General features: G+C 45.8%; 116 protein-coding genes, 9 tRNA genes and 1 pseudogene (1 of these 126 running past the window's edge). 71 read left to right on the forward strand and 55 right to left on the reverse strand.

The features are described from left to right. Positions 1-50: 50 nt before the first annotated feature. From PHX29_00640 to PHX29_00675, 8 genes and pseudogenes are all read right to left on the reverse strand, one after another. Positions 51-638 carry a DUF981 domain-containing protein gene (locus PHX29_00640; GenBank protein MDD5604423.1) on the reverse strand — a complete coding sequence of 196 codons (588 nt, stop codon included), beginning with the start codon at positions 636-638 and terminating at the stop codon, positions 51-53. A gap of 337 nt (positions 639-975) precedes the next feature. Further along, a complete protein-coding gene (locus PHX29_00645; GenBank protein ID MDD5604424.1) occupies positions 976-1,452 on the reverse strand; it encodes a hypothetical protein in 477 nt (158 codons plus the stop codon). Beyond that, positions 1,436-1,900, reverse strand: a pseudogene (locus tag PHX29_00650) (MFS transporter). The gene PHX29_00645 and the pseudogene PHX29_00650 overlap by 17 nt, the downstream one beginning before the upstream one ends. A gap of 176 nt (positions 1,901-2,076) precedes the next feature. After that, positions 2,077-2,253 (reverse strand): zinc ribbon domain-containing protein, encoded by a 177-nt coding sequence (locus PHX29_00655; GenBank protein MDD5604425.1) that lies wholly within the window; start codon positions 2,251-2,253, stop codon positions 2,077-2,079. A gap of 113 nt (positions 2,254-2,366) precedes the next feature. Continuing rightward, positions 2,367-2,957: a hypothetical protein gene (locus tag PHX29_00660; GenBank protein ID MDD5604426.1), complete on the reverse strand. Its 591-nt coding sequence runs from the start codon at positions 2,955-2,957 to the stop codon at positions 2,367-2,369. A 475-nt stretch (positions 2,958-3,432) separates the two neighbouring features. Further along, positions 3,433-3,762 carry a pyrimidine dimer DNA glycosylase/endonuclease V gene (locus PHX29_00665; GenBank protein MDD5604427.1) on the reverse strand — a complete coding sequence of 110 codons (330 nt, stop codon included), beginning with the start codon at positions 3,760-3,762 and terminating at the stop codon, positions 3,433-3,435. Between the two features lie 75 nt (positions 3,763-3,837). Next, positions 3,838-4,353, reverse strand: a complete 516-nt coding sequence (locus tag PHX29_00670; protein ID MDD5604428.1) for a peptidylprolyl isomerase — start codon at positions 4,351-4,353, stop codon at positions 3,838-3,840. Between the two features lie 101 nt (positions 4,354-4,454). Next, the gene (locus tag PHX29_00675) at positions 4,455-4,700 is read right to left on the reverse strand and encodes a GlsB/YeaQ/YmgE family stress response membrane protein (protein MDD5604429.1); all 246 of its coding nucleotides are present in this window, start codon (positions 4,698-4,700) and stop codon (positions 4,455-4,457) included. Between the two features lie 235 nt (positions 4,701-4,935). Here PHX29_00675 and PHX29_00680 point away from each other — a divergent pair, with 235 nt between their 5' ends. Then, positions 4,936-5,463 (forward strand): M48 family metallopeptidase, encoded by a 528-nt coding sequence (locus tag PHX29_00680; GenBank protein MDD5604430.1) that lies wholly within the window; start codon positions 4,936-4,938, stop codon positions 5,461-5,463. Between the two features lie 64 nt (positions 5,464-5,527). Here PHX29_00680 and PHX29_00685 read toward each other — a convergent pair whose 3' ends face one another. After that, on the reverse strand, positions 5,528-6,832 hold the full coding sequence (locus PHX29_00685) for an SLC13 family permease (protein MDD5604431.1): 1,305 nt from the start codon (positions 6,830-6,832) through the stop codon (positions 5,528-5,530). A 46-nt stretch (positions 6,833-6,878) separates the two neighbouring features. Next, entirely contained in the window at positions 6,879-7,601 is a 723-nt protein-coding gene (locus tag PHX29_00690) for a hypothetical protein (protein ID MDD5604432.1), read from the reverse strand. Between the two features lie 248 nt (positions 7,602-7,849). On the opposite strand from PHX29_00690, the gene PHX29_00695 reads away from it, so the two are divergent. Next, positions 7,850-8,413 carry a hypothetical protein gene (locus PHX29_00695; GenBank protein ID MDD5604433.1) on the forward strand — a complete coding sequence of 188 codons (564 nt, stop codon included), beginning with the start codon at positions 7,850-7,852 and terminating at the stop codon, positions 8,411-8,413. A 264-nt stretch (positions 8,414-8,677) separates the two neighbouring features. On the opposite strand, the gene PHX29_00700 is transcribed toward PHX29_00695, so the two are convergent. Beyond that, positions 8,678-8,995: a carboxymuconolactone decarboxylase family protein gene (locus PHX29_00700; GenBank protein MDD5604434.1), complete on the reverse strand. Its 318-nt coding sequence runs from the start codon at positions 8,993-8,995 to the stop codon at positions 8,678-8,680. 143 nt (positions 8,996-9,138) lie between these two features. On the opposite strand from PHX29_00700, the gene PHX29_00705 reads away from it, so the two are divergent. The 7 genes from PHX29_00705 (at position 9,139) to PHX29_00735 (ending at position 13,849) form a co-directional block, all read left to right on the forward strand. Continuing rightward, the gene (locus PHX29_00705; GenBank protein MDD5604435.1) at positions 9,139-9,261 is read left to right on the forward strand and encodes a hypothetical protein; all 123 of its coding nucleotides are present in this window, start codon (positions 9,139-9,141) and stop codon (positions 9,259-9,261) included. 100 nt (positions 9,262-9,361) lie between these two features. After that, positions 9,362-10,285, forward strand: coding sequence for an SPFH domain-containing protein (locus PHX29_00710; GenBank protein ID MDD5604436.1), 924 nt, complete (start codon positions 9,362-9,364; stop codon positions 10,283-10,285). A gap of 10 nt (positions 10,286-10,295) precedes the next feature. Further along, positions 10,296-11,294: a hypothetical protein gene (locus tag PHX29_00715; protein MDD5604437.1), complete on the forward strand. Its 999-nt coding sequence runs from the start codon at positions 10,296-10,298 to the stop codon at positions 11,292-11,294. Between the two features lie 422 nt (positions 11,295-11,716). After that, the gene (locus PHX29_00720; protein ID MDD5604438.1) at positions 11,717-12,238 is read left to right on the forward strand and encodes a hypothetical protein; all 522 of its coding nucleotides are present in this window, start codon (positions 11,717-11,719) and stop codon (positions 12,236-12,238) included. A gap of 112 nt (positions 12,239-12,350) precedes the next feature. Further along, complete coding sequence (locus PHX29_00725) at positions 12,351-12,743, forward strand: protease inhibitor I42 family protein (protein ID MDD5604439.1); 393 nt, start codon at positions 12,351-12,353, stop codon at positions 12,741-12,743. Positions 12,744-12,904: 161 nt separating this feature from the next. Continuing rightward, positions 12,905-13,093, forward strand: coding sequence for a hypothetical protein (locus tag PHX29_00730; protein ID MDD5604440.1), 189 nt, complete (start codon positions 12,905-12,907; stop codon positions 13,091-13,093). Positions 13,094-13,357: 264 nt separating this feature from the next. Then, positions 13,358-13,849, forward strand: coding sequence for a hypothetical protein (locus PHX29_00735; protein ID MDD5604441.1), 492 nt, complete (start codon positions 13,358-13,360; stop codon positions 13,847-13,849). A gap of 41 nt (positions 13,850-13,890) precedes the next feature. Here the strand turns inward: PHX29_00735 and PHX29_00740 are convergent, their stop codons facing one another. Next, positions 13,891-14,370 carry a hypothetical protein gene (locus PHX29_00740; GenBank protein ID MDD5604442.1) on the reverse strand — a complete coding sequence of 160 codons (480 nt, stop codon included), beginning with the start codon at positions 14,368-14,370 and terminating at the stop codon, positions 13,891-13,893. Between the two features lie 193 nt (positions 14,371-14,563). Here PHX29_00740 and PHX29_00745 point away from each other — a divergent pair, with 193 nt between their 5' ends. Beyond that, complete coding sequence (locus PHX29_00745; GenBank protein MDD5604443.1) at positions 14,564-15,454, forward strand: cysteine synthase family protein; 891 nt, start codon at positions 14,564-14,566, stop codon at positions 15,452-15,454. A gap of 16 nt (positions 15,455-15,470) precedes the next feature. Beyond that, positions 15,471-15,818, forward strand: a complete 348-nt coding sequence (locus PHX29_00750) for a cupin domain-containing protein (GenBank protein MDD5604444.1) — start codon at positions 15,471-15,473, stop codon at positions 15,816-15,818. Positions 15,819-16,529: 711 nt separating this feature from the next. Here the strand turns inward: PHX29_00750 and PHX29_00755 are convergent. Continuing rightward, positions 16,530-16,871, reverse strand: a complete 342-nt coding sequence (locus PHX29_00755; GenBank protein MDD5604445.1) for a hypothetical protein — start codon at positions 16,869-16,871, stop codon at positions 16,530-16,532. A gap of 97 nt (positions 16,872-16,968) precedes the next feature. Beyond that, a complete protein-coding gene (locus PHX29_00760; protein ID MDD5604446.1) occupies positions 16,969-17,217 on the reverse strand; it encodes a hypothetical protein in 249 nt (82 codons plus the stop codon). A 177-nt stretch (positions 17,218-17,394) separates the two neighbouring features. On the opposite strand from PHX29_00760, the gene PHX29_00765 reads away from it, so the two are divergent. Then, entirely contained in the window at positions 17,395-18,156 is a 762-nt protein-coding gene (locus PHX29_00765; GenBank protein MDD5604447.1) for a phospholipase D family protein, read from the forward strand. Between the two features lie 10 nt (positions 18,157-18,166). Here PHX29_00765 and PHX29_00770 read toward each other — a convergent pair. Next, a tRNA-Met gene (locus tag PHX29_00770) sits at positions 18,167-18,238 on the reverse strand. 153 nt (positions 18,239-18,391) lie between these two features. On the opposite strand from PHX29_00770, the gene PHX29_00775 reads away from it, so the two are divergent. From PHX29_00775 to PHX29_00790, 4 genes are read left to right on the forward strand one after another with little or no spacing between them, the layout of a single operon-like run. Continuing rightward, the gene (locus PHX29_00775; protein MDD5604448.1) at positions 18,392-19,357 is read left to right on the forward strand and encodes a magnesium transporter CorA family protein; all 966 of its coding nucleotides are present in this window, start codon (positions 18,392-18,394) and stop codon (positions 19,355-19,357) included. Between the two features lie 26 nt (positions 19,358-19,383). After that, positions 19,384-20,055 carry a queuosine precursor transporter gene (locus PHX29_00780; GenBank protein MDD5604449.1) on the forward strand — a complete coding sequence of 224 codons (672 nt, stop codon included), beginning with the start codon at positions 19,384-19,386 and terminating at the stop codon, positions 20,053-20,055. Then, on the forward strand, positions 20,055-20,828 hold the full coding sequence (locus PHX29_00785) for an MBL fold metallo-hydrolase (GenBank protein ID MDD5604450.1): 774 nt from the start codon (positions 20,055-20,057) through the stop codon (positions 20,826-20,828). Before PHX29_00780 ends, PHX29_00785 begins: the two co-directional genes overlap by 1 nt. 4 nt (positions 20,829-20,832) lie before the next feature. Continuing rightward, positions 20,833-21,345: a Mut7-C RNAse domain-containing protein gene (locus tag PHX29_00790; GenBank protein MDD5604451.1), complete on the forward strand. Its 513-nt coding sequence runs from the start codon at positions 20,833-20,835 to the stop codon at positions 21,343-21,345. Here the strand turns inward: PHX29_00790 and nadC are convergent. The 5 genes from nadC to PHX29_00815 form a co-directional block, all read right to left on the reverse strand. After that, entirely contained in the window at positions 21,320-22,180 is an 861-nt protein-coding gene (gene nadC / locus PHX29_00795) for a carboxylating nicotinate-nucleotide diphosphorylase (GenBank protein MDD5604452.1), read from the reverse strand. The genes PHX29_00790 and nadC overlap by 26 nt on opposite strands. 4 nt (positions 22,181-22,184) lie before the next feature. Continuing rightward, positions 22,185-23,708: an L-aspartate oxidase gene (gene nadB, locus PHX29_00800; GenBank protein ID MDD5604453.1), complete on the reverse strand. Its 1,524-nt coding sequence runs from the start codon at positions 23,706-23,708 to the stop codon at positions 22,185-22,187. Positions 23,709-23,744: 36 nt separating this feature from the next. After that, positions 23,745-24,020, reverse strand: coding sequence for a preprotein translocase subunit YajC (yajC, locus tag PHX29_00805; GenBank protein MDD5604454.1), 276 nt, complete (start codon positions 24,018-24,020; stop codon positions 23,745-23,747). Between the two features lie 28 nt (positions 24,021-24,048). Beyond that, positions 24,049-25,293 (reverse strand): tRNA (N6-isopentenyl adenosine(37)-C2)-methylthiotransferase MiaB, encoded by a 1,245-nt coding sequence (gene miaB, locus PHX29_00810; protein MDD5604455.1) that lies wholly within the window; start codon positions 25,291-25,293, stop codon positions 24,049-24,051. A gap of 93 nt (positions 25,294-25,386) precedes the next feature. Then, a tRNA-Ser gene (locus PHX29_00815) sits at positions 25,387-25,478 on the reverse strand. Positions 25,479-25,910: 432 nt separating this feature from the next. Between PHX29_00815 and dnaA the strand changes: the two genes are divergently transcribed. The 9 genes from dnaA to PHX29_00860 all read left to right on the forward strand — a co-directional run bounded on the left by dnaA (position 25,911) and on the right by PHX29_00860 (position 34,648). Then, positions 25,911-27,236 (forward strand): chromosomal replication initiator protein DnaA, encoded by a 1,326-nt coding sequence (dnaA, locus tag PHX29_00820; protein ID MDD5604456.1) that lies wholly within the window; start codon positions 25,911-25,913, stop codon positions 27,234-27,236. A 266-nt stretch (positions 27,237-27,502) separates the two neighbouring features. Next, a complete protein-coding gene (obgE, locus tag PHX29_00825; protein MDD5604457.1) occupies positions 27,503-28,768 on the forward strand; it encodes a GTPase ObgE in 1,266 nt (421 codons plus the stop codon). Continuing rightward, the gene (nadD, locus tag PHX29_00830; GenBank protein ID MDD5604458.1) at positions 28,743-29,375 is read left to right on the forward strand and encodes a nicotinate-nucleotide adenylyltransferase; all 633 of its coding nucleotides are present in this window, start codon (positions 28,743-28,745) and stop codon (positions 29,373-29,375) included. The genes obgE and nadD overlap by 26 nt, the downstream gene beginning before the upstream one ends. 46 nt (positions 29,376-29,421) lie before the next feature. After that, entirely contained in the window at positions 29,422-29,883 is a 462-nt protein-coding gene (locus PHX29_00835; GenBank protein MDD5604459.1) for a YkgJ family cysteine cluster protein, read from the forward strand. Positions 29,884-30,015: 132 nt separating this feature from the next. After that, positions 30,016-30,109 (forward strand) — tRNA-Sec (locus PHX29_00840). A gap of 39 nt (positions 30,110-30,148) precedes the next feature. Further along, a complete protein-coding gene (gene selD / locus PHX29_00845) occupies positions 30,149-31,198 on the forward strand; it encodes a selenide, water dikinase SelD (protein ID MDD5604460.1) in 1,050 nt (349 codons plus the stop codon). Further along, positions 31,195-32,598 (forward strand): L-seryl-tRNA(Sec) selenium transferase, encoded by a 1,404-nt coding sequence (selA, locus tag PHX29_00850; GenBank protein MDD5604461.1) that lies wholly within the window; start codon positions 31,195-31,197, stop codon positions 32,596-32,598. The genes selD and selA overlap by 4 nt, the downstream gene beginning before the upstream one ends. A 5-nt stretch (positions 32,599-32,603) precedes the next feature. Then, a complete protein-coding gene (gene selB / locus PHX29_00855) occupies positions 32,604-34,478 on the forward strand; it encodes a selenocysteine-specific translation elongation factor (protein MDD5604462.1) in 1,875 nt (624 codons plus the stop codon). A gap of 86 nt (positions 34,479-34,564) precedes the next feature. Further along, a tRNA-Leu gene (locus tag PHX29_00860) sits at positions 34,565-34,648 on the forward strand. 67 nt (positions 34,649-34,715) lie between these two features. Here PHX29_00860 and PHX29_00865 read toward each other — a convergent pair. Beyond that, positions 34,716-34,856, reverse strand: coding sequence for a DUF5679 domain-containing protein (locus tag PHX29_00865; protein ID MDD5604463.1), 141 nt, complete (start codon positions 34,854-34,856; stop codon positions 34,716-34,718). A gap of 123 nt (positions 34,857-34,979) precedes the next feature. Further along, positions 34,980-35,963, reverse strand: coding sequence for a hypothetical protein (locus tag PHX29_00870; GenBank protein MDD5604464.1), 984 nt, complete (start codon positions 35,961-35,963; stop codon positions 34,980-34,982). A 117-nt stretch (positions 35,964-36,080) separates the two neighbouring features. On the opposite strand from PHX29_00870, the gene PHX29_00875 reads away from it, so the two are divergent. Beyond that, complete coding sequence (locus PHX29_00875) at positions 36,081-39,140, forward strand: YCF48-related protein (GenBank protein ID MDD5604465.1); 3,060 nt, start codon at positions 36,081-36,083, stop codon at positions 39,138-39,140. A gap of 39 nt (positions 39,141-39,179) precedes the next feature. On the opposite strand, the gene PHX29_00880 is transcribed toward PHX29_00875, so the two are convergent. Next, positions 39,180-39,821, reverse strand: coding sequence for an MBL fold metallo-hydrolase (locus PHX29_00880; GenBank protein ID MDD5604466.1), 642 nt, complete (start codon positions 39,819-39,821; stop codon positions 39,180-39,182). A gap of 107 nt (positions 39,822-39,928) precedes the next feature. Between PHX29_00880 and PHX29_00885 the strand changes: the two genes are divergently transcribed. Genes PHX29_00885 through ispE form a run of 3 tightly spaced genes read left to right on the forward strand, consistent with a single transcriptional unit; the run spans position 39,929 to position 42,411 of the window. Further along, positions 39,929-40,663, forward strand: coding sequence for a metallophosphoesterase family protein (locus PHX29_00885; protein ID MDD5604467.1), 735 nt, complete (start codon positions 39,929-39,931; stop codon positions 40,661-40,663). Further along, on the forward strand, positions 40,664-41,542 hold the full coding sequence (rsmA, locus tag PHX29_00890) for a 16S rRNA (adenine(1518)-N(6)/adenine(1519)-N(6))-dimethyltransferase RsmA (protein MDD5604468.1): 879 nt from the start codon (positions 40,664-40,666) through the stop codon (positions 41,540-41,542). Beyond that, positions 41,542-42,411 (forward strand): 4-(cytidine 5'-diphospho)-2-C-methyl-D-erythritol kinase, encoded by an 870-nt coding sequence (ispE, locus tag PHX29_00895; protein ID MDD5604469.1) that lies wholly within the window; start codon positions 41,542-41,544, stop codon positions 42,409-42,411. Before rsmA ends, ispE begins: the two co-directional genes overlap by 1 nt. A 2-nt stretch (positions 42,412-42,413) precedes the next feature. Here ispE and PHX29_00900 read toward each other — a convergent pair whose 3' ends face one another. Continuing rightward, positions 42,414-43,697: a CCA tRNA nucleotidyltransferase gene (locus PHX29_00900; GenBank protein ID MDD5604470.1), complete on the reverse strand. Its 1,284-nt coding sequence runs from the start codon at positions 43,695-43,697 to the stop codon at positions 42,414-42,416. A gap of 57 nt (positions 43,698-43,754) precedes the next feature. Next, complete coding sequence (locus PHX29_00905) at positions 43,755-44,321, reverse strand: manganese efflux pump MntP family protein (protein ID MDD5604471.1); 567 nt, start codon at positions 44,319-44,321, stop codon at positions 43,755-43,757. Positions 44,322-44,465: 144 nt separating this feature from the next. Between PHX29_00905 and PHX29_00910 the strand changes: the two genes are divergently transcribed. Further along, positions 44,466-45,452 carry a transcriptional regulator gene (locus PHX29_00910; GenBank protein MDD5604472.1) on the forward strand — a complete coding sequence of 329 codons (987 nt, stop codon included), beginning with the start codon at positions 44,466-44,468 and terminating at the stop codon, positions 45,450-45,452. Between the two features lie 36 nt (positions 45,453-45,488). Further along, positions 45,489-45,989: a ribonuclease H-like domain-containing protein gene (locus PHX29_00915; GenBank protein MDD5604473.1), complete on the forward strand. Its 501-nt coding sequence runs from the start codon at positions 45,489-45,491 to the stop codon at positions 45,987-45,989. Positions 45,990-46,115: 126 nt separating this feature from the next. On the opposite strand, the gene PHX29_00920 is transcribed toward PHX29_00915, so the two are convergent. Beyond that, the gene (locus tag PHX29_00920; GenBank protein ID MDD5604474.1) at positions 46,116-46,742 is read right to left on the reverse strand and encodes a sulfite oxidase-like oxidoreductase; all 627 of its coding nucleotides are present in this window, start codon (positions 46,740-46,742) and stop codon (positions 46,116-46,118) included. Positions 46,743-46,883: 141 nt separating this feature from the next. Here PHX29_00920 and lexA point away from each other — a divergent pair, with 141 nt between their 5' ends. The 3 genes from lexA (at position 46,884) to gyrB (ending at position 50,978) form a co-directional block, all read left to right on the forward strand. Beyond that, on the forward strand, positions 46,884-47,531 hold the full coding sequence (gene lexA / locus PHX29_00925) for a transcriptional repressor LexA (GenBank protein MDD5604475.1): 648 nt from the start codon (positions 46,884-46,886) through the stop codon (positions 47,529-47,531). Between the two features lie 80 nt (positions 47,532-47,611). Then, complete coding sequence (gene hisS, locus PHX29_00930; GenBank protein MDD5604476.1) at positions 47,612-48,889, forward strand: histidine--tRNA ligase; 1,278 nt, start codon at positions 47,612-47,614, stop codon at positions 48,887-48,889. A 163-nt stretch (positions 48,890-49,052) separates the two neighbouring features. Then, on the forward strand, positions 49,053-50,978 hold the full coding sequence (gyrB, locus tag PHX29_00935) for a DNA topoisomerase (ATP-hydrolyzing) subunit B (protein ID MDD5604477.1): 1,926 nt from the start codon (positions 49,053-49,055) through the stop codon (positions 50,976-50,978). Positions 50,979-50,999: 21 nt separating this feature from the next. On the opposite strand, the gene PHX29_00940 is transcribed toward gyrB, so the two are convergent. The 4 genes from PHX29_00940 to PHX29_00955 form a co-directional block, all read right to left on the reverse strand. Next, positions 51,000-52,124 carry an AI-2E family transporter gene (locus tag PHX29_00940; protein ID MDD5604478.1) on the reverse strand — a complete coding sequence of 375 codons (1,125 nt, stop codon included), beginning with the start codon at positions 52,122-52,124 and terminating at the stop codon, positions 51,000-51,002. Between the two features lie 110 nt (positions 52,125-52,234). After that, positions 52,235-52,480 carry a YtxH domain-containing protein gene (locus PHX29_00945; protein MDD5604479.1) on the reverse strand — a complete coding sequence of 82 codons (246 nt, stop codon included), beginning with the start codon at positions 52,478-52,480 and terminating at the stop codon, positions 52,235-52,237. 21 nt (positions 52,481-52,501) lie between these two features. Then, entirely contained in the window at positions 52,502-52,789 is a 288-nt protein-coding gene (locus PHX29_00950) for a hypothetical protein (GenBank protein MDD5604480.1), read from the reverse strand. Positions 52,790-52,872: 83 nt separating this feature from the next. Beyond that, positions 52,873-53,178: a ferritin family protein gene (locus PHX29_00955; protein ID MDD5604481.1), complete on the reverse strand. Its 306-nt coding sequence runs from the start codon at positions 53,176-53,178 to the stop codon at positions 52,873-52,875. 113 nt (positions 53,179-53,291) lie between these two features. Here PHX29_00955 and PHX29_00960 point away from each other — a divergent pair, with 113 nt between their 5' ends. Then, positions 53,292-53,852 carry a GNAT family N-acetyltransferase gene (locus PHX29_00960; protein MDD5604482.1) on the forward strand — a complete coding sequence of 187 codons (561 nt, stop codon included), beginning with the start codon at positions 53,292-53,294 and terminating at the stop codon, positions 53,850-53,852. A 2-nt stretch (positions 53,853-53,854) separates the two neighbouring features. Here the strand turns inward: PHX29_00960 and PHX29_00965 are convergent, their stop codons facing one another. The 4 genes from PHX29_00965 to PHX29_00980 are packed head-to-tail and all read right to left on the reverse strand — an operon-like array spanning position 53,855 to position 56,263. Next, positions 53,855-54,610 carry an ABC transporter permease gene (locus tag PHX29_00965; protein ID MDD5604483.1) on the reverse strand — a complete coding sequence of 252 codons (756 nt, stop codon included), beginning with the start codon at positions 54,608-54,610 and terminating at the stop codon, positions 53,855-53,857. Further along, on the reverse strand, positions 54,607-55,548 hold the full coding sequence (locus PHX29_00970; protein ID MDD5604484.1) for an ABC transporter ATP-binding protein: 942 nt from the start codon (positions 55,546-55,548) through the stop codon (positions 54,607-54,609). The genes PHX29_00965 and PHX29_00970 overlap by 4 nt, the downstream gene beginning before the upstream one ends. Beyond that, on the reverse strand, positions 55,535-55,762 hold the full coding sequence (locus PHX29_00975; GenBank protein ID MDD5604485.1) for a PLDc N-terminal domain-containing protein: 228 nt from the start codon (positions 55,760-55,762) through the stop codon (positions 55,535-55,537). The genes PHX29_00970 and PHX29_00975 overlap by 14 nt, the downstream gene beginning before the upstream one ends. Positions 55,763-55,780: 18 nt before the next feature. Further along, positions 55,781-56,263, reverse strand: a complete 483-nt coding sequence (locus PHX29_00980; protein ID MDD5604486.1) for an HIT domain-containing protein — start codon at positions 56,261-56,263, stop codon at positions 55,781-55,783. A 160-nt stretch (positions 56,264-56,423) separates the two neighbouring features. On the opposite strand from PHX29_00980, the gene PHX29_00985 reads away from it, so the two are divergent. Both PHX29_00985 and rpsT read left to right on the forward strand, forming a co-directional pair. Further along, positions 56,424-58,619 carry a bifunctional (p)ppGpp synthetase/guanosine-3',5'-bis(diphosphate) 3'-pyrophosphohydrolase gene (locus tag PHX29_00985; protein MDD5604487.1) on the forward strand — a complete coding sequence of 732 codons (2,196 nt, stop codon included), beginning with the start codon at positions 56,424-56,426 and terminating at the stop codon, positions 58,617-58,619. A gap of 47 nt (positions 58,620-58,666) precedes the next feature. Beyond that, a complete protein-coding gene (rpsT, locus tag PHX29_00990; protein MDD5604488.1) occupies positions 58,667-58,930 on the forward strand; it encodes a 30S ribosomal protein S20 in 264 nt (87 codons plus the stop codon). An 87-nt stretch (positions 58,931-59,017) separates the two neighbouring features. Here rpsT and PHX29_00995 read toward each other — a convergent pair whose 3' ends face one another. The 6 genes from PHX29_00995 to PHX29_01020 form a co-directional block, all read right to left on the reverse strand. Further along, the gene (locus PHX29_00995; protein ID MDD5604489.1) at positions 59,018-59,275 is read right to left on the reverse strand and encodes a Smr/MutS family protein; all 258 of its coding nucleotides are present in this window, start codon (positions 59,273-59,275) and stop codon (positions 59,018-59,020) included. A gap of 49 nt (positions 59,276-59,324) precedes the next feature. Beyond that, positions 59,325-62,024 carry a formate dehydrogenase subunit alpha gene (gene fdhF / locus PHX29_01000; GenBank protein ID MDD5604490.1) on the reverse strand — a complete coding sequence of 900 codons (2,700 nt, stop codon included), beginning with the start codon at positions 62,022-62,024 and terminating at the stop codon, positions 59,325-59,327. A 3-nt stretch (positions 62,025-62,027) separates the two neighbouring features. Beyond that, positions 62,028-65,117 carry an FAD-dependent oxidoreductase gene (locus PHX29_01005; protein MDD5604491.1) on the reverse strand — a complete coding sequence of 1,030 codons (3,090 nt, stop codon included), beginning with the start codon at positions 65,115-65,117 and terminating at the stop codon, positions 62,028-62,030. A 24-nt stretch (positions 65,118-65,141) separates the two neighbouring features. Further along, positions 65,142-65,603 carry an NADH-quinone oxidoreductase subunit NuoE gene (nuoE, locus tag PHX29_01010; protein MDD5604492.1) on the reverse strand — a complete coding sequence of 154 codons (462 nt, stop codon included), beginning with the start codon at positions 65,601-65,603 and terminating at the stop codon, positions 65,142-65,144. 307 nt (positions 65,604-65,910) lie between these two features. Further along, complete coding sequence (gene fetB / locus PHX29_01015; GenBank protein ID MDD5604493.1) at positions 65,911-66,690, reverse strand: iron export ABC transporter permease subunit FetB; 780 nt, start codon at positions 66,688-66,690, stop codon at positions 65,911-65,913. Further along, entirely contained in the window at positions 66,671-67,339 is a 669-nt protein-coding gene (locus PHX29_01020; GenBank protein ID MDD5604494.1) for an ATP-binding cassette domain-containing protein, read from the reverse strand. The genes fetB and PHX29_01020 overlap by 20 nt, the downstream gene beginning before the upstream one ends. A 296-nt stretch (positions 67,340-67,635) precedes the next feature. On the opposite strand from PHX29_01020, the gene PHX29_01025 reads away from it, so the two are divergent. The 8 genes from PHX29_01025 to PHX29_01060 all read left to right on the forward strand — a co-directional run bounded on the left by PHX29_01025 (position 67,636) and on the right by PHX29_01060 (position 77,600). Further along, positions 67,636-69,513 carry a pyruvate carboxylase subunit B gene (locus tag PHX29_01025; protein MDD5604495.1) on the forward strand — a complete coding sequence of 626 codons (1,878 nt, stop codon included), beginning with the start codon at positions 67,636-67,638 and terminating at the stop codon, positions 69,511-69,513. A 48-nt stretch (positions 69,514-69,561) separates the two neighbouring features. Next, positions 69,562-70,815, forward strand: coding sequence for a 3-isopropylmalate dehydratase large subunit (locus tag PHX29_01030; GenBank protein ID MDD5604496.1), 1,254 nt, complete (start codon positions 69,562-69,564; stop codon positions 70,813-70,815). Next, on the forward strand, positions 70,815-71,309 hold the full coding sequence (locus PHX29_01035; protein ID MDD5604497.1) for a 3-isopropylmalate dehydratase small subunit: 495 nt from the start codon (positions 70,815-70,817) through the stop codon (positions 71,307-71,309). Before PHX29_01030 ends, PHX29_01035 begins: the two co-directional genes overlap by 1 nt. 28 nt (positions 71,310-71,337) lie before the next feature. Beyond that, positions 71,338-72,417, forward strand: a complete 1,080-nt coding sequence (locus tag PHX29_01040) for an isocitrate/isopropylmalate dehydrogenase family protein (GenBank protein MDD5604498.1) — start codon at positions 71,338-71,340, stop codon at positions 72,415-72,417. A 4-nt stretch (positions 72,418-72,421) separates the two neighbouring features. Beyond that, on the forward strand, positions 72,422-73,348 hold the full coding sequence (mdh, locus tag PHX29_01045; protein ID MDD5604499.1) for a malate dehydrogenase: 927 nt from the start codon (positions 72,422-72,424) through the stop codon (positions 73,346-73,348). Positions 73,349-73,474: 126 nt separating this feature from the next. Then, positions 73,475-76,225, forward strand: coding sequence for a DNA polymerase I (gene polA / locus PHX29_01050; protein MDD5604500.1), 2,751 nt, complete (start codon positions 73,475-73,477; stop codon positions 76,223-76,225). After that, positions 76,218-77,036 (forward strand): bifunctional DNA-formamidopyrimidine glycosylase/DNA-(apurinic or apyrimidinic site) lyase, encoded by an 819-nt coding sequence (gene mutM, locus PHX29_01055; GenBank protein MDD5604501.1) that lies wholly within the window; start codon positions 76,218-76,220, stop codon positions 77,034-77,036. The genes polA and mutM overlap by 8 nt, the downstream gene beginning before the upstream one ends. 189 nt (positions 77,037-77,225) lie before the next feature. Further along, entirely contained in the window at positions 77,226-77,600 is a 375-nt protein-coding gene (locus tag PHX29_01060) for a hypothetical protein (protein ID MDD5604502.1), read from the forward strand. Positions 77,601-77,604: 4 nt separating this feature from the next. Here PHX29_01060 and PHX29_01065 read toward each other — a convergent pair. The 7 genes from PHX29_01065 to PHX29_01095 form a co-directional block, all read right to left on the reverse strand. Further along, positions 77,605-77,679, reverse strand: a tRNA-Cys gene (locus PHX29_01065). A 46-nt stretch (positions 77,680-77,725) separates the two neighbouring features. After that, a tRNA-Gly gene (locus PHX29_01070) sits at positions 77,726-77,800 on the reverse strand. Positions 77,801-77,814: 14 nt separating this feature from the next. Beyond that, positions 77,815-77,901, reverse strand: a tRNA-Leu gene (locus tag PHX29_01075). A 9-nt stretch (positions 77,902-77,910) separates the two neighbouring features. Continuing rightward, positions 77,911-77,986: transfer RNA gene (locus PHX29_01080), tRNA-Trp, on the reverse strand. Positions 77,987-78,126: 140 nt separating this feature from the next. Beyond that, on the reverse strand, positions 78,127-78,780 hold the full coding sequence (locus PHX29_01085) for a VTT domain-containing protein (GenBank protein ID MDD5604503.1): 654 nt from the start codon (positions 78,778-78,780) through the stop codon (positions 78,127-78,129). Between the two features lie 49 nt (positions 78,781-78,829). Next, positions 78,830-79,153: a MerR family transcriptional regulator gene (locus tag PHX29_01090; GenBank protein MDD5604504.1), complete on the reverse strand. Its 324-nt coding sequence runs from the start codon at positions 79,151-79,153 to the stop codon at positions 78,830-78,832. 21 nt (positions 79,154-79,174) lie between these two features. Continuing rightward, positions 79,175-80,167, reverse strand: coding sequence for a J domain-containing protein (locus PHX29_01095; GenBank protein MDD5604505.1), 993 nt, complete (start codon positions 80,165-80,167; stop codon positions 79,175-79,177). A gap of 294 nt (positions 80,168-80,461) precedes the next feature. Between PHX29_01095 and PHX29_01100 the strand changes: the two genes are divergently transcribed. From PHX29_01100 to PHX29_01115, 4 genes are all read left to right on the forward strand, one after another. Continuing rightward, a complete protein-coding gene (locus PHX29_01100) occupies positions 80,462-82,096 on the forward strand; it encodes a CTP synthase (protein MDD5604506.1) in 1,635 nt (544 codons plus the stop codon). Between the two features lie 22 nt (positions 82,097-82,118). Beyond that, the gene (fsa, locus tag PHX29_01105) at positions 82,119-82,775 is read left to right on the forward strand and encodes a fructose-6-phosphate aldolase (protein MDD5604507.1); all 657 of its coding nucleotides are present in this window, start codon (positions 82,119-82,121) and stop codon (positions 82,773-82,775) included. A gap of 10 nt (positions 82,776-82,785) precedes the next feature. Further along, positions 82,786-84,051 carry a transcription termination factor Rho gene (gene rho / locus PHX29_01110; protein MDD5604508.1) on the forward strand — a complete coding sequence of 422 codons (1,266 nt, stop codon included), beginning with the start codon at positions 82,786-82,788 and terminating at the stop codon, positions 84,049-84,051. A 117-nt stretch (positions 84,052-84,168) separates the two neighbouring features. After that, positions 84,169-84,241 (forward strand) — tRNA-Glu (locus PHX29_01115). 51 nt (positions 84,242-84,292) lie between these two features. Here the strand turns inward: PHX29_01115 and PHX29_01120 are convergent. Together PHX29_01120 and PHX29_01125 are read right to left on the reverse strand one after the other, a co-directional pair. After that, the gene (locus PHX29_01120; GenBank protein ID MDD5604509.1) at positions 84,293-84,541 is read right to left on the reverse strand and encodes a DUF3820 family protein; all 249 of its coding nucleotides are present in this window, start codon (positions 84,539-84,541) and stop codon (positions 84,293-84,295) included. A 4-nt stretch (positions 84,542-84,545) separates the two neighbouring features. Then, the gene (locus tag PHX29_01125) at positions 84,546-86,693 is read right to left on the reverse strand and encodes a Tex family protein (protein ID MDD5604510.1); all 2,148 of its coding nucleotides are present in this window, start codon (positions 86,691-86,693) and stop codon (positions 84,546-84,548) included. Positions 86,694-86,898: 205 nt separating this feature from the next. On the opposite strand from PHX29_01125, the gene PHX29_01130 reads away from it, so the two are divergent. From PHX29_01130 to PHX29_01150, 5 genes are all read left to right on the forward strand, one after another. After that, a complete protein-coding gene (locus PHX29_01130) occupies positions 86,899-87,108 on the forward strand; it encodes a hypothetical protein (protein ID MDD5604511.1) in 210 nt (69 codons plus the stop codon). 268 nt (positions 87,109-87,376) lie between these two features. Continuing rightward, positions 87,377-88,039, forward strand: a complete 663-nt coding sequence (locus PHX29_01135) for a hypothetical protein (protein MDD5604512.1) — start codon at positions 87,377-87,379, stop codon at positions 88,037-88,039. Continuing rightward, positions 88,036-90,018, forward strand: coding sequence for a DUF2779 domain-containing protein (locus PHX29_01140; GenBank protein MDD5604513.1), 1,983 nt, complete (start codon positions 88,036-88,038; stop codon positions 90,016-90,018). Before PHX29_01135 ends, PHX29_01140 begins: the two co-directional genes overlap by 4 nt. 168 nt (positions 90,019-90,186) lie before the next feature. Continuing rightward, positions 90,187-92,604 (forward strand): clostripain-related cysteine peptidase, encoded by a 2,418-nt coding sequence (locus tag PHX29_01145; GenBank protein ID MDD5604514.1) that lies wholly within the window; start codon positions 90,187-90,189, stop codon positions 92,602-92,604. Then, positions 92,594-93,802: a serpin family protein gene (locus PHX29_01150; GenBank protein MDD5604515.1), complete on the forward strand. Its 1,209-nt coding sequence runs from the start codon at positions 92,594-92,596 to the stop codon at positions 93,800-93,802. Before PHX29_01145 ends, PHX29_01150 begins: the two co-directional genes overlap by 11 nt. Before the next feature lie 323 nt (positions 93,803-94,125). On the opposite strand, the gene PHX29_01155 is transcribed toward PHX29_01150, so the two are convergent. Next, a complete protein-coding gene (locus tag PHX29_01155; GenBank protein MDD5604516.1) occupies positions 94,126-94,677 on the reverse strand; it encodes a methyltransferase domain-containing protein in 552 nt (183 codons plus the stop codon). 8 nt (positions 94,678-94,685) lie between these two features. After that, positions 94,686-95,480 (reverse strand): DUF2807 domain-containing protein, encoded by a 795-nt coding sequence (locus tag PHX29_01160; GenBank protein ID MDD5604517.1) that lies wholly within the window; start codon positions 95,478-95,480, stop codon positions 94,686-94,688. Between the two features lie 100 nt (positions 95,481-95,580). On the opposite strand from PHX29_01160, the gene PHX29_01165 reads away from it, so the two are divergent. The 3 genes from PHX29_01165 to PHX29_01175 are packed head-to-tail and all read left to right on the forward strand — an operon-like array spanning position 95,581 to position 98,234. Beyond that, on the forward strand, positions 95,581-96,312 hold the full coding sequence (locus tag PHX29_01165; protein MDD5604518.1) for an ABC transporter ATP-binding protein: 732 nt from the start codon (positions 95,581-95,583) through the stop codon (positions 96,310-96,312). Then, positions 96,309-97,565 (forward strand): ABC transporter permease, encoded by a 1,257-nt coding sequence (locus PHX29_01170; GenBank protein MDD5604519.1) that lies wholly within the window; start codon positions 96,309-96,311, stop codon positions 97,563-97,565. The genes PHX29_01165 and PHX29_01170 overlap by 4 nt, the downstream gene beginning before the upstream one ends. A 42-nt stretch (positions 97,566-97,607) precedes the next feature. Then, a complete protein-coding gene (locus PHX29_01175) occupies positions 97,608-98,234 on the forward strand; it encodes a VTT domain-containing protein (GenBank protein MDD5604520.1) in 627 nt (208 codons plus the stop codon). An 80-nt stretch (positions 98,235-98,314) separates the two neighbouring features. On the opposite strand, the gene PHX29_01180 is transcribed toward PHX29_01175, so the two are convergent. Both PHX29_01180 and argC read right to left on the reverse strand, forming a co-directional pair. Further along, entirely contained in the window at positions 98,315-99,586 is a 1,272-nt protein-coding gene (locus PHX29_01180) for an MFS transporter (protein ID MDD5604521.1), read from the reverse strand. A gap of 4 nt (positions 99,587-99,590) precedes the next feature. Continuing rightward, positions 99,591-100,613 (reverse strand): N-acetyl-gamma-glutamyl-phosphate reductase, encoded by a 1,023-nt coding sequence (gene argC, locus PHX29_01185; protein MDD5604522.1) that lies wholly within the window; start codon positions 100,611-100,613, stop codon positions 99,591-99,593. A 172-nt stretch (positions 100,614-100,785) separates the two neighbouring features. On the opposite strand from argC, the gene PHX29_01190 reads away from it, so the two are divergent. The 10 genes from PHX29_01190 to PHX29_01235 all read left to right on the forward strand — a co-directional run bounded on the left by PHX29_01190 (position 100,786) and on the right by PHX29_01235 (position 110,744). Next, a complete protein-coding gene (locus PHX29_01190; GenBank protein MDD5604523.1) occupies positions 100,786-102,039 on the forward strand; it encodes a homocitrate synthase in 1,254 nt (417 codons plus the stop codon). A 126-nt stretch (positions 102,040-102,165) separates the two neighbouring features. Then, positions 102,166-102,366, forward strand: a complete 201-nt coding sequence (locus PHX29_01195; GenBank protein MDD5604524.1) for a hypothetical protein — start codon at positions 102,166-102,168, stop codon at positions 102,364-102,366. Positions 102,367-102,393: 27 nt separating this feature from the next. Continuing rightward, complete coding sequence (purM, locus tag PHX29_01200) at positions 102,394-103,401, forward strand: phosphoribosylformylglycinamidine cyclo-ligase (protein MDD5604525.1); 1,008 nt, start codon at positions 102,394-102,396, stop codon at positions 103,399-103,401. Positions 103,402-103,418: 17 nt separating this feature from the next. After that, a complete protein-coding gene (gene purH / locus PHX29_01205; GenBank protein ID MDD5604526.1) occupies positions 103,419-104,963 on the forward strand; it encodes a bifunctional phosphoribosylaminoimidazolecarboxamide formyltransferase/IMP cyclohydrolase in 1,545 nt (514 codons plus the stop codon). A 140-nt stretch (positions 104,964-105,103) separates the two neighbouring features. Continuing rightward, positions 105,104-106,123, forward strand: a complete 1,020-nt coding sequence (recA, locus tag PHX29_01210; protein MDD5604527.1) for a recombinase RecA — start codon at positions 105,104-105,106, stop codon at positions 106,121-106,123. Between the two features lie 97 nt (positions 106,124-106,220). Continuing rightward, complete coding sequence (locus PHX29_01215; protein MDD5604528.1) at positions 106,221-106,871, forward strand: regulatory protein RecX; 651 nt, start codon at positions 106,221-106,223, stop codon at positions 106,869-106,871. A gap of 40 nt (positions 106,872-106,911) precedes the next feature. Then, entirely contained in the window at positions 106,912-108,444 is a 1,533-nt protein-coding gene (rny, locus tag PHX29_01220) for a ribonuclease Y (GenBank protein ID MDD5604529.1), read from the forward strand. A 2-nt stretch (positions 108,445-108,446) separates the two neighbouring features. Continuing rightward, positions 108,447-109,211, forward strand: a complete 765-nt coding sequence (locus PHX29_01225; GenBank protein MDD5604530.1) for a TIGR00282 family metallophosphoesterase — start codon at positions 108,447-108,449, stop codon at positions 109,209-109,211. Then, positions 109,212-110,051, forward strand: coding sequence for a PHP domain-containing protein (locus tag PHX29_01230; protein MDD5604531.1), 840 nt, complete (start codon positions 109,212-109,214; stop codon positions 110,049-110,051). It abuts the gene before it with no gap. 18 nt (positions 110,052-110,069) lie between these two features. Further along, positions 110,070-110,744, forward strand: coding sequence for a glycerol-3-phosphate acyltransferase (locus PHX29_01235; protein MDD5604532.1), 675 nt, complete (start codon positions 110,070-110,072; stop codon positions 110,742-110,744). Between the two features lie 2 nt (positions 110,745-110,746). Here PHX29_01235 and PHX29_01240 read toward each other — a convergent pair whose 3' ends face one another. Both PHX29_01240 and PHX29_01245 read right to left on the reverse strand, forming a co-directional pair. Next, complete coding sequence (locus tag PHX29_01240) at positions 110,747-111,517, reverse strand: NAD-dependent deacylase (protein MDD5604533.1); 771 nt, start codon at positions 111,515-111,517, stop codon at positions 110,747-110,749. A gap of 4 nt (positions 111,518-111,521) precedes the next feature. Next, a complete protein-coding gene (locus tag PHX29_01245) occupies positions 111,522-112,226 on the reverse strand; it encodes an endonuclease III domain-containing protein (GenBank protein MDD5604534.1) in 705 nt (234 codons plus the stop codon). A 112-nt stretch (positions 112,227-112,338) separates the two neighbouring features. On the opposite strand from PHX29_01245, the gene PHX29_01250 reads away from it, so the two are divergent. The 4 genes from PHX29_01250 to PHX29_01265 all read left to right on the forward strand — a co-directional run. Then, positions 112,339-113,430, forward strand: a complete 1,092-nt coding sequence (locus PHX29_01250; protein ID MDD5604535.1) for a glycosyltransferase family 2 protein — start codon at positions 112,339-112,341, stop codon at positions 113,428-113,430. After that, the gene (locus PHX29_01255; protein ID MDD5604536.1) at positions 113,406-114,740 is read left to right on the forward strand and encodes a phospholipid carrier-dependent glycosyltransferase; all 1,335 of its coding nucleotides are present in this window, start codon (positions 113,406-113,408) and stop codon (positions 114,738-114,740) included. The genes PHX29_01250 and PHX29_01255 overlap by 25 nt, the downstream gene beginning before the upstream one ends. A gap of 87 nt (positions 114,741-114,827) precedes the next feature. Then, positions 114,828-115,316, forward strand: coding sequence for an rRNA maturation RNase YbeY (ybeY, locus tag PHX29_01260; GenBank protein MDD5604537.1), 489 nt, complete (start codon positions 114,828-114,830; stop codon positions 115,314-115,316). Continuing rightward, positions 115,317-115,343, forward strand: partial view of a flavodoxin family protein gene (locus tag PHX29_01265; GenBank protein ID MDD5604538.1) — the start only. It continues 570 nt past the right edge of the window; the window shows 27 of its 597 coding nt (coding positions 1-27); it begins with the start codon at positions 115,317-115,319; its stop codon lies beyond the right edge, outside the window.

Below are 115,343 nucleotides of genomic sequence, written 5' to 3' on the forward strand. Positions count from 1 at the left end.
GCTGTTGCTTTATTACCGCAAAGCAAAACACGCTCTTAAAATACCATTACCTAGCGGGCATAAATCGGTTTGAACTCGCTAAAACTATCCAGATGGCCGATGTAGCCATTCAAGCTGGTATAAGCTAACATGCCAGCTGCAACTACCAGCAGAATGATGGCTAGCCACTGTATCATGCGGCTGATACCGGGATTGGATTTTGCAAAGAAAGCGGCCGGAAGAGAAAGAACACCGGGGAAACCAGCTACCAGCATTACAATGCCAGTGGGAACCGGATTAGAACCCAGCCCAAGATTGATCACTTGATACCCTACTACCATCGCCACAAGGCCTGCACCAAAACCATACACCCCAAGAGGAGCAAAGCTATAGGACTTGGATATAGACCACGCAGTACCCAAGAGCAAAACGCCGATGAGAATGGAAGGCTCACCCATAGCAATGTTCCATGAACCAGGCATTGGAGCGGTAAACGCCATATGCATGCCGGTTGCGACCGCTACAGCACCTGTGATGGTAAAGGCAGGCACAAAATTCCTGGCACTTTCAGAGAAGATCCCCTTGAAGATGAAGACCGCTAGCAGGAAGAGAGCAATTGCTATATTGGCATTCATAAGGGTTACATAAACGATGTACACTTTTTTCCCTCCTTTTATGTTTTTCGCTTGAGCAATACTCAGATTTTCAAGCTTGGTGAAGAAGTATACCATCGTATAAGATGTTAATCAAGACCATTTGCGAGTATATAATAGAAAAATATTACTTTCTGGTAACATTAATTTAAATGCCCCGGCTTGCTCCAGGTTAGCGCTTACACCTGTGCATAATTAGCAGTTCCCGTTATATAAACAATTCAAACACCAGCGGGGCTGCCTACTACTGGTGATGGATTCTCCCGAAAAGGATGCTCACTATAAGCTGGGTTAGGCAGGAACGTCTGACTCGATGAGGATTACTACAAGCAGGTTATTTACATTAATCTATGCTTCGAACCACAGGAACACATAATAAGTACAAACAAGCCAGTAAAGTCATGCCTCCCGCAACTGTAAACATGACTGGTGCATGTACGTCTACCAGCATTCCAGAAAGAGCAAAGGAAACTGGCATCAGCCCTACCGAAGCAAATGTTAAAAGGCTCATGACTCTGCCAACCATATGTGGAAGGGCTTCTTTTTGAAACCATGAGATGAGCACAATATTAAAGATTCCAACCCCCACACCCATGATAACCGAAAGGATGGCGGCGCCAATAATGCTGCCAATAATGCCATATAGACCTAATCCAATTCCTAACAAAGCTCCAATGATAGCCAGAACGTAACCACGCCGGCGGATTTTAATAGTCCCTGAGATAATTGTGCCTATCAGCGCTCCTCCTCCAAATGCAGAAAGGATAGTACCAAACGCTGTTGCACCACCAGCAAACCGGTTGTCAGCCAGCCATGCCAACTGCAGACATCAAAATCCCCGCAGGAGCAGACCCAATAAGATATGTTAATTCATGAGTACCCCTGAGAATAGCATTGCCGCTCCCAAGGGAATCCCTCTCAACAGCTCTTGGAATAATCGAGTTTAAAGCAGGATGGAAAAAAGAGTCAACTATACCAAAAATAATTGAAAAAACATAAAGATGCCAGAGTTGGGCAGAGTCAAAATAAACGATAAGTGCCACTGTTCCAACCACAACCGATCGCAGGAGGTTGGAGATCATCATAATCCTGCGCGGAGAAAGTTAATCGCTCAGAGCGCCGCCAAAAAGCATGAAAATTGCACGTGGGATTGCCCCAACCATAAGTACCGCCCCCAACGCCATTCCGGATCCGGTAATCTGAAGAGTGAGCCAGCTTAAGGCAACCACCTGGAATTGACCACCGAGCAGGGATATTCCTTCGCCCATCCATAAAAGACGAAAATCGCGTTTAAGGAGAGGGTTAAGTATGGGAATACGCCTGCACTAAAAGCATTATACTTTGGCATAGAACGCAAAAACAACCATTTAAAAAAATAAGGGAGCCTTGTACGACTCCCTTATATACCTGCATCCCGGACAACATGCCCGGATAGAGATTACCCTCAGCTATAGCTGCTGGTGCCACAACCGGAACCACCCATAAAGTTAAAGGCAGTATAAAACCGTTCGGTATCGGTGAAACCACAGATGGGGCATTCTACGTCTTCAGTACTTTCCATAGGCCTGAACACTTCAAATTCTGTTCCGCATTTTTGGCAGCCGTATGAATATGTTGGCATTTTACTTCTCCAGCGTTAATAGTATCATTTTTATGATACATCGTTTACGACTATTAAGCAAACCAGTAATCAACCTTATTCTGCACCGCTGCACACGGCAGCTAGTCTTTGCATCAGCCCCCACCTTCTACTATATAAAACTCCCGCAAGATCTCTCCCGCCTCAACATAATAAGAGCCGAGCAGCAACTTGATATCATCAGTGCAAACGGTTTTCGTTTCACCGCTCTGGATAAAAAATTCCACGTGTAAAACCAGTTCATAATCATCTTTGTCCTGGCTAGTGACAGTAACAGGAATATTGCACTCCATATCCCTGGTTGAGATGTTTTGTACCTCCATGCAGACACTGAAGGCATTTACAGCTGGTATTTCATCCGCTGGTAATATCAGCTGCCTGACAGCTATGCCCTGCTGTATCACAGTTGTAGTCACATAAACAGTAGATGGTGGAGGGGGAGGCGCCGTGGTTACCATGGGGACAGTAGTTGTTATATATTTGGTAATTGTAACCGAAGACGCGTCCGGCTGGCTGGTAACAGTCTTAATAATAGTGTCTGTGATGGTAACCGGACTAAGCTGCGTTTTCACCTGGGTAGTCGTCAGGTGTACTGTTGTCTCTCCTGCAAGACCGCAACCCGACACGGGCAGAGCTACCCCCAGTATGGCTGCCAACAATATCATCTGGAATATTTTTATTTTCACACGTACTCTCCACGCAATAGTTTAAAATTTTAATCCTTATTTTAGCACAGGAGAATATAAAATAATCACGTGTCGGGTGGTACGGACAAAAAACGGAGGCTCCCACTTTAGGAGCCTCCGTTTAATTGCTCACTCCTCAACCAGAATTCTATCGTAATGAAACACTACATGGAGTTTATTTTTACTCCCTCTATCCACCACAAATCCGGTTGAGTTCCACATGCCCCACGATAAGGGTGGGGCATTAACTGTCTACCTGGAATACTCCAAAAATCGAGTGAAGCCTCATCGTGCACCTCCTGATTATTATTAGAGGTATTGGCTCAGCCTCTGATACCACACTACTGTTTTATTAGTTTTTTGTCAAGATAACTATATTGGCTTAATTGCAAGTTTCTTATTGTAATTTTGATTTTACATTGAATAAAGCTCTTCATTTATCTGCCAATTACTGCCATGTTCTTTTAATTTGCGCCTACGCCCCGTCAGCCTCAATCAACCTTCTGCAAGTGGCACACCTCGAGCTTAATTCAACAAGGTTTGCCCAAGGATCCAGTTTTCCTCTCTGTGCAGAATAATCACAATCCCCAATTGGAGACTGGTGACGATACCCCCGACTTTCCATTTCTTGCACAAGCTGTTCATGGCGCTCCCGTATCAGGGGAGGATCAACCAGACCCTGCTCCAAAAATCCGCTAATATTTTTGCCCCGTCGCAGGCAACCCATCAGCATATGTAGTTCAACATGCTCGCCAAGTAGATGATTACGGCACATAAATCGGGGATTTACCATCCACATTCGCATAATATCACGGCTCCAGCTATTCCAGAGATACAGTATAATAATCAGTTTTTTTGATGCTGGTAACGATTTAGTCTTCTACAGAATTTCAACCAACTCAATCTCAAATGTCAGGTCTTTTCCAGCAAGCGGAGAATTTGCATCTACGGTGATATCTGTCTCAGAAACTGCCACGACAACCATTGTCCAGGTATATCCGCTCTCATCCTGGCTATAAACAGTATCTCCTACCTTCGGATCAAAGCCTCCTTCCAGCTGTTCTCTGCTTACGTCAAACACCAGGTCTTCCCTGTATTCGCCATATGCATCTTTCGCCACAATATCAACCGTTCTGGACTGCCCGGGTGTGAGCCCTATCACAGCTTGTTCGAACTTCTCCAACAAACGCCCTTCTCCGATAACAAACTCTAATGGCTGGCTACCCACCGATGTTTCATATTCAGTACCATCCGAAAGAAACAGGGTGTAATGCACCCGTACGCTGTCTCCTGCATTGGCCGATTTTTCAGAACCGCAGCCCGAAAGAAGTGCCGGCAACAATAACAAAAGCGCCATCACTGCAAGGGTAATCTGTAAATACCGTTTTTTAAACATTGACTGCTCCGGATTAAAATAGGCGGGCTTTTTCTGCCCGCGCTAGCATGCTTTTTTAATTATACACGATTACCCTGACCCAACGCTTTGTTAAATTGGATTTATCTACTTTTTATCCAGTCATAGACAGCGATAAGAATTATTGCAACAACCAGCGCAGCAACAAAACCTATCCACGAAGGGAAATCATACCAGCCGACCCAATGTCCAAGACTACCAGCTAGAAATGCCCCCAGAGCACCGAGAAGTATGGTCATAATCCAACCCATATTCTCTTTTCCGGGTAGAATAAGCCTTGCCAATACACCGATAACCAAACCCACCAGAAGATACCAAAGTATTTCCATGTTGACCCTCCTTTAATAATAATGATTATAAAGAAAAACATCATTAAATATCAATACTTTTTCCAATAAACGGCTCGGCTCCGATAATTTTTAAGGCTCGCGTAATGGACAGCTCCAGGTGTTTTTAACTAAATTATGCTTAGGCAGCCCCACTTGCTATAATTTCGTTTAAACTATGCAGCAAACCAGGCTTATCCATATCGATGAGGTTGGCCTAGTATCCTTCGAACGAAGCATGCGGGCTAAACGCATAAGCATTTCTATAAAACCTTTCCGAAAACCGAGAGTCGCCGTACCTCCTCACTCTTCTTTCCAAAAAGCAACAGAATTTGCTATCAGTAGAAAAAACTGGCTAATAGAAAATATTGATAAGATCAGACGTTACGAAAAAACATTATCTGTTCAGGCGATCGCCTCGACACCGGTAGACAGGCAACGTGCAACCAAGCTCCTCACCCGGCGGCTTGAAGAACTGGCCTTTAAATACGGCTTCTCCTATAACCGTGTAACTATTCGCAACCAGAAAACTCGCTGGGGCAGCTGTTCTGCTAATAACAACATCAGCCTTAACGTACAGCTTGCGAGGCTCCCTCAGGAGCTGGCTGATTATGTCATTCTGCATGAACTGGTACACACCAGGATAAAAAACCACAGCCATGCATTCTGGCAAGAGCTGGATAGACTGGTCGGTTCAAGCAAGAAATTCAGAGCTAAAATGAAAAACTACCTGCCTTTAATATATCCGGAATCTCTTGATCTTTAGCCACCGGGGTTGTTTGATAATGCCGTAATACCGTTAATGACGAGCAAATCCACTTAGTGTGCTCTTAAAGCCAGATGAGTTGAAGTAATACATGCGAAACAGCCACTGCGGCAATAGTAAAAGGCCAGGCAATTTTTATATAACTTCCCATTTTGATGCGGTAGCCACGTTTTTCCAGCATGCCGCAAGCCAGCACATTGGCGGTTGCGCCCACCGGCGTCAGGTTGCCACCCATACCGGTACCGATCAGCATACCGAAATAGAAGGGAAATGGATTAACTCCCAATGAAGATGCCAGCATAGAGCATACCGGCAGCATGATGACTGTATAGGGGACATTATCTATAAAAGATGAAAGCAGAACCGAAACCCAGATAATCACCCCAAGATATAGAGCCGGGCTGGAAATCCCGGTATTGATGAGCAAATTAGCAAAATCTTCCAGCAGTCCGACTTTATTTACACTGAAAATCAGGATAAAAATTCCTATTAAAAAGAATATAGAATTCCAATCGTATTCCTTGAGCCAGTTTTTGACATTACGCCCGGCAAAAGCCAGACACACCAAACCTAAAATCAAACCAACCAGACCCCGGTGATTCCATACTCCCAGGCTTTCCCACGGAATAAAAGCCAGGGCTGCAACGCTTACTACCAATAGTATTACCGGCTTGAAGGTTATTTCTACTTCCTCCGGCTGCAACGCTACCTTATTGTTCAGCTTCCTGAAAGTCAGGAGTAGCACGAAGATGGCAGCCAGGATCCCGATAACAGATATGGTTCCAAGCCCAACCTTGCCTTGAAACCAGTAGAATTCAAAAAAGCTCATGCCGGTTTGGCTTGCCATGATAAGAGCCGGCGGATCAGCTACCATGGTAACCGTGGTGACAATATTGGAAGCGGCAGCCAGTGCAATCAGATACACAAACAAATTGCCGTTCATGCGGGTGGCAAGTTCTATTGCTAATGGCGCCAAAATAATAACAACACTTGGATTAGCCATGAATGAGGAGAGAATCATAGCGATAACGCATAATACCAGCAGGGCGTATTTTTCTTGGGTTATACGGCTGACAACCCGATTGGCAAGCCACTTGGGGATATTGCTCGCGGTCAGAAAGCTGGCCAGCATCCCGTATCCCCAGTATATTGCCAGAACATCCCAATCTACCCCGGTAAAAAACGCCTCACCTGGCCCCACTACACCGAGCACTACCATAATAACAGCAGCTGCCAGTGAAACATAGGCGATGTTGAAGCGGCGGTACAGAATGAATACAAAGGTAATAACAAAAACTGCCAGTGTCATCCACTTGGCAGTGTCAGGACTTAAAAAACTGGGTACTAGCGCAAGAAAAGTTTCAGTCATTTGGATTCAATATTCCAATGAGTTTATCTTAACCTGAACGAAGCTGTCAAATGGGCAAAGCAGAAATTAAAGATATTCCGGCCAGCAAGCTTAATATGTTGGCAACGATTACATAAGCAGCAGTTCGCAAACGGCGATGTTCGTTTACCAAAATCAGAAAACCGGCCATTTCAATTATAAATATCAGCGCTTCTGCAAAAAACAGAAGGAGGACTAGATAGCCCACATGAAAAGGAGGGGTTCCATTCAAACATATCCAGAGCGTAAGCTGTGTGGCCAGGTTAAGACCGAGGAAAACCAGCCAGCTTCTCTTGCGACGGTAACCGAACAGGAAAAACACAAGCCCTTCGACCAAAAGCGTCAAAACAACCCGGGAGAATATTAAAAATGCTGACCGGTAAAAGGATTTACCCGGCGTAAGCGATTGGCTTTTCAGATCAAGTGTATAGATGTTTTGATATGACTCAACCGGCTTGTCTAGCTCTATTATGAAGGTTTTTCCTCCAGTGGCAACTTCAAAACTATAATCCGTAAACTGCATCTGATAGGAATAAAAAGAGTAGTAGGTTTCATAAGAGTGGGTGGTTTTGGAAGCCTTAGGACCCTCCGGTAGCAGGCTGATTTCCAAATCTTCGGGAGCATGGGCAACAATTATAAATATCGAGGGCGGCTCGGCAGAATTAGCATGGCATTCAGTTGTTTGAATAAAAGGAAAAAATAGCAGAAGCCCGGCTACTGCCAAGAGAAAATATTTCGCCCATTTCTTCATGCTGTTAATACTTTACCACTCAATGTCAAAAAGCTTAAGTTATTTTCCCCAACTTTGTTAAAAACCATTGTACAGACTACGAAATGAAAGCAAAAACACGTGTCATGTCCGAATGAAGCGAAGGGTCTCGCAAGAATTGTGCCCGTATATAAGAAAAAACATCTTGACGTTGGCGCTCTATACGTATAAGATCCTTGGGCAGTAAACGCATGTCATTCCGGGCAAAGTGAAGAGTCTTGCAAGAATTGTTGTCTACCATAATAAAAATTAATCAAAACATAATAGATACACTCAAGGCTACTATTGTAGTCATAAGCCTGGTGCTTCTGGCAGTCACCGGTGTGCAGCTATACATAGTCCTGACTACCGATACTGAGAGTGATATTTCCTATTTTCTAAAGTTGGCAGAAGACCTTCATGGTGATATCGATGCAGAATTTCTTAAGGAGAACGTTACTGAACTTGCTGGAATAATTTCTTCTCCAAATCTGGGAGAGTCCAAACCGATAGCTCTGGCAATATCCCACGGCATTTTCATGACCAACGCATACAGGGAAAGGTTTTACGACCTCATGTCAGTAACCGATGCAACCCTGGTGCTTAAAAATGCTTTGATACAGGAAGGCGGACTATTCTTGAACAGCTATCACAACCTGAGGGAAGCGCTTAACGACAGCCTGAATGAAGACTACGACTCCCGCGATTCAAATATTCACAAAGTGTTGTCAAAACTTGATGAAGCCCTGGCGTTGAGATATCCAAATACTGCCGCTATTGAACGTTGGCTGGGTGAACCAGGAAAACCTGACTAGCGAATACCTGTTACTAGCCGCACCCGCTGCAGCCTCCGCAACTGCCAGATGAGCAGCTGTTGCTCTTTCCGGAGTTAAAGGCAGCATATACCCGTTCCAGTCCAGCTTTCCCACATGACGTGCATTTTACTTCATTGTGGTTTGTACCCATTGGCAACAACAGCTCAAAAACACAGTCACATCTAAGGCATTTATAAGAATATAAAGGCATTTTTCCTCTCTATATAGATCCAAATAATTATTGCTGACAGCAACATCAGCGCTCTAGCCTTTTTTAGCAAGTATTTCTTCCGCCCAGGCCATTGCGGCAATCATCCGCGGGAAACCGGCAGTAGTAAGCGTTTGAATAATTGCGTGTCTAATTTCTTCAGGGGAGATACCTTCAGAAAGAGCCTGTAACACATGAGACTGGACATCCCCTTCGCTTTCAATCCCAATAGCAATACCAAGCTTTACCAACCTGCGGCACTTAGCATCCAGCGGACCATCCTGATGGCAGCTCTGGGCTAGTTTGGAAAAATCCCGGGCAATTTCAGGATACTTCTTCTCAAAATCGGCATAATATTTGGGAGAATATTTCATCGCGCTTCCTCCTTAGCATTAGATAAACTCATTATCATGCAAGAAGATTTTGTTGTCAATTGAAATAATTTATCGATTAGCGGGATATATTAATCGTGCCTGATTAGAGTATAATATTATTATTAACATGGAGGAAGTTCTTTATGGAATTGCACCTGGTACTCGGCTGGGGTTCGCCAATCGGTATCGGCATCTTTCTTCTCTGCCTTGCTGGCATGGTTTACATTTTATCCAAAGTAGGTAAAGACAAGGGCGACAGAGATTAATAAACCAGGAGTGTCCAAGAGTTCTTTCTGGAATATGCAGCGGCAAAACCAGTCTTGCCCTGCCAGGGCTGAAATTATTTTTACAGGGGGATAATAATAAATGACAGGATTAATCATAGGGCCGACGATCGGCTTCATATTGCTCATGGTATTTTTTATGTCAGTCTATACTGTAAAGCAGCAAACCTATGTGGTTATCGAAAGATTGGGCAAATTTACCAAGATTTCGGACCCGGGATTTCATTTCAAATGGCCAATAATCGATCGTATTGCTGGCAGGGTTTCCATTAGGGTGCGGGAACTAAATGTTGCAGTTAAAACTAAAACCGTCGATAACGTTTTCGTCGATTTATTAATTGCAGTTCAGTATTATGTCACTAAAGAGAAAGTATGGGATGCTTTCTATAAACTTACCAACCCACAATCACAGATGGAGTCCTTCGTATTCGATACTGTAAGAGCAAAAGTTCCCCACATGAAGCTGGACGAGGTTTTTGAAAGGAAAGAGGATATTGCACAGGATATTGAAGAGAAACTCGGCAATATCATGCCTGAGTTTGGCTACTTTATTAAAACTGCGCTGGTGAACGATATTGTACCCGATACCAAGGTAGCCAATGCCATGAACGAAATCAATGCCCAGGAGAGGCTGAGAGTAGCTGCCGAACACAAGGGCGAAGCCGAAAAGATTTTAATAGTAAAAGCAGCCGAAGCTGATGCAAAGAGCAAGGAACTTTCCGGCATAGGTATAGCTAACCAGAGAATAGCCATTGTTAAGGGCTTGAGAGAATCCGTAGAGGACTTCCAAAAATCCATTGAGGGTGTAGATGCCAAAGACGTAATGTCGCTAGTACTGCTTACCCAGTACTACGATATGCTCACCGACGTCGGCCGCCATTCCAACAATAATACTATCCTTATTCCGCATTCACCAGGAGCGGTGGGTGAGTTCCAGGAGCAAATACTGACTTCTTTGCTGGCAGCTGATAAGGCAACAAAAGATACCGGCAAGAAAACAGATTAAGGAGGCAACCATGGAGCTTAGCCCGGAAGAAAGGCAGCGGATATACCAGGAAGAAAAAGAGCGGATAGAACAAGAAAAAGCACAAGCGTCCAGCGCCAAAACCAGCACCCAGTTGCCTCAGAATGTGAGCGGGCTTTTATGTTACCTGGCTGGTTGGATTACCGGCATTATATTCTTGGTGCTTGAACCCAAAAACAGATTTATTCGCTTTCACGCCACTCAATCTATAGTAACTTTCGCCCCGCTGATGATATTAAGCGGCTTGCTGTCCCTCATCCCGGTAATTGGTGATGCCTTCAGCGCAATTATCGGCACACTGACTTTTGCCCTTTGGATAATACTCATGATAAAAGCCTACCAGGGTGAAATGTTCAGGCTGCCACTGGCAGGTGATATTGCAGCTTCTGCTATCAATGATATGCCCCAGACAAGCCAAGAAACTAAAACCGTTGCCCTTGCGAGGGAGACAACGGAAGATACCGAACCAATAGCTGTTACTGCCGAAGCCGGGCAACGAGTACACACGGAAAGGGAAGGAAAGGATGACTCCTCCGGGCGTACTGGCCGATTAATTGGATACTCATTCGGGATTATCTGGAACATAGCCCTTCTCATTTTCTTTACATGTTTTCACAGCTACATTGCCTGGTACCGGCATGTGCCCGGAGGAGGCTTTTCACGTGCCCCGTTGCTCACCAGCGAATTTATGGTATGGCTTCCCATCTTCATTGTAGTAACAGTGCTTACCATTGCCGCCTACATTACGATGATAGTATATGACCGCTACTGGTTCCGGGAAGCCACAGAAATGGTGTTGAATATTCTGGGTGTAATAGTAGTTGCCTCTCTTGCCAGCATATTCCCATTCGATTTCAGCATAATTCCTGGAGGAGCAGAAACCGCGGTGGCAATTGCCGTAAAATCCAGCTTGATAATAATCGCTGTGATATTGGGAATTGCCGCCTTCGCGAGGTTCGTAAAGCTGATAGTGTACGCAGTAAGGCAATAATGCCAAATTCATCATTATTCACCAAGCGAAAAAAAAGAGGGATTTTGGGCCAGCTTCTTAGATTAAACAAACCTGAACCTGATCCGGTTTAAATACTTCGGCTGGGAATATAGCTATATTCCCAGCCACTTGATAATCCCGCTATTTAATTCAAAATCCCCCGGTTTTACTATCTTAGCAAGCCTCTAAACCCTCTGACAGCTTAATAGCTTTTTGCGCGGTTGTGATATAAATAAGGTGCCTATGGGTACGTTTCTTTTCTGTGCGCAATGTTTTTTATTATTCGTTCTGTCAACACCGATACCCGAGCTGGAAAAAGAAATAAAGAATCGAAAAAAGTATTATTAGACCACTCATTCGGCAATACCTTGGTAGTATTTCTGGCGTTATAATAAGAGGCTGGGGAAAGGTAGAAGCTACATATGAAAAGCAGGAGCTTAATAACTGTCTTTGTTTTTTCTATTTTACTTACACAGTTTACATGTGGCTGTAATACTCCTAAAGGCGAAGATCCCAGAAACAACCCTGATGTCCTGGCATCACTGGAAGAAGCCGGAAAGTTGATCGAAAAACTTTCAATCGCTGAAATAGATATACTGCCGCGTGGTTTTAAGGGATACGAGCTGTACTCTTGGCCAAAAGAAGAGAAGTGGATGTTTACCCTTATTACCGGGACCAACCGCACCAAAACCGTGAAGGAGCTTACTACTGTTGAGGATTATATTTCTGAAACCGGCTGGGTAAACATCCATTGTTCAAGTGTAGATGATATACAAACAGCTTTGAGTAAATTGCCGGCAGGAGAACTGGTGGTCTGGTGCGGAGAATTACACATTGGAGAAACAGAGGGCGTAGATTTTAAACTGCCGCCTGAACAAATTGTTGGCGACATAAAAACACATTGTGAGGCGCTTGGTCTGGATTTAGTAGTTGGAGTAGGTTAATTACTGACAGCTGAAACGCTAAATTAATCACTGAAATACCGCCATTTTCCCTGATGCTGTTAAATATGCGACTTATTATTATATGTGGTAGTAAAAATTGTGAGGTGAAACGATGAAAAAGCTATTGTTTACCGCCGTGGTACTCGTTCTATCCGCCTCGATGGCCTGGGGATGTACCAGCCAATCTGTAAAAGCCTACTACGACCCGGAAGAAGACATTGATTCTGGCGTCAGCAAGGAGTTTATTGTGCTGATTGCGCTTGAATCTAACCCTTCCACCGGCTACAGATGGGAAGCAGTTTACAACACAGAAATGCTTGAGCTTGTAGAGGAGACATTTGAACCAGGTGAATTTGCTAAAGAAAACATAGTTGGCGCCGGAGGTACTGAACTTTTCCGGTTCAAGGCATTAAACAAAGGCCAAACTGACATCACTTTCAAGTATAAAAGATCCTGGGAAACTGAAGTCCTGGAAACCAAGATATTTACAGTTGAGATAAAGTAATCCGGCTTGAAAACTCCAGGTTAAAGAATTCTCAATTAGCTTGGTAAACCGAATAATCAGAGCGGAAATCGGGCTTCCTTTCATTCCGCTCTGAGAAGTGATGTGCAGGTAAAAAGATTAAGCGTCCAAAACCTTCAACCAGAAAACCGTGGGCGGGAGCAGTGCAGGCAGGATATAATAAAGACCAACGTTTCAAACCAGGAAAACCTGCTATGAGGATCGATAAAAACAACCCGAATAAAAGATATACAGATTTTTGGGATTGGCTATTTGCTGATGTGAACTACTTCTGGATAATAGCCATGGGCTTGGGTTACGCATACTATCTCGTAACCACTTACGAGGTGTAAACTTACCGGCTTCACCCATTTTCCACCGGATATCCTGGCATTGCAGCCACTGGCCTGCAATGGTTGCACAAATACGGTTTCTTATAATCCGGTCGCCATTTACTGTCTATTTATGCAAACAATGGCAAGCTTGAACCGAAAAGTAGTTGCTTTGATTCTACGGTAAAAAAAATTGTTGCAATCCAATTTTGCCAGCTTTAAACCGATGAATTCGACAATTACTGGTGGTAAAATAAATTGTCAGTACGAATAAAGGGGGGGGTTATGACAAATCATGAAGGCGAAACCGGCTGTTGTCCAAGATTTGATCCCGAACCATGGGAAGAAAAAGAAACAATCTGGGAAAATAAACTCTTCTTGAAAGACACTGTACCCCAGTTTATGCACATTCCCTTGCCGGGAACTTTCGGCAAAGCAGTCACCAGAGCATGGGACAAAATTGAAAATGCAGGAGCAAAGCCTGAAGATAAGGATTTCTTGATGCTTTCCGCCGAATCTTCCCCATGGAAGGGCGAATTATACATCAGCATCACCAAAGAAGTTCCCGATGCCGAAAATGTTAAATTATCGGGAACATATCTTACCAAGGTTTTTGATGGACCCTACAACTCCGTACCGAGTTGGGTAAAAGAAATGGTTAAGTATGCAGAGCAAAAGGGCAAAGATATCAAGAACTTCTATTTTTATTATACAACATGCCCAAAATGCGCCAAGGTGTACGGGCATAACTATGTTGTAGCTTTCGCAGAAGTGTAGGGAATTATTAACAGGGAGCTAGCTGGATTCACAGAGCTTTTTTAATCTGGCTCAGGATTCCAGGGAATCAAGCTTGAATCAGAAATCTGCAAACGGTAATTATAGCTGTCCAAATGCCCATAACGTCCCCCGTATTCCAGCTTGCCTGTGAGCTGGACTTTACCATAATGGGCAGGGTAACCGGTAACGTTTTCAGCTTGGAGATAGAGCTGCTCTCTCACATCTTCAGCCAAGCCGCTCTGGATCCAGATTAACACACCACCTGGTTTCAAGTTTCCCGGCGCAAAACCAGATGGCTCCAGCCTTTCTGCAAGAACAGCGATTTCAAAACCATCGAACCAGAAGCCGTCGATGGTTATATATTTATCCGAGTATAATTCCGGATTAGCAGCTAAATCCTCAAAGGTGATTTTGGGAGCATTTGAAGGGTTGGTCGTAGTAAATCCATCATCACCTATACAACCGACTAGCGGTAAGGCAGATAGAATAACCGCTATAAACAACAGAAATTGTTTTTTCATTATGTCATCATGCTCAATTCTTAGCCATTTTAATTGTATTGCTTTTACGATTAAATATCCACACTGAGCTGGTTAAACGCTGTTTGAAAACAAATAATAACGATATTCTTTCAGAAATGATCAAAACAGGTATGAATTTAGCCTTTGGAGTATAATAAAACTCAAAACCTTTTTAAGGAGCGTCATGGACTCAGTGCAAAATATCCTACAAACTATCGGCAATACACCGCTTGTGCGCATCAATAAGCTTAATCCCAATAAAAATGCCTCAATTTATGCAAAGGTTGAAGGCTTTAATCCAACCGGAAGTATAAAAGACAGGATTGCATTGAGCATGGTCGAACAGGCTGAGCTGGAGGGAAAACTAACGCCAGGAAAAACAATTATTGAGCCTACCTCGGGCAATACCGGAGTAGCTCTTGCAATGATCGGCAGCATAAGAGGGTACTCGGTAGAAATCGTTATGAGCGAAGCGGTTTCCAGCGAGAGGATTCAGATGGTTAAGGCATTTGGTGGAAAGGTTACCCTGACAGATGGAAAAATGGGAACAGACGGAGCCATCCGAAAAGCTAGAGAGCTGGTAAGCAACTACCCTGATAAATATTTTATGCCGGATCAGTTTTCCAATGAGTTCAACAAGGTTGCTCATTACAGAACAACCGGAGAAGAAATCTGGAAGCAAACCGAAGGGAATATAGACTACTTTGTTTCGTCTGTGGGCACTTCTGGCACTCTTATGGGAGTAGCTAAAGTATTAAAGGAACATAACGCCAACATTACAATAGTATGCGCTCATCCTGTTAAAGGTCACTACATCCAGGGGCTGAAAAACATGGAGGAGGCAATCGTACCGGCAATATATGATCCTTCCATGATCGATATCCAAATTATGGTCGAAACCGAAGCTGCATATGAAATGACCAGGCAAATTGTAAAACAGGAAGGAATTTTTGTAGGCATGAGCAGCGGCGCCGCCATGTATGCCGCCGTTCAGACTGCCATGAAAATAGAATCAGGAACCATCGTAGTAATCTTCCCAGACAGAGGGGAGAAATATTTGAGCACAGAATTGTTCAAGGCATAGGGAGACGAGGTGAATTATGTACATCGCTTCTCTGGAAAATACACCGAAAACCAAAATAGATATGGAGGGGGCTTATAAAGTATTCAAGCAGATTCCCCTTTCTAGCAAACATGGGGCACCAACCTGTTCTTTCCGTGTGTTTACTCTAGAACCCGGCGGCCATACTCCGCTTCACCGCCATGAAAATGAACACATGAACTATATAATCGAAGGTGCAGGCAACCTGGTGATTCAGGGCAAACATTACAACGTCAAGAAAGGCGATTTTGCTCTGGTATTACCAGGAGAGGAACATCAATACCGCAACACCTCAACCGATGAACCAATGGTAATGATCTGTGCTGTTCCCAAGGAATACGAATAAGGATTAATATTTAATTATGCTAATTCGCTATTGATATCAACATACGCTTTACACAACTTATATGCCTGTTCTAGGGAGAGTGCAACATTAGCTTCCATTTACGTTCCTTTTAGGACATAAAAAAGTGGCAGCGGCTGGATTTGGACCAGCCGCTTTAACCAGCGGCTATCAACAACTGCAACCTTCACAGCCCGATTGCCCGGGTTTGCTGATTACAAATCCCTCTCCGTCCATTGATTGGATATAATCAATCGTATTTCCGCCTGTAAAGGGTTTAACATTATCAGAAACCAAAAGGTTAATACTGTTTACCTGAATTGCGGTTTCATTCTCTCTTAACTCATCCAGAGCTAATCCTAAACGAGGCCCACCTCAACCAGCTTCAATCGTTATGCGTAAATATTTCCCAACATTTTCATCTAGTATTTCTTTTATTTTATCTCGGGCAGCATCAGTAATTTGTAACAATATGTTTTCCTTTTCACCAATCAATGGTAATTATTATCGGTACTACAGGTTTTATTCTATCATAAAAGAAGGTTGTTAAAATAATAAAACCTGTAAAGCAAGGCCAAACATGTTTAAGACATATGATTTCCTGGGAAACGTGATCATTAAAACTCTGTCAATGGTTTTAATGTAACTGCGAAAAAAGCTGTAATAAAGCGATGACGCCAGCGGGTAACAGGGCGACCTGTTTCTGTATTAAATTTAGCGTACCTGGTTTATTTTTTCCGCCAGTTCATCAGGGTTGCCGGGAGAAAGCACCATTCGCTGATAATTCCAGCCATTTAGAAAAATCACCAGGTGCTTCTTTCTAATTGTAGCGCACCAGAATTCTGCCCCTAAAGCAGTGTGGTATGTGCCGGCTTTAATAATAAACGGGATATTCGTTCCCGGGGAGCGCACTGCCAGCATGTTCCAGTCTGGCTTTTCAGCCAAGGCACCGGTGATATTGACCAGCGGAACAGAAAACGATCCGTTGAAAGATATATATTTCTCTAAAAGATTAAGCTTAATGTCCAAATGATCTTGGTTAAGATAAATCTTCATTCTTTTTAGAAGCTGCTACCCGAAAGGCTTTACTCCCCGGGCTGCTCACTTTCGGCCTTGTAAGTTTATCACAACAAGGCTCCTCGGGAAAAAAGCATTATTTGCCATTATTGTTCCTCACTGACAACAAGGTGGAAGCATAATGCGCTTTCCTTAATACTATTTTCCTCTCCACCTGGAGATCATTGTCCTGTTTCTCTGACTGCCAACAGTTGAAGTTGTTACAATACCAGAGGAAGCCTTTCAGTTTATCCGAGTAACACTCTATTGTTCCGTAGGATTTGCCTTCTACCTTGCAGGATAGTAAAAACTCATCGATTGCCTGTTTTACGCTTATATTAGACATTGGACCTGATCTCCTTCTCGTTTAGTTGCGTGCGAGTATAGTCTTCTTTCGGAGAAGGTCAATAGAGATGTGAGGCTTGTTATTTATGAAGAACCCCGTCTTTGCGTTTTAGGCTTGTCAGCATGTGTTATATTGTAATAACAATATAAAGACTTAACGAAACAGGAGAAGCATATCGTGTCAAAATTCCTAAACACTTGGAGTGCTTTTGCTCAAATCGAAAGTATAATTAGCAGCTCCACGAAAAAGCTTTGTTTGATTACTCCATATATCAAAATGCCTGAATCATTATTAGAGCGCTTGATATATAAATCTAACAGTGGCGTTGATATAACAATCGTATGCAGGGAGCAAGACTTAAAATCTCAAGAAAGAGACGCCTTAAGCAAGATACGCAATCTAGAACTTCGCTTTCTTGAAAAGCTTCATGCTAAGTGTTTTTACAATGAAGAAAACATGGTTATTACTTCTTTGAATTTATATGAGACTTCTCAAGGAAACCGCGAAATGGGGATACTCCTCACCTCATCGGATGATTCTTCAACGTTCGATGAGGCGGTAAGAGAAGCTGAATTCATCGTCCAATCTGCAAAACAATCGAATAGTATAGAGCATAAGTTTACAAAGCCTAAATATATAAAACAGTCTTTATCAGAAAAACCATCTGCCACAAATCAAACAGTTCAAAAAAGCAAATCGGTGCTTGCCGAAATAGCGGATTTCATGTTCGGAGAGCCAACTAATTCCAGAGGTTATTGCATACGTTGCCACGGTTTAATTGATAAGAATCCTGATAAACCTCTTTGTGGCAGTTGCTTTGAGATCTGGCGCAGGGTTAGTAATCGTAATTTCACCGAAAATTACTGCCACATTTGCGGTAAACCAGCAAAAACCTCATTTGCAAAACCTCAGTGCAAGACTTGTTATAAGAGGCAATAAATGAAAAAAGTGGCAGCGACTGGATTTGAACCAGTGACCAAGGGCTTATGAGTCCCCTGCTCTACCACTGAGCTACGCTGCCACGAAGCACAGCAATTTTATAATGGCGCCCGTTTGTTGTCAACTTTGAAGATGTGAGATCTGGCAATAAAAAGCCCGCTGGTGTATATTATTTAGAATGCCGTAATAAACGGCTGGTGTGAAAGAAGCAATGTAAAACTAACTGCGAGGGCTAATGGCCAACAAACCCGTTACAAAGAAAATTGAGGGGAAGTCAAGGATAGAAACCATTGACTGGAACGGGTTTAGCTGGATTGATATAAACCCCCCTTCCGAAGATTCATCAAGCTATCTTAAAGAGCGCTTCCCTTTTCATGCACTTGACCTGGATGATACCTGCAGCCGCATACAGCGCCCTAAAATTGATGAATACAAGGAATACCTGTTTATGGTATTCCGCTTCCCCCGCTATCGGAAACAGGAACAGGTATTGACTGCCAGCCAGGTTTCGGTATTTATAGGGGAAGATTACCTGATAACCCTCCACCAGGGTGATTTGAAGCCGCTTACCAAGCTCTTCCGTGAATGCCAACTGGAAGAGGAAGCCCGCCAGGAATACATGACACGCGGCTCCGGTTACCTGTTGTACCGCATCCTGGACCGCCTGGTGGACTACTGCCTTCCCATCCTGGACAAGGTCGGCAACAGCATAGAAGATCTTGAAGATGAAATCTTTACTGCCAATAATCCCAATCTGGTGCAGGAAATATCCCGCCTGCGCCGGGATGTTATTGCTTTTCACCGCATAATCTGGCCCATGAAGCCGGTTATCGGAGGCCTTGAAAACAAAGTTCGCCGCTTCGTGAAATCTGACCTTGCAGTGTACTTTGGAGACATGCTGGACCATGTAGAAAAAATATGGGACGGGCTGTGCGAATACAAGGAAATAGTAGAAGGCCTTTCCGACACCTTTAACTCGTTAAGCTCAAACCGCATTAATGAAATCCTGCGCGTGCTGACTATACTAACTGTAATAAGTGCCGTTCTTACGGTAATAGTTGGCTTCTTCGGGATGAATGTGCCACTTCCCGGCGGTTCTGACCCGGGTGGCAGCCCGATAGCCTGGCTTGGAATCATATTTTCCGGCATCCTGTTAACAATACTCATGATACTCTTCTTCCGCTACAAGCGCTGGCTATAAAAAATTATTATTTCCGCGAACTGAAAATGAAATTTACGCATCGTTTCCTTATCATTACTGCAGTCTTTATTACCTGCGTGATCACCGCCAACGTGATTGCGGTAAAGGTAATCTCAATAGGCCCATTGGTTCTGCCAGCAGCGATTATTATTTTCCCCTTTAGCTATATATTTGGTGATGTCATCACCGAAGTATATGGTTATCACCGAGCACGCCAGGTGATATGGCTGGCTTATGCCTGCAACCTACTCTTTGTTGCTTTCGTATGGTTTGCCCAAATAATCCCCGGTGCAGATTTCTGGGAAGGCCAGCAAGCTTACGAAACCATCCTCGGGGTTGTGCCGCGCATGCTGCTTGCCTCGTTTGCCGGCGGCATTGTGGGGGAATTCGCCAACTCCTTTGTTCTGTCACGCATGAAGGTTCTTACTAGCGGGCGCTGGCTCTGGATGCGTACTATTGCCTCTACTATCGTAGGGCAGGGGCTGGATACAGCTTTGTTCATTATCATTGCATACTACGGATCTGCCAACTTTGCGCCTATTATGATTCTCTACCACTGGCTGGCCAAGACTGCGATAGAAGCACTGGCTACGCCGCTTACCTATTTTACTGTTAGCCGCCTTAAACGGAAGGAAAAGATTGATGCTTATGATGAAGAGGTTAATTACAATCCGTTTTCTTTAACACAGGAAAAGTGATGGAAGTAAGAATACTGGGTGCCCATAACACTGAGTCTGGAACTTCGCGGTTGGCTGGTGTGCTGATTGATAGAGTTGTGGCTCTCGATGCAGGCTCGATTACCTCAAGTCTCAGCATAAATGAGCAGATCAAGCTTGAAGCGGTGCTATTGACCCATCAACACTATGACCATATTCGGGATATCCCGGGGCTCGGCATGAACCTGTATCTGAACCGGAAAACGATACCAGTTTGCGCGCTCCCCGAAACTCTTGACATGCTGTCTGCTTACGTTCTAAACGGACAAGTCTATCCACAATTTACCCATCGTCCGGCTGACAATCCAAATCTTGTATTCAAGCCGGTTCGCCCTGGTGAAGGCTTTAATATTGGTACTTACCAGATTCTGCCGGTTACGATGCCGCATTCAGTTCCTTCAGTTGGTTATTTAATAACCGGCATAGAAAAGCTCTCTATGTTTTATACCGGAGATACTGGTTGCGGATTTGCCAGTAGAATTGAATCTCTGGAGCCGGACATTTTGATAGTGGAAGTAACTGCACCAAGTCGCTTCGGTGATTCAGATTGGTCCAATAAACACCTCACACCGGCTTTTTTAGAACAAGAACTTATCCTCTTCAGGACCGCTGCCGACTATATACCGCGAATAATCTGCGTTCACATGTACGAAGCGCTTGAAGAAGAAATCAGAACTGAGTTATCTGAAGTCGCTGCAAGGCTTGAGGCGGATATTACCCCTGCTTACGAGGGCATGATTCTCACTGTACAATAGTGTGATGGCTCAAACCGAAGAACTGCGTTTTATTGTAGATGCTAACGCTGGCAAGCTTGCGGGCTGGCTTCGCATGATGGGGTACAACACCCTGTTTTTTAACTTTGGGCAAGATGGCGAGATGATAAAAATCGCCACAGAAGAAAACCGTATCATTGTCACCCGCGATACCCGCATTATGGAACGCCGAGTGGTAAAAACAGGCGCTGTAAGAGCGGTTCTGCTAACTACCGATAATCCATCAAAACAAATGAGGCAGCTTTTTGCCTCGATTGATATACAGGTAGATTTCAGACCGTTTTCGCTTTGCATCAGCTGCAACCAGCTGCTGATAAAAGTTGCCAAAGAACATGTCAGGGAAAAAGTACCTGCATATGTTTATAAAACACAGGACGTCTTTTATTGCTGCCAGAATTGCGAGCGTATTTTTTGGCGCGGAACTCATTGGCAAGCCATGAAACAACTTCTCAATGAATGGCGCGGTTTAGATGTTAGTAATCGGCAACTTCCAAACTGAAATCCATGTTTTTAGATGAATGCGTTAACGCTCCGATAGAGATAATATCTACACCGGTAGCTGCTACCTCAGCGACGTTTTCCAGTGTTATTCCGCCTGAAGCCTCCAGTTTAACTCTTCCTGAAAGAGCTTTGGCTACTTTCTTCATATCAGCCGAAGGCATATTGTCCAGCAGGATGATATCTGACCCTGAATCAGCAGCCTGCAGAGCCTCATCATAACTGGTAACCTCAACTTCTACTTTGATTTCTTCCGGGGCATTTCTCCTGGCAAGAGCTACGATTTCCCCCAGGTTTTTTCCAGATGTTCTAAGTGCGTTGAGATGATTATCCTTTATCAACACTCCATCGGCCAAGTTCATTCGATGGTTATATCCCCCACCAGCCTTGACTGCGTATTTTTCAAATATCCGGAGAGTTGGTTTTGTTTTTCGGGTATCACAAATAACAGCACTGGTGCCCTTCACCCGTTCTGCAAACCGGGCAGCCAGGGATGCGATGCCGCTCATCCAGCCCAGCACATTCAGCGCAGTTCGCTCTGCACGTAAAATCCCCTGCGCTTTACCCCTGATGCGAATTACAGCTTCTCCGGGATTAACGACATCCCCATCTTGGAAATACAGGGTGATATCAAGCGTCTTATCAACCATTTTAAATGCTTGTGAACAGATATCTAATCCGGCTAATACACCTTTCTCCTGAGCCAGAATGATAGCATCCATGTTCAACTCATCAGGTATAACCAGCAAGGTGGTGACATCATCGTTGACCCGATCTTCTTCCAATGCCCGGTGAAGAAATTGGTTTATTATTGATTCATTTAACTCAGCTTCCACCACTTTACTCCTTCTTGAAAACAATATGTCTTTGCCATTCTTCGCTCTTTTGGGGATACTCTTCAAGATAATGAGCGCCGCGGCTTTCTTTCCTGGTAAAGGCTGCTTCTACCAGCAAGCGTGCTATTAAAACCAGGTTGCTGAGCTCAAATTCCTTTTGCCCTTCCGGATTATTCATTTGTGCCTGCCAGCTTGACAAAATCTGTCTGGCTTCGGCCAGGCCTTTTTCATTTCTTAAAATACCAGCTTTATACCATAGAAGGTTTTGCAGGCATTCAAGCGTAGGTGCGTCAACACCGCCAGCCAGTTCCGAAACCGGCAACCGCAATGCTACTGTTTCTATTACAGGGGGTGTTTTATTAATTGTTTCCCTGTTCACAGTGCAATCTATTATGCGATGACTATACACCAGAACCTCCATTAAAGAATTGGAGGCCAGGCGGTTAGCGCCATGTACTCCGGTGCAAGAGGCTTCTCCGGCAACAAACAGATTCTTTATATTTGTCTCTCCGTAATAGTCAACCTGCACACCCCCGATCATATAATGGGCAGCTGGGGCTACTGGTATCGGCTCTCTGGTAATATCGAGCCCGTTTTCCAGACAAAAACGATATATCTGCGGAAAGCGTGCAGCAATCCGCCGTGGAGACATATGGCGTATATCAAGAAAAACGCTATCCGTACTGGTTTTTGTCATTTCAGCCACGATGGAGCGCGCCACCACATCTCGAGGAGCAAGCTCTGCCTCTCGTGCATATTGCGGCATAAATCTTTCTCCACTGGAGTTTAAAAGCACACCCCCCTCACCCCTGACGGCTTCAGAAATCAGAAAGGGCGAGAGGCCGGGAATACAGAGAGCTGTAGGATGAAACTGGAAAAATTCAATATCTGTTACCTGCGCTCCAGCCCTATAGGCAAGAGCTACACCGTCTCCAGTAGCTACCGCCGGGTTTGTAGTAAGACGATAAAGTTGACCTGCACCACCAGTAGCCAGGATAACAAACCGGGACCGCAGCTGTTTGAATTCCCCGGGACGGTCTCCAAATAATTTTATCCCATCAGCAATTCCATTATTAGTTATTATCTCGCAAACCAGGGAATTCTCTTCCAGATGAATACGTGAATTTAGAACCAGGCGGCTTAAAGCTTCTTCTATACGGGCTCCAGTAGCATCCCCTCCTGCATGCAGAATACGCGCCATGCTGTGCGCTGCTTCCAGCGTAAGTGCTATCTGTCCATCAACGGTATCGAAATCTACCCCCATCTGTACCAGATCGGCAATCCGGGCAGGAGCTTCCTCTGTTAATATTCTCACCGCGTTTTCATCACAAAGGCCAGCTCCTGCTTTCAGGGTATCTTTCGTATGGATTTCAGATGAATCCCCCAGGCCAATGGCAGCAGCAACACCACCCTGGGCAAGGCGTGAGTTGCAATCGCTTAGCTTACCTTTGGTAACCAGCAGGACAGTTCCATACCGCACAGCCAGAAGAGCTGAATATAGCCCGGCTATACCGCTGCCAACGATGATATAATCGTAATTCGTCTTACCCCCTCCCGATTCAAACTAGGATGTTTTTGGTTCTCCATCACGAAACGCAATACTTGCACGAGACATACGAACAGTTGCTCCGGATTCCAATTTTAATAGAACAGTTTCTTCGTTCATGCTGTCTATTACTCCATGGATGCCACCGATTGTAATTACCTTATCACCAACACTCAGGCTGGCAAGCAGCGCCTGGTGTTCCTGTTGGCGCTTGCGCTGGGGGCGGATGATAAGAAAGTAAAACATGCCGAACATAAGCACCATGAACACAACCAGTATCAAAGTCTGATCCATTTGAAACCTCCTTAAGGTTAAAGAATACTTATAAAGAACCTCTGAGAAACCAGGGGCTGGAATGTTCTATTTTAACCGGGGCAAGTTTACCCAACCAATTGTCGGAATGTTCAAAAAATACCAACTTGTCACTTTGACTGCGTCCGTACCATCTACCTTTCTTCCTTCCCTCTACCAACACCTCAACGGTCAGCCCAACCAGGTTACTGTTTACTTCCGCGGCTATCTTCCCCTGAACTTCTTCTACCAGCTGTCGGCGCTGCACCTTTTCTGCCAAGGGAACATCATCAACATACTGCCGGGAAGCAAGCGTCTGGGGTCTTGGTGAATACATTGCTGCATGCACGAAATCAAAGCGGGCTTCCTCCAGAAATTTCAATGTGTTATTAAACTGCTCAGCGCTTTCTCCGGGAAAGCCTACAATAATATCAGTGGTTATAGCAACATCGCTCACCCCTCTGCGGAGCTCGTTCAGCAGCTTGCGATAGTGTTCAAGGGTATAACCCCTTTCCATCTTCTGTAAAATATCATCGTCTCCGGACTGCACAGGCAGATTCAATTGCTTGCATACCTTTTCCAGTTTGGCCATTGCCTGAATAAGACGCATGCTCATATCTTTGGGGTGGTTGGTTAAAAAGCGGATACGCTCCAGATTTTCTATGTTATTTATTCGCTCAAGCAAGTCAGCAAGGTCGGATTTTTCTTCCAGGTCATGCCCATAGGAATCAACATTTTGGCCCAATAACACCAGCTCGCGCGCGCCTCCATCTACCAGGTATCTTGCCTCTTTTTCGATTTCGTCTATCGGGCGGCTTTTTTCCCGCCCGCGCCGATAGGGAACTATACAATAACTGCAAAAATTATTACATCCCTGGATAATAGTTATTCCGCTACTGATAGCAGCCGGCCGTGGCAGAAAATAACTGTTAACATCTATTAGATCAACAAACGTCGGCGTGGATCCCGCCATAAAGAAATAATCTACAAAAGGATACCGTCGGCGCATATCTGCCAAATCGCTGGTAACAAAACAGCCAGTCAGCGTGATTTTTTTACCCGGATGGGTGGTTTTCAGGTGCTTGAGACGCATTAGTTTATTAACCACACGGTTTTCAGCACTTTCGCGGATGACGCAGCTGTTGATAATAATCAGATCAGCATCTTGTTCATGGTCTGTGCTGTTATAACCATGGTTTTCCAGTAGGGCAGCCAGTCTTTCGGATTCAGCCCTATTCATCTGACAACCTATGGTCCAGATATAGTATGAAGGCATATAGTATTTCCAATTCGGGGACAGATTAGCAGGAAAACATCCTGCCGCCTGCTTAAAACAGTATCAACCGGGGAACGGTTTAAGCGAAAACACTGGCGGAGGGAGAGGGATTCGAACCCTCGACACCGGTTTCCCGATGTAAGCGCTTAGCAGGCGCCCGCACTAGACCTCTATGCGATCCCTCCCCGCCAAGGGCCGTTTGGCCCAGTTACCGGTTTAATATATCACATTCAGTATAAAACCTTAAAGTCTAACCCTTCTTCTGTGCCTAAAAATTTATACATAGTGTTTAAATGTGGTTTTGTGTTACCTTTTATACAAGTATGGATTATTGGTAAACATAAAGAAAGTTTATTTTTCCCCCATTTTTTTCCCAGATACAGATGTGCCATTAAGCGCAAATTCGGGCGTTTAAGGGAGCTTTTCTGAGATTTTGGCGAGGGGTGCGTTTGCTCAATCCGCCACAAAAGCCTTGCCCTCGATATCGGGGTATTGTTAACATTACCCCCGGTTTTATAATATCTTTCTTTATAAATACCCTGGATTATTCATATCAGTCTGTATTTCCCGATCGTACGGGTGAGAATCACTTATTTAAAAGGAGTTCTGGTTTAATAATGCCTTTAGCACCACAAATATGGCAGGCGGCTCTCGGAGAATTAGAGCTTCAAATGACCCGCCCTAATTTTAATACCTGGCTTAAAGGCACTACCGGGCTTAGTTTTAATGATGGTGTTTTTACAATTGGCGTCCCCAGTTCTTTTGTTGCTGAATACCTCGAAACAAGCCAATATTCACTTATAGAACGCACTATAATGCGACTCGCCTCCCGTAATGTTAAAATTTGCTTTCAAGTCACCGGTCCCGGTGCAGATAAAAACGGGCTCAACAACGACAGAAAAACCCCTGATACCACCGTCCACCATCGTTTTAATCCTAGATACACATTCGAAAGCTTTGTTACCGGCAATGGCAATCAACTGGCTCACGCGGCGGCAGTAAGCACCGCAAAAGGACCTGGGCAACTCTATAATCCCCTGTTTTTATACGGAGGTGTGGGACTCGGTAAAACCCACCTTCTTCATGCTATCGGTCACGTTGCAACAAAAAATAACTTGCAGGCGCTTTACGTCAGCGGCGAGCAGTTCACTAACGACTTTGTCGGCTCTATTCGCTCAGGGAACGGAGAAGAATTCCGCAACCGTTATCGTAGTGTAGATATCCTCCTGGTAGACGATATCCAATTTATCAGTGGTAAAAACCAAACAGAAGAGTGTTTTTTCCATACCTTCAACGAATTGCATAACGGCTCTCGCCAGATAGTTCTTTCAAGTGATCGAACTCCAAAAGAAATGCCTTTGATTGAAGATCGCCTTCGTTCCAGATTTGAATGGGGGTTAACCGTTGATATACAACCACCAGAATTTGAAACTCGAATGGCAATACTTAAAGCTAAAGTAGAGCGTGATGGTATCAAGGTTATGCCCGAAGTACTTGAGTTTATTGCCAAAGAAATTAATACAAACGTACGCGAATTGGAAGGTTCACTTAACCGCATTACTGCTTATTCCAGGCTTCTCCAAGCAGAAATTACTCCCGAGCTTGCACGTAGAGCTATCACTGATATCGGTTCAGGTTCTAAAAACGGTCATTCACCGGATGCTATCATCCGTGAAGTTGCGGCCTCTTTTTCACTAGAACCTGATGATCTAACTGGTCCGCGTAGAGATAAAACCACCGCACTTGCCCGCCAATTGGCTATGTACTTATTGAAAAGTTATCATAACTACCCGCTTGTGCAGATTGGAGAGCTGTTGGGAGGGCGCAACGCCTCTACAGTTAGCCATGCGTGCGATAAGATATCACGAGATATCAATAACAACCCTCCTCTTAAACGACAAGTTGAAACCATTCGTAACAAGTTTTCTTCTTCATTAAGCTAAATCCTCCATTATCAGCCTTTTAATACATTTCGTATAACTGTACCCGCTTATTTCATGATACCCTTGGAAAATTCAATGTTATTTTGATAACTCTAGTTAAAATTTTCGATAACTCCAATTGGTTTTCGATAAGTCGAATTATTACTACGTTTAAATTATCGTCATTTTAAAATTCTACCAGCTACAAAATAATATGCTATTATTACTAAGGCTAAAAAACATATAAGTCTTCCAAGAATGCATGTATTGATTGGAATAATAATAGCGTGTTCGATAGAGCGAAAATAATAATAAAATCTGGAAAAGGTGGAGCTGGCCTGGCAAGTTTCCGCCATGAGAAATTTGTTCCCTTTGGCGGTCCTGATGGGGGTGATGGGGGTGATGGAGGTGATATTATCCTGTTAGTTGATCGAAATGAGGATACCCTTAAAAAATATTATTTTAAAAAAGAATATAGTGCCGAGAATGGGATGCCTGGTCAGCACCGTAAAAAAACAGGCAAATCAGGAAAGAAGCTGATTTTAAAAATCCCACCTGGGACAATAATAACCGATATTACTGATCCAGAAAATCCGCATATTATAGCTGATATGGATACCGAGGGGGATGTTTTAGTTGCCGCTAAAGGGGGGAAAGGCGGCATTGGCAATGTGCACTTTACTTCTTCTACTAACCAGGCACCAAAGTTGGCGTCGGTTGGAGAAGGATCAGAAGAAAAAGTTTTACAACTGGAGTTAAAACTAATAGCGGATGTGGGTATAATTGGGCTTCCCAACGCCGGGAAATCTTCCTTGCTTGCTGTAAGTTCAGGCGCCAAGCCCAGGATAGCCAGCTATCCGTTTACTACACTTGAACCTGAACTCGGTACGGTAGTTTATGCAAAATCCTCGTTTGTGATGGCAGATATTCCGGGATTGATCGAAGGGGCAGCAGACGGTAAGGGTTTAGGGCATGAATTTCTTCGCCATATTATTCGTACTAAATTGTTAATCCATCTGATAGACGGAAGCTCTCTAGAGCCAATTAATGATTTTAAAATAGTTAACCGGGAACTCAATCGATATGATCCTAATCTTTTACACAAACAGCAAATCGTTGTAGTTAATAAGATAGACAAACCAGAAACCCAGTCCAGAATAGGGGAGATAATAAGGGAATTTGCATCCGAAGGAATTAATCCGTTGTTTATTTCTGCTCTTGCTGGAGAAGGCGTAGAAGGGCTCATTGATAAAGTGGATAGACAACTTACCAAAATTGCGGCAATCCAACCGGTAGAAATCGGCGAGCAAGGGAAAATCTTCAGGCCAAAACCATTAAAACAAGGCCCTTTGATTAAACGTGAGGATGATAGCCTGGTAGTGGTTGATCCTGACCTTGAGCGTTTAGTAGCTGGTAGTGATATTGGTGATACTGAAGTGCGCAGACAATTATGGCGAATGATAGAGAAAAGAGTAGGAGTTAAAAATATAGAAAAAGCCGGCGTTAAACCCGGTGATGTGATTCGTGTTGGAGACTTTGAATGGCGGTGGTAATAATCCGGTGAAACTTGGGATACTTGGAGGGACGTTCGATCCACCCCATAATGGGCATCTGCAGATTGGACGTGAAGCATTACGGGCTCTGGGGCTTGATCGTGTTGTTTTTATGGTTGCCGGGTCTCCTCAATTAAAGCGTAACCCTGTCATTACTCCGGCCGAGCAGAGACTGGCAATGACAGAACTTGCTGTAAATGAAGAAAAATACTTTGAAGTTTCCCCCCTTGAAGTGCGCAGAAAAGGAGCTACATATACAGCTCAAACACTGGCGGAGATAGATCAACTTGGGGGCGGAAAGGATAAGCTGTTTTTTATAATCGGGATGGATAATCTCTCCAATTTGAGATCTTGGTATAAACCCGAAGAAATCATTAGAAAGAGTACTCTTGTAGTAGTTCCCCGTCCGGATTCAGCTGAAGTCGATATCGCACAGCTGGAGAAGGATATCCCAGGAATTACTCGACGATTAAAAATATTGGAAGGCCCGTTGATAAATATCAGCGCCTCGGATATCCGCAGGAAAGCCAGCAAGGGTGAAGATATTACCTGCCTGGTGCCGCATAAAGTGGCAGAGTACATAAAACAAAATCAACTCTATGTTTAACATCCAGTCAAGCCACTGATAAGTCTATATTTAAGAGGCAGCAAAGATGGAATTGGAATCAGATTTAGGTAATGAATCCTCAAATTTTTCGTGTTTTTTATGTGGTGAATGTTGCAGCCGATATCAGGTTAGGGTGAGTTTGTCTGAAGCCAGGTGCATCAGCGAGAAGTTGGGGATAGAATGTGAAGATTTCCTTGAGCGTTATACTGACTCAAGGTGGCCAGGTGAAAAAAGCTTCCTTTTAATTCATCGAAATGGAGCCTGCGTGTTTCTTAAGCGGGTTGTTGGTGAGCACATCGCGATGTGCTCGATCCATAGTTTTAAACCGGATTCGTGTATACAATGGACGGCTGGACCATATCGGAAGGAATGCCGGTATGGTCTTGAGCGCTGTTGGAACCTGAGTATTGGGGAAAATGGGCAACTTATCGGCAGCCAGAATAATATCGACCGGTTTGAAAGCTTTGTTTCATCACTTGATTCGGAAATGCCTGAACCTCAGGAATAATAATATCGGCCAGCGGTTGTTATTCAGGCGATAAGATTTCTCGTATATAAACAGGCGCTTTACTGATATTCCAAAATTATAAAGAGCCTGATGGGACTTAAAACCTTTAATTCAGTATGATATAATGGCCTTGGAGGCGGATAGGCCCTGGTGGGTCTCGCGGACTTCAAATCCGTTGGCGGGGACCTGGTCGCCGCGGGGGGTTCGATTCCCTCCCCCTCCGCCATCATTTGATTAGTAATCTGTTCGGAAAGGAGGCGCTCAAATGCCTGATAAACCAGTAAATCTTATGAGCTTGTCGGAATACTCCGGCTGAGCAGCCAAAATAAGTCCGGGAGACTTAGAAAAAGCACTTAGCGGCCTGGAGTTTAAGTACAACCCCAACGTACTTGTAGGGATTGAAACTAACGACGATGCCGGCGTTTACCGCATTTCAGACGATACAGCATTGGTTCAAACGCTTGATTTTATTACCGCCATAGGAGACGGTGAAGGTTACACCTTTGGCCAAATAGCGGCGGCGAATTCCCTTTCGGACGTTTGGGCAATGGGAGGCAAGCCTATTACCGCTATGAGTATTGTTTGTTTTCCCTCAGATAAACTCGAGACATCAGTACTGCGTTCAATAATTTTGGGCGCATTGGATAAAGTTAATGAGGCCGGAGTGGCTCTGGTTGGTGGCCACAGTGTAAGGGATAATGAGCTTAAATTTGGCCTCTCGGTTACCGGTATTGTTCATCCGGACCGGATTATTACTAATAAAGGGGCTAGGCAGGGCGATAAACTGATATTAACAAAACCGCTCGGTACCGGAATATTAAACACAGCCATGAAAGCCGGCATGCTGGAAGAAAGCCTTAAAAAGAAGACAGTAGGTTATATGACTCGCTTGAACAAAGCCGCAGGAGAAGTTATGGCCGAGATGGGAGCCAGCGCTGCTACTGATATTACCGGTTTTGGCTTGATCGGGCATACCTGGGAAATGGCCAGCGGGAGCAATGTTGCAGTTCAGTTGGAGGTAACAAAGGTACCTGTATTGGAGAAGGTAATTGAATTCTCCCGTATGGGTATTGTGCCGGGTAAACTACACGATAATATTAATTATTATGCATGCCGAGTTGAGGGCGATCTGAAAAACGATGAGGACTGGATGAGTATCCTCAACGATCCTCAAACATCTGGTGGATTGCTTATTTCTGTTTCTGAAGATAAAGCCGGGGATATGCTCCGTTTCATACACGATTCCGGAAGTCCTGAGGCGGCCATTATTGGCCAGGTAACCGAAGGGCACAAAGGGCATATATATCTAAAATGAGCAAGGCTGAATTAAACCCGGATAAAGACAAGCTTAATCAGGAAATGCGCAAGCTGCCCCAGGTAGAGGTGCTTCTTTCCAGCCATGAACTGGAAACTCCTGTAAAACGTTACAGCCGGCCGTTGGTTATGCAGGCGATATCCAGGGTACTCTCTTTTGCCCGTGCTGGTATTGCCAACGGTAAGCCTTCTCCTTCCCAAGAAGAATTGGTTAAGCTTATAATTGCCGATCTTGATGAAAACTGGCCAGGCTTCGGCAGCCCGGTAATTAATGCCACCGGAGTTGTTTTGCACACCAATTTGGGAAGAGCCCCACTACCGAAGGCGGCTTTGAAAGCTGTCAACCATCTCTGCGGGGATTTTTCTGTATTGGAATATGATTTGAAAACTGGCAAGCGCGGGCGGCGCGCCCAGGACCTTGAAAAATTGCTTGCGATTCTTACCGGCACCGAAACTGCCATGGTGGTTAATAATAATGCGGCTGCGGTGCTGCTCATTCTAGTTGCCTTGGCCAACGGTCGTGAGGCCATAGTATCTCGAGGTGAATTGGTACAAATTGGCGGTGGTTTTCGGGTACCCGAGATTATGGAGCAGAGTGGGGTTAAGCTGACAGAAGTAGGTACAACAAACCAGACCTATTTGATCGACTACGAAAAGGCGATCAACGAAAACACCGGCTTGCTGCTGAAGGTTCATCGTTCCAACTTTGCTTTGCGTGGTTTCATCAACGAAGTGAGCGTTGCCGAACTCATGAAACTGGGCAAGAGGCACCACCTGCCAGTAGTGTATGACGTTGGGAGCGGATCATTTTTTGATACACAGGAATATGGAATGGAATATGAACCTACCGTTCCCGATGCGGTTAAAGAGGGAGCGGATATAATCTGCTTTTCCGGCGATAAGCTCTTTGGGGCATCACAAGCTGGGATTATCGTAGGAAAAAAAGAATACATAGATAAAATGCGTTCTCATCAGCTGCTGCGGGCAATACGGATAGATAAAATGGCAACTGCTGTACTTGAAGCCGTTACCCTGCTTTACCTTAATAAGGAAGCAAAACAGGCGGTTCCGGTATGGCACATGATGGGAATCACCGCAGAAGAAATCAGCGAGCGGGCAAAGGCGCTTGCTGCCAAAATAAACTTGTCAGGAATTACGGCAGAAGTAAAACCTGGTTTGAGCATGGTTGGGGGCGGTTCTCTTCCTGACCAGACACTGAGCACCTTTGTGGTGACTATCAAGCCTGAAATCTCATTAGAGGCCTTCTCATCACGCTTGCGGGTGAGTACGCCACCTGTTATTGGGCGTATAGAAGATGAGCGCTTTGTTCTTGACCTGCGCACCGTTTTTCCCGAGCAAGAAGAAGTTCTTCTGCAACAGATAACGGAAAATGCCAGATAGCTTTCATGTTGACTATTGGTACAGCCGGCCATATAGACCACGGTAAATCCAGCCTTGTAAAAGCCCTTACTGAGATTGACCCAGACCGCTTGCCGGAGGAAAAAATCCGTGGTATGACACTGGATCTGGGGTTCGCCTGGCTCAGTCTTCCATCAGGGGAAAAAGTCGGTATAGTCGATGTTCCTGGCCATGAACATTTTGTTCGTAATGTTATACCCGGTATAAGCGGGATTGACGGTGTTATTCTACTTGTGGCTGCCGATGATGGCTGGATGCCCCAGACCGAAGAACACATGCGAATTATTAATTTGCTGGGTATACAAAACTGCATCATCGCACTAAATAAAATAGACATTGTAACAGATGAAGAGTGGCTTGAATTGGTTGAGGCGGACATCACCGAAAGACTGAAAGGCACCTCATTGGAAGGATCCCCGATTATTCGGATTAGTGCACGTGAAGGCACCGGAATAAATGAGCTGAAGGATGCCATTTCCAGTTTGGTTCAGCGGGTAAAAACTGGTCGCGATATCGGAAAGCCCCGCCTTCCGGTTGATCGTGTTTTCATTATTAAGGGGAGTGGGGTGGTTGTCACCGGCACCCTCCATTTTGGAGCTCTTTCAGCAGGGGACGACATAGTAGTTCTTCCTGCAAATACCCCTGCTCATATCAGAAGCATAGAATGCTATAAGGAGACCTCAAAGAAAGTCGAACCAGGGTGCAGAGTGGCTTTAAACCTGAGTGGAGTTAAAAAAGATGACCTGGGCCGTGGAGATGTCATAGTCCCTGCATGGGGAGATAAAAGTACTAGTAAAATCGTAAATACACGAATAAGTCTTTTGCTTAACCCCGAGTTTAGCCTGAAAAATGGGGAAGAGGTGCTTATATACATTGAAACCGGAGAGTACATAAGCCGGGTTGCCCTGATGGGTACCAGGGAACTTATTGGGGGAGACACAGGCTTTGTACAGCTAAAGCTTGACCGGGAAGCACCAGTATACATTGGCCAGCGATTAATCGTCCGCAGACAATCTCCCGCTGATACAATCGGGGGAGGCGTCGTGCTAGATCCGTTTGCCAGCCCGTTTAAAGCGCGGTATACAGACACAACAATATCCTGGCTGCACCGGCGTGAGGACTTGCAGGTCGAAAACCTAATTTTGACTGAACTGGAAAAAAAACACTTCGTTGAACGTAATGGTGTTCTTTCGTACTCCTTTTATTCGCAGGATGATATCAATGCCGTGGTGGATGAACTTGTTAAACAAAAGACCGTTGGAATCAAAGCCGGCTATCTGTTCCAATTGGAAGACTGGCAGGAGAAGAAGAATGAGACGCGGAGAATTATTGATCTTGAGCACCAGAAAAATCCTCTTAAGCGCGGAATAACCGGAACCGCTTTGCAGGTTAAGATTGGCTTACCCCGGGAAATACTCACAACCATGGTTGAAGAGATGCTTACTGATGGTATTATTTACCGTGACGGGGAGTGGCTTGCGATATCAGGATACAAACCTGGATTGTCATCACAACAGCAAGCAGCTGAAGGGCAGATAATGTCCCTTTTTAAAGCGGCTCCTTTTGCACCCCCGACCCTCAAGGAGTTACTCAGGCAGTTTCCAGGCAATGAAGATGTTATATATTTCCTGATGGATAAAGGGGAGTTAGTGCAATTTGCCGACGGAATATTGCTTGAAAAAATTACCTACAATAAAATCAAGAGCGAGGTGACCGCTTTTCTCAAGGCTAATGGGCAACTAGCAATACAAGATATGAACAAGTTGTTTGGCCTTACCAGGAAGTACACGATCCCTGTTCTTGGACAGCTTGATAAGGAAAAGGTAACCAAGAGAGAGGGAGACGTCAGGGTTCTTGGCTGACCTGCAAAAAGGGTTTTTCTTTACAAGTAGAACGAGCTCTCATATAATTTAGAGCAGCCCAGGCTCCATGGGACACTTTTTAACACGCCGGGGTGGCGGAATCGGCAGACGCAGCGGACTTAAAATCCGCCGGAATAAAATCCGTGTGGGTTCGACCCCCACCCCCGGCACGCCAAATGTAAAAAAGAAACTGCTCGTCGAGCAGTTTCTTTTTTAATTTATGAACCAGAATCAGCTTTAGCTTTTGCCAATTTTGAACATTTTGGTGCCGCAATCGGGACAAACGCCTTGAGTAGCCGGCCGTCCATTCTTCATGGTGATGGCGGTAGCTCCCTTCATCTCCTTTTTAGCACGACACTTCATACAATAAGCCTGCATCCGGGTTAACCTCCTTCTTGTTTAGCTTTGAGAGCAAGAATAAACTATTGCATGCCTGTGTGTCAAGAGTGATTTGGTAAATTGGGACACGAAGAGAGTTAATAGTAACTAAAGTACCAGATCCTAAGGTCTGAATACTGGAGCCATTGGCAGCAGTAGAGTACATCCGGGTTCCCGATTTATATAACTGCGAGTATAATTCGAAGGGAATGAATAGACTACTTGCGCTTTAGGATGCTCAAGGCAAAACAGGAATACCCCAACAGTCTGTGATTTAGTTCCAAATGGCCCGATTACCATATTGTAGCCCTCTTTAACTTCCAGAAATATGGTTTCAAGCGCATTTCTGGCTGCATATGGATCGTCGGGTGGGGCGGTTCGCACTTCCACCGAAGGAAGAGACAGGAGCCGGGCATTATTACGTTTAGCGTAATCGAGATACTCTTCCTTGCCATCTCGTGGAGGATTGGTGATTATTCCAATCACCTTTGCCGGATTGAAATGCTTCCAGACGCTTAGTGCCCTTTCTGGTTCGAATCCTAAAAACATTATGAGGAGTGTCTCTTTATCCATCGACATATTACCAAAAAAGTTGGGCACTGTGGTGATTTGTTCCACTCCTCGGGTAAGGCGGGTTGGCGCGTATGTTTGCGTAGTATGTAGTAGACGAGGAATTCCCATATTTTGATCGGCAACCAAAAAATGTAATAATTCCAGCAAGTAAATCTTGGTAAAACTGGAAATATCGATGGTTATGCAGGGTTCATCCGGATCCTTTGGCTTGCAACGGCTCCAAACACTCCTGAGCTGGTTGATTGCTTCGGTTGGTGCATCCCGCTGGCAGCGAACAACGAAAACGCCTTCGCTGGTTCGCTTCCCCAATTCTGCCTGTAGTTTGAATAGGTTGGTTTCGACGTGTTGTTTGTAAAAAGGATCTTCTACAACAAAAATAACACTAAAACGGGTACGAAACCCCATTCCCATTTTAGAAACAGACTGGATACAGCGGTCTTCAAATCCAGCGCAGCAGATAAATAAATCATCTGGGCCGTACTCGTTGATCCGGTTAAGTTGCTCAATTTCTATTGGCTGGTCGTGTATCTTCATCTTCCTTGTATGAAAACCGGTGCTGTCTGTTGCCATCAATATAATCAGCAACGACAAGAATGTCAACACTAGCCGGCTTCCAAACGATTGCTTGGCTACACATGGCCTGAAACATACTTGGTTAATAAAGAAACCCATCAGGTTGACCCAGACCGAATACCCGGTTATGATATGGTCATGTCCCGCATTATCCTGGCAGTGGCAATGCTGGCACTCCAAATACCAATACAATTAAACGTCCCGGTGGCAACTTCCCCCTACTACCACCAGCCGGCTTTAAAATGGAACAGGATTAATACTCCTTCCGAAGATTCGATAGTTGCCCCTGGAAGTGACGTTTTACAGCTCATGGCTGCCCAAGATTCAACACTTTATAGTGTTGTTAGGGACGGAGACTGCCGCCTCTATCATTCTGAGGATGGCGGGCGCCGTTGGGAGAAGCTCGCATCGCTTGAACAAGGTTTCGTAGAACTTGTGGAATACCGCCATGAAGCAGGTGTTTTATATTATGCCACCCCTTCCATGGTTTTTAGATCAGAAGATGGCGGTCGTTCATTTTCCATCCTCCCATGGTTACCCGGGGTAGATGGGGAAACAAGTTTTATTACCGCTATCGCGGTTGCATCGGTTGAAGGAGAAGAAATAATTGCGGCAACGGTGGCGTCTTCCGGAGAAGGTGGAACCCGCGGTATTTTTCTGCTGAAATCCAACGAATTTCTTTCCCGCTGGTGTGATAGCGGTCTCACATCTTTTAATGCCTATTCAGTCAGGTTTATTCCTGGCTATAGTGATGAAATTGCTCTGGCTGCGGTTGGTATTCAGGAAGGCGATTTTGTTTTCAAAACGATGATAGGCAATGCAGGCTGGAGTAATACGTGGAACGATGGGATTATCACGAGCAATTTGAAAACTGGCCTAACACTGGAGGAAGCCGTTTTAGTGTTCCCGGCTGGATTTAATCCCTTTCACCCGGTGGTACTGGTCGGTTTGAATACAGAGGGAGGAGGGGTGTACCGGGTAGAATTGGCCAGTGGTTTGACAGCTACTGGTGTTTATAAGTTAACGGCAGATGGCACCAGCGCGGTAACTTCACTGAACGTAGCTGACAATGGAACTATCCTGGCAGGAACAGCTACAGGTGACCTGTATCTTTCCCATGATCATGGGATAACCTGGAAACAGCCGTTCAAACCACCGACAGGGGAAAGAATCACCTCTGTTGTGGCGCTTCCGCAAGGTTTTTATGTGACCGCCACGGGTTCTGAGAGCGCAGTTTCTTTTTCTGAAGATGGTTACCATTGGGAGCAATTATCATGGGTTGATACACGCATAGATTCCCTGCTGGATTTTGCAGTTGCGCCTCAGCGCTGTCAGGATAAAGCCATTTATTTATTAACCTGGGGAGGAAGTTCCAGCCTCTGGTATTCTGCAGATGGAGGAAACAGCTGGCTCCGCTATTTGAACAGCAGCGTGACTGAAGGTATTTTTGAAAAAGTGTGCATTTCGCCGGAATATGGACGATCGCAGGAAGTTATATATATGGCTGGTGAAGGCAGTGATGGCTCCAGGGTATGGAGATCAGCAGATGGCGGGAAAAGTTATGTCACGAGGAATTGCCCGCTTCAGATTGACTGCCTGGAAATCATTGGTGATGACGAACTGTTGGCCGGGGCTTTCGATGGAAGGTGCGGAGTTATTCTGCGTTCTCAAAACGCTGGCCGTTCATATACGTATTCTATAGCTGGAGAAGCACCCATATATTCTTTGGCAGTTGCTCCCGGTTCGGCTGGTTGGAATATATTAACTGGAGATTTTGCCGGGGGCGTATATTATTCCGAGAACGCAGGCGTAAATTTTTGCCGGTTGTCCGGTACAGACAAACTCAGTGGTGCGATCAGCGTGTCGTTTGATAACGCTTTTAGCGAAAACAATCGTATCTTTGCGGCTTCGGACTTTCCCGGTGAAGGTATATACTCCGCCAAAGTTTCTTCGGAAATAGATTGGAAGAGACTGGAGCTCGAAGACGAGCAGGTGCAGAGCAGGATGGGCTGTCTGGTTGTTGCTGAAAATGGCCTGGTATATGCTGCTGATCTGCAGCCATTGAAGTTGGAGGCAGATCGGGGCAAGGTGATGCGAATCCTTAGAACTACGCAAGGTCCGGCAGCTGTTGAAATAATTACAAAGGGGCTTGATGAGGGGTGTTCTCTCGGGAAAATGATATCAGCAGGAAACACATTATGGGCAATAGATATCAACAATAACAGGCTTCTCCATTATACGGATACGCTTGCCAGCCCTCCGGAATTAGTATTCCCGCTGGATGGGGCAAAAGATGTTGGCATTGCTGGTAATGGTTATGTAAGCAACATCCGGCTTGAATGGGAGGTCTTGCCCGGGGCGGCGGAATACCACTGGCAGGTTTCTGACAACTCTTCTTTTAGTAAAATCCAGGAAGATTTAGAAGGATTTTCCGACCATACTGAGCTTTTGTTGCCCAAGCTGGATGCGGAAACCAGCTATTATTGGCGTATAAGGGCGGTAAAGCCAGTTTCCAGTGTATGGTCAGAGACAGGACGGTTTAAAACCGCACTCCCGACCAGTGTGGTTACTCCCAGGTTGGAAAAACCCTTGCCTGGAGAAAGAGACGTGGTTACCAGGCCGTTATTCCAGTGGGAGAAAATCGAAGGCGCAGACTATTACGAACTGGTAGTAGGTACTAACCCAGATTTCAAGGAACCGGTTTTAACCTGTATCGGGCTGGAAGCCTTAAGAGCTAATGCCTGCCAGGCGACCGATGAGCTTGAATATGCAACTGTGTATTTTTGGAAAGTCAGGGCGGTAGATGCTGGCGGAGCAAGTGACTGGAGCGGAGTTGGCAGTTTTAGAACAGCAGATCCACCAGGCCAGCCAGGAGTACCTGCCACGGAATCTCCCGTGACTACTATTACCTTGCCGATAACCACTGTTATCAATATTGGGGATATCACCGTAGTTGTTCCGCCTCTGGAGATTCCTGGGCAGACTATAGTCGTGACGCAATCTCCTGGTCCCAGCTACCCTCAGATAACTACGCGGATGCCACAATATGTCTATGTGATAATTGTATTGTTGGGAATGGCTTTGTTCGTATTGCTAATACTGCTTACTGTAATTACAGTTAGAAGCCGGCAGGGCTAATGATGTGGTAAAAGCTGCGAAATACTACTAGTGTGTTTTTTAGGAGGGTTGTTCCAAAAGTATTACCTGGGTAGTTTGAGGGAGGTTATTTTTAGTGATATTAAACTTGGGCTGTGCCATAAGACCTTGGGCGCCTATTTCATTAAGAAATTTATCTACCGGATCAATCTCAAGCGAGATTCCACTGGTTTTATAATGCATGGGTATCACGATTTTAGGTTCAATATTGCGTACAAGCTTGGCTGCAAGAGAAGCGTTAATCGTGATATTGCCGCCTACGGGAAGTAAAAGTACATCGACATTGCCAATGGTTTCTATTTCTTCGTCGTCTAAAAGATGCCCCAGTCTCCCCAGGTGGCACACAGATAGTTCCTCAATCTCAAGCGCGTAGATGGTATTCTTACCGCGAACTGAGCCTTTGTTGTCATCTTGATAACAAGGTATACCGATGATGAGGGCATTGCTTACTTCGTACTCTCCCGGGCCCCGGATTATATAGGGATTTCCGCCAATTTTCTCTATAGCAACATCTGCTGTGGGGCTTTGATAGCTAAGACAGACAATATTGGCAGCGCTGCGATTTGAGTTATCACCGGTTTCTGAAAGAAAAGGATCGGTAATAAGGGTAACCTGCTTACCTTTGATGCGGAAGGATGATAGACCAAGCCAGCTAATTTCCATAATTTCAAGTTAATATTAACATACGTAAGCCAAACCGGGCAAACAGGAAATAAAATTTCGAGGTTTGCCGGGGTCCATTTTATTGATCTCCGTGGTATATTATTGGTATGCGTATCGCAATTCTGGCTGATATACATGCTAACTTGGCCGCTTTTACCGCCGTTCTTCGAGATTGTGAACAGCGAGGCGGTGTTGACGAATATTGGTTATTAGGAGACCTGGTTAATTACGGGCCTGATCCAGAAAAATGTGTGGAGATTGTGCGCCGCCTGAAACACTGCGCTATTGCGGGTAATCATGATCTGGCTGCTATCGGGAAATTATCAACTCGGTTTTTCAACCCGGATGCTGTCGCTGCCATGGAATGGACGATGCAGCAGTTAAGTCCGCGCAATATCGATTTTTTGGCAGGCTTAGAGCAAATATCTTGGCGTGGAGACTTTATGCTGGTGCATGGAAGCCCCAGAGACCCGGTGGGAGAATACTTGATTTCCAGAGGCCAGGCTGAAGAAAACTTCCGTGTCTTTAAAAACAAGTATTGTTTCGTCGCCCATTCACATGAACCGCTGATGTTTCGTTTGGATGAAGAAGGGCATGCCTCGTTTGTAAATTTTACCGAGAGCATTGGGCAGGTACTTGGGGATTGGCGGTTGATAATCAATCCCGGAAGTGTAGGACAGCCGCGTGACGGAGATCCAAGAGCAAGCTATGTTATGCTCGATAGTGAAACTTCAATGATCAAGCTATACCGGGTGGCTTATGACATTGGGGCAACACAATTAAAAATGGTGAGAGCTAATCTGCCCATGAGACTGGTAGCGAGGCTTGAGAAAGGGCTTTAATTGGAAGAAACTGAGGATAAAATAAATCAACCGTCACTTGGCAGAGAAACCAGAACGTTGCTCAAAAACGCAGGCCTTAAGGCAAAAAAGAGTCTGGGGCAGCACTTCCTGGTAGATAAGCGAGTGCTGGGCAAGATTATGGTAGCAGGGGGTGTTTCCGAAGATGATGTCGTAATAGAAGTCGGTCCGGGACTTGGCGTTTTAACTCAAGAGCTTGCCTGCCATGCCAGACAGGTGATCTGTATAGAAATCGATGCTAATTTGGCGAGTAATCTTGGTGCCAGGTTATCAGAATTTAACAATGTCACTATCATTAACAGGGATGTGCTGGATACTTCCCCGTCTGATGTTCTCCCTCCAGGGCAAGCCCATTACAAAGTCATAGCCAATCTCCCTTACTACATCACTTCTCCAGTACTGCGTCATTTTTTAGAAGCCAACATACCTCCTGATCTGATGGTTGTGATGGTTCAAAAAGAAGTCGCGAGATCCATTGCAGCCAAACCAGGAAAAATGAGCTTGCTGAGCGTTGGCGTTCAGCTATATGGAAGGGCAGAGATTATTGCTACAGTTCCGGCGCGGAGTTTTCATCCGGTACCCAAAGTAGAATCGGCAATCGTTCGGGTTGCCAGCTACCCCAAAGCTGTCGTGCCACAACAATATAGAAATAGCTTTTTCGATATTGTTCGCGCTGGCTTTGGATCACCGCGAAAGCAGTTGATAAATACTCTTTCTCACGGTCTTGGGATGGATAAAGCGAGCGTGCTGGGAATAATGCTTGAGGCGGGCATCGATCCGATAAGAAGGGCAGAGAGTCTTTCAATAGATGATTGGCACCGCCTATGGTGTTTTTTTCGAGCAGGAAAAGGAGAAGGCTAGTGTTTACGTTAAAAGCACCGGCAAAAATCAACCTGACTCTGGAAGTGCTCGAGAAACGCAAAGATGGATACCACGAGATCACAAGTATTATCCAGACTATTTCTTTGGCAGATATCCTGGAGTTCCAACCGGCAGAAAAATTTGTTTTCCATTGTGATAATTCAGAATGGAAAGCTGAAAAAAGCCTTGTATCCAGGGCGGCAATTTTATTCGCTTCGAATACTGACGCTCGCTGTGGAGCCCGTATCAACATTCAAAAAAAAATTCCCCTGTCTGCCGGGCTAGGAGGCGAAAGCAGTGCGGCGGCTATTACTCTGGTAGGGCTAAACCATTTATTACATACTGAACTGCTGCCTGGCGACCTGTACCACTTGGCTGAGCAGCTGGGTAGCGATGTTCCTTTCTTCTTGACAGGGGGCACCGCGTTGGTTTCGGGACGGGGTGAAAAAGTAAGCCCACTGCCTTCCTTGCCTCATCACTGGGTTATTTTGCTTGTTCCACCGGAAATGGAGACGCCAGGTAAAACCGAGAAGATGTATTCATTACTGAAACCGATATATTTTACCTCCGGCTTGATAACAGACAGTTTCATCTCCTCTCTAACGTTGGGAAAAATGAAAACACTGCCCGAGCTTTACAATGTATTTGACGAGGTAGCAGGGGAGATGTTTGAAAGGATTGAATGGCACAAAGAGCAATTTTATCTGGCAGGAGCAAAATCCGTAAACATGGCAGGTTCAGGGCCGGTCCTCTTTTCTCTGGAAGAAGATGAAAGCCGGGCAGAGCAAATCACACAGCGTTTGAGCGAACGCGGCTTAAAGGCTATATTGACGCATACGCTTGATTCCAACGGGCACGATTTTATCTAGATTCAAGTTTGTTTATCGGTACATTCGTTGTTTTTCAGCAAATTTTTAGCAAGGAGGATCTCTTCTTCGCGGGTAGATATAATTCCATTCAGGCGACCTTCCTTAATATTCAGCAATGCTCGCCCTATAGCTGCATCGGGAGAGTAACCTAGTTTAATTAAATCTTCTCCACTGAGGATTGGCTTGATGTAGCGAAGCTTGGTTAGATACAGCTTAAGGCGCTCTTTAACAATCGGGTTCGATGATGTAATAGCGCCAGCTTCAATAGCCAGGGGATGCAGATTGGTGAGCAAGTGGCAGATTTCAGATTGTTTCAACTCTGTTTTATTCAAACCTTCCTGTATTTTCATCAACTTGCATGTATCGAAAACAATTTTTGCCATGTCATTGGGAAGGTTGAGTCGGTTGATCGCGGTTTGTGTATCTGATGAATTTAATCGACAGAATAGTAATGATAAGTAAAGGCTTGCAGGGACGGTTTGCCCGGGGTGGTTTCCCTTTGCGGTTTTAAACCATTGTATTGTTATTTCATCTACAAGCAAACCCGTGAATATTTCTGCCAATACTGATAGACGAAAAGCCCTGATAAGAATTTCTTCTGGATTTTGCTCATTAAAAATACATTCAAACTCATACCTCAGGCGGTCTGGGGAAAGGGAACGGATGAATTTTTTATACTCTTCTATTAGTACCAAGGTACCCGGCTCAATTTTAAAACCAAACCTTTGCTCGTAGCGGATCGCTCGAAATATACGGGTGGGGTCATCTCTAAAGCTCACGGGGTGAAGTATGCGAATAACGCCTGCCTTTAGATCGGTGAGGCCTCCCAGCGGATCAATCAGCTGGCCGTATTCTTCTCCTGATATGACTACAGCCATTGCGTTGATTGTAAAATCCCGCCGCTTGAGATCATCTTTGAGTGTTCCGGCTTGCACCAGCGGGAGCGCTCCCGGGTGTGTATAAAGTTCTTTACGGGCAGCAGCGATGTCTACAGTGAAGCCTTTTATACTGAGTTTTGCAGTCCTGAAACGCTCATGCAGGGTTATTTTACTTGGGAAATGATCAGCAATTTCCAGTGTCAGTGAGTGTGAATCTCCCTCCACAACCAGATCTATATCCTTACCTGGCAGGCCGAGAAGTAAATCCCGGACCATGCCCCCGGCAATGTAGAGCCGTTCGCCGCGCCTGGTACAATAAGTGCCAGCTTGATTGAGTAAATGCAGGATTTCTCCCGGGAGGCTCGAACTGAGTCGTGATATGATATTTGCTCTGTCTGATGATTCCATAATATTCCCTGCAGATAGTTGGAAATTATATCATATAAAGATACATTAACCAGTGGATTACAGAGAACTTATCATCATATGCACGCCGATGCCGACTAATAATATTCCGCCCAAAATTTCAGCCCATCGCCCCAGTAGTTGGCTGGAGCGATTACCCAATACATAACCGGTTACCGAAGCAATAAAAGCGGTGGCGCCAATAACAAGGCAGGCGCTGAGTAGGGGCACCTCGATCAGGGCAAAACTCAACCCTGCTGCCATGGCATCAATACTAGTAGCAACAGCCAAACCAACCAGTAGTAAACCTCTGGTATAATCTCCCGGTTTTTTTGCCTGACCTGTATTTGATATGCCTTCCCAGAGCATGCGTCCCCCGATGATGGCCAGAAGTACGAAAGCGATCCAGCCGGTGATCGAGGAGAGTACTGATAATACACTCTTGCCCAAGAGCCAGCCAATAACCGGCATTAAACCCTGGAACAGCGAGAAGCTTGTGCCAACTCTTAGTAACGCAGGGATAGAAACCCGGTTACTGGAGGCACCTATACCCAAAGAAACCGCAAAGCAATCGGCGCTGAGACCAAGCGCGATCAATAACAGGTAGCCAAAATCAATTTGGGGCATTGTTTGTATAGTATGCCATAATTCCCTGGTGCACCAGAAATGACCAGCTTTTAATCTTGTCAGGGGGTATTCTTTCGGTTATTTTAAGCTTATAATAGACAAGCTGAAAGCTGATAAAAGAGTAAAAGGGAGGAAGCTAAGCCAATGGAGCGCCCAACAAGCGAATTGGATCATTTCCCCAGGCTGTTAAGAGTCTACCAGATACTCGCCGATAGTAAAGAAGGAGTTACCGCGAAGACATTGTCCAAAAATTTAGAGGTTAATGTACGCACAGTCTATCGAGATATCAAAGAACTGGAACAGGCAGGAGTCCCTATTTGGGAGGAGCAATCCAGGTATCGTATCAGCAACAAGCATTTTCTGCCGCCGCTAAACCTGACAGTGCCGGAAGCAATCCAGGTTTTCCTTTCATTGCGGTTGCTGTTGCAGTATGCACGGCGAAACAGTGTTGACGTGGCCAGCCTGTTTCTTAAATTAAAGAAGATTGTACCTGTGCCGTTGCAGGATGAAATCGCCAAAACTTCGCGGTGGATGCAGGATTTGCCATCAAATCCGCGGCTGAACCGTAATATTTCATTGTTGGCACAATCCTGGGTTTCCCGCTTAAGGGCAAAAATATTATATAAGTCTCTTGACGCTGAGACTGCTACGAGCCGTATGATAGAGCCTTATTTCATAGAGCCTGCAGCCAGCGGGCGCTCATGTTATGTAATTGCATATTGCCTGTTGAAGAAAGAGATCCGTACCTTTAAAGTAGAAAGAATTCAGAGTGTTCATATAACTGAAGAAAAGTACGAGATTCCCAAAGAATTCGATGCTAATCGTTATCTTAGTCCGTCACTCGGCATCATGGTAACCAGTGATGAATTGACAAAAATCAAACTCAGGTTCAAACAGAAGATTGCACGCATTATCGAGGAATCTGTTTGGCATCCATCTCAGAAACTGGTTAATAACGAAGACGGATCTCTTACAATGACGATGGAAATAAACGAATCTCCTGAATTGGTAAAATGGGTACTTGGATGGGGGGACAGCGTTGAAGTGGTTTCGCCGGACTGGCTTCGGGATGATATAAAAAACCAGACAGCCAGGATGGCTGCTGTCTATTCTAAAACAAAACATTTTTGACGGGGAAAGACTCAACTAAAGGATATACTAATCGATATGCAGGATGCGTATATAGATATTGAAACCACTGGACTTTCTTCTATGTCTTGCTCGATAACAGTGGTGGGTATTTATCGTGTGGACCAGGCCGAGAGTCAGCTGGTTCAGCTGGTTGGAAATAATATTACCCGCGCCAGTATTGAGCAAGCGGTCTGTGGAGTAGATACGATTTATACTTATAATGGGCAAAGGTTTGATCTGCCCTTTATCTACGATGCTTTGGGACTGGATTTAAACCAGCATTGCCGGTCTCATCGGGATTTGATGTTTGACTGTTGGCGTCATAACCTTTATGGAGGGCTAAAAAAGGTAGAAGTTAAGCTGGGCATCTCCCGCCAAATAGAGGGAATCGGTGGATGGGAAGCAGTATTGCTCTGGCGGCGCTACCAACAGTACGGTGATACCCAGGCACTAGATACCTTGCTCAAGTATAACGCCGAAGACGTAATGAACCTGAAAATACTGAAAGAAAAACTCGATTCTATAAACCGAGTTTAGTTATCAGTCAGTCTGGACTAGAGCTAGAAAGAGAACGTCTCCGAAGTAAACGGGCGCAATTCTGATACAGGTTTCTGAGGGGAGAGTAAGCTAATCAAGACAATCGAATAAAGGTTAGTTTTGTCCTTATGCTTTATTCTTTTGCCTGGCACGCTCCGGGCTAAAACGCTCTTCAATCCAGGGATCACCGTGGTTATGATATCCGGCTTTTTCCCAGAATCCAGGTTGGTCTTTTTCGACAAACTCGATTCCGGTGACCCACTTGGCGCTCTTCCAGAAATAGAGATGGGGGACTATCAGGCGCACCGGGCCACCATGTTCAGCTTCAAGGACGTCGCCGTCCTTTACCATTGCAAGTATTACATCTTCCCTGAGGAAATCTTTTAGGGGTAAATTGGTTGTAAAACCACCTGCAGCATGGATTATTACAAAACGAGCTTTTGGATCAATCATAGTCTTATCTGCAAGAGTCCCCGCCCAAACACCAACCCAGCTAGTGTCAAGCTTTGACCAGCCTTCTACACAATGAACGTCGCAAAAAAGCTCGATCTGCGGCAGTAACACTAGATCGTTCAGGCTTAATCGAAGAGGATTTTTTACCAGACCGGAAGTTTCAATAGTCCATTCTGCAAGTTTGATGTTGGGTATAATACCTTCATGAAGTATTGGCAGATCATCATAGACAGATTGCCCGGGTGGAATTCTGTCCTTTCTGAGTACTTCAGGGCTGATGATGCGTTTTGGTTTTTCCATTTGACACCTCCGGGAATTCGCCGCATTAACAACCATATTACAATAGTTTTGAGGTGCGAACCAGTATTTTGGTAAAAATGTTTGACAAATAATGTATTGTCAATTAAATTAGTTTACAGAACAATTGTTCTGTAAACTAATATGATGGAAATACGTAAAAAGGATCTATCTCCCCGGCAGCGTGATGTTTTGAATTTTATCCAGTCTTATTTGGATGAATATGGTTACCCTCCAGCTATTCGTGACATTACTACAGGATGCGGAATAAGTTCCACTTCAGTTGCTTCATTCCATCTTAGAAAACTGGAACAGAAAGGTTATCTGCGCCGTCGCCCAGATATATCGCGGGGGATTGAACTTGCCAGTACTATCGATAAAGAAGAAGCCAGTATACCGTTGATAGGCGTCATTGCAGCCGGCATGCCTATTCCGGTACCATCTGCCGATACCTGGAATGAGATTGATTCCGGAGATTTTATCAGGATTCCCCGTGCGCTGTTAGCAGGGGCAGAAAATGTATATGCCCTCAAGGTAAAGGGGGATTCCATGCAGGACGCCCTGATTAGCGACGGGGATATTGTTATTATGGAATCAGCCAGTGTAGTAGAGAATGGACAAACCGCTGCGGTTTGGTTAAAAGATGAAAAAGAAATTACTCTTAAAAAGGTGTTTCAGGAAAATAACCATGTCCGGCTACAACCTGCCAATAAACATTATAAAGCGATAGTCACCAGTATCAACAATGTTGAAATCCAGGGAAAGGTGATAGCAGTACTGAGAAACCTCTAGTATGGAACCGCGATTTGCGGGCTGTTTTTTAACCGTTTTATGATAAAATATTATCCAATAATTACCGCAAGGAGTTGTCGTTGCCAGTATTCAAGGCTCCCCGTGGAACGCGGGACATCTTACCCGAAGAAGCGCATTATTGGGATTATATAACCAGTACTGCCAGCCATTTGTGCCGAAGTTTGGGGTATGGCTGTATAGAAACCCCCCTCTTTGAAGCTACCGGCCTTTTTTTACGAGGCGTTGGTGAAGGAACCGACATCGTGGAAAAAGAAATGTACACTTTCCAGGATCGCGGCGGCAGCTCCCTTACATTACGTCCTGAAGGCACTGCTCCGGTATGCCGGGCTTATATTGAACACGGGATGGCCAGCCTTCCCCAGCCTGTCAGAATGTATTACCTGGCACCGGCATTTCGTTATGAACGTCCCCAGGCTGGTAGAATGCGTGAACATCATCAGTTCGGTTGCGAGGTAATCGGAGACGCTTCATCGCTGGTAGATGCAGAAGTGATCAACATGGCATGGCAATTATTCGAGCAGTTGGGTTTAAAGAAGCTTGCACTTAAATTAAATTCCATTGGTTGTGATAAATGCCGCCCCGGATATATTGATGCCTTGAAAACCTATTATGAATCCCGCGCAGATAAGCTGTGCCCGGATTGCAAGGTAAGAATGGAAAGAAATCCCCTGCGTCTGCTCGACTGCAAGGAGGATAGCTGCCAGCACATCGCCGATAACGCTCCGCGAAGTGTGGATTGTTTATGTGAAGATTGTTCCAGTCACCTTAGTTCTTTAAGAAAATATCTAGACCTGGCTGGGCTGGACTACGATGTTAGTCATCGGCTGGTTCGTGGGCTGGATTATTATACTCGCACAGTATTTGAAATTCAGCCTGAAAGCATTGGTTCACAGAGTACTATTGGTGGTGGTGGTCGTTATGACAGGCTGATTGAACAAATCGGGGGAAAGCCGACACCAGCGATTGGGTTCGCTACGGGAATTGAACGGATTATTTTGAATTTGAAAGAACAAAACGTTGTTGTGCCGGGGCTTCCTTCTCCGAAAGTGTTTATTGCCCATATGGGAGAAGAAGCCAAAAACGCAGCCTTCCTGACTTCGAATGACCTGCAGCGGTGTGGAATAGGGGCAATTATCGCCGGAGAGGATAAAAGTTTAAAAGCCCAGCTCAGACAGGCAAATAATCTGGGCATGAAAATTGTGGTTATCATTGGATCCGAGGAGCTTCAGGAAGGTATGGTGGTAGTGCGTGATTTGGAAACGGGAACGCAGGAAAAGATCGATAAGCGTTCTCTTCCAGACAATCTGAGTGCCTTCAGAATAGCTAAATCCAGCTAGTATAATAATCAGGCATAGATATGGTATAATAAAGCTAAATGGACGGTATTTTTGTATCCTGCGTCGCGTTTTGTTGTTCCCAAGGTTTGTTTTCATGATGGAATGCGCTTATAGGGTTTACTAAAGCCGCTCAAAGTCCCTGATAGGAGTACGCTAGAAGATTATGGATAGATTGGCATCATCCAAGAACTCAAATGAATATTCAGCAGCAGATATACAGGTTCTAGGCGGGCGTGAAGCAGTTCGTCGGCGCCCAGGTATGTATATTGGTTCAACCGACCAGCGTGGTTTGCATCACCTGGTTTATGAGATCGCCTACAACAGCGTCGATGAAGCTATGGGCGGTTTTTGTGACCGTATCCTGGTTGTTATTCATAAAGATAATTCAGTTACTGTTGTTGATAATGGACGCGGCATTCCGGTTGATATTCATCCGGCGACTAAAAAATCCGCGCTGGAAACAGTATTGACTGTGCTGCACGCTGGTGCCAAATTCGGCGGTAAAACCTATCAGGTCTCCGGCGGTTTGCATGGGGTGGGCTCATCAGTGGTGAATGCCTTGTCCGAATGGATGGTGGTAACCGTCAGCCGTGATGGAAAGCAGCACCGCCAAAGGTATGAGCGGGGCATACCCCAGACCGAATTGGAGATCGTAGGAAGCGCTGAAGATACTGGAACAACTATAAACTTTCTGGCAGATAAAGAAATCTTTACCACCCTTGAATACGATTTTGATATCATTGCCGAACGCTTGAGGGAAACAGCCTACCTGAATAAAGGCTTGGAGTTTCGCATTGTTGACGAGCGGTCTGACCGGGATCTGACTTATTATTTTGAAGGGGGCATTTCCGGTTTTGTGCGGCGCCTCAACCGCAACCGTGTTGTTCGCAATCGCCAGCCGATTGTTTTTTCTAAAGCTGTAAATAGTACAGTTGTCGAAGTCGCCATACAATATAATGACGGCTATACGGACAATACTCTTACTTTTGCCAACTGTGTCAATACCATTGACGGCGGTACGCATCTGACTGGCTTTAGATCTGCTCTTACCAGGGTACTTAACGATTGGGGGCGCCGAAACAAAGTATTAAAAGATGATGAACCCAACCTGGTTGGCGACGATGTCAGGGAGGGGCTTACTGCGGTCGTCAGTGTTAAACTTGCTGAACCACAGTTTGAAGGACAAACCAAGGGAAAATTGGGCAATATTGAAATAAAAAGCATTGTTGAAAGTGTTGTCGTTGAAGAATTGGGGTTGTACCTTGAAGAGCACCCTGATGATGCCAAGAAAATTCTCGATAAATGCTTAACCGCTGCCAAAGCCAGAGAGGCGGCACGTAAAGCGCGCGATCTGGTTATACGCAAAGGGAGTCTGGATTCGGGGACTCTCCCCGGAAAACTGGCAGATTGCTCAGAGAAAGATCCGGCATTAAGCGAGCTGTTTCTGGTTGAAGGAGATTCTGCCGGCGGTTCAGCTAAACAGGGGCGAAACAGAAGGTATCAGGCAATATTACCACTTCGGGGTAAAATCCTGAATGTAGAAAAAGCTACCGCCGAAAAAATGCTGGGCCAGGAAGAGATCAGGACACTTATTACGGCTCTGGGGGCTGGCATAGATGAAGACTTCGACGTTTCCCGCCTGCGTTATCATAAAGTTGTGCTGATGACTGATGCCGACGTAGATGGCGCTCATATACGGACTTTGTTACTGACTTTTTTCTTTCGCCACATGGCAGATATCATCAATAGCGGTTATCTGTATATTGCCCAGCCTCCTCTGTACCGGATTAAGGCTGGTAAACAGGAGCAATGGGTTTATAGCGATCGGGAAAAAGATGAAGCGCTTGCTGCCTTGAAGAGTAAAGCTGCCAGAGCTGACGTCCAGCGTTATAAGGGTCTTGGTGAAATGAGTGCTGAGCAGTTATGGGAAACCACCATGAATCCGGCTACCAGAACACTGCTAAAGGTTAACGTTGAAGATACTGCCAAGGCGGATAACATTTTCAGCGTGTTAATGGGTGGAGAAGTTCCGCCTCGCAAAGCTTTCATACAAGCGCATGCCAAGAGTGCAAAGAACCTGGATATCTAATCCGAATACTATATAGCTGGTTTATGCTGAATTATTGCTGACTTCAATCGCATTCGTTTCGCTTGCAGATCCTGTTGCCTGCTGAACTGCTTTCCTGCTTCGAATGTATCGAACGATTCTGGCTAACGTCGCAGCGATAGGCACTGATATTATAATCCCCCAAATCCCGGCAATGTGTGCGCCCAGAACCAATAAAAGCAAAACTGCGGCCGGATGGACTCTCATGTAACTGCCCTGCACCCTGGGTACCAGCAAGTTGTTTTCTACAAGCTGAACGCCAATAAACAGAAGAACCACAAGTATAGCTTTTTCTGGTGCGGCGCTCAGGGTAACAAGTACAGCAAGGCCCCCTCCTATCCAGGGGCCTATGGTCGGCACCATTTCGGTTATTCCGGCAAAGAAGGCAAGGGCTGGTGCATACGGTACTCTAAGAATAGACAGCCCAATAAATGACACTATAGCAACAATGCCGCCGAGTACCAGCGTGGCTTTAATATAACCACCCAGGACCTTATCGATTATTAAAGCGATGTTGCGGATATGCTCGGCTGCCCAATCCGGCAGGAAAGAATAAATATTGTTTTTAATTTGACCGTAGTCTTTTATGATGTAAAAAAGAAACAGCGGCAAGGCAGCGAAGCCAAGTAATGCCCCCACTGTGCCTGAAATGAACGAAAAGCCGCCTTTGGCCAGATTTTCTAATATGCTTTCCATTTGTAAGCCAAGGTTAGCAATAAGTTGTTCTACCTGCGTCTGTAAACCAGGTGGAAGTTGTTGTTGGAAACTGTCTGCCCATTGTTGGAGTTGGTCCATTATGGTTGAGATATATTCTGGAGCCCTTGAGAAAAGGTCTATGAAAGTCTGGATGACGGTGATGATGATATATGAAAGTATCCCCCCAACAATTCCGATAGTGATGATGAATACTATCAGTATAGCTAATATTCGCCTGGCTTTTAACCATTTGTTTTTAGGGGGAAGCTTTCTTTCCAGCCAGTTAACCCCAGGCAACATCAGATAAGCCAGTATTAAACCGATGACAAAAGGCAATAACACCCCACGCCAAGCCCAGGCAAGGGCTAAGAGGATTAAGACGGCTGCCATAAACACAATCAGCCGCCAGTTGTTCTTGAGTGCTTCAATCATTAGCAGGTCAACTTAATGTTCAAGTCGTAATCCCCCACTGATTATTGGCAGGTAAATCCTTTACCTGGGCGTAGCAATAAGGGAGCAGGGGTGTGCGAACCAGCGCAGCTTTAGGCTGCCGGTTCGTGTTTTTTCAAAAGCTTTTCTTCGCCTTTTTGTATTACTTCCTTAGCTTTTTCTTTGCCATGTTCAATGGCTTCAGCTGCTTTGTGTTTAAATTCCCCGGTTTTTTCTTTCAAAATATCCCGAGTTTCTTCTCCAGGGCGCGGGGCATAAAGCATGCCAGCCGCCAATCCAATGGCGGCGCCAAGAACGATACCCAGGCCAATTCCAGCGAATGCATCTTTACTGCTCATTTGTGTCCTCCTGTTTACTTCCTATTTTTTTAATCTGTTGGTAAAAGATTGAATGCCATGACTAAAACCCTGAATTACGCCCGCCATCTGGGCAAGTGGCCTGGCGATTTCCTGCCTTGAATAGCTGGTAATCACCTGGAGGTCTTCAGCAGCCGTTTCCGCCTTGTTGAGTATACCCTTTGCGGAAGAAGTGATTTCCTTGACCTTGTTGCTGATAGAGAGCACGACGAAGGCGATGATGATCAGCACAATGATAAAAACAGCACCCCATGCAATTATGACGATGTCCCTTATCAGCTCTATATCCATTGAGTATTTACCCCCTTCGGCCAGTTGCAATAATTAATTTAACATACTTCGAGGTTAATATTAAGTCTTTTTGCCAGTTTTAACTAAAACTTAAGCTTACCTTCCAGTTCCTTGACCTCCTCCTCGCCCTCCTTGTAATACTGTGCCTCATCTGGGGCAAGGTTTTTCAGAAGCCGGAGAAATTCGCCGGCATGCACTCTTTCTTCGTCCGCTATCTCACGCAGGACTTCGATGGCCAGCTTATTATCGGTTGCCTCTGACAGTTGCATATAAAGTTGTATTGCCTCATATTCAGCGGCGATCATAAATCGTATTGCTCTGATCAGCTCTGCATCAGTAAGCTTGCGACCGGAAGTCATACCTGAAAAAGCGCTTCCAAATTCAGGCATAATATTCCTCCTTCAATAATTAATAAATACCTGGATTATTCTACCATAGTTTTGCCATGCTTTATCTGTTACAATGGATTTTGGGTGAATAAATTATAAATTGAGGAGAAAAAATGGCACGCCACCCCATGCTGGAAACTGAAAGACTGTTTCTCAGGCATTTTTTATTGGACGATTGCCGTGATGTCGTAAGGATGGTAGGGGATCCGGTAATTGCGGCAAATACGCTGCATATTCCCCATCCTTACGAATATGATATGGCAGTAGAATGGATTAAAAGTCACCAAAATAACTCTGCTATGGGAAATGGGGTTGTTTTTGCGATTACCGATCGGCAAAACGGCGATTTAATTGGCGCAATTGGTTTGGTGATCAATGTTGAAGATGAAAAAGCCGAGCTGGGGTACTGGATTGGGAGGGAATACTGGCGTAATGGATACGCCACTGAGGCAGGAAAGGCGGTCTTGGAATATGGTTTTGGGGAGCTTGGCCTCAACCGTATTTTTGCCAGACACCTCGGTCGCAATCCGGCTTCTGGCAAGGTAATGCAGAAATTGGGAATGAAATACGAGGGATGCTTGCGGCGCGATGTAAAAAAAGATGCCAAATTCGAAGACCTCGAATTATACGGTCTTTTAAAAGCTGAATATGAAGACCGCCGTTCTGCAGTTTAATCTTATAGATCTTTATTGCGCAGTATCTTTTGGGCAAAGTAAAGGGATAATACGGTAAGCACTGCGGTTACTGCCAACGCTCCCCAATATTCATCAGGATTGCCAGAAATCAGGTTGACTCCCCACCCCATTAATTTACCAGGCATATAGTCACCAATAATCGGTATAGCTGAGAGAGCTGCTTGTGAAATCAAAAGGGCGATGGCTGTACCGCCTGCTGCAAGAGATCTCCTGAAAAGGCTGGAACAAAAAAGCGTAATCGCCAAACAAAACATCAGGAACAATGCCAATAGCAGGTTTAACCCGACATACCCCGCCACGGATGCTCCTTCAATAAGTAAAACGGTATAGATGAAACTGACGATTGATGCTGCTGCCAGAGATAGCAGGAAAGTCAGGCTGAGGGCGATCATTTTGGCGCCCACAAAAGAAGAACGGCTTACCGGTTTGGAAAGGGTCATTATAGCTGTGCCGCTTTTCATTTCACCAGATATGCTTCCCATACCCAATAATACTGCGAGTAATAATCCAACCTGGCCAATTGTACTGGCATATTCAGCCAGGGATTGCACCGCGGTAGGTGGAGGCAGTTCAATTATCATCCCTTCCCCGGCAAGCTTGAGAATTTCGGGTAAATACTTAAGTAAAAATGGGGTAGAAATCCCGAAGAACAGGAAAATACCAGCTACGATAACCAGTTTATAGGTCCTGAGCTGGCCGGTCACTTCTTTTTTTAAGAGCGGAATAAATCCCTTCATTTGGTTTTCTCTTCATTAAGGATTTCCACAAAGATATCTTCCAGGCTGGGCATAACAAGTTCATAGCGCGTGAGAGTTAAGCTGGAATCTGAAATCAGCCGCGGCAGTTCGCGCCGGGCATGTTCAACATCGATTGCTTTTACTAATACAACCTGCGTGCCATTCCGGTTGATTATTTCAGGCTCAGCGAGCCACGGTGCCTCCTGTAAAGTCTTAAGCAAGGGGCTGGGATCTTCGATAAATTCAATTTCGAATAAAGAACGGGCGTATTTTTTTTGTAATGATTCGACTGAAGAAATTGTAACCAGTTTCCCCCGGTTTACTATACCTACCATGTCACACACCTTTTCGACTTCATTTAAATTGTGGGTGGACATGAACACAGTTGCCGTTTGTTTTAAACTTTTAATCAGATCAAGAACCTCGCGCTTCCCAACCGGGTCCAGAGCTGAAGTTGGCTCATCCATAAAAAGTACTTTTGGCTGGTTTATCAAAGCTTGAGCGATTCCAAGCCGCTGGCGCATGCCGCGGGAATATCCCCCAATACGCCGATTGCCTTCCCTTGTTAGTTCTACCATGTCAAGCAAATATTCTATGTGTCCTTTGATTTTTTTCTTGTCCAGTTGGTGCAGCTCCCCGGTGAATTGCAGATATTCTCTGGCGTTCATCCAATCATAAAAAGCCGGTACGTCAGGTAACAAGCCGATTACCGATTGAAGCGCCAGGTTGTCTGAAGTAATATCCTCTCCTGCAACTCGGGCGCTACCCTTTGTCGGATGAGCAAATCCAGTTAAAAGTTTAACCGTGGTGGTTTTTCCGGCGCCGTTTGGACCAAGAAAACCGAATATTACGTTTTCCGGGACTTCCATGCTTAGCCCATCAAGAGCTTTGACTTCGTTGTAATATTTTGAAAGCCTTTCGGTGCTAATTGCTGTCATCAATTCTGTCCTTTCGGCCAAACAGCAAGTAAATAATCGGGCCGATCAGATTGATAAAAATTATAATAAATACCCATATAATTTTGTTATTGCTGGTGACATGCTCTCTCCTGACAAGATCGATTATCGCAATCACCATAAGGGTCAGTTGCACCAGTGCCAGTGGGATAAGAAAGGGCAGCATTTCCTTGATAATAGCAAATTCATTCGGCATGAAGATTGATTCCTCCGTTTAAAAATAGGGTTTTAGTTCGAGATATGTTTCCTTTAACGATGAATTGACCACACCGGTTGAAGCAATAACCGGCATAAAGTTGGTGTCACCAGCCCAGCGAGGAACGATATGGGTGTGGATATGCTGATCAACCCCGGCTCCTGCAACACGACCCATGTTCATCCCCATATTGAATCCTCCGGGATTCCAGACGCTGCGGAGGGCGCGGATACATTTTTGTACCAACTGAAAATGTTCCAGCAATTCTTCCGGGCTGAGGTCTTCAAGTAGAGCTGTATGACGGAGAGGAGCTACCATCAGATGCCCGGCAATATAGGGATATCGGTTCATAATAACAAAGTTATAATCACCGCGTGCGAGTATCAGGTTCTCTGTATCATCTTGTTCGTTTGGTTTATCACAAAGAATGCAGCCTTGTTCTTCACCGCTTTTAGCCAGACGTATATATTCTATGCGCCATGGTGACCATAAATGTTCCATTTTTCACCTCGCTCACATTTTAACGACCGGATTCTGGTGCGTCAACAAGGAGATTCGAAGAGGGGGAATATCAAATATTGTACTGGCGAGTCAGTTTAAAACCTCTCGCTTTTAAAAATAAATACTCTTAATATATACTTAACCCTACGGGAGGCGCATCGTGGTTGTTCGACAGGCTGGCAGCCTTGAAAGCCTTATTGAGAAGACATCCAGATATATTCCAGCAGAGAAACTGGAAATGGTAAAACGCGCTTATGAATTTGCCCGGGAAGCCCATCAAGGCCAGGTGCGTGTTTCCGGTGAGCCGTACCTCATCCATCCTTTACAAGTTGCTTTGATTTTAGCAGATCTGCAGTTTGACTCCAGCGCACTAACCGCTGCCCTTCTTCATGATACTATTGAAGACTGTGGTGTATCTCTTGAGGGAATAAGAAAAGATTTCGGATTAGAGGTGGCTAATCTTGTAGATGGGACTACCAAGCTGGAAGAATTATCACGCAAATCCCCATCTTCGGGTTTAAAAAGCGGCATACAGGCAGAACACCAGGCAGAAAACCTTCGTAAGCTTCTGGTGGCCATGGCAGAAGACCTGCGGGTGGTGTTTATTAAACTCGCCGATCGATTGCACAACATGCGAACTCTATCTGCTCTTACGGCAGAACAGAAAGAGCGGATAGCCCGCGAGACGTTGGAGATATATGCTCCACTGGCTCATCGTTTGGGCGTGTGGGAACTGAAGTGGGAACTGGAAGACCTTTCTTTTCGTTACCTGGAACCAGAAAAGTATGCCCACATTTCCAAGATGGTTAACCTGCGTCGCGCTCAACGGGAAATGCTGATTAACCAGATGGTTGAAGTGCTCAAACGGGAATTTGAAAAAGCAGGAATACAGTGTGAAGTTACCGGGCGGCCGAAACACCTGTATTCTATTTACCAGAAAATGAAGAAATATGAGACCCAAGGCAAGCGTTTTGATGATATCCAGGATTTGCTAGCCTTGAGAGTATTAGTGAATACGGTGCCGGATTGTTATAACGCCATTGGAGTAGTGCATAGCCTCTGGCACCCGATGCCGGGCAATTTTGATGACTATATTGCGAATCCTAAAGCCAACGGATACCAATCTTTGCATACTGCTGTTATGGCGATGCGTTCAATTCCCCTTGAGGTACAAATTCGTACTTATGACATGCACCATTTTGCTGAATATGGAGTTGCTTCACACTGGCGCTATAAAGAAGGTGACAAAGCTGATGAGAAATTTGAAGCAAAACTCGGATGGTTGCGGCAACTTGTTGATTGGCATCGGGAGCTAACCGGGGCAGAAGAGTTCCTGGAATCAGTCAAGACCGATATTTTTAATGATCAGGTTTTTGTGTTTACTCCCAAGGGTGAAATCAAAGACCTGCCACAGGGTGCGACTCCGGTTGATTTTGCTTATCGTATTCATACCGATTTGGGGCATCGCTGCATTGGCGCCAAGGTGAACGGCAGGCTGGTACCGCTTAATTATCAACTTAAAAATGGGGAAGTGGTTGAAATTGTAGTAGCCAGAAAAGACAAGACCCCTTCTCGTGACTGGCTTAATCCAAACCTTGGTTATGTGCGTACCTCGCATGCGCGTGAGAAATTACGTCAGTTTTTCAAACGGCAGGAAAGAGCGGAAAATATTGACCTCGGGCGCAACCTGCTGGAAAAAGAGTTGCGTCGTTTGGGTTTGAAAGCCGGCAATCGTGAGGAAATTGCCCGTGTTTTCCGTTTTGAAAGCGTTGACGATTTTCTGGCAGCGGTTGGATATGGAGGTGTTAGCCTTAATCAGATTTCGATGAAGCTTGCCAGTCAGCAGGAGGCCCCAAAACCAATAGTCGAACAGGCTCCGGTTAAACACCCTACCTCAGCTATACGTGTTCTGGGTGCGGGGAACATGCTTACCAGCCTTGCCCGTTGTTGCAACCCTGTCCCTGGTGATGCAATTACCGGTTATATAACCCGGAACAAGGGGGTGACTGTCCATCGCTCCGACTGTCACAATATTGTGCGCCCGGATCTCGAACGGGAAAGACTGGTTGAGGTGGACTGGGGGCAATCTGATAGTCTTTACCCTGTACGCTTGAGTTTGGCTGCCTGGGATCGGGTTGGTTTGGTGCGGGATTTTTCCACAGTAGTTGCTGAAGAAAAAATTAACATCACTTCTATGACGGTAACAGAGACGGAAGAAGATGTTTCTACTATTGATTTTACCCTTTCGACCAGCAGTGTATATCAGCTCAGCCGGTTGATTAACAAGCTGGAAGGAATAAAAGGAGTAATAAGTATAACCCGTATGGGGGAAGACTCAACTTCACAGGTTTCTTAAACTGTAGTATAATAACCAGTTGTTGTTTCAATTTAGGAGGAAGTCACTTGGCAAATACCAGTTCTGCAAAGAAAAAGATTCGCGCTGATGAAGCTAAACGGGAAAGGAATAAAGCAGTTCGCTCAAAAACCCGAACTCTGGTAACCCACGCCCGAAAAGCTATAGAAGCTGGACCAGACAAAGCGAATGAGCAGGTAGCCACAGCTGTAAGTGCGCTGGATAAAGCAGCCGCAAAAGGTATAATTCATCCCAACAATGCGGCAAGGCACAAGTCAAGGCTGGAACAAAAACTAAACAAATCCCAGGCATAACAGGCCGGACATTAAGAAAGATAAAACGGCATCCCGCTGGTGCCTTTGTTTTTGTGGGAGCCGTTGTCCTTTTTTAAGTAAAAGCTGTTATGCGAGATTCACCTGGATAGCGCCCTCTCCTCCATGGAATTTATCAGCGCTGTAAAAAGATCTTACCAGGCAGTGCCTGGAAAGCAGTCTGGAAACTTCAAGTTTTAATACCCCTGTACCCTTCCCGTGGATTATCCATACCCTTTCATGGCCTGCCTGGTAAGCTGCGTACAAAAAATCGTCAACTTTTGGGAGGGCTTCTTCTACTATGTTCCCGTGCAGATCCAGCTGGTTACCAATTTCAGGCTTTTTCATTATTTTTTTTAAACCATTAAATATCTTATGAAAAACAGCTTTACTCTAATTAAACTTTCCGCAAATTTACAGGGCAAACCTTTAGCCCTGGAATTTTTGCTACCGGATCCAAAGCGTCTGATGTAAGTTGGTTCACTGGTGATTCCTTGAAGTGGAAAGGCATGAAAACCACTCCGGGTGGTGATTTTTCACTCACTTCAACCTCGGCATAAATCTTGCCTCTCGGGGAATACAACTCAACAACATCTCCATTCACGCACCCCAGTTTAGTTGCTTGTTCGGGATTGATTTCAATTCTGCCTTCCGGGCAAATTTCAGTAAGTCCAGGTGACTGGCGGCTGATTGATCCCCCGTGCCAATGGTAAAGGTTTCTGCCGGTGGATAAGGTTAGCGGGTAGTCTTTATTTGGTACAGCAGTGGCAGGCTGATATTCAACCGGAACAAATTTACCCTTTCCTCGAGTAAATGAACCCAGGTGTAAAAACCTGGTTCCCGAGTCGTGTAAATCTCGACATGGCCATTGCAAGCCGCCGTATTCAAGCCGTTCGTATGTGATTCCACCGTAGGTTGGTGTGAGGCTTGCAGCTTCTATCATCACTTGGGAAGGGTGAGAATACTGCATTGGATACCCCATTCTTTGGGAAATATTCATAATAATCTCCCAGTCCGGCCGGCTGAAGGCAACTGGATGGATGGCTTTGCGAATCCGCTGGACACGCCTTTCGGTATTGGTAAAAGTACCGTCTTTCTCGGCAAAGCTGGTGCCAGGTAGTACAATATCAGCATATCGACCGGTTTCGCCCAAGAAAATATTTTGTACAATTAAAAAATCTAATTTTTTAAGCGCGTTTGCCACATGCTTTGAATTGGGATCAGTGAGTGCTGGTTCCTCTCCCATAATATACATGCCCCTGATTTTTCCTGATTCTGCCGCGTGCATCATTTCAACGAGGGTAAGACCAGCCTTGCATTGCAGTTTTACCTTCCAGGCGGTTTCAAATTTTTTCCTGGTTGCGTCATCATTTACCGGTTGATATCCCGGAAGCACGTTGGGTAGGGCTCCCATATCACAGGCTCCCTGGACGTTGTTTTGACCGCGGAGAGGGCATAACCCTGATCCTTCCCGGCCGATATGGCCGGTTGCCATTGCCAAATTCGCCAGGGCGATGACATTGCCGGTTCCACCTAAATGCTGGGTTATTCCCATTGCGTAAAGGATCATCGCTGTTTTACTGGTTGCATACAGGCGGGCTGCGGCGGATAGTTCATTGGCTGGAATACTGGTAATACGGCTGACAGCATCCACTGTATATGGTGCGACTGTTTTACGAACTTCTTCAAAGCCTTCGGTCCGGTTGCGAATGAAATCGAGATCGGCTAGATTTTCAGATATTATTATGTTCAACAGTCCGTTTATCAGAGCAGTGTCAGTGCCTGGCTTGAGGCGTAACCATAGACTGGCATGTTCGGTCATATTTATACGCCTGGGATCGGCGACAATCAATTTTGCTCCCTGGTTCTTGACCGCCTCTATTACCTCAAGTGAGATGACAGGATGGTTTTCGCCAGTATTGGAGCCGATAATAAAAATACAGTTACTATGGCTGATTTCTGAAATAGAATTAGTCATGGCCCCGCTGCCGAAAGTTGTGGCCAGACCGGCCACAGTGGGAGAATGTCAGAGGCGAGCGCAGTGATCGATGTTGTTAGTACCGATTACCGCACGAGCAAACTTCTGAAGAAGGTAGTTTTCCTCGTTGGTGCACTTGGCTGAAGAAAGAAACGCCAGGGAGTCTGGTCCGCTTTCGGCTCTGATGCCAGCAAGCCTTTCGGCTATTGTATCTATGGCTTCTTCCCAGCTGGCACTCCTAAATTTGCCTTCTCCTTTTTCTCCGATTCGTATTAAAGGGCTTTCAAGTCTTTCTGGGCTATATATATAATCCCAACCGAATTTTCCTTTCACACAAAGGCGGCCATTGTTTACATTTTCGCCCGTAGCGGGTGATACACTTACGATGCGTCCGTTTTTAGTATTAAGCTCAATATTGCAGCCTACTCCGCAATATGAACAGACCGTTGGGGTCTTCTCGATTTCCCAGTTTCTCCCGGCTCCTACCCGGCTTTTCTCCACCAGGGCACCAGTAGGGCAGGCTGCAACGCATTGGCCGCAAAAAACACAGGGACTCTCTTTTAGCGAACGGTCGTAAGCAGTGGCAATTTTACAATTGAATCCCCGGTTCGCAAAGGAGATGGCCTCAACGAATTGTATTTGCTTACAGGCAGCCACGCAGCGCCCGCAAAGTATGCACTTGTTATAATCCCGGATGAAGAACGGATTGGTCGTATCTGAGGGGTAATTATGCCTTTCCCCATTATATCTGGAGCCGGATACCCCCAGTTCGTAGGCATATTTTTCAAGATTGCAATTACCGCTTTTCTCGCACGTCATGCAATCAAAAGGATGGTTTGAAAGAAGCAGCTCAATTACACTTCTGCGAGCGCTGAGAGCTCTTTCTGAGGCAGTTTTAATTACCATGCCGCCAGCAACCGGTGTGGCGCATGAGGCAGCCAGGTTCCTTGCTCCTTCTACTTCTACCACACACAAACGGCAGCCTCCGCTGGCTGGCAGGTTATCCATATAACAAAGGTGAGGAATTTCTATTCCTGCTTCGCGAGCGGCTTCCAAAATGGAAACACCTTCTTCGGTTTCTATAACCTTTTCGTCTATTGTCAGTCTAATTTTTGCCAAGGTTTAATTTTCCTTTAAATCACAGCGCAAACAGCGCCGAGCTTCTCGTATAGCATTATCCCACGAGAAACCCAAGCTGGTCTCATTGAAATTGCCATCGCGTTCCGCTGGTGTCAGCTCTGGAATCAGGCTACGTGAACCAAGCTCGATTTCCTCTTCGCTCCATGGAATGTCCACAGGAGTATTATTAACCCTAAAACGGTCTTTATCAAAGGGTATTCCCCGTATATAGCAGTCTATCGATATGGCAGCTCTTTCGCCTCCAGCCATGGCTTCTATGACCGTCAATGGCCCGGTTACGTTATCGCCGGCGGCAAAAACTCCTTCATGCCCTGTTTGCATGGTTATATTGTTTATTCCGATAGTTTTATTGGTATTTATTTTAATTGCGCCAGACTGGTTTAGAAAACTGGTATCCGGTATTTGTCCCACCGCGGCAATAACCGTATCAGCCTCCAGGCAAAAGTCCGAACCGGGAATGATTTCCGGGCGTCTCCTACCGCTGGTATCGTAAACGCCTGGGCTTGTTCTCAAGCACTCGACTCCATATACCTTTGCCTTGCTGCCCATTATCTGTAGCGGAGAAGTTGAATCAAGAATTTGGATGCCTTCTTGCTCTGCTTCGCTTATTTCATCGTCATTGGCTGGCATATCCCGGCGCGGTCTTCGATACACTATGGTTACCAATTCAGCGCCAAGACGGCGGGCGGCTCGTGCAGTATCAATTGCAACGTTGCCCCCGCCAATCACCACCACCTTTTTGCCGGGATTAATCTCGTTACCAAGGTTGATTTGTTTTAGGTAACTTATACCGTCATACACACCGTTAAGATCTTCCCCGCTTATCCCCAGCTTTTCGCCCGTATGCGCGCCGGTAGCCAGCAAAATGGCGCTGTATCCCTGCCTTTTTAGTTCTTCGATAGATGCCACCGGGCTGTTTAGTTTGATCTCTACTCCCAGCGAGGTGATAAAATTAATATCAGCCTGGAGTACCCGGCGAGGCAGACGGAACTCCGGAATTCCAGCGGCGAGCATGCCGCCAGCAACTGGAAGAGCTTCAAAAATGGTAACCGAGTAGCCTTTTTTTGCCAGATGATAACCTGCATTCAATCCGGCAGGGCCTGATCCCACAATGGCAATTTTTTCCTTCCGCGCCGGTTTAAGCTTTTTTATTACCCCAGTTCTATTTTCAGCACCAAAATCAGCAGCTGCACGCTTTAGGGCGGCAATCGAAACCGGTTGGTCAATATCACCGCGGCGGCAGCGAGTTTCGCAGGGATGGTGACAAACCCGTCCGCATATACCTGCCAGCGGGTTTCTGCGCCGTTCCAACTCCAGGGCTTCCTCGAATTTGCCCTGACTGATAAGGGCGATATAGCCTGGAGCATCCACGTTGAGCGGACAGATATGCTCACATGGAGCGTAAACCATTGACTCGCACGAAGCTGCCGGGCAGCGCTTTTCCCGGATATGGACTTCATATTCTTCCCGGAAATATTTAATGGTACTTATAACCGGGTTAGGAGCATTTTGCCCGAGTCCACAGAGAGAAGTGTCCTTAATGTTTTCTGCCAGTTCAAGCAGCAGCTCAATATCCCCTTCTCTGCCTTCACCGCTGGTGATACGGGTAAGAATCTCCAGCATTCGTTTGGTTCCCAGGCGGCAAGGAGTGCATTTTCCACACGATTCAGATTGAGTAAAGCTGATGAAGAAGCGGGCAATATCTACCATACAGGAAGATTCATCCATTACCACCAAACCGCCGGAACCCATTATTGAGCCAATTCCCGAAAGGGATTCATAATCGATAGGCAGCCCAAGATATTTTGAGGGCAGGCAACCACCCGAAGGGCCGCCAATCTGAACCGCCTTGAATCTGCGTCCTTCAGGAATGCCTCCACCAATATCGTAGATAAGCTCTCCCAAGGTTGTCCCCATGGGCACTTCTACCAGCCCGGTGTTATTAACAGCACCGGTGAGTGAAAAAATCTTGGTTCCCTTGCTGGTTTCTGTTCCTATGGCAGCATATTTAGCGCTTCCCTGGTTGATGATATAAGCAACATTGGCTAGTGTTTCAACATTATTAATATTGGTAGGCTTTCCCCACAAACCACTTTGAGCAGGGAATGGTGGCCGTGGGTGCGGCCGTCCGATTTTCCCTTCGATGGAAGCCATCAAGGCAGTTTCTTCTCCGCACACAAAAGCTCCAGCTCCTTCAATAACCCTGATTTCGAGGCTGTAACCAGAATTTAAAATATTATCTCCCAGCAAACCAAGACGTTTGGCGTCTTCTATGGCTAGTTTAAGATTGGAAACTGCCAGTGGGTACTCAGCTCTGACATATATATATCCAGTTGAAGCGCCTGTTGCGAAGGCACCAATGATCATGCCTTCCAGCACCAGGTGCGGATCGCCTTCCATAATGCTGCGGTCCATGAAGGCTCCCGGATCGCCTTCATCGCCGTTACAAACCATATATTTCCTGTCTCCAGCCGCCTTTCTGGCAAGGTCCCATTTCCTACCGGTGGGGAAACCGGCTCCTCCTCGCCCCCTCAGCCCTGAGGCAAGAATTTCTTCAATTACCAACTCGGGCGTCATGGAACTTAGTACTTTTCTAACTGCCTGGTAGCCGCCATTGCTGATGTAATCATGTATGCTCTGCGGGTCCAAATTGCCGTTTCCGGCGAGTACGATACGTTGCTGCTTGGCATAAAAAGGAACTTCGCGGTCAAAAGCCTGCTTTTTTCCACTGGCAGGATCAACGTAGAGCAGGTGATCAACGACCTGTTTGCCAATAATTGTTGTGGAAATGATTTCCTTGACGTCATTCGGAGTAACCTGGGGGTAAAATATACCGCTTGGCTGAATAGATACAATCGGTCCCCGTTCGCAAAAGCCATGACAGCCGGTAGCTGAAAGTATTACCCGGTCGTTTAGACCCATTTCAGAAAGCTCCCGGGAAAAAGCCTCATAAACCATGCGTCCGCCCTGGGCGTTACACCCGGTACCGCCGCATATCTTTATGTATATTGCATTGCCGTTTTTTGCGGCTTGCAGAGAACTCTGAAAATTATCAAACTCTGCCAAATTCATTTCAGTAAAAATACCCCAGATGGCTTAAGGAAGATTTTCAATCAGCGCTTCGACCTTTCCCGGTGTCATTTTCCCATAATATTTGCTATCAACAAGCACTACCGGTCCCATAGCGCAGGCACCAAGACAGGCGACTGTTTCCAGGGTGAACCTATAATCCGGCGTGGTTTGGCCATCTGATATTCCGAGTCGTTTTTCTATAGCTTCCAAAACAGCCTTTCCTCCTCTGACATGGCAGGCTGTTCCGCGGCAGGCGCGAATAATATTTCTACCCCTGCGTTCCAGGTAAAATTGTGAGTAGAAAGTAGCTATGGAATATATGCGGCTCATGGGAATGTTTAGCGCTCTGCTGACAATGTTAAGACCTTCTTCTGGCAAATAGCCAAATATTTGCTGAATTTCTTGTAAAAGCGTAATCAGCCCGTCTTCACGGCCGATGTATTTTTCTACCAGTGGTTTTATTACCGAAATATCGGGTTCCTCCACCTTAACCTCTCTTTAAAAATGTAAATGAAGCTCGTTTGGCTTCATTTACTATCAGATAATTATCAATCCGAACGCACCGATTTTTGTTAATCCGACCTTGTCGTTACAGGTCAAAGTATTAATTTGGCTTGTCGAGGATTTTTAGTGATAAAAGCCTTCCTCCAGCTTGGGGGAATTGAGGGGATAAAACAGGCGCGCTTCGCGACCAGATAATTAGCTTACAATAAAAAGTAGCAACGGTTCAAACTATCAGGCAAGCCGTATTTTCCAGGTATAATTAGATTTTTCCTTACCGTGTTTTGAATGATTATACCAGCTGCTCCTCCCGGTTAAAGAAGGTTTTGTAACCCATCTGGAGGGTGAGTATTACCGTCATGGCTACAGATCCCAGAATGGCAAGCATAATTGCAATTTGGTAGGCAATCGCAGTTGTTGGTGAAATCCCGGCAAGTATCTGGCCAGTCATCATACCGGGAAGAAAAATAATGCCCATTCCCAGCATTGAGTTGATGGTCGGCATAATTGCCGAATCAAATGTTCTGTTGATGATATCTGAGGTTGCCTCTCTGGGTGCAGCTCCCAATATTAATGCTTCTTCAATCCATTGTTTACGGGTGGTCATTCCATCCAGCAGGTTCTTAACCGCAAGGGAAACTCCCGTCATAGAGTTACCGATTACCATTCCGGCGATTGGAATAAAGTACTGAGGATCGTACCAGGGATTGACTCCGATTACGGCTAATATGAGGTAGAGCAGACATGACCCGGCTCCCAGTCCCATGGAAAGAGCGATAACTATTTTAAGCTCACCAGTCAAAATGCCTTTAAATTTACCTATGATGGTATATATGGCAAAAACTTCCATCAGGGCAACTATCCCGATGGTGGCAAAGGGGTTGGGGTGGTCCAATATATATACAAGAATATAGCCGGCTAAAACCAGCTGTAAAGTCATTCTGACCGAGGAAAGCACAATTTCCTTTGTCCGGCTTATCCCCCTGCTTCTTGTGATTATCAGGACGATTATTACAAAAAGATAAGCAGTTATAATCTGCCACAAGGTTAGTTCAGCTACCCCGTTCATCATTAAGCTCCTGGCCGGTTATTTTGCCTTGGGCGACTCTGATAATAATATCTGAATATTTTCGAGCAATCGTTTTTGAATGAGTAACCATTATAATTGATTTTTTTTCTATGCGAGCCTTGTGGCAAATGGTTTCGATGACAATATCTGCACTGTCAGCGTCAAGTGCGGAAGAGGGCTCGTCCAGCAGAAAGACTTCAGGTTGCAGAAGAATAATGCGAGCAAGGGCTAGCCGTTGCTTTTCTCCTCCGGATAGCACGTTGACCGTAGTCTTCAAGTTTTTATCCAGCCCAACGCTTTCGAGAACCTGGTAAATCGCACTGTCGTGCGGAAAAGGACGTTTTTGAAATTTAAAAGGTGCGTTTAGGTTATCATGGATGCTTCCTTCAAACATCACCGGGTTTTGAGATAGCATAACTACCCGGCGACGATGCTCAACCGGATTAGTCTCTACTAAAGGAGTGCTGTTATAAAAAATCTTCCCTTCAGTTGGGGAGACCATTCTGTTTAGCATTTTAAGAATGGTAGTTTTTCCTCCTCCGCTTGGCCCGAAGAGGGTGGTGATCCCCCTGCCAACAGACAGATTGGGGATATCAATAACATCCCGATAACGGACGGATATAAAATCGAACAGGTTATGCTCTTTTTCCATCTAAATCCACCCTGCTGTTAATTAATGATGGAACTAAAGCTAGCACCTGGATAAACCTTTGTCAAAGTAAAAAGATCAGCCTGGAATATTCGTTGAGATTTGCTCCTGAATAAGAAAACAATCGCAGGGTGGTAGTTGTCCTCGCAAGCTAAAAAGCTGTTATTTAGTTGCCCGCAGATACCCGTTGTGCTATTATGACCGCTACAGCACTCATCAGCGGGTGTATCCCCACTCATTGTTCAGTAACCATTTGTTATATTATTTATTGGTTAATTAATTATAGAGAGGTTTCCGGGATGGAAAGAAAAGGTATAAAAATCACCGACCTGACATTACGTGATGGGCATCAGTCACTTCTGGCAACCCGAATGCGCACTGATGATATTCTGGAAATGGCTCCTGGTATGGACAAAGCCGGCTTTTACTCCCTGGAAGTATGGGGTGGGGCCACCTTTGATGTTCCTACCCGGTTTTTGAACGAAGATCCATGGGAGCGACTGGCTAAAATAAAAAAGGCTGCTCCCAATACCCCCCTGCAGATGCTTCTTCGCGGCCAGAACCTGGTAGGCTATCGCCATTACCCAGATGATGTAGTGGTTGAATTTGTAAAACATGCAGCCAAAACCGGTGTAGACATTTTCCGTGTGTTTGATGCTTTAAACGATGAGCGCAATTTTGAACCGGCGCTTTCTACCATTAAGGAATGCGGCAAACACGCCCAGCTCGCTATCAGTTATTCCCTGACTGAACGCAAGATGGGCGGACCGGTTTATAACCTCGACTACTATATTGAAAAAGCAGTCAAATTTGAGAAAATGGGCGCTGACTCCCTGTGTATCAAGGATATGGCTGGAATAATAAGCCCGGATGATGCCTATACCCTGGTAAAAGCGCTGAAAGAGAACATCAAGATACCGGTTAATATCCACAGTCATTATACGTCAGGCATGGCGTCCATGGCGTTTATGAAAGCCATTGAAGCCGGTGTTGATATGATTGACTGTTGTATAGCACCGTTCGCTCTTCGTACCTCACATCCGGCAGCCGAGCCCTTTGTAGCGGCTCTGGCCGGGACCGAATATGATACCGGCATTGACCTCAATCTACTTTTCGAGCTCGGCCAGAAACTGGAAGGAATCGTGCCAAAATATCGGGATTTTATGGACAATACAAAGATGTCCTCTATCGATACTGCAGTACTGATGCACCAGGTTCCCGGCGGCATGATTTCGAACCTCGTGTCCCAGTTGCGTGAAGCCAATGCACTGGATAGGATCAATGAGGTATATGAGGAACTGCCGAAGGTTCGAAAAGAACTCGGATACCCGCCACTGGTTACTCCTACCAGCCAGATTGTAGGAATCCAGGCGGTGCAAAACGTTCTCTTCGGTCGTTATAAAGTGGTTTCCGCCCAGGTTAAAGACTATGTTTATGGATTGTACGGGAGGCCACCGAGGCCAATTGATCCTGATGTTCAGAAACAGGTGCTGAAAGGTTACGAGAGGGGAGAAAAACCTATCACCTGCCGCCCGGCCGATGTGCTTGATCCTGAATTGGAATTAGCAAAGGCAGCTGTTGGAGAACTGACTGAAGATATTGGAGATGTTTTAGTATACGCACTCTATCCAACCACTGGTTTGCGTTTCCTCAAATGGAAGTATGGCAAGGAAGTGCCGCCGCTGGAAACGGAAGGGAAGAGCCTGGAAGATATTAAAAGAGAAGATGACCTTGTGGCCAAGGCTAAGAGCGGCAAGCTGGTGGAGGCGGGTAGTGCACAGGCGGCTGGAACATCTGGATTCAGGCATTATAATGTCTATGTTGGCGACAATGTTTTGACCATCGGCGTCGAGGAGGTTGAGGAGGGCGCTGAGCCGCGCCAGCATATTGTAGCCATGCCTTCCCCGGTAAAGAAAGCTTCTGTTGCAGCTGATGTAGTTACTGAGCCTGAGCCAGCAGGCGACGAAACCGGTGTGCTTGCTCCAATGCCGGGAATTATTATCCGCTATGAAGTAAAAGAAGGTGATAAAGTAAAAACGGGTGACAACGTCGTAGTCCTTGAAGCTATGAAGATGGCTATCGACTTGCCTTCTCCCTGTGATGGTACTATTAAAAAATTAAACTTCAAAGGCGGCGATTATGTCGCTCGCGATGATGTTTTGGCTGTCATAGGGTAATTAATTTATCTGATTTTGTTAATTAATATATGAGGATGGAAACTACGATTGGGTAAAACTCTTGCAGAGAAAATACTTTCAGAAAAATCCGGCGGTTCGCGCAAGGCTGGTGATATAGCTATCTCGCGTGTTGATTTGGCTTTCGTCCAAGATACCACTGGTCCGCTGACGATACGGGCTTTCAGAGAAGCCGGCTTTTGCGAGCTTGCCAACCACGAAAAGACCGTGTTGTTTTTAGACCATGCTGCTCCCAGCCCAAACTGGCAGCTTTCAAATGACCATGTGTTTATGCGCTCATTCGCCAGGGAGACAGGATGTATTCTTTCTGATGTTGGAGAAGGAGTCTGCCACCAGATAGTGGCAGAAAAGCTGGCTAAACCTGGTGATGTGATAGTAGGAGCTGATTCTCACACAGTTACTGCTGGTGGACTTGGTGCTTTTGCTACCGGAATGGGTTCTTCGGACGTTGCTGTTGCATTTGCTCTTGGTAAAACCTGGTTCAGGGTTCCGGATACCCTCTTTATTGAGCTTGCCGGTAAATTATTCCCCGGAGTGTACGCCAAGGACCTGATCTTGCATCTTATAGGTAAGATAGGAGCTGACGGAGCGACCTACAAGGCGCTCGAGTTTGGCGGAGGCGGCATAAGCAAAATGCCGGTTACCGATCGTCTTACTATTGCAAACATGGCGGTAGAAGCTGGCGCTAAGGTTGGCCTGTTTCCCTCGGATGAAATGACCTACGAATATCTTAAAAGTCTGGGGCGAGAAAAGGACTATAAGCCTCTTTCTCCAGACTCTGATGCTGAATACGTAGAAAGAAAAAAGATAGATCTGGCTAGTCTTGAGCCGACAGTATCCCAACCTCATACTGTAGATAATACTGCTCTTGCCAAAGATCTCAACAATATAATTATAGATCAGGTTGTAATCGGCACCTGCACTAATGGTCGCTTGGAAGATTTGGAAATTGCAGCGTCTATATTGAAAGGCCGGCGCCGTCACTCCCGTACAAGGCTAATTATCGGGCCAGCGTCACCCAAGGTGCTTAGAGAAGGCGTAAAAAAGGGCTATATTGATACATTGCTTGCTGCCGGAGCGATTATACTGCCTCCTGGTTGTGGACCTTGTCTTGGTCTTCACCAGGGTGCTCTTGGGGATGGGGAAGTATGTCTTTCCACGGCCAACCGCAATTTTAAGGGACGAATGGGTAATCCCAAAGGGAACATTTACCTTGCCAGCACTGCTACTGCAGCAGCCTCGGCTATAACCGGTAAAATTACTGATCCGAGGGAGATGCTGTAATGTTAAAAGGAAAAGCCTTTAAATTTGGCGATAATATTTCAACTGATCACATCGTACCCGGTCGACTTGCCCATTTGCGCTCCAACCTGCCGGAATTGGCAAAGCATGTACTTGAAGACGCTGACCCCAATTTTGCCACGAATGTTAAACCGGGAGATTTTGTAGTGGGTGGTTCCAATTTTGGGCTCGGTTCCAGCCGGGAACATGCCCCCCTGGTTATTAAAATGGCAGGGGTGAGTGCAGTCCTGGCCAAATCGGTGGCACGTATTTTCTTCCGGAATGCTATTAACCGTGGCCTTCCAGTGTTGATTTGTGATACAGATAATATATCAGATGGTGATGAACTTGAAGTTGATATGGAGGCGGGGAGGATAAAGAACCTTACCAGCGGTAAAGTCATTGCTTTCAAGCCAATACCCGCTTTTATGCTGAGCATTCTAAACGAGGGTGGTTTGGTGCCCTATATCACCAAACATGGCGATTTTAAAGCCTAGTTTAACGAATTCAGGAGGAATTTTTCCTATGACGTATAATATTACCCTGATTCCCGGAGATGGTATTGGGCCGGAGCTGACCGAAGCTACTATACGAGTGTTGGAGGCTACCGGGATTAAATTTAAATGGGATATAGTCAATGCCGGAGTTGATGTAATAGGAGAATATGGGACCCCGCTTCCTGAACATGTTATCGAATCAATCCGGAAAAATCGGGTTGCACTCAAGGGGCCTATTACCACACCAGTGGGGTATGGGTTCAGGAGTGTAAATGTATCACTCAGAAAAATCCTTGATCTGTACACCTGTCTGCGTCCCTGTAAAAGCTATGCCGGTACACCCACATATTTTAATAATGTAGATATTGTAATTGTACGGGAAAACACTGAAGACCTTTATGCTGGCATTGAGTTTGAGCAGGGCAAGAGTGAAACTGCTGAGATAATTCAGATGGTGGAAAAACTTACCGGTAATCAGCTGCGTAAAGACTCGGGTATTTCCATTAAGCCTATTTCTGTAACTGGAACCGAACGGATCGCCCGGTTTGCATTTGAATATGCTCGTAAGAACAATCGGAAAAAAGTCACCGCGTTGCACAAAGCTAATATCATGAAATACTCTGACGGGCTATTTCTGGCCGTTGCCAGGGAAGTAGCGCAGAAGTATCCCGATATCGAGTTTGAAGATCGTATCATCGATAATATGACCATGCAGATGGTAAAAAATCCTGCCCAGTTTGATGTCCTTCTTTGCCCCAATCTTTACGGGGATATCATCTCTGATCTTGGTGCAGGCTTGATTGGCGGTCTGGGGCTAGCCCCGGGAGCTAACATTGGTGATGAGGCGGCTTTATTCGAGCCGACTCATGGTAGTGCCCCCAAATATAAAGGGATGAACAAGGTAAATCCGATGGCCCAAATGCTTTCCGGAGTTATGATGCTCAAGCATTTAAAGGAAAACGAAGCCGCAGAAAGAATAGAAAAAGCAATTGCCGCGGTTGTCAGGGAGGGCAAAAGTATCACTTACGACCTTCTTCCGGAAGAACGGCGCAATCAGGCGGTCGGGACCTCCCAGGTTGCTGATGCCATTATAGAGAAACTGGGGTAGAAGAATGCCAAAAGTAAGTATTATTGGTGCTGGAAATGTCGGCGCTACAGCTGCACAGAGACTTTTAGAAAAGAACCTCTGTGATGTAGTTCTACTGGATATCGTGGAAGGCCTGCCGCAGGGCAAAGCCCTGGATATGGCTCATTCAGCTCATATCCTGGGATTAACTCACCATATTTCCGGGACTAACGATTACCTGGATACTGCCGGCTCGGATATTGTCATTATCACGTCCGGTGCGGCACGCAAGCCTGGCATGACACGTGACCAGCTAGTAGGAATTAATGTAAAAATTGTCGGTGAAGTGGTGGAAAAGGCGGCAGCGGTATCTCCGCAGGCAATATTACTGGTGGTGACCAATCCAGTAGATGTTATGACCTACCTGGCAATTAAGAAGAGCGGATTTGGGCCCAGACGCGTGATTGGGCTTTCTGGGGTTTTAGATAGTTCTCGTTTGGCTTACCTCATTTCCCGCGAGCTCAACGTACCTGTTACCGATGTTACCGCATATGTCTGGGGTGAACATGGCCAGCAAATGGTGGTTATCCCCCGATTGAATACTGTTAGAGGGATTCCGATTACTAAAATGCTTCCGAACAATATTATTTCCAATTTGGTACAACGCACAGTCGGTTCGGGTGCTGAAGTAGTTGAACTGCTCAAGAGTTCCAGCGCTTACTATGCGCCCTCTGCAGCTGTGATACGTATGGCTGAAGCTATTCTGAAAGATTCACACGAAGTATTGCCCTGTGCAGCTTACCTGGATGGGGAGTATGGTCTGAGCGATGTAGTTTGCGGAGTACCGGTTAAGTTGGGTAGAAACGGTCTGGAGAGTATAATCGAAATTGATTTGACTCCTGAAGAACGCAGGCAATTGGCTCAATCTGCCAGTACTATCAGAAAGATGGTTATCGACTCCGGTTTAGCATAATCCCCTTGCCGTTGGCTTTCGGTTAATAAAAAAGCTGGCAATAACTCCTATTAATTCTATCTATCTTGAATGGGACAAGCGCATCAAGCGATCTTTGCCTGTCTGGTTATCTGGTATAATAAGTTTATGTCGAATAATAAACTGGTTCTTTTTGATGGCAATGCTCTGATTCATCGCGCTTATCATGCCCTTCCCCCTCTCACTGACAGAAGTGGAGAGATAGTAAACGCAGTGTATGGTTTCACCTCTATGCTGCTTAAGGTGTTAGAGGAAATAGATCCCGAATATGCCGCGGTTGCTTTTGATAAAAAAGCCCCTACCTTTCGTCATAAGATCTCTGACGTATACAAAGCTAATCGACCGGAGACTCCCGAGGATTTAGCCCCCCAATTTGATAAAGTTCGTCATTTGGTAAAGGCTTTTAACCTACCCCTTTTTGAGATGGACGGATTCGAAGCCGATGATATTCTTGGAACTCTCAGTAATCAGGCAAAAAATACCGGGGTTGAAGTAATCATAGTCACCGGAGACGCTGATGTCATGCAATTAGTGAGTCCGGGTGTAAGGATTTTATACCCAAAAACAGGCCGTCAATTTAGTGACACTATTCTTTATGGAGAAGAAGAAGTTGAAGCAAAATTCGGGGTAAAGCCTGAACTGGTAGCGGATTATAAAGCCCTGGTGGGGGATGCATCTGATAATATTCGTGGCGTGCCGGGTATTGGTCCAAAAACAGCGGTAAAACTCCTCAATGATTATGGTGGAATTGAGGAAATTTACCGCAACATTACGAAAATTGAACCGCAAAGAATCAGGCAATTGCTAACCGAAAACGAGAGAGCTGCGCGCGAGAGCAGAGTTCTTGCGACAATCGTCATCGACATGCCCCTGGTTTTGGATTTAAAACAATGCCGCCTTCGCCAATATGACCGAAGTCAGGTGATTGAACTCTTTCAGCGCCTTGCCTTTTCCAGCCTTATTGGCAAGCTGCCTGAGCAGGAACAGGAGCAAGAGTACGGCGGAGGCTTGAATAGCACCCAAGCTATGGTCGAAAGCAATAAACCTGATAAATGTGAATATACTGTAGTAAACACCCCCGACCTACTGGAAAAACTGGTTGGCGATCTGGCAAAGTCAGGCAGCTTTGCCTTTGATACCGAAACTACAGGGCTTGATTTGGCTAACTCCCCTGTTGTTGGCGTTTCATTTTCATGTATGCCGGGAAAAGCCTGTTATATTCCGGTTGGACATGTTGGTTGGGAACAAATCAGTCAGCTGGATACCCGAGAAGTGTCCAGGGTTTTAAAACCGGTTATGGAAGATCAATCAGTAAAAAAAATTGCCCATAACGCCAAGTTTGATATTGAAGCACTCGCCGGTCTGGGCATTGAAGTGAGCGGCTTGTCTTTCGATACCATGGTTGCTGCACATCTCCTGGGGGAAAAAGCTCTTGGCCTGAAAGAACTGGCCTTTAATCGGCTTGGCGTAGAAATGACTCATCTGAAAGAGATCATTGGTACCGGCTCAAAGCAGATCAACATGAGTCAGGTGGAGGTTTCGGCTGCTTCTGAATATGCCTGTGCGGATGCTGATATCACCCTTCGTCTTGCTGAAATATTTACCAGAGAACTTAAAGAACAACAGCTTTATACACTATTTACGGATGTTGAAATGCCCTTGCTTCCGGTGCTTATCAGTATGGAGCAAGCCGGGATTTTATTGGATACCCGTCTTTTAGATGATCTTTCGCATCGATTGGCAAAGCGACTCATTGAACTTGAAGCTAGTATCTATAACGATACCGGTCATCGTTTTAATATAAACTCTCCCCGCCAGTTGGGACAGGTGTTGTTTGATGACTTGAAGCTGCTAGGTGGAAGAAAAACAAAGAGTGGTTATTCTACTGATGCCGCTGTACTGGAATCCCTCAAGGGTGCTCATCCGGTTGTAGATAAAGTAATTGAATTTCGTACACTTGCCAAATTGAAGACAACCTATATCGACGCTCTTCCTGGTATGGTAAATCCTTCCACCAGCCGGCTGCATACCAGTTTTAATCAGACTCGCACTGCCACCGGCAGGCTGTCGTCATCCGATCCGAATCTGCAAAATATTCCGGTACGTGGAGAGCTCGGCCGCGAGATTCGACAGGCATTTATTGCACCGGAAGGTTCGGTTTTACTATCGGGCGATTATTCCCAGATTGATCTTAGGGCACTGGCACATCTGTCTGGTGATCCGGTTTTGGTAGACACCTTTAAACGCAATGAAGACGTTCACACTGCTACTGCAATGCAGCTGTTTGGAGTTGGAGGCGTTGAAGTGACTCCGGATATGAGGCGTCTTGCCAAGACGGTCAATTTTGGTGTCATATATGGTATGAGTGGTTATGGTCTTGAACAGGCCACTGAGTTGAGCCGCCAGGAAGCAGAACAATTTATCGCTACATATTTTGAAAAATATCCCGGGATCAAAAAGTACCTGGAAGAGACCAAAGAACTTGCACGTAGTCAGGGTTATGTACAGACAGTTCTTGGCCGCAGGCGCATGATTCCGGAGATTAACTCACCCAATCGTAATATCCGGGAAGCGGCTGAGCGTATGGCAATTAACATGCCAGTTCAGGGCACATCTGCAGATATAGTCAAGGTTGCGATGATCAACCTTGATCGTGAAATTCACAATCGTGGTTTGAGCACCCGGATGCTTCTCCAGGTTCATGACGAGCTGATTTTTGAGGTGCCTGAAGGAGAAATCGGATCAGTATCAAAGATGGTTCAGGGTTGTATGGCCAGTGCCATCAAGCTGGACGTTCCCGTAAAGGTGGATCTCAAGGCTGGCAAAAACTGGGGAGATATGGAGTCATTGGGTGCCTGAGCTTCCGGAAGTTGAAACTATTCGCCGGGAGTTATTGCCGTTAGTTATTGGACGGCGGATTGTCGGAGTAGAACCGTTTTGGGATAAAACACTCAAGGGTGCAAACGCTGCCGATTTTAATAAACTTTTTGCCGGCCGCGTTATTAATAGTCTTGAAAGACGAGGAAAATATCTCATTTTTAAGTTGGAAGACGACAAATGTTTTTCAATTCACTTCAGGATGACCGGCTCAATAATCACTGGTGCTGGTGATGGAAACCTGCCTCGTTATTGCCGGGCGATAATCAGGCTGGATGGGAAACTCTCCCTGTTTTTTATCGATCCCCGCAAATTTGGCTGCATTGAAGTCCTTGATAGCTGTGATAGCGCTCTTTCCAGATTGGGCCCCGAACCGCTGGATGACTCATTTAGTCCGGAAATGCTTGAAAAAATACTATCAGGCCGCAAGACCCCGATCAAATCGGCGCTTTTAAACCAGCATAATATTGCCGGTATAGGTAACATGTACGCTGATGAAGCCCTTTTTCAGGCGCGTATTCATCCTCTCAGGCCTGCTGACAAAATCAGCAGTGAAGAAGTCCAATTGCTTTATGATGCAATCAGATCTGTGTTAACGCAAGCTATAGAGCGCAAGGGGGCGACAGTATCCGATTATACTCGCCCGGGAGGAGAAGCTGGCAGGGCACAGGACGACTTTTGCGTTGCCCATCGGCGTGGTTGTAATTGTCCTCTTTGCAATAATCCGATTGAAAGAACGGTAGTTGGCCAGCGTGGGACTTATTTTTGTCCGGTGTGTCAGCCCCGGGGCTGACACACAAACATAACTGTCAAATATTCTCTTTGCCCGGTCAATACAAGCACATTTACAGTCCATTTATTACAGTCCGTGTCCTGGTGTGCTGCTTAATAGTTGTAAAGATGCAGTCGGTGGAGAATATAATGCTATATAAAAATATTTCGGTATAATGAAAAAATTTAATCTGCTACAAGGGGGACGGATTTGAGTTCAAGAGATATTATCAAACCGGTGGTTATGGTTATCGGTCTTGTAATATGTGGGCTTGCAGCCGGTTTCTTGGCTGCGTTCATTGCTTCACGCGTTTTCGAAGGAGATGCTGGCGGATGGGGCGGTCTTGTCGGGGCTATAGTTGGAATGGCGGCAGGTTACCCCCTTGGGGTAGTACTGGGTATGGTGGCAACCAGGTGGATAATCAAGTATCCCGGTTCGCTCTTATTGGGAATACCAGGTGTACTGATTGTGCCGGTACTTTGTTTTGCTCTTGCCGAGTTGATCGGTAATCCGGACTTTATTTTTGGATCTATGTTTATTGTATCTCCTCTAGTGGGTACAATAGCATATCACCTTAGAAGATAGAAGTTGGAGGCGACGAGCGGATTTGAACCGCTGAATGGGGGTTTTGCAGACCCCTGCCTTACCACTTGGCTACGTCGCCTGTTAAATCCGCAAAACGGGGCAGAATATCTGCCCCGGCAAACTGCTGGAGCGGAAGACGAGATTCGAACTCGCGACCTCCTCCTTGGCAAGGAGGCATTCTACCGCTGAACTACTTCCGCTTATACATTGTTAATGGTGCCGAGAGTGGGATTTGAACCCACACGAGCTAAACGCTCACTAGCCCCTCAAGCTAGCGTGTCTGCCATTCCACCACCTCGGCAGAAAAATCTGGCAGGAGCGGAAGGACTCGAACCCTCGACCGGCGGTTTTGGAGACCGCTGCTCTACCAACTGAGCTACACTCCTAAGCCAAGGACATATAATACCATAAAACGGCTTGATTTGTAACCCTGGCTGCCGGACAGTAGCGGTCATGCTCCAATCACAGAGTACCATTATATTTTATTATGCCTGTCTTCGTCCAGAGCGATTGCCAGCTACGCTTGTTAGAGGTCAATGCCCAGCATGCCAAAGATTCCCTTGAAACCAAAATACCCGGTATATGCGATTAGTGTACATTTAATAAGCTTGCCGGCGAAGGTTATTGCCGCATACCGCTTGATGCCGAAACGCGATGCTCCCATCATCAGCGAAGCTGGGTAAAAAAATGGATTCATTATGGCTGAGAGCAGGAAAAGGGTGATACGGCCCCTTTTTTCTATCAGGGAGGATATTTTATCGCTCAGGCGCTTCCACCAGCCTGATTTGGGTGCAGAAAAGGGAGCGCTCCCGCCCACTCCGGTTACGTAAATACTCAATGCCCCCAGGGTTTCTCCCAGGGAACATATTCCTCCAACAAAAATAGGGCCGAGAACATCCGGTCCTATTAGAGGTTTTACTACGCCGCCCAGCGCAAACTGCACTGCCAGCATGGGCACCGGAACAAGAACCGTAGCACTGCCTAATGCACTGATAACAAATCCGCCGGCATATCCATAACCAGCTATGCGGTATATGGCGTCCCAGTTTAAAGCCAGCGCGGCTCCTAGTCCGAGAGTGAATATTATGGTCAAGATGGCAATCGCATATTGCCATCTGTTTCTGTTCCGGGTGCCAGAGTTCTCAATTTCCGGTTTTGGATTTTGTATATGTTCCGGCATTAATAAACATTGTTCCTTTCTGGAGTTAGAGTTTCTTAACAGGTGGTAATTAATGTCCCTGTTTATTAATAGAAGACTGCAGGTTGTCCAGTCTCTTTTCTAATTCTTCTTTATCTTTCTGCAGCTCGGCAAGCTGTCGGCTCATTCTCAAGATAATCTCAACTCCGGCCAGGTTGACTCCAAGCTCGTCCATCAGGGTTTTAACCTTGCGTATAAGCATCAAGTCATAGTCTGAATAAAGCCTGATGTTACCAGGAGAACGTGCCGGTTTTACTATACCAATCTTTTCATAATATCGCAGGGTATACGTTTGAGTTCCAAGCATTTCGGCTGCAATGCTAATTACGTAACGAGGTCTATTTTCTTTTTCCATACTCATTATTCTTCAAGCCGGTTATGCCGGTCTCAATTCCTTAAGATTTTCGAATAACCGCTTTTCTTCTGGCGTTAACCTGGTTGGCAAAACGACTTTTACGTGAGCAATTAAATCACCGCTGCCTGGTTTACCAAGATGTGGCATTCCTCGACCTGCCAATTTGAAGCTGCGGTTGTTCTGTGTTTCTGCCGGGATTTTCAACGCCAATACTTTTCCGTCGGGAGTAGGAATATTCACTTCACCGCCCAGGATGGCTGTAAGTAGAGGTACATCGACTGTGACATGCAAATCATCATCAATACGCTCAAACTTAGGGTGAGGTTTAACCTTTACAGAAATGAAAAGGTCTCCAGGTAGCCCGCCAGCAAAACCCACACCACCTTTACCGGCAAGACGGACCCTTGAGCCAGTTCGTACTCCAGCCGGAACCTTGACTTCGAGCCTTTTAACTTGCCGGGTAGTCCCGGAGCCATGGCAGCGGGAACAGGCTGTATTGTTGGTAACGCCGGTCCCATTGCAGGCAGGACAAGCCCCCTCGGCTTCCAGGCTAAGCAGACGGTTGGTTCCGGTAAAAGCCTCTTGCAGGGTGATCTCTACAGGGTATTCTATATCCTGGCCTTTTTGGGGGCGGGTACGGCGCTTGTGACGGCCAAAAAGTTCTTCAAAGATACTCCCAAGGTCGCCGGTTTCTGTTCTGAAATGAGCACTGCCGGTGCCGCTAGATCCGCTGAAATCGAATCCTTCGAATGGGTTTCCCCCTGTTCGGGTTTTTGAAAATTGGTCGGCATATTGCCATTGCTCACCGAACTGATCGTACTTTTTACGCTTTTGGGCATCATGAAGTACTTCATAGGCCTTGCTTATTTCTTTAAACTTGTCCTCAGCTTCCTTGTTGTTGGGATTTACATCCGGATGATATTTGCGGGCAAGTTTGCGGAAAGCTTGCTTTATTTCCTTTTCTGAAGCTTCGCGGTTAATTCCCAGGATTTTATAATAGTCTTTTTCTGCCACGATCAATCACCCTTGGTAACAATTATAAATGGCAGATATTAACCTGTCAAAACAAGTTTAGTATTATTAATAAACGTTTGTTAAACATTATTCAACGAGAGGTTTGAATAAATATGATCCAAGTACAATAAAGAAAAAATAAATAAAAATACTTGACACATACTTCGTGCGATACCTATAATTAACCAACATGTTCCCCCGCTATTTAGCGCTCTCAATCTAAATTTATGTTGTGCTTCGTGGCAAAATTCTTATCCAAAGATTCCGGGTAAATATTGCGTATAGATTGATATTATGACCAAATATATTTTTGTAACTGGCGGTGTTGTAAGTTCTGTAGGCAAGGGTATCACAGTTGCCTCGATTGGCAATATCCTTAAAAGCCGGGGGATAGAAGTTTCGGTACAAAAACTCGACCCCTATTTAAATGTCGATCCTGGTACCATGTCTCCTTATCAGCATGGCGAAGTCTTTGTAACCAAAGATGGGGCTGAGACCGATCTCGATCTTGGTAATTATGAGCGTTTTATAGATATTGAGCTAACGGCTATATCCAATACGACCTCTGGCCAGATTTATTCTTCGGTTATCACCAAAGAAAGGCGTGGAGACTATCTTGGCGGAACGATACAGGTTGTCCCTCATGTAGTAGGTGAAATTAAACAGTATTTTTTGCGCCTGGCTGATATTTCCCAGGCTGACGTTATACTGGTTGAAGTGGGCGGTACAGTTGGGGACATTGAAGGCCAGCCTTTCCTTGAAGCGATCCGGCAGATGCGCAAAGATGTCGGGCGGGATAACGTACTGTATGTACATGTTACTCTGTTGCCCTATATCTCCACCACCAAGGAGCTTAAGACCAAACCTACCCAGCACAGTGTGAATGAATTGCGCCGCATAGGTATCCAGCCGGATATCATCGTTTGCAGGAGTGACTATCCAATTTCTGACAGTATCAGGGACAAGCTTTCCCTGTTTTGTGATGTTGAACGGGAGGCGGTGATTCCTCTCCCCAACGTTGAGACAATTTACGAAGTTCCGCTAGTGCTTGAGGCGGAACACGCCGGGGACCTGATTGTTAAAAGGCTGGGGCTCAATGCCCGCCCTTCAGACTTGAATGATTGGCGGCATATGGTATCCCTGCTTAAAAAACCGGCTACTTCGGTTAATATTGCCCTGGTTGGCAAGTATATTGAATTGGAAGATGCTTATTATTCAGTAAGAGAAGCTCTCTGCCACGCAGGACTACACAACTCTTGCTGTATTAATATTGAATGGATTCATTCGGAAGACCTAGAAAAGAACGGTGTTGAGCATTACCTGCGGGATGTACAAGGTATCCTGATTCCGGGCGGGTTTGGTATCAGGGGTATTGAAGGTATGATTAAAGCAGCTGCATATGCCCGGGAGAATCGTATTCCTTATTTTGGTTTATGTCTTGGAATGCAGGTGATGGTGATTGAATATGGCCGGTTTGTGCTGAAAGATCCAAAGGCCAATTCATCAGAATTCGATCCTGAAACAGCTAATCCTGTAATCGACCTGATGCCGAAACAGAAAAATCTCCCGGACAAAGGTGGAACGATGAGGCTGGGCAATTATTCCTGTTCGATACTTCCCGGAACGCTGGCTGCTCAGGCCTATGGTAAATCGATGGTAGTTGAGCGCCATCGGCATCGTTATGAGTTTAACAACGATTACAGGGAGCTATTCCAGAAGGAAGGGATGATCTACAGTGGGCTTTCTCCGGATGAGACACTGGTTGAGATATGTGAGTTGAAAGACCATCCATGGATGCTGGGAACTCAATTCCACCCAGAATTCCTTTCACGCCCGCAACGACCCCATCCATTATTCTGCGGGTTTGTTGAAGCTGCTAAACAGGTTCTCAGGGAAGGCGCTCAACCGACCCTGCCTTTAAACCAGTAGAACACTGCGGAGGTAAAAATACGTGCGCATTTTTCTGGATACAGCCAACGTCGAAGAGATTGCCCATGGGGTAAAAATCGGCGTGGTTAGTGGAGTTACTACCAATCCTTCCCTGGTATCAAAAGAAGGTTGCCGGAGCTATCAGGAGCTGGTGCAAAAGATTTGCACTGTAACCTCTGGTGATGTTTCCGTTGAAGTTACAGAAGAAAACGTGGAGGGTATGCTTGCCCAGGCACGGCAGATTTCGAAATGGGCTCCCAATGTCGTGGTAAAAATTCCGGCTACTGAACCGGGGCTTGAAGCCACTTCGATATTGACCAGGGAAGGTATCAGGATTAATATGACCCTTTGTTTTTCATTGAATCAGGCTTTGCTGGCTGCGCTGGCAGGAGCCAGTTATATTAGCCCATTTGTCGGAAGGTTAGATGATATTGGGGAAGACGGTATGGCGCTTATAGCTGATATTGTTAATCTTTATAATCGGCATGCTTATGAAACAAAAGTGCTTGCAGCAAGTATTCGTCATCCCTATCACGTATTGCATGCTGCCAGGGTTGGTGCTCATGTAATTACTATGCCATACAATGTACTAAAACAAATGATTAAACACCCCCTGACCGATATAGGTATTGAGCGCTTTCTTTCAGATTGGCGTCAATCGGGTTCGGCCTTCAGCTAGAGAGGTAAATATGGAAATCAGTCAATTGGAAAATAAAACTCGCGAAGAGTTACTTGAAATTGCTAAAGAAAGCGGACTTTCGAATTATACCAGTTTGAAGAAGCAGGATATTGTTCTGCGTCTTCTTAAGGCTAGTGCCGAACAGCAAGGCAACTTGTTCTGCAATGGCATCCTGGATATTATGGCCGACGGTTATGGATTTTTAAGGCAGGAGAGTTTGCTTCCCGGTAATTCCGATATATATGTCTCGCAATCTCAGATTCGACGTTTTGGATTACGCACTGGTGACATGGTAATAGGCCAGGGCAGACCAGCCAAGGCTGGAGAGAAATATTTTAGCCTGCTAAGGGTAGAGGCGATAAACGGACTTGATCCGGAACAAGCCAAGGGCAGGCCGCATTTTGGATCTCTGACTCCGACTTATCCGGATGAACTCGTTGATCTTGAAACCTCACCGGCCAATCTCTCGACTCGTCTGATAAATCTGATTGCCCCGATCGGCAGAGGGCAGCGCGGGCTTATCGTGTCCCCTCCTAAAGCTGGAAAAACGATGTTGTTAAAAGCCATCGCTAATGCGGTTACTGCTAAATATAACGACATTCATCTGATGGTATGTCTTATCGGGGAGAGACCTGAAGAAGTTACCGACATGAAACGTTCTGTTAGGGGCGAGGTAATTAGTGCCACCTTTGATGAAGCAGTTGAAAACCAGACCAGAGTGAGCGAGCTTGCACTGGAAAGAGCTAAACGACTAGTTGAGGGCGGTAAAGACGTTTTCATTTTGCTTGACGGTATTACCCGTCTTACCAGGGCATACAACTTGGCAATGCCTTCTAGCGGCCGCACCTTGTCTGGCGGACTTGATCCAGCAGCTTTGCATCCGGCCAAACGCTTTTTTGGAGCCGCTCGCAATGTTGATGAAGGAGGAAGTCTGACTATTATTGCCACCTGCTTGATAGATACCGGCTCTCGAATGGATGATCTTATCTATGAAGAGTTCAAGGGTACGGGCAACATGGAATTGCACCTTGATCGCAAACTGGCCGAGCGGCACACATTCCCAGCAATTGACATCCTTCGTAGTGGTACACGGCGTGACGATTTGCTTATTGACGAATCAGTGCAGAAGCAAATCTGGTTACTTAAACGCATGATATCTATGATGTCATCTGACTCGGTGAATTCAACTGAAACCACTGAGCGCATTCTTGAGCGAATGGCTAGAACCAGCAGCAACGCTGAATTTTTAACCAAACTGGGCAAGGATTCGGCTTAAAAACAAGTAAGGGCGGTTTCCAATCCGGAGCCGCCCATTTTTGTTTACTATCATGCCTTGGGAAGTAAAAGCTTTAATTGAGTATTTCCCGGGAATTCTGTTATACTCTTAAGTCGCGCCCCCATCGTCTAGAGGACTAGGACAGCGGCCTTTCAAGCCGTCAACAGGGATTCGAATTCCCTTGGGGGCATTTACTTTAATCCTTTTGTTTTTATTCCCAAACACCAGAGCCATTAGTAATTTATATTTGCGGTTTTTTATCTCTCAAGGGTTTGAGTAGATATTCCAGACCGTTTACTTTAATCTCATAGATACTTGATAGCAAAAATCCCAGCTTCCCCGATGGAAAACCATTACGACTAAACCAAACCAGATATGGTTCCGGCAGATCGCACAGTAAACACCCTTTATACTTTCCATACGGCATATGTGTGTTTGCCAGCTCCAGAAGCACCCGTGAATTACTCGTGTTGTATTTATCCTGCTCCATTCAGTTATCCGGCAGGAATTGTGTCTGTCTTCATAGAAAGCGCAATCCTTTTAAGTTTTGCATCTATATCTAATACTGTTACCGTTACTGCCTGGTTGACACTTACTATATCAGCAGGGTTTCTTACAAAGCTATCTGCAAGCTGGGAAATATGCACCAGGCCGTCCTGGTGGACGCCTATATCAACAAACGCTCCAAAATTGGTGACATTGGTGACAATTCCGGCTAGTTTCATGCCGGGCTTGAGGTCTGCGATCGTGCGGATAGAACTGTCGAAACAGATGCTCTCGAATTTTTGACGTGGATCTCGTCCAGGCCTGGCGAGCTCGGTCAGGATGTCATTTATTGTCGGCAGTCCGTGTTTATCGCTGATGTATTTCTCTGACTGTATCAAGCTGCGTTTGTCTTCGTGGTGTATCAGGCTGATTACACTACAGCCAGAATCTGCAGCCATACGATCTACGATGGCATAGCTTTCCGGGTGGACTCCACTTGCATCTAAAGGATTTTCACTTTCGTCTATCCGTAAAAATCCGGCAGCAAGCTCAAAGGCTTTCGCACCCAGCCGCGGTACTTTTTTAAGCTCTTCCCGGCTGCGGAAAGGGCCATTTTCTCGGCGATATCTGATAATATTGGCGGCAAGGGCTGGGCCGAGTCCGGAAACATAGGTGAGTAGCTGCTGGCTGGCGTTGTTGACCTTGACGCCTACTTCATTAACACAACTCATAACGGTTTCGTCCAGCTTGTCTTTTAACTTAACCTGATCAACATCATGCTGGTATTGGCCTATACCTATAGCTTTTGGATCGATCTTGACGAGTTCTGCCAGCGGGTCCTGGAGACGCCTGCCAATCGATACTGCTCCGCGAACAGTTATGTCGTGATGGGGAAATTCTTCGCGGGCAATGGCAGAAGCAGAGTACACCGACGCACCCCCCTCATTTACTATTACTACCGGAATGTTTGCCGGTATTTGTAGCGAGTGGATAAAATCAGCCGTTTCCCTGCTTGCGGTGCCGTTACCAATAGCGATAGCCTCTATATCGTAGTGTTCGATCATCTCCTGTACAATATGCGAGGCTTGTCTGGAGATTTCTTCTGATCTACCAATATATATCACAGCATCTGCCATCAATCCTCCCTGCCGGTCAATAGCTGCCAACTTACAACCGGTGCGGTAGCCGGGATCAATAGCCAGCACTGAACGTTGTCCAAGGGGAGGAGACATCAGAGTGTTTCGCAGATTACGGGCAAAAACTTTCAGCGCTTCTTCGTCTGCGCGTTCCTTTATTTGTTTACGAATATCATTTTCAATCGAGGGGGACAACAGCCGGGAGTAAGAGTCTTTTATGGCATTATCTACCTGTTCACAGGATAACCCGCTGCCCCTTATGAATAGGCTTCGAAGCAGGGACAGAGCCTTAAATTCGGGAGGCTGGATTTTGATTTTTAAAAAACCTTCGCTTTCGCCTCTCAACATGGCAAGCACACGATGCGAAGGGGCTTTTTTTATTGGCTCCTGCCAATCGAAATAGTTACTGTATTTAAGGCCTTCTTCTTCCTTGCCTTTGGCTACTTTGGATTCGATAATTCCTTCCTGGAAAAACAGGCGCCGTATAAGCCTGCGAGCATTGGCATCTTCGCTTATCCATTCGGCGATAATATCGCGTGCGCCGGCAACGGCCGCTTCGGCGGTTTCAATACCTTTCCCAGGGTCAATATAAGCAAGCGCTTCCTGGCATGGGTTTACGGCCTTCAAGCTGAATATTCTTTCGGCAAGCGGTTCAAGGCCTTTTTCCCTGGCGATTGTTGCCTTGGTCCGTCGTTTGGGGCGGTAAGGCAGATAGATATCCTCAAGCTCGGGCAGAGAGGAGCAGGCATTGACAGTTTCATTCAAACTCTCTGTGAGTACGCCCTGTTCTTCAAGCGATTTTAATACTGCTTCGCGCCGTTTTTCGAGAGCAGCTATACGGATGAGCTCATCCCTGATAGTTGCGATTTTTACTTCATCGAGAGAGCCGGTTTTTTCTTTACGATATCGGGCAATGAAAGGTATGGTTGCCCCTTGTTCCAACAAAGATCCAACCGATTCAACCTGTCGCGAATCAACTCCGGTTGCCCTGGCAATCTGTTCAATAAGGTCACTGCGCACTGAAAAAACACCTCAGAATGTATATATGTCAGGCTAATTCTACTACAGTGCACTGATGTCCACCAAAGCAAGCATTTGTTACCCTAACGCCAGATGGTTTCCGGTACTTCAACAGCAATCGGGCTGACCTCCCCAGACAGGGAGGATATCTCGAAGGCATGTGATGGAGAAATTTGCTGAGTAGCTTGAGGTAAATCATCCTGAGTTGGGAATTGATGAAAACACCGAATGGTCCGGCATCACGGTTAAGCCGGAATGGCTGGCTGTATCCCATTACCTGTTCTTTTCCGATGAGCGGGAAGCGCACATTTCCTGGCATGTAATGATAGCTCCGCATGACTTGGGCAAGTTGGCTGATTATGATTATCCCGAAGAAAAGGTAAAAGAGGCGCTTAATTCTCTGCCGAAGGTGTGAATACTCTTTGACTTTGTGTTAGTAAACAGGGAGAGGCAAGCGAAGCATCGGCCTCTCCCTGTTATTTTAATCAACCGAGTTTTTTGAAAAATCAATACCAGCCAAGAATAAATTTGCGCATTTGTTATCAGTGATATTGTATAAACGCTCTAACAAGACCAATTTCTTTCGATTGCAGAAGTTGTTAAGGCTGTTGTTGCCACACGCTTGTGTTAGAATTATGCCTGGTAAGCGGGAATACCCGAATTCTAATCCTGTGGAGGCAATTATGTGTTTTTCGGCTCCAGCCAGTTTTGTTGGCAGTGTGGTGATAGGTGGAATCGGCGCCGTCGCTCAAAAGAAGGTCATCCGACCTAACCAGCGGCTTTTTGCTCTTATCCCAGTTCTATTTGCAGTTCAGCAGTTAGCTGAAGGCACTCTCTGGATTACACTGGCATCTGATTCTTACCAGACGCTGGAAAATATTGCCGTCTATATTTTTATGATTCCAGCACTGGTGCTCTGGCCGTTTGTTGTGCCTTTGTCTGTATATTTGATGGAGGAAGAAAAACTTCGCAAAAAAATATTGGCTATAATACTGGCAGCCGGGGGGATGGTATCTTGCTTTTATGTATATTGCCTGATTATTTATAACGTAACGCCGCAAATACATGGTCTGCATATCATGTATGCCGAGAATTTTCCCAGGGTGTGGATGAATATGTTTTACCCACTATACGTTATTGCGACCATTGCTCCTTTGTTTATTTCATCCATCAGGCGCATGTGGGTGTTCGGGGTGCTCATTGGTATTTCCTACCTGGTGGCTTCTATCTTCTTTTCTCAGTATCTCATATCTGTCTGGTGCTTTTTCGCCGCAATAATAAGCGGAGTTATATATTGGATTTTAGCCTGTGCCGGTAAAACTAAAACAGGTGGAATTACAGCGTGAAGTCAAGAATGCTTACCAAGTCCCGTTTCAAACTAGCCCTGGAATGTCCAGCCAAGCTATTTTATGAGGGCAAGCCAGAATATGCTAACCAGAAGCTGGATGACCCGTTCCTGCAGGCATTGGCTGATGGAGGTTTTCAGGTGGGAGCGTTGGCAAAATGCTACTATGGAGGAGGTAGCGAAGTACTGGCTTGGGAACATGGTTCGGCATTGGAGGAGACCAGGAATTTACTGGAGCAGGAAAGCGTTATCATCTATGAAGCAGCCGTTTGCTTTGAAACTCTCTTTACCAGGATAGATATACTGGTAAAGAGGGGTAATGAAATTGACCTTATAGAAGTAAAAGCCAAATCCATTGATAGGGAAGAAGACGACTTCCTGACCAAGGGCGGAAATATTTCTGCCACCTGGTATCCGTATCTGGCCGATGCTGCTTTCCAGAAATATGTTCTAATGTACGCTTTGCCGGATTATTCTATTTCTGCTTACTTGATGCTGGCTGATAAGGCTTCAAGGTGCAGTGTAGATGGGCTGAATCAGAAATTTAAGCTCACCAGAGATAATCTGGGTAGAACTCGTGTTATTGTACCGGCTAATTTAACTAGTGAAGATCTGGGCTCGCCTATTCTTACCCCGGTAAACGTGGATGAGTATTGCGATTTTATATATAGCCAGAAATTTGAACTTCTATCTGGAATATATGATTTTCCCGGGTATCTGGATCTACTGGCCAGTAGCTATGCCAATGATAATAAAATTTGTGTGGCCCCTTCTGCAGAATGCAAGAAGTGCCAGTTTATAACGACCGAAGCAGATGATAAGGCTGGGCTGAAAAGTGGCTTTAGAGAATGCTTCAGTCAGTTTTACAACTGGGGCGAAGTAGATTTCAAAGAGCCGACCGTGCTGGAAATATGGAACTACCGGAAAACTGGCAAGCTGCTTGGAGAAGGAAGGGTAAAAATTGCACAAGTAGAAGAAAGTGATATTAATCCTAAAGATGATGGCAAACCCGGCCTTTCATCCAGCCAGAGACAATGGTTGCAGATCTCAAAAGCTCAGAATCGGGACACCGATTACTGGATAGATATTGATAACATGGTCAGGGAAATACAGAGATGGAAATACCCTCTGCATTTTATAGATTTTGAGACTTCTTCGGTTGCTATACCTTTCAATAAAGGGAGGCACCCCTATGAGGGAATTGCTTTCCAGTACTCTCATCATATTGTTAATAAGGATGGCAGCATCGAGCACCGTGGTCAATACTTAAATACTGAAGCCGGTTTGTTCCCCAATTATAAGTTCGTGCGCGCCCTCAAGAGGGAACTTGAACAGGACGGAGGCACAATATTCCGATACGCTGCGCATGAGAATACATTTTTAATCACAATTTACCGGCAATTAATTGAAGAAACACAAGTCGAAGATGGGGATGCACTTTGCGAATTTATCCGCCGGATTACCAAATGTGGCAGCCGTAATGGCGATAACTGGGAAGGTGAGCGCAATATGATTGACATGTGCGAACTAGTGAAGCGTTATTATTATGATCCGGCAACAAAGGGGTCCAATTCAATCAAACGGGTGCTTCCGGCAATTATGAACTCGTCAAAATTTCTACAGGACAAATACTCCGCGCCAGTCTACGGTTCCAGCAGGGGTATCCCGAGTCTCAATTTTCGGGACTGGCGCTGGATTACATATGAAGATAATCGGATTGTTGATCCATATAAACTGTTACCCAAGTTGTTTCAGGAAGACGAAAGTCAAGAACTTTCTTTACTAAGTACCAATGATGAAATAAAAGAAGGGGGCGCAGCGACCACGGCTTATGCTCTGATGCAATTTACCGAGATGAGCGATTATGAGCGTGCTCAAATTACAAGTGCCCTCTACAAGTACTGTGAGCTGGACACATTTGCAATGGTAATGATTTATGAAGCCTGGAAGGACATGGTTTCATCTGAGCTTATATTTTAGCGGTTGATCTGTAATTAACGGAAACCCTTAGCGACAGGTTAATTGATGATAATCCATGTAAATCTTGAGCTATAACTCTATAATAACAGATATTGTTATCGTTCTGAGATAGTGCCATAATTACTGCTGGAAGTTCGGTTTATTAATAATACCAGGGAGGCACTAAATATGGCCGATGATTCTGGAGGACGCAGGGTTACAGGCAGCAGGAGGCGGCCGACATCTGCTTCTTCTGGCTCTCGTCCGCGCGCAACTGCCACGCGTAGATGGTCTGATTCATCTGGGGGCACATCCGGTTCTGGTACAAACTCGGGAGGCGGTTCATTTAGCGGCGTCAATCTTCTCGCCGCATTAATGGCTTTGATTGGTTTAGGTTCTGGTGGGGGAAAAGGGTGTCTTCCCCGCTCAAAAGGCTGTAGCCTGATAGGTATAGTTGCATTGGTTGTAATCGTAGTTATTGTTGTGATTAGCCTGCAGCAATGCGGTGGGTGTAATTTATTCACAAAAAATCCCGGTACCAACCCTACTACAACTCACGGTACCACCTCAACATCACCGACTTCTACAAATGCTTCAACAACCTATGTTCCATCTGGTGAAACCCATCGTTGGCTGGTAATGCTCTACCAGGGTGCGGATGATAATGTGCTGGAAAAAGACATTTATGTAGATTTAAACGAAGCGGAAATGGTTGGTTCGTCAGACGATGTTATGATTGTCGCCCAAATAGACCGATACAGTGGAGGCTTTAGCGGCGATGGAAACTGGACGGAAACCCGGCGATTTATTGTTCAGCGAGACCAAAATCTCGAGAAACTGGCTTCCCGGCAGGTGGGGAATCTTGGAGAACTCAATATGGCAACCGGTCAGACCTTGACGGATTTTGCTGTATGGGCAATTAATACCTATCCTTCTGACAGATATGCCTTGATAATGAGTGATCACGGAATGGGCTGGCCTGGCGGTTGGACGGATGCAACTGCTACAGGGAGCCGTAATTCCAGTATCCCGATTGCATCTGCAATTGGTGAGATGATATATCTCCACGAACTTGAAGATGCTCTGTTTCAGATCCGATCTCAAACGGGAATCGATAAACTGGATATCATTGGTCTGGATGCCTGCCTGATGGCGCAGCTGGAAGTGTTTTCTGCTCTCGCTCCGCATGCCCATTATGCCATAGCTTCCGAAGAGGTTGAACCGGCACTGGGTTGGGCATACGCAGGTTTTTTGGGAAAACTTACCGAAAATCCTGATATGGATGGAGCCGGTCTCGGACGCTCTATTGTTGACAGTTATATAGATGATGATCACCTCATATCAAGCTCTTATCAACGAACCCAGCTCAGTCGTGATATAACTCTCACCGCAGTAGATCTTGCTGTTATGGCCAATTTGAATAACCACCTGAATGAGCTTTTGTACACATTTCAAAACGCTTCCCAAAAGGAAATAGCCGCAGGGCGCACCTATGCTCGAAGTTATACCAGCGTATTCGGATCCTCTGAACCACCGTCATACATTGACCTGGCAAACTTTTTGCAAATCGTTAAGCAGAATAATAATCGGGTTGATGTGAATGACAGAATCAATGGAGTACTGTCTGCAATAAACCAGGCGGTTGTAGCTGAAAAGCATGGAGTACAGATGGAAGGCTCAAGTGGCATTTCCATCTATTTCCCCAACTCGGCTCTCTATAAAAGTCACATTTCCGGAGCCGAGTCCTACACCGCAGTAGCAAAACGCTTCGCCGCTGAATCATTATGGGATGATTTCCTCGCTTTTCATTACACCGGCAGAAATTTTGAACTGGGTGATGCAGAGGTAGTAGTTCCTGATAGCAGCTCGATAGCCTCGCCCGCCAGCGGTGATTTTTCCATAAACTCTCTGGCTTCGAGTAGCAGCACGGCTAGCCGGAACAGGCCGATCACGCTTACGGCTGATATCAGTGGCCAAAACATCGGGTATATTTATCTGTTTGCCGGTTATCTGGATGAACAGGCCAACTCTCTGTTTATCGCCGACCGGGATTATATCGAAAGCCCGGATCTTCGTCTGGTTGACGGGGTGTATTACCCGGATTGGGGGGAAGGAGACTTTACTCTCGAGTTTATCTGGGAGCCGATAGTGTTTGCTATAAACGATGGAGTTTCTTCTGTTACAGCATTATTTAACCCGGAGAGTTACGGCTTGACTGCCGAAGAAGCGGTTTATTCTGTTGATGGAATATATCATTTTACAGGTGAAAACACTGAGTGTTATGCCAGGATGTATTTTACCAACGGAATAATGCAGAAAGTGGTAGGCTTTACCGGCTCGAGCGGCTCAGGAGCTCCTCGAGAGATTACTCCAGCTCAGGGAGACCGTTTCACCGTCTTGGAAAACTGGCTTGATCTAGATGCTTATGGCAATGCTATCAACACAGCAACCAAAAAGGGAGGGGCTCTCACCTTCGCAAGCGATACTTTTACCTGGGAGGTGCTGGATGCGGCAACCGGCACATACAAGGTCGGATTCATAATTGAGGATCTGGATGGACACCGTCAGGAATCTTTATTGAACATAGAGGTGGTAGATGAAGGTTAAGGTTCTCCGATCTGATCATAAAGAACGATGTCCAGATACGCCCGTAGCAGAGGAAGATGTTTCGGCACTGGTTTCTGGTAATAGCGCTTTTGCTCTGAATCTATATCGCCAGATAAGAAAACAGGACGTCAATTTGATATTTTCCCCCTACTCTATATCTACGGCGCTGGCTATGACTTGGGCTGGAGCTCGGGGAGAAACCGAAACTGAAATGTCTGCAGTCATGAATTTCGATCTTGAACAACCGCAGCTGCATCCTGCATTCAGATCCCTTGATGCCGAGCTGAATAAAAAGATTGGAAGCGAAGGCAGTGAGGATACAGCCGGCTTTAAGTTACGAATAGTAAATTCTGTATGGGGGCAAAAAGGTTACAGGTTTCTTCCGGAATACCTCGATATACTGGCTAAAAACTACCGATCCGGACTTAACCTGGTGGACTTCAGGGGCAAGAGTGAAGAATCCCGCCGTACTATTAATGACTGGGTGCTTGAACAGACTCAAGGGATAATCGATGAGCTGGTCGGCCGGGGAGCAATAGATTCATCGACTCGGTTGGTGCTTACTAATGCGATATATTTCAAAGGCGCATGGAAGTATCCATTTGAAGCTTTCAGAACCGCTGAAGGCCTTTTCCGGCTGCAAAATGGGGAGGAAATATTCGTGCCCATGATGAACCGGACCATGCTTGTTCCATACGCCCAAATTGGCAACTGTCAGGCAGTTGAACTGCCTTACAAAACAGAGGATATCTCAATGGTTATACTTCTGCCTGATTTTGGCGAGTGTGAAGACTTTGTTAATGCGCTTGATCGCGAAAAGCTTTTCACCATTATCGAGGCGTTAAAGTTGGCTGATGTGAACCTCACTATGCCAAGGTTTAAGTTTAAATATAATCTGGCATTAAAACAGGCTCTTGTTGAAATGGGCATGAAAAGTGCCTTCACCAGTAATGCTGACTTCTCTGGAATCAGCCGGGAAGGAAGTTTATACCTGCAGGATGTGCTTCACAAGGCATTTGTAGCTGTTGATGAAGAAGGCACCGAAGCTGCAGCGGCAACGGCAGCCATTGTAGGAATCAAGCTGTTTACTCCTCTGGCAGTTCAGCTTAAACTTGACCGGTCATTTGTTTTCTTTATACGTAACAGGAGCACCGGTACAGTACTGTTTATGGGGCAGGTGCAAAATCCTTTGGCTTGAAATAATCAAACTTAAGGCATCATAAGTCTTGACGCACTGATACGACAAGGTTGATGATGCTTGGTGTGATCGAGGCGGAGCTATGAACGGTTTACAAATAAAGCTGCTATTACCACCCCCAGTATCCCTCCGATTATAGCCCCGGTCCAGGGGCTCGATGTCAATCCTCAGGCGCTATTAGAACATTTGCCGATATAGCCGATGATAGCTCCAAGGGCTGCCCCTGAAAGTAATCCGATCAAGTAGTGCATTTCCGCCTCTCAATATTCGTATAAGAACATTATAGCACTGCGGAAAAAAACCTCCAAACTGGGGCAGCAATACTAAGGCTTGGCAGTAATAATGTAATGATACAGTCCGTTTTCGTCTACGTTTTCAATAGTAAATCCGGCAGAGCGGATGATCTCGGACGCTTGCCTGGCATCAAAACGCTTCTCAAAAGAAGGACCGTATAACATCCGTTCTTTTTTCCAATCCAGATTTACTAGCCTGCCGCCATCTTTAAGCATTTTTTGCGCGTTGGCAAGTGCTTTTAAAGGCTCAGTAAAGTCATGGAGAACGACTCCATAAAAGACGATATCGGCACATTTTTGACAGACGACAAGTTCTTCCGCTCTGCCAACTGCCAATTCCAGGTTATTCAAGCCTTCAGTGGTTGCTCTTCGGCTTAAAGACAGGATTGCCTCGGGATTACTGTCAAAACCCCAGACCCAACCAGTCGGCCCGGTTAATCTCGCAGCCGGTAATGCAAAATAACCTCTTCCGCAGCCGGCATCAATGAATTTAGTGCCAGGCTTAACACCAATTTCCGGCAGGATAATATCTGGATTTTGCCATTTTTTTCTTTCTGCATCATCTGGTTTATGCTTGCACATCAGAGTATTTATCTCTTTTTCAGCGTAGATGCACCACTAACATTTATGTTTCTGAGAGAGGGCTCTCCCATATATTCAAGCCTGGATGCTCCAGATAACGTTGCATCCAGAATACCATTGGAATTAATGATGGCATTTGATGCTCCATCGATAATAATTGTCGTATCTCCGGTGAGGAAGGTTGCTGCATCCAGTGTACTGGCATCACTTACTTGGGCATCCAGATCACTGCATTCGCCCTCAAGCTCAATCCGGCTGACTCCACTGACATCGAAATCAGCATCCTCGGCAGTAAGAGAGCCGGTAACTCGGCTGGCTCCGGACACAGTAAACTGGCAGGAATGAGTAACAATTTCATCCAATATTACCTCGGAAGCCCCGGAAACTTCCAGTACAATGATTTCATCAGAACTGAATCCGGAAATGGTTCCGCCGGTTGCTCCGGATACATTAAGGCGTGCAAGTTGTGGTAGCTGTATTGATGCCTCGAGAGTTATATTTCCTTGAATGCTGACTGGCTTCAATTTGATGATCAGCTTTTTTTGTTTCCGATAAATATCGACATACTCGAAAAGGTTATCATCAACTGTTATTGATACAGAATGTGAGTCGGAATATGAAATTTGGTAACCGAACGCTCCGCCAATTTGCACTTCTTCAAAATCGGAAAGATCGTATGTTTCGGTTTTAAGAATGCCTGAACCATGTACTATATGCTCTGTATAGCCTATACACCCGCATCCTGGCAACAACAGGGGTATCATCAAAATAGCAGCAAGTAAAAGCCATAGATACTGTCTCATGACAATTCTCCTCAGCCCGGTCTTTCACTAATAGTAAAAGGCACCGGATGCTAGCCTGTCAATAAGTAGATCTTTTATTGACAGGCTAGGCATGTTATAATTGGCTTCGACGATTATGAAAGCATTAGTTGTTGAAGGCATTACCAAGCATATATCCGGGAAAAAAATTCTCAATAATATTTCCTTTGAGGTAAAAGCCGGGGAAATCTTTGGTTTAATTGGCCCTAACGGAGCGGGTAAAACTACCAGTCTTCGTACAGTGGCAACCCTCCTTCAGATAGAAACCGGCAGCGTTAGTGTTTTTGGTCACAAATTACCCGGGGAAGCGGGCGAAATTCGCAAGATTATAAGCTATCTTCCAGAAGATGCCGGTGCATATAAAAATCTGAAAGGGAGAGAATATCTGGAGTTTATCGCCAGTTTTTTTGCTTCTGGCAATCACAGCAAGGAACTGGTTAAACGCGGAATAGAAATTGCCGCGCTGGGAGATCGGATTGATGATCGTGTCGATACCTATTCCAAGGGCATGATGCGCCGTTTACTGGTAGGCAGAGCTCTCATGACCCGTCCACGTCTGGCTATTCTGGATGAACCCAGTTCCGGCTTGGACGTAGTAAACGCACAGCAGATTCGCCGTATCATCAAGCAGGCAGCAAATGAAGGTTTGAGTGTCCTTCTCTCGTCCCACAATATGTTGGAAGTTGAATTGATGTGTGAAAGAATTGCCCTGGTTAACCAGGGCAGAATTGTAGCCCAGGGTACTCCTGCTGAGCTTAAAGAAAGCTACCAGGCGGAAAATATTGAAGAAGTGTTTACCAGGCTAGTCCAATGATGTACACACTGATAAAAAAAGAAGTCAAAGAATTGCTTTCCAAGTCTTCGCTAGCCTTTTTTGCAGCGATGGCCCTGATTTTTGTATTTATGGGTAATATGCTTTCCTCATCGTTCGAAGAATCGACGGCTACTCCTATGGTTGCCATTATTAATGAGGACGCTTCCCCTCTTTCGATGATAATGACCTCAGTACTGGAAGCGGGGTCAGAGGTGGTATATTCCGGTTCTGATCCTGAAACCGGTCGCAGCCGGCTTGAGGAAGCTGGGGGAGCTGCTCTAATAAATATACCGGAGAATTTTGGTTCTTTAATTGACTCCGGTGAGGCAGCGCAAATAAAAGTGCTGTGGTTAATGCAGGGAGCGGGAATTGTAGATTCTATCCCGGTGGGTTCTGTTGAAGGGTTGATCCAAGCTGGGGCAGATGCAGTTTCGGCAACACTGGTAGCTGAACACAGCACTCTTGACCCTGAAATTATTCTGTCTCCAGTCTCATACAGCTACGATACTGTGTTCAAGGGAAAGATGATAGAAGGGGCTTCTCCCAGCATGGTCAGCGGTGTTTTGAGCATGAGAACCATGTTTATACCGGTGGTAATTATGATGCTGATTGTTATGGGTTCGAGTTCGGTGATTTCCTCCATGGGGCTTGAAAAAGAAAACCGCACTCTGGAGACCCTTTTAACCCTTCCAGTTGGCAGGAGCCAGATAATTATCTCCAAGATCGTGGGCAGTGCCATCGCGGGTATAGTCATGGGCGCTATTTACATGGTTGGTTTTGCCAGCTATTTTAATTCAATCACAGGCCCCGCCGGAGGCCTGGGCGACATGGGCTTTACGCTTAACGTGCTGGACTATCTTCTCATCGCCCTTTCGCTGTTTGCTGCTTTACTAGCGGCTTTGTGTGCCAGCATTATACTGGGGACTTTTGCCTCCAGCTATCGTTCCGCTCAGACTCTTACCTATCCGATGATTGGCCTGGCAATGCTGGCAATGCTTGTTACCATGATGCTGGACTTTTCATCCCTTTCCTTTCCATTACAGACGATGGTTTTCCTGATTCCTTTCTCCCACCCGATGATCGCCATGAAGGAACTCATGGTGGGAAACTACCTGCTCGTTTTGGCAGGTATTGGCTACCTGGTTGTGATCACTGCCATCCTGGTAGTAATCGCTACTCGCATTTTTACCACTGACAGGGTGGTGTTGGGGATGTCGATAAAAAGCAGAAAGAACAACCGGGTTACAGCTTAAAATTCTCATGGCCTGGCCGATTGTGCTAGAATACATCCTGGCATGACAGACAATAATTTCGTACCTGAAGAAACCTGCCGTAAACCCGGTGCTCGTAATTTTAACTCTCTGAAGCTTTGGTTCTTAAGGCGCTGGATTCCAATATTTGGCCTGCTTCTCATCATCGCCCTTGTAATAGGGCTTTTCCTTCTCTACCGGAATAACCCGGAGATCATAGATGGGCTTGAAAGATTCGGTTACCTGGGAGCTTTTCTGATAAGCATAGTACTCAATGCCACGCTGGTGTTACCTGCTGGTAATTTTCTTGTACTTGCTGCACTAGGGGCAACACTGCCATCTGCTACTCTGGTCGGCCTGGCGGGGGGCCTGGGTGCCGCTATTGGTGAGAGTACGGGGTACTTGGCCGGGTATTCCGGAAGAGCGATAATCGATAATCGGAATATGTACAATCGTACGGAAGGTTGGATGAAGCGCTGGGGTTTTTGGGCGCTGTTCGGTCTCAGCGCTGCTCCGCTCTTTTTTGACCTGGCTGGTATCGCAGCTGGTGCCTGCCGTTACAGGTTCTGGAAGTTTTTCCTGGCCTGCTGGTTGGGAAGAAGTATCCTCTATGTTGCCATCGCCTGGGCCGGCCTGAAGGGCTGGGAATGGTTGCTAAACATTGTTGGCTGAAAAACTCACCCAACACCGAATAGCTGGTTAAACATCTTTTCAGTGCGATCGGGTGTAACCGGTTAGAGCAAGCACCGTATTTATACTTTCAATCTTGAGTTTGGTTTTACCTTGATTAACAGAAGCGCTCCTGCGACGAAATATACTATACAAACGAGAAGCATTACAGTATAGCCAAGGTTCAAACCGACCCCGTTGAAAAAATCGATAACCGGGCCGATAAGCCTGGCCAGTGCACCTCCGCCTGCAGTTGCCATATTGGCAATACCTAAAAACTTGGCTTCCTCCCCCTTATTTACCAGGTCGGTAGCCAGTGCCCAGTTGGAACTGTTAAAGGCGCCCAGGGCAAGACCTATCACTGAGGCTCCTACCGTAAGCATTGCATTGGATGAGCTTATAAGTATGACCACTATTCCAAATGCGCCGGATAAAGCAGCAGCTATACAGATTTTTTTCCTGCCAATGGAATCCGAGAAATAGCCTGCAGGCAGCACTGCAATCAGCATAAATACGATTGCAACGGCTAAAAAACGGGTTGTAGCAGAAGCCGGATCGCTTACTCCAACAACATCCCGAAAATAATACAGGGCAAATTGCTGTATGGTGGTAAGCCCCATAAAAACTGCCAGTCGGGATGCCAGAAACCATAGAAAAGCCTTGTTGTCCTTAACATTGATGCTGAAACTCTTTACCCAGGCTGGAATCATGTGCTGTCTGAGCGGCCTTTGCGGCCGGGGTTCTTTAATTGCCAAAACCGTATAAAGAAGGAGGAGGAAGATTATCCCGCCCAGGAGCGCTAGTGAGAACCACAACCACTTGTCCTCGCTTGTCAGAGAATAACTGTCCATAAGTCTGGATACAGGGAAAAGCAGGACAGCCCCTCCCAGTATTTCCATAAAACTCTTTATTCCGGAAGCTTTACCCCTTTGGCTTGCGGGCACCATTTCCGGGATAAAAGCCTGGTATGGTCCCTGTGCGGCGTTGGAAAATAATTGAAGGGCACAGTAGCCGATAAAAAGCATGGTAAAAGAAGTAGCCACACCTATCACCGGCATTGTTGCAAGTGCTCCGATCATGCCGGCCAGTATAAAGGGTTTCCGACGCCCCCAGTTGAGAGTAGAGCGGTCTGAGATAGTCCCGGCAATAGGCTGAGCAAGCATTGCGATAATCAGGCCGCTGAATGTCATCAGTCCCAGGTAGGTATTTTTTTGCGCTTCGGAGGCAAAATCCAGGACTACCAGTGGGAGAATAAGGCTGTGCATACATTGCCAGAGTCCGGAAATCCCGAATACAAGCAGGGTTATTTTAAGATAGTGCCATATATTGGTTTTATTAAGAGCGGTACTTTTCATCAGGTTACGGATAGATAGCCGGTATAGATATTCCGGTTGTTTCTTCCAGCCCAAACATAATGTTCATATTCTGTATCGCCTGGCCGGCAGCTCCTTTTACCAGGTTGTCTATGGCGCTGATTACTATCAGGCGATTGGTACGCTTATCAATTTGAGGATAAATTGCACAGTAGTTGGAGCCTCTCACCTGGTTAATGTGAGGAGGCGTATCTGCCAGCCGTATGAATGGCTCATTGGCGTAAAAATCTTTATAGAGTTGTTCAAGCTGTGTTTGCGACACCTCCTTGCATAACTCGGCGTAACAGGATGAAAGTATACCGCGGGTAACCGGGATCAGGTGGGGTACAAAGGTAATTCGCATTGTTTGCTTCTTACCTGCAATCTTTAATTCCTGGTCTATCTCGGGTAGATGCCTGTGGCCTTCTAAAGCATAAGCTGAAGCATTTTCATTAGCCTCACAAAATTGGCTTTTTAAATGCAGTGTTCTGCCTGCGCCGGAAACGCCGGACTTGGCATCGATAATAATGCTTCCATCTATTATGCCTTCGTCTAAAGCTGGCGCCAGGGCAAGAATGGCTGCCGTTGGGTAGCAACCAGGGTTGGCTACCAGTCGTGCAGACTTGATCTGGCTGCGGTAAAGCTCGGGTAGCCCATAAGCAGCTTCTTTTATCAGATCTGGAGCAGGATGGTTGAATCCGTACCATTCAAGATAGAGGCGCGGATCCTTAAGCCTGAAATCAGCGCTGATATCAATTACCTTAGCGCCTCTCTCCAGGAGCTGTACAGCCTGGAGGGCACTTTCCCGGTGGGGAAGAGCTAGAAAAGCAACTTCAGCTTCCCCGGCTTCTTCTGTAATTGTAATATCCAGATTGGGCAAGTGGGGCAGGAATTTTATCAGCTGCTGCCCGGCAGATGAGCGCCCGGTGGCATATGCAATTTCGACTTCTGGATGGTTATAAAGAAGGCGTGCGAGTTCCATTCCAGCGTAGCCGGTGACATTTACAATTCCGATTTTAATCTTTGACAATTGAATCCTCCTTGAGACACCGGCAGAAAAGAACCTTAATCTAGTCAAGTGCTAGTTTGCAGATAGCTGACTGGTGCCTGTTTTGTGCTCCCTATAATTTACTACAAATCGGCTTTATGATAAAATCTTCTATTAACCTTCGTTTATGATCCCCATTAAAAGGAGAATAACTATGCCAAAAATATTTATTGTAGATGTAACTAACCGTGACGGAGTGCAGACTGCCAAACTGGGGTTATCCAAGCTGGAAAAAACTATGATCAATCTGTTTTTAAACCAGATGGGTGTTTTTCAGTCCGAGTTTGGTTTTCCTACCACACGTCATGAAGCAAACTACTTAAATGCTAACTTGGAATTGGTAGAAAGAGGAATTATCAGCCCCCTGAGACTGGAGGGGTGGATACGTGCTATCGAGGCTGATGTGGAGCTGGCATTTGCCAGAATTCCCAAAATCAAACATCTTAACCTTTCTATTTCTACTTCCGACCAGATGATAAATGGCAAATTCCAGGGGCGCAAGAACCGCAAGGATATTATTAATGATATGACCAAAGCGGTCGACGCCGCTTGGGCGAAAGGTGCCGAAAGTATTGGGGTAAATGCAGAAGATGCTTCTCGGACTGATATTGATTATTTAATTGAATTTGGCCAGGCGGCTAGAGAGCACGGAGCTACCCGAATTCGTTATTGTGATACCCTTGGATACGATAATCCCTTCTCGATCTACGACACTGCCTATAAAATGTCGAAGGAAATCAGTTTGCCGATCGAACTGCATTGCCATGGTGACCTTGGCATGGCTGTAGCTAATTCCCTGGCCGGGGCAAAAGGGGTAATTGATGGAGGGCAGGATGCCTATATCAATACTACTGTCAACGGTATCGGCGAGCGCGCAGGCAATGCTGATTTGGTGGCCACCATACTAGCTATCACCAAATCCAAGGGTTTTGGCAGCAAATACAAACTGGGTGGGAATATAGATCTTACGATGGCTTACAAGATATGCAAGTTCGCAAGTTATGCCTTCGGGGTACCAATTCCGATTAATCAACCAGGTGTGGGGGCAAATGCCTTTGCCCACGAATCTGGCATTCACGCCGATGGCGTTCTGAAAGATCCCGAAAACTATGAACTGTACGGATTTGAAGAACTTGGCCGCCGTCAATGGGAAATTGTTGAGACTGGCCGGGAAATATGTGCCGGGGAATATAGCGGAGTATCGGGATTTACCTATGTGATGAGTAAAGTGGCAGTTGGCAAGACCTTTGAGAGCCGAGATGAAGCTAACCGGATTCTTGAACTCGTACGTTACGCCAACGTTTTATCCCACAAGCCGCTTACCGAGGAAGAATTGCGGTTTATTGCTGATTATCCTGATATTGCCAGGCAGTTGTTGACTACTATTCCTCTCCCTGAAGAGAATTAAACCAGGTCAATGAATCGCTAAAAAGATTGAGTTGGCGATGATTGCCCGGCCAACTCAATCGGTGTTATCATTAATCAGGGCGCCTGTCCTGGCTATTTGAGGGGCGGCCTGGTACAGGAGGAAAACATGTTTGGTTATTTTTCTATTCTTGCTGCAATTCCAGGCTTTTTTCTTAGTTCATGGTTCCTGATGCTTTTATGGGGAGTGTTTGGCCCAGATTTGGGATGGCCAACCATTAGTTATGTAACCGCAATGCTTATTAACATTACCCTCTGGCTGGCAGTAGCACCTCTGGCAGCAGCCGGCAAAAGAGCAAAGCGCTGTTAGTAGCATTTTTTAAAAGGAGAATTCGAAATTAAAGAAAGTTATGCTGGGTCAGGCGTTGACATTAACGTCGCCGATAAAGCCAAGAGACAAATTGCTGAATATGCCGCTGCAACCCTTGGGCCTGAGGTGCTTAAAGGCCCCGGTTTTTTTGGCGGCCTTTATGAATTCAAAGGTTATAAACAACCTGTACTGGTATCCAGCGCCGATGGGGTTGGCACCAAGCTGAAGCTCGCTGTTGCTCTTGGCCGTCATGAAGGGGTCGGTCATGATATTGTTAATCACTGCGTAAACGATATTCTGACTTCCGGAGCCAGCCCTATATTCTTTCTTGACTATATTGCCAGTGGAAAGCTTGACCCCGATCAGATACAGGGAGTGGTAAAGGGGATGAGTGATGCATGCCGGGAAGTGGGATGTGCGCTTATCGGCGGAGAAACTGCTGAAATGCCAGGAATGTATTCTGAAAAAGAATATGACCTTGTTGGTTTTATAGTTGGGGTCGTGGAAAAGCCAGCTATTATAACCGGAGAAAAAATCAGTATCGGGGATATCATACTCGGTATTCCATCAAATGGTCTTCATACTAATGGCTATTCACTTGCCCGAAAGGTAATTGGAGAGACTCCGACAAAGTTGAACGAATTTACCCAGGAGCTGGGGAGGTCTTTGGGTGAAGCCCTTCTTCAGCCTCATCGATGTTACCACAATGTTCTTAAGCCACACCTTTCGTTGATTAATGGGATGGCTCATATCACCGGGGGTGGTTTGCCGGGGAATGTTCCCCGTGTGCTCCTGCCCGGAAAATGCGCCAAAATTAACACATCTGCGTGGGAAATACCTCCACTGTTCGAAATCATCCGTTGCAGGGGAAATGTCGATCGAGATGAAATGTACCGGGTTTTTAATATGGGTATCGGAATGGTTGTATTCTGCGACGCCGGCAAGGTATCCGAATTCCAGAAAGCGGTGCCTGAATCCGTATGCATAGGCGAAGTAATTAAATCTGCAAATGACAAACAGGTGATATTAGACTAATTTCAGGGAGGAAATTCATGAGGGCTATAATCAGTGTTTCGGATAAAACAGGAGTAACCGAATTTGCACGGGGATTAGCTGAATTGGGGTATGAGCTTTATTCAACCGGAGGTACCAAGAAAATCATTGCCGGTTCTGGGATTAAGGTTAAAAGTATTACCGAAATAACCGGCTTTGACGAAATATTGGATGGCAGGGTAAAAACCTTGCATCCGATGGTTCACGGGGGATTGCTGGCTAGACGGGATAAGCCGGAACATATGGATGAAATCAAAGAATACGGTATTGCCCCAATCGATCTTGTAGCCGTAAACCTCTACCCTTTTCGACGGACCGTAGCAAAAGAAGGGGCTACTATTGAGCAGGCTCTGGAAAATATTGATATAGGCGGGCCGACTATGATTCGGGCTTCTGCAAAAAACTACCCCGGTGTCATTGTGGTGGTCGATCCTGCAGACTACACTCTGGTACTGGAAAAGCTTCAAAACCATTCTCTGGAGTTGGACGAAAGAAAAAAATTAGCACAGAAAGCCTTTCAGCACGTAGCCTTATACGATACTGCAATAGCCCAATACCTGCGATCGGACGAGGATGCGTTTCCTGAGGAGATGACAATAGGTCTTGAAAAGCGCCAGGAGCTGCGTTACGGAGAAAATCCGCACCAGCGTGCCGCATTTTACTCTGAGGCAACTACTCGGAATGCGTATAACAGCGGAGTGACCTTTGCTGAGCAGTTATGGGGTAAGGAAATGTCTTTCAACAATATTCTTGATGCTGATGCGGCATGGTCTACTGTTATCGACTTCACAGATACCACAGTGTGTGTGGTAAAACATACCAATCCATGTGGTCTGGCTTCCAATCCGGACATAGTTGAAGCTTACCGCCGTGCGTTTTCGGGGGATCCAGTGAGTGCATTTGGCGGAATTGTTGCCATGAATAGGCGACTGACTGTCGGCGTCGCTGAGGAGATGGCTTCCACCTTCTATGAAATAGTAATTGCACCTGAATATGATAAAGAAGCGCTTGATATCCTGATGAAAAAGAAGAACCTGCGGATATTGAGAGTACCCCTGCCACCCGATTATAACTCCAAACCGATTCCAGCTTTCGACTTCCGCCGGGTCAAGGGAGGTTTGCTTGTTCAGGAAGCTGATAATCTACCCGAAGATAGTATTGAAATGAAAGTTGCTACCAATCGAAAACCCACATCAGCAGAATTGCAGGATCTCAAATTTGCCTGGAGAGCGGTAAAACACATCAAGTCTAATGCTATTGTAATGGCTAAGAATAATACTTTACTTGGGATGGGGGCAGGTCAACCCAATCGCGTAGTAAGTGTGTTTTTAGCTAAGAATAAGGCGGGGGATGGGGCAAAAGGCAGCGTAATGGCATCAGACGCCATGTTTCCTTTTCCTGATTCTGTTGAACAAGCCGCGGAAGCGGGGATTACTGCCATTATTCAGCCTGGCGGTTCGGTAAGAGACCAGGAATCGATAGATATGGCGAACAAGTATAATATTGCCATGGTATTTACCGGGATACGACACTTCCTGCACTAGAAGAGAACAAAGCTGCAAACAAGGGGAGGATATAACAATCCTCCCCTTTTATTATTTGACCAAAGCCTTCAACGGGGCTTTTTATGGTCAGTTGACTTGTTAATGCCACGTCATTATGTTATTCTGTTGCTAGGCGAGAAATGACCACAGAGAAGCAAAAGGCTCTGGAATTGGCCGTAGGCCTGATAGAGAAGCAGTTCGGCAAAGGTGCCATAATGAAACTTGGCGCTGATGCTGTCCGTACCCATGTAGAGGCAATCCCTACCGGGGCGTTGTCTCTTGATTTAGCCTTGGGGATTGGTGGCATTCCCCGTGGCAGGATAACAGAAATATATGGCCCCGAAGGTTCGGGAAAGACAACGCTGGCGTTACATATTATAGCCGAGGCCCAAAGACGGGGAGGCAATACGGCTTGTATTGACGTAGAGCATGCTCTTGATCCGGTTTATGCCTCCAATATCGGGGTAAATATTGAGGAACTGCTTATATCTCAGCCAGATAACGGCGAGGAAGCTCTCGAAATAACAGAGCGGCTGGTACAAAGCGGAGCTATAGATGTGGTGGTAGTAGATAGTGTTGCTGCGCTGGTACCAAGAGCAGAGCTTGAAGGAGATATGGGTGATGCCCATGTTGGCCTGCAGGCAAGGCTCATGTCGCAAGCACTTCGAAAGCTTACTGCCGCTATTGGGCGTTCTGGTACGGCGGTAGTTTTTATCAACCAGCTCAGGGAAAAAGTGGGGATCGTTTTTGGAAATCCGGAGGTTACCCCGGGAGGCAGGGCGCTTAAGTTTTATAGCTCGGTACGTTTGGATTTAAGACGCACCGAAACTCTGAAACAAGGCACCAATGCCATCGGCACTCGAGTTCGAGCCAGGGTAGTCAAGAACAAAGTAGCTCCACCTTTCAGGACTGCTGAGTTCGATATTATGTTTGCTTCCGGTATCAGCCGTGAAGGCAGCATATTAGATTTGGGTGTTGAGCTGGGTATTGTAAAAAAGGCAGGGGCCTTCTTCTCTTATGGTGACATTCGCCTGGGGCAGGGCAGGGAAAACTCAAAGGAATTCCTTGTTGCTCATCCTGAAATTACACAGGAAATTGAACAAGGAATCAGGGCCTCAGCAGTCACCAGTTTTGGAGAAGTGGATAGCGAAACAGATTAGCCAGAATAGCTAGTCAAGCTAACACAACAAAATATTAACTGGAAAACATGAAGGCTGAGGCACGCGTGCCTCAGCCTTGTCTATTTGTGGTGTTATTATGGTATTAATCACCGGTCTGGAAATGAATACAAAAAAGAACAGGGCGCGGTTATATATCGACGGGGCTTATGTGTTCAGTATTTCTGTTGAAGTAGCCCTCAAAAAGAAGCTCAGGATCGGAATGGAAATAAGCGAAAACCAGATAGAAACACTAAGAGAAGATGATGAAATCTGCCGTTGTAAAGAATCAGCCTTTAGGCTTTTGGATTTCAGGGCGAGAAGCGAAAAAGAACTCAGGGATCGCCTTGCCCGAAAAGGATTTGGGTTAGAGGTTATAGGAAAGACGATGGAAGGTTTAAAAGCCTCCGGATTGATAGATGATGTTGAATTTGGGCGACAATGGGCAGAGAGCCGGCAAAATTTTAGGCCGCAGAGCGCTTTTCTCACCCGTCGTGAGTTAAAAGACAAGGGCTTAAGCGAAGAAGCAATTGCGCAGGCAGTTGAAAATTATGATGATTATGAAAATGCTCTGTCGGCAGCGCGGCCAAGGGCAATGAAATATACCGGGATCGAGTACCCCATATTCCAGCGCCGCATTGGCAGCTTTCTTCAGCGTCGGGGTTTTGGTTATGGGGTTATTAAACCGATTATTAACAAGCTGTGGAAAGAAGTAATACAGTATCAAAATAGCGGGGAGAACCTGCAATAAATCATCTGCAGTTCATATACAGCAGAGAAAAGGAGAATAAATGGATACGGTTCTAGTCATAGTATTCAGTTTTATCATTGGCGTTGTATTTGGCGCTATGGCTATGTTTCTTACCAAGGGTATGATGGCGGCTCGTCAGGCTACATTAGCCAAAAAGGAGGCAGCCCAGATTATTGCTGAGGCGAAAGCGGAAGCCAAGGAATATCTGCGCGAGGCCAAAAAGGAAGCAGATAGAGAAAAGACCTTAACGGAAGGTGAAATTCGGGAAAGACGCAGTGAAATTCAACGGCAGGAAAATCGTCTTGCGCAGAAGGAAGCCACACTTGAACGCAAGCTTGAGGAAGCAGAGCGGAGAGAGCAAAGCCTGGAGGACAAGAATCGTCAGTCAGAGGAAATAAAGACAGAAATAGAAAAAATAAAGCAGGATCAGTTGACACATCTGGAACAGGTCTCCCAAATGTCATCGGCCGAGGCTAAAGCCGAGTTGTTTGATCGAATGGAAAGGGAAATGCAAGCCGAGACTGCCCGGCGTTTACACCAGTGGGAGACCAAGATAAAGCTGGAAGCAGATGAAAAAGCGCGTAATATACTTTCCCAGGTGATTCAGCGCTCGGCAGCGGAGGTTGTTAGCGAGACTACTGCAACCGCGGTTCCGTTGCCTAATGATGATATGAAGGGAAGGCTTATTGGCAGGGAAGGCCGCAATATCAAGGCGCTGGAACAAGCAACCGGTGTTGATCTTATCATTGATGATACGCCTGGCGCAGTCACTCTTTCTTCTTTTGACCCGGTGAGGCGTGAAATCGCCCGCCAGGCGGTTGAAAAACTCATAATGGATGGCAGAATTCACCCGGCACGCATCGAAGAAGTGGTTAATAAAGCAAAAGAAGATGTTGAAGCCTCAATTCTGCAGGCTGGCGAGCAGGCAACCCTGCATGTAGGTGTTCAGGGGCTGCATATTGAGTTGATAAAGCTTCTTGGCAGGTTGAAATATCGAACCAGCTATGGCCAGAATGTACTCGCCCATAGTATTGAAGTAGCTCAGCTTTCCGGATTGATAGCAGCCGAGCTTGGAGTAAAGGTTCATACTGCCAAAAAAGCAGGGCTACTGCATGATATCGGCAAAGCGGTTGACCGGGAAATTGAGGGTTCGCACGCACAAATTGGCGCAGATCTGGTTAAACAATGGGATCGCAACCAGGATGTAATCAAAGGGGTCGCCGAACACCATCTTGAAGCTGGGGATACCAGTATCTGGGGTTTTATAGTATCGGCGGCGGATGCGATTTCCAGTGCAAGACCAGGAGCCCGGCGTGAGTCCCTGGAATCCTATCTCAAGCGATTGACAGCGCTGGAAGACATTGCCGGCAGCTTCAAGGGGGTTGAGAAATCCTATGCCATACAAGCTGGTCGGGAAGTGCGTATTCTGGTTAAGCCTGAAGAAGTTGATGATCTGTCGGCCATGCGTATGGCGAGAGACATTGTTAAGAAAATAGAAGAGACTCTTGAGTATCCTGGTCAGATAAGGATCACAGTAATTCGTGAGACTCGTGCTGTGGATATTGCCAAATAGAAATGAAAATACTGGTTATTGGAGATGTTATCGGAAAACCCGGGCGGCAGGCTTTACAACAGTTGCTGCCAGGGTTGAGAAACGAATTAAATCTGGATTTGGTTATTGCGAATGCGGAGAATCTGGCCGGAGGCATCGGAGTTACCCCAGAAACCGCCCGTGAGCTGCTCCAGACTGGTGTTGACGTGCTTACTTCGGGTAACCACATCTGGGCGCACAAGGATATAATTCCCGAGATAGATTCATTACCGCTGGTGCGCCCATTGAACTATCCGCCTGGTGTTCCTGGTAAAGGTTACATAATTGAGCGCAACGTTATGATAGTTAACTTGATAGGGCGAGTATTCATTGGCAATTTTGATTGTCCTTTCCGTGCTATGGATACACTGCTTTCAAGTGTCGAGCCGCTTCCAAAGGTTATCATTGTAGATTTCCATGCAGAAGCAACTGCGGAAAAAATTGCGCTGGGCAGATATCTGGATGGCAGAGTAAGCGCTGTGCTGGGAACTCATACTCATGTAGGCACTATCGACCACCAGGTGCTCCCTGGGGGGACGGCATTTGTAAGTGATATCGGCATGACGGGACCGGTTGAATCCATCATTGGAGATGAAATCGATGCCGTGCTGAAAAGGGTGCTTACTATGATGCCAGGCAGGCTTTCCGCCGCTAAAGGTCCAGTAAAGTTTACTGCTATGCTGCTCGATATCGATCAAGAAAATGGAAAGGCAATTTCGATTGAACGCATTACAAAGGATGTCGGTTAATTGAGCATAGATCTGCATCTTCATACCACTGCATCCGATGGTCGTATAGATCCGGCAGATCTAGTTGATCTTGGAGCTGAAAGAGGGCTATCAGTGATGGCTATTACCGACCACGATACTGTTGATGGCATCGATTCCGCCCTTAACCAGGCTGCCAAACATTCTGGTTTAAAGGTTATCCCTGGCATCGAGTTGAGCACCCATGCCCCTGGAAGCGAACTGCATCTTCTCGGTTATTTCATTGACCATCGCAGTCCTGAATTGCTTTCTGTTTGTCGCAGTATGCGTTCAGATCGGGCCGAGCGCGCACAGGCAATGGTTGACAAATTAAACAAACTGGGCATTCCGGTGACGTGGGAAAGGGTTTGCCAACTAGCAGGGGATTCCAATATAGGCCGTCCTCATATTGCCAGAGCGCTTTTGGAAGGTGGTTATATTAGCAGTTTTGAAGAAGCTTTTGATCTTTATCTGGCTCAGGGGAAGCCGGCATATGCAGAGCGTTTTAAAATCACTCCTGCAGAAGCTGTCCAGCTGGTTACCAGGTGCGGAGGGCTGCCGGTGATGGCTCACCCGCTTACCGTTGATAATTATATTTCGATAATAACTGAGTTAACTGCAGCCGGGCTTGTTGGAATCGAGGTACATTACAAGGATTATAATGGCGAAGAACGGCGTAGGCTTCTCGAAATTGCGTCAAAATTAAACCTGATTGCTACTGGTGGAAGTGATTATCATGGAATAGATGATACCGTTGAGGTTCTTCCGGGTAAAGCAGGAGTGCCCAGGGGTGTGGCAGCCGAATTGTATCGAAAGGCCAGACAAAAAGGGATTGCGGTATAAAGGGATGAGGGTCTCGCTATGTTAAGCTGGCAGTTTGTGCTGTTAGGCTTGTTTGCCTATCTGCTCGGCTCAGTTCCGGCAGCATATATAGCTGCGCGTTTGAGCAAGGGTATTGATTTGAGGGAAACCGGCAGCGGGAATGTTGGAACCTCTAATGTTGCCAGAATGACTTCAAAGATACTTGCTGTGCCAGTATTTATGTTTGATATAGGTAAAGGTTATCTGGTGGTTTGGCTGGCAAGTATCGCCGGAATGGAACTTTTTTACCAGATTGTTATCGGATTATTGGCAGTGATAGGCCACAATTGGCCAGTGTTTCTTGGTTTTAAGGGAGGGCGAGGAATTGCTACCAGTCTTGGAATGGTTTTGGCGGTATCTCCCTGGCTTGGGGTAATAATGATTGTCTTGGCTTTTAGCTTATTCCCATTTAAACATCTTGCTCTGGGAGTATTGATTGCATTAACCGCTCTTCCGCTCCTGGCCTGGTTTGTCGCTTCTCCGCTGGGAATAAGCGATAGAACTGGAGCCTTCTTCGGATTCCTGTTACTTTTTATAATTGTTGTTATCAGAAGATTAACTCCGCCCAGATCTGAGATTAGTCTTCACACGCCAATTGGAGAATTACTGGTAAATCGGCTGCTGTTCGACCGAGATATACGCAGTCGGGAAGCCTGGGTAAATCGCAACAGCTAACTTCATGCAGGATTAGCTGAAATATATTCTACAATTGAAGGCAACACTTTGCCTGCTTTGGTGTAAATCGCTAAATCTGCTTTTTCATCCAGCGGGGTGGGTGAAAGGTTGATTATTACCAGTTTAGCTCCATTGGATAATGCGTATTCCGGCATTAGTGCTGCTGGATAGACGGTCAGCGTCGAGCCAATTACGAAAAACAGATCGCATAAACTCGATTCTTTCTGTGCTTGCTCGAGAGCTTTTGCTGGTAAGGATTCTCCAAAGAAAACGACATCCGGCTTGATTATACCATTGCATTCGGGGCATACCGGTACTGGGGATTTCTGCGCCATGTCCAGTACTATATCCAGTGTGAACCTGTGCCTGCATCCCAAGCAGGTAAAAGTATTCATACTGCCATGCAGTTCGTGTACCAAATCCGTTGGTGCCCCTCCGAGCTGGTGGAGGCCGTCGATATTTTGGGTGATCACTGCTTTAACGTAACCTTGCTTGCATAATTCACCTATAGCAAAATGGGCGGGATTGGGAAAGACGCCGGTTATTAGTGAGCGGAATAGCTCCCAATGCATGATTCTCGACTCCTCTTGTTGAATAAACGAGGAATAGTCAAATGCCTTCTGGTCAAACCTGTCCCAGATACCACCGGGGCTGCGAAAGTCCGGTATGCCGGATTCAGTGCTTACCCCTGCTCCGGTGAACACTACCGCGTGTCGAGAATCAAGAATCATCTGAGCGGCTTTATGAAATATTCTGTCATTATTTATGTTCATTACTTTATATCCGGCTGTTGTAACTAATGCAAATACTGGCAATGCAGCAAAAATTGCATAATGGCTGCTTCTTGCAGGATGTCTTGCCGTGTTTTACCAGCAAGGCATGGTATTCATTATATATGGCTGTGTCCGGCTCCAGATTTGTCGTAAAAAGCCTCTGGTAATTGTCATAACTGATGCCTCCTTCTGGTACAACGCCGATTCTTGAAAGTATGCGGCAGGTATAAGCGTCTATTACGAAAACCGGACGTTTCAAGGCATATAACAGTATGGAATCAGCTGTTTCCGGCCCTATACCATGTACCGAAAGAAGGCTTTGACGAATATCAGCCGTATTAAAATCATTCAGTAAACTCAAATTATAGTTACAACTGACGCGCAACCATTCAACAAGTGATTTGAGCTTGCGCGCCTTGTCATTGTAATAACCGGACGGTTTGATGAGCGCTGCAAGATCCTTTTCCGGCAGCCTTTGCAGAGAGTGCGGATTAAGATTCCCGGTTTCTCTGAGGTTTTCTATCGCCCTGGCAGCGCTCTCCCACGATGTGGACTGGGTTAACACAGCCCCTACCATGACTTCAAAAGGTGTTTCGCCCGGCCACCAGTGCTGATGGCTATAGCGCTCAAACAGTTTGTTATAGATGTATTCCAGCTTATTCGGTGCAAAGTTGTCTTTCGTCGGTTTGAAAATAATTCCTGCGTGCATATTCAGACTCGGCTACAATTATTATAACAACTACTATCAGCTGATCATAACATAAGGTTACCAATCTTTAATTTTATGGTAAAATAGCTCAAAACCTCCGGCATAGGACAATATGAAAGACAATGTAACAATAATAGTGCCAACTTATAATGAGAGTGATAATATTGTCCCACTTGTAGAACAAATCGCAAAAAGACTTTCCAGGTATAACTACGAAATTCTTTTTATCGATGATAACAGTACAGATGGCACCGCTATGGTTATTGATTCTTTAAAGAGCAGCTATCCGGTTAGAGTAATAGTGCGCTACGATGAAAAAGGTCTGGCTTCTGCAGTGGTGAAGGGTTTTGAAAACGCCAAACATGATTTGATTGTGGTGATGGATGCCGACCTTCAGCATCCGCCTGAGATGATTCCACGGTTACTGGACAAGTTAGATGATGGTGCTGACCTTGCTGTTGGCAGTCGTTATGTTCTCGGAGGTGGCTGCAGCGAATGGAGCGGGTTCAGAAAATTGATCAGCCGTGGTGCGATTATTTTTGCTGCTTTAGCGTTGCATCAATCCAGGAAAGTCAAAGATCCAATGAGTGGTTTTTTTGCATTGAAGCGAAAAGTGATTGATGGTATAAAGCTGGACCCCATTGGTTATAAAATCCTGCTCGAAGTGCTGGTATTGGGAAAATACAATCGGGTGGTAGAAGTCCCGTTTCAATTTCAGTTGCGTGAACAGGGTAAAAGCAAGCTCGATCTGAACCAGCAATATGAATACCTGCATCATCTGCTGCGGTTGTCTGTAAGAAGCGGGGAATTTGCGCGCTTCGTTAAATTCTGCCTGGTTGGCGGCAGTGGCGTACTGGTTAATATGGGCTTGTTATGGTTACTGACTGAAAAAGCAGGCCTTTTTTATGTACTTTCTTCTGTTTTTGCTATAGAAACGTCAATTATTACTAACTATTTACTCAATTATTTCGTTACATTTAAAGACCGGCAGGTCCCGGGGGCAAAATCTTTTCTTGTCAGATTGGTCAAATTCAATCTGGTTAGCCTTGGGGGGCTGGTAATCAATCTTGGAATCCTATCCTTTTTCACCGAGATTGTTGGTTTTCACTATATGTTATCCAACCTGATTGGTATTGCAGGCGCTACTCTATGGAACTATTTTGTAAATAACTGGTGGACGTGGAAAGACTCAAATCCTGTATAAATTGGTTAAAGCAATGGCAGTATCTTGGAATTGCGGTGATTGTTATTGCCAGCCTTTTGCTCCACCTGGGTCTGATGATACGCCCGGACGAACCGCTTTTTGATGAAGTCCACTATGTAAATGACGCCAGGCATGCTATTGGAACCGGCGGTACCGAGCGAACAGAGCATCCTCCCCTTGGAAAATTGCTGGTGGTTGGAGGCATGCTGATATTTGGGGATAATCCAGTCGGCTGGCGATTGATCGCTATTTTAATGGGCGCTGCATCGCTGGTGTTCTTTTATATGATTTGCCGGCGGTTGAACCTGAGTGAAAAGGTATGTTATCTGGCTGTCTTCCTCCTGGCTTTTGAGAATCTCACTTTTGTACAAAGCCAGATTGCCATGCTTGATGTGTATTGCCAGTTCTTCATGCTTTTAAGCCTCTGGATGTATCTGAGAGGCAGCTACCCGTTATCGGCGATATCAATAGCCCTGGCTGCACTCGCCAAGTTGAACGGTGTACTGGTCGTACTGGTAATTGGTATGCACTGGCTTCTTGCCCGGTGCCCGAACTGGAAAAAATTTATTGCTTCCTATATTACTCTGGCTCCTCTAGCTTTTCTGGTATTTCTGCCAGTACTTGAGTATACATACTTTGGCGAACTTCAAAATCCAATCAGCCGCGCGCTGGAGATGGTCAAGCTCACCGGCTCGATTACATTCGATGCCTATGAAGCCGGTAGCATTGCTTCGAGACCATGGGAGTGGGTATTAACCCCGGAAAACTTTGTTTACTGGTGGAATCCGCGCTTTATCGGTATGCTCAGTCCTACCCTTTGGATTCTTATAATCCCATCTATAGTTTATGTTACTTATCGTGCTCTGAAAGGTGATGACGCGCCATTATTCCCCTTTTCAATGTTTATCGGTTTATACCTGGTGTGGATTCCGGCCAGCCTTATCAGCAATCGGGCTAGTTTTATTTTTTACTTCTATCCGGCAATTCCTTCGGTTGCAATAGCCTTGGGAATTGTATTCGGCAAGCTGATAGATGTTTCCCGCGAGCGCCTGAAAGGGAAACTGAGATTGCTGCTTAAAATTATAATTCCCCTCTATTTACTCGGTCATTTGATTGCTTTTAACATCATGGCGCCGCCTTCCCTGTGGTGGAAAATTCCCTTTAGTATCGGCATGTTTATATTCAGCTTCTGGTATTTGCGCCTGGGGCCGACCCCATATCCCGAACCGGCGCGGCTCGTTGAGGAAGGGGATGAAGAAGTACTGTTAGGGATGAATAGTAGTGTCGAACCGGATTTTCAGGCTTCCTGATTTCTCCTTAATAGCCAGATCGTATTTTAGAGGAGTATCATTTTTCCAATTAGCAGTTTCCAATGCCAGAATGGGACGGGGTGAAATATGGAAGTTGATATTATAATTGACGATGAATACCAGGCTCAGATAGAGCCAGATTATTTAGAACAAGTAGCCGTGGCGACCCTGAGGCATATCCGCCCGGAAGGCAATCTCCAGCTCGGTATAGTGGTTACCGGAGATGAAGATGTGCAGCGGCTCAATCGGGAGTACCGGGGGATTGATGCAACTACCGATGTATTATCTTTTGCTATGCAGGATGAGCTGATCGTAAGCGATGAAGATGATGAGGCAATTGAACAATTTCCATTGTATCCAGATGGTATTGAACAGCTGGGGGAAGTGATAATTTCGCTGCCTCAGGCAGCCAGGCAGGCAGAATCCGGCGGGCATAAATTGATACAAGAGATTACGATCCTTATAATTCATGGAGTTCTTCACCTTCTGGGATTTGATCATGAAGCAGATGCAGAAGCAGAAATTATGGAGAAACATGAAGTTGATATATTGGCAAAAGTTGGAGGCGCAGCCTGAATGAAGGTGCTAGGGCTGTCTGGCTCC

The organism is Dehalococcoidales bacterium (assembly GCA_028717385.1).
In the GTDB taxonomy this organism is placed as follows: domain Bacteria; phylum Chloroflexota; class Dehalococcoidia; order Dehalococcoidales; family CSSed11-197; genus CSSed11-197.

Excerpts from the sequence above, each read along its gene's own strand:
- PHX29_00865 (MDD5604463.1), bottom strand. The coding sequence starts at position 34,856 with ATGCAGGCTTATTGTATGAAGTGTCGTGCTAAAAAGGAGATGAAGGGA.
- PHX29_00915 (MDD5604473.1), top strand. The coding sequence starts at position 45,489 with ATGCAGGATGCGTATATAGATATTGAAACCACTGGACTTTCTTCTATG.
- PHX29_00960 (MDD5604482.1), top strand. The coding sequence starts at position 53,292 with ATGGCACGCCACCCCATGCTGGAAACTGAAAGACTGTTTCTCAGGCAT.
- PHX29_00910 (MDD5604472.1), top strand. The coding sequence starts at position 44,466 with ATGGAGCGCCCAACAAGCGAATTGGATCATTTCCCCAGGCTGTTAAGA.
- PHX29_01235 (MDD5604532.1), top strand. The coding sequence starts at position 110,070 with ATGTTAAGCTGGCAGTTTGTGCTGTTAGGCTTGTTTGCCTATCTGCTC.
- PHX29_01180 (MDD5604521.1), bottom strand. The coding sequence starts at position 99,586 with ATGAAAAGTACCGCTCTTAATAAAACCAATATATGGCACTATCTTAAA.
- PHX29_00690 (MDD5604432.1), bottom strand. The coding sequence starts at position 7,601 with ATGAAGAAATGGGCGAAATATTTTCTCTTGGCAGTAGCCGGGCTTCTG.
- PHX29_00920 (MDD5604474.1), bottom strand. The coding sequence starts at position 46,742 with ATGGAAAAACCAAAACGCATCATCAGCCCTGAAGTACTCAGAAAGGAC.
- PHX29_00750 (MDD5604444.1), top strand. The coding sequence starts at position 15,471 with ATGTACATCGCTTCTCTGGAAAATACACCGAAAACCAAAATAGATATG.
- PHX29_00735 (MDD5604441.1), top strand. The coding sequence starts at position 13,358 with ATGACAAATCATGAAGGCGAAACCGGCTGTTGTCCAAGATTTGATCCC.
- PHX29_01190 (MDD5604523.1), top strand. The coding sequence starts at position 100,786 with ATGCCAAAAATATTTATTGTAGATGTAACTAACCGTGACGGAGTGCAG.
- mdh (MDD5604499.1), top strand. The coding sequence starts at position 72,422 with ATGCCAAAAGTAAGTATTATTGGTGCTGGAAATGTCGGCGCTACAGCT.
- PHX29_00900 (MDD5604470.1), bottom strand. The coding sequence starts at position 43,697 with ATGGAATCATCAGACAGAGCAAATATCATATCACGACTCAGTTCGAGC.
- PHX29_01025 (MDD5604495.1), top strand. The coding sequence starts at position 67,636 with ATGGAAAGAAAAGGTATAAAAATCACCGACCTGACATTACGTGATGGG.
- dnaA (MDD5604456.1), top strand. The coding sequence starts at position 25,911 with ATGCCTTTAGCACCACAAATATGGCAGGCGGCTCTCGGAGAATTAGAG.
- PHX29_00665 (MDD5604427.1), bottom strand. The coding sequence starts at position 3,762 with ATGCGAATGTGGATGGTAAATCCCCGATTTATGTGCCGTAATCATCTA.
- PHX29_00775 (MDD5604448.1), top strand. The coding sequence starts at position 18,392 with ATGGCCAACAAACCCGTTACAAAGAAAATTGAGGGGAAGTCAAGGATA.
- selA (MDD5604461.1), top strand. The coding sequence starts at position 31,195 with ATGAGCAAGGCTGAATTAAACCCGGATAAAGACAAGCTTAATCAGGAA.
- PHX29_01020 (MDD5604494.1), bottom strand. The coding sequence starts at position 67,339 with ATGGAAAAAGAGCATAACCTGTTCGATTTTATATCCGTCCGTTATCGG.
- PHX29_01215 (MDD5604528.1), top strand. The coding sequence starts at position 106,221 with ATGGTATTAATCACCGGTCTGGAAATGAATACAAAAAAGAACAGGGCG.
- PHX29_01225 (MDD5604530.1), top strand. The coding sequence starts at position 108,447 with ATGAAAATACTGGTTATTGGAGATGTTATCGGAAAACCCGGGCGGCAG.
- PHX29_01005 (MDD5604491.1), bottom strand. The coding sequence starts at position 65,117 with ATGAATTTGGCAGAGTTTGATAATTTTCAGAGTTCTCTGCAAGCCGCA.
- PHX29_01195 (MDD5604524.1), top strand. The coding sequence starts at position 102,166 with ATGTTTGGTTATTTTTCTATTCTTGCTGCAATTCCAGGCTTTTTTCTT.
- PHX29_00975 (MDD5604485.1), bottom strand. The coding sequence starts at position 55,762 with ATGCCGAATGAATTTGCTATTATCAAGGAAATGCTGCCCTTTCTTATC.
- yajC (MDD5604454.1), bottom strand. The coding sequence starts at position 24,020 with ATGGATCAGACTTTGATACTGGTTGTGTTCATGGTGCTTATGTTCGGC.
- PHX29_01155 (MDD5604516.1), bottom strand. The coding sequence starts at position 94,677 with ATGTGCAAGCATAAACCAGATGATGCAGAAAGAAAAAAATGGCAAAAT.
- PHX29_00675 (MDD5604429.1), bottom strand. The coding sequence starts at position 4,700 with ATGGAAATACTTTGGTATCTTCTGGTGGGTTTGGTTATCGGTGTATTG.
- fetB (MDD5604493.1), bottom strand. The coding sequence starts at position 66,690 with ATGATGAACGGGGTAGCTGAACTAACCTTGTGGCAGATTATAACTGCT.
- PHX29_00970 (MDD5604484.1), bottom strand. The coding sequence starts at position 55,548 with ATGACAGCAATTAGCACCGAAAGGCTTTCAAAATATTACAACGAAGTC.
- PHX29_00680 (MDD5604430.1), top strand. The coding sequence starts at position 4,936 with ATGCGGGCTAAACGCATAAGCATTTCTATAAAACCTTTCCGAAAACCG.
- PHX29_01250 (MDD5604535.1), top strand. The coding sequence starts at position 112,339 with ATGAAAGACAATGTAACAATAATAGTGCCAACTTATAATGAGAGTGAT.
- PHX29_01175 (MDD5604520.1), top strand. The coding sequence starts at position 97,608 with ATGACAGACAATAATTTCGTACCTGAAGAAACCTGCCGTAAACCCGGT.
- selB (MDD5604462.1), top strand. The coding sequence starts at position 32,604 with ATGTTGACTATTGGTACAGCCGGCCATATAGACCACGGTAAATCCAGC.
- PHX29_00740 (MDD5604442.1), bottom strand. The coding sequence starts at position 14,370 with ATGAAAAAACAATTTCTGTTGTTTATAGCGGTTATTCTATCTGCCTTA.
- PHX29_00655 (MDD5604425.1), bottom strand. The coding sequence starts at position 2,253 with ATGCCAACATATTCATACGGCTGCCAAAAATGCGGAACAGAATTTGAA.
- PHX29_00885 (MDD5604467.1), top strand. The coding sequence starts at position 39,929 with ATGCGTATCGCAATTCTGGCTGATATACATGCTAACTTGGCCGCTTTT.
- PHX29_01090 (MDD5604504.1), bottom strand. The coding sequence starts at position 79,153 with ATGGAAAAAGAAAATAGACCTCGTTACGTAATTAGCATTGCAGCCGAA.
- PHX29_00905 (MDD5604471.1), bottom strand. The coding sequence starts at position 44,321 with ATGCCCCAAATTGATTTTGGCTACCTGTTATTGATCGCGCTTGGTCTC.
- PHX29_00940 (MDD5604478.1), bottom strand. The coding sequence starts at position 52,124 with ATGATTGAAGCACTCAAGAACAACTGGCGGCTGATTGTGTTTATGGCA.
- PHX29_01145 (MDD5604514.1), top strand. The coding sequence starts at position 90,187 with ATGGCCGATGATTCTGGAGGACGCAGGGTTACAGGCAGCAGGAGGCGG.
- PHX29_00720 (MDD5604438.1), top strand. The coding sequence starts at position 11,717 with ATGAAAAGCAGGAGCTTAATAACTGTCTTTGTTTTTTCTATTTTACTT.
- gyrB (MDD5604477.1), top strand. The coding sequence starts at position 49,053 with ATGGATAGATTGGCATCATCCAAGAACTCAAATGAATATTCAGCAGCA.
- PHX29_01170 (MDD5604519.1), top strand. The coding sequence starts at position 96,309 with ATGATGTACACACTGATAAAAAAAGAAGTCAAAGAATTGCTTTCCAAG.
- PHX29_01120 (MDD5604509.1), bottom strand. The coding sequence starts at position 84,541 with ATGGAGCAGGATAAATACAACACGAGTAATTCACGGGTGCTTCTGGAG.
- PHX29_00950 (MDD5604480.1), bottom strand. The coding sequence starts at position 52,789 with ATGGATATAGAGCTGATAAGGGACATCGTCATAATTGCATGGGGTGCT.
- PHX29_00870 (MDD5604464.1), bottom strand. The coding sequence starts at position 35,963 with ATGAAGATACACGACCAGCCAATAGAAATTGAGCAACTTAACCGGATC.
- PHX29_00790 (MDD5604451.1), top strand. The coding sequence starts at position 20,833 with ATGGCTCAAACCGAAGAACTGCGTTTTATTGTAGATGCTAACGCTGGC.
- polA (MDD5604500.1), top strand. The coding sequence starts at position 73,475 with ATGTCGAATAATAAACTGGTTCTTTTTGATGGCAATGCTCTGATTCAT.
- PHX29_00945 (MDD5604479.1), bottom strand. The coding sequence starts at position 52,480 with ATGAGCAGTAAAGATGCATTCGCTGGAATTGGCCTGGGTATCGTTCTT.
- PHX29_01100 (MDD5604506.1), top strand. The coding sequence starts at position 80,462 with ATGACCAAATATATTTTTGTAACTGGCGGTGTTGTAAGTTCTGTAGGC.
- PHX29_00780 (MDD5604449.1), top strand. The coding sequence starts at position 19,384 with ATGAAATTTACGCATCGTTTCCTTATCATTACTGCAGTCTTTATTACC.
- PHX29_00995 (MDD5604489.1), bottom strand. The coding sequence starts at position 59,275 with ATGAAAAAGCCTGAAATTGGTAACCAGCTGGATCTGCACGGGAACATA.
- lexA (MDD5604475.1), top strand. The coding sequence starts at position 46,884 with ATGATGGAAATACGTAAAAAGGATCTATCTCCCCGGCAGCGTGATGTT.
- PHX29_00965 (MDD5604483.1), bottom strand. The coding sequence starts at position 54,610 with ATGAAGGGATTTATTCCGCTCTTAAAAAAAGAAGTGACCGGCCAGCTC.
- PHX29_00980 (MDD5604486.1), bottom strand. The coding sequence starts at position 56,263 with ATGGAACATTTATGGTCACCATGGCGCATAGAATATATACGTCTGGCT.
- PHX29_01135 (MDD5604512.1), top strand. The coding sequence starts at position 87,377 with ATGTGTTTTTCGGCTCCAGCCAGTTTTGTTGGCAGTGTGGTGATAGGT.
- PHX29_00710 (MDD5604436.1), top strand. The coding sequence starts at position 9,362 with ATGACAGGATTAATCATAGGGCCGACGATCGGCTTCATATTGCTCATG.
- ybeY (MDD5604537.1), top strand. The coding sequence starts at position 114,828 with ATGGAAGTTGATATTATAATTGACGATGAATACCAGGCTCAGATAGAG.
- PHX29_01040 (MDD5604498.1), top strand. The coding sequence starts at position 71,338 with ATGACGTATAATATTACCCTGATTCCCGGAGATGGTATTGGGCCGGAG.
- PHX29_00755 (MDD5604445.1), bottom strand. The coding sequence starts at position 16,871 with ATGAAGATTTATCTTAACCAAGATCATTTGGACATTAAGCTTAATCTT.
- PHX29_01150 (MDD5604515.1), top strand. The coding sequence starts at position 92,594 with ATGAAGGTTAAGGTTCTCCGATCTGATCATAAAGAACGATGTCCAGAT.
- PHX29_00725 (MDD5604439.1), top strand. The coding sequence starts at position 12,351 with ATGAAAAAGCTATTGTTTACCGCCGTGGTACTCGTTCTATCCGCCTCG.
- PHX29_00700 (MDD5604434.1), bottom strand. The coding sequence starts at position 8,995 with ATGAAATATTCTCCCAAATATTATGCCGATTTTGAGAAGAAGTATCCT.
- PHX29_01035 (MDD5604497.1), top strand. The coding sequence starts at position 70,815 with ATGTTAAAAGGAAAAGCCTTTAAATTTGGCGATAATATTTCAACTGAT.
- PHX29_00785 (MDD5604450.1), top strand. The coding sequence starts at position 20,055 with ATGGAAGTAAGAATACTGGGTGCCCATAACACTGAGTCTGGAACTTCG.
- PHX29_00670 (MDD5604428.1), bottom strand. The coding sequence starts at position 4,353 with ATGTTTAAAAAACGGTATTTACAGATTACCCTTGCAGTGATGGCGCTT.
- rho (MDD5604508.1), top strand. The coding sequence starts at position 82,786 with ATGGAAATCAGTCAATTGGAAAATAAAACTCGCGAAGAGTTACTTGAA.
- PHX29_00955 (MDD5604481.1), bottom strand. The coding sequence starts at position 53,178 with ATGCCTGAATTTGGAAGCGCTTTTTCAGGTATGACTTCCGGTCGCAAG.
- PHX29_00760 (MDD5604446.1), bottom strand. The coding sequence starts at position 17,217 with ATGTCTAATATAAGCGTAAAACAGGCAATCGATGAGTTTTTACTATCC.
- PHX29_00835 (MDD5604459.1), top strand. The coding sequence starts at position 29,422 with ATGGAATTGGAATCAGATTTAGGTAATGAATCCTCAAATTTTTCGTGT.
- PHX29_01245 (MDD5604534.1), bottom strand. The coding sequence starts at position 112,226 with ATGCACGCAGGAATTATTTTCAAACCGACGAAAGACAACTTTGCACCG.
- recA (MDD5604527.1), top strand. The coding sequence starts at position 105,104 with ATGACCACAGAGAAGCAAAAGGCTCTGGAATTGGCCGTAGGCCTGATA.
- PHX29_00715 (MDD5604437.1), top strand. The coding sequence starts at position 10,296 with ATGGAGCTTAGCCCGGAAGAAAGGCAGCGGATATACCAGGAAGAAAAA.
- purH (MDD5604526.1), top strand. The coding sequence starts at position 103,419 with ATGAGGGCTATAATCAGTGTTTCGGATAAAACAGGAGTAACCGAATTT.
- PHX29_01085 (MDD5604503.1), bottom strand. The coding sequence starts at position 78,780 with ATGCCGGAACATATACAAAATCCAAAACCGGAAATTGAGAACTCTGGC.
- PHX29_00685 (MDD5604431.1), bottom strand. The coding sequence starts at position 6,832 with ATGACTGAAACTTTTCTTGCGCTAGTACCCAGTTTTTTAAGTCCTGAC.
- rny (MDD5604529.1), top strand. The coding sequence starts at position 106,912 with ATGGATACGGTTCTAGTCATAGTATTCAGTTTTATCATTGGCGTTGTA.
- miaB (MDD5604455.1), bottom strand. The coding sequence starts at position 25,293 with ATGCCTTCATACTATATCTGGACCATAGGTTGTCAGATGAATAGGGCT.
- PHX29_00705 (MDD5604435.1), top strand. The coding sequence starts at position 9,139 with ATGGAATTGCACCTGGTACTCGGCTGGGGTTCGCCAATCGGTATCGGC.
- PHX29_00880 (MDD5604466.1), bottom strand. The coding sequence starts at position 39,821 with ATGGAAATTAGCTGGCTTGGTCTATCATCCTTCCGCATCAAAGGTAAG.
- PHX29_01240 (MDD5604533.1), bottom strand. The coding sequence starts at position 111,517 with ATGAACATAAATAATGACAGAATATTTCATAAAGCCGCTCAGATGATT.
- PHX29_01160 (MDD5604517.1), bottom strand. The coding sequence starts at position 95,480 with ATGAGACAGTATCTATGGCTTTTACTTGCTGCTATTTTGATGATACCC.